The following is a 115,343-nucleotide window of genomic DNA, read 5'->3' as shown; positions in this document are numbered from 1 at the left end:
CAAAAGAAGGTAAGTAGTGCTGGCAGATATGGTAAGTGATAAAACGAGCATGAATATTAGTTGATGAACAGGAGTGTTAAAAATGGCTACAATTCAAAATCCCATTTTAACGGGTTTCAATCCAGATCCGTGTATTTGCCGGGTTGACGAAGATTATTATATTGCGGTGTCGACATTTGAATGGTTTCCAGGGGTGGGGATTTACCATTCCAAGGATCTAAAAAACTGGCGTTTAGCAGGGAGGCCGCTAAACCGGTTAAGCCAGTTGAATATGATGGGAAATCCGGATTCGGGAGGAATATGGGCACCGGCACTAACCTATCGTGATGGTCAGTTCTGGCTGATTTATACGGATGTAAAGGTGGTTGAAGGTCAATGGAAGGATTGCCATAATTACCTTGCTACCTGTGAAACGATTGATGGCGAGTGGTCAGACCCTATTTATTTGAATAGCTCAGGTTTTGATCCCTCATTATTCCATGATGAAGATGGAAAAAAATATTTGGTCAACATGAATTGGGATCATCGTATGGGTCATCACAATTTTTACGGGATTTCACTTCAGGAATACAGTCCGGTAGAACAAAAGCTAGTTGGTAAGGCTGAAATTATTTTTAAAGGAACAGATATTAAACTAACGGAGGCGCCGCATTTATATAAAATTGGCGACTATTATTATCTATTAACAGCTGAAGGCGGCACGAAATTTGATCACCAAGCAACCATTGCGCGCTCTAAACAACTGAGGGGTCCATACGAGGTACATCCGGAGAACCCGCTGATCACGTCGTTCCATGCCCCGAGGATTCCTCTTCAAAAAGCGGGTCATGCTTCGATTGTACAAGCTCATACTGGTGAGTGGTTCCTTGTTCATTTAACTGGAAGACCATTGTCCAGAGAAGGCCAGCCTTTGTTAGATCCCCGTGGCTACTGTCCACTTGGAAGGGAAACTGCGATCCAGAGACTAGAGTGGAAAAATGATTGGCCATATGTTGTCGGAGGAAACCAGCCATCTGTTGAGATAGAAGGGCCAAGGGTGGACGAAGTGAAGTGGGACAGGGACTTCCCTGAGAAAGACGAATTTGATACAGAAATGTTGAACCCGCATTTTCAGAGCTTACGGATCCCATTAGGGGAGAAAATCGTTTCATTGAAAGATAACCCTGGTCACTTGCGCCTGTACGGGAAAGAATCGTTAACTTCTAAATTCACACAAGCATTTGTGGCAAGACGTTGGCAGCATTTTACCTTTAGCGCGGAGACAAAAGTTGCCTTTAACCCGAATACCTTCCAGCAATCTGCGGGCTTGGTGAATTACTATAATACACAGAACTGGACATCATGCCAGATCACCTGGAACGAGGACAAAGGGAGAATCCTTGAACTCATGACCTGTGAAAATTTTACCTTTGACCAACCGCTTCAAGGTCAAGAAATTGTCATTCCAGAGGATGTTGAATATGTGTATCTTCGTGTGGATGTGAAGACGGATGTATATCAATACTCCTACTCTTTCGATGGTGAGAACTGGTCAGTGATTCCAGTAACATTCCACTCCTACAAGTTGTCGGACGATTATATTCAAGGCGGCGGCTTCTTCACCGGCGCATTTGTAGGCATGCAATGCCAAGACACATCAGGCCAAAACCTGCATGCAGATTTTGACTACTTTAGTTACAAAAACAACAATTGATACTATTTTACATTTAAGTTTGTTGTTGATATCAAAAAAGGTGTCAGGCACCGCTCGTGGACATTTGTCCACGAGCGGTGCCTGACACCCTCTTTTTATTTAATAATATCTCCACATTAGCAACCTCTTTAACATAATCTCTTAACTTATAATAAAGTTAAGAAATTGATTTTTATAATTGGAAAAAAACTAATCAAACGTTTGATTAAATGGGACTGAGACCATGGCAGATCTGGTCTTTTTAATGAAAATGAAAAAACTAATCAAGCGTTTGATTAAATGAATTTGAGGCCATGATAGATTTGATTTTTTTAGGGAAATGGAAAAACTAATCAAACGATTGATTATATCGTGTTCAAGCCATGATACATCTGGCTTTTTAAGAAAGGTGAAAAAACTAATCAGACGTTTGATTAAATCCTAGTAGCAGTAATAAACCTAATAACACACCAGCTTAGTTTGTCTTGTATAATGAGAAAGAATTAAGCACCGTTAATGATCTTCAAAAGGACATCTCCTGCCGTAACATAAGCTATATTGATGAAAAGGCGTCATCCTAAAAATAGGATGACGCCTTTTGAAATTTTAGCCATTATTTTTTAAGGGATTTTACAACTTCGTCAATTGTTTTTTCACTGGCGATTAAACCGTTGATTGTCCAGTTGCTTGGGTCGTTCATTTCATATACGTGGCCATTTTTTACTGCATCAAGACCATTCCAGATGGAACTCTTCGCCAAAAGGTCTAAGCCCGCTTCGCCTTTTTTGCTGACAAGGAAGATATGATCTGCTTTGATTTCTGGCAATTTCTCAAGAGCAATTGGATCCCATTGAACGGCAGCTCCGCCAAGACCTTCAACGAAAGCAGGCTGCTTAATGCCTAGATCGCCGTATAGAACGTTTGCGCTGAAACGATTGTTTTCCATCAAGTAAAACTTATCGGCCATTACCCAAAGGATGGCGGCAGATTCATCGCCAATTGAATCGTGGACTTTTGCTTTTGCATCAGCTACTTTGGTATCGTAATTCGCTAAGGCTTCTTTAGCTTCATCCTGTTTATTTAAGATCTCACCCATTTGAGAAAGCTGTTTGCGCCAATCAGCACTAACCTCGTCCTTATAAACGTATGTTGGAGCAATTTTTTTATACTCTTCATACTGTCCTTTTTGGATGGAGGATTGAGAACTGAAAATAATTAAATCAGGGTTATTACTGATTGCCTGTTCTAGCGGAAGGTCCCAGCCGATTTTGGGAACGTCTTTTAACTCGGGCTGCAAATAATCTAAAACCGTGTCACCGATTGACCATTGAGCTGCGGGTCTTACACCTAATGCTACCAATGAATCCTCTAAATAAGGAGCGATGATTCGTTTCGGATTAGCGGGTATAACCACTTCACCCATCGCATCAGTTAATTTCACCTTGGTATTTTTATTCTCCGTTTTCTTGTCCGTATCTGATTTATCGGAATTACTGCATGCACTTACCAAAAATAACATTAGTAATAAAGTAAAAGATAAATAAAAGCGCTTTTTAAGCATATATAAACCTCCTGAGATAGTGAATACCTGATATAATGGTAATGATAATCATTTTCATTTGTGATGTCAATAAACAAAACAAGTGGATTAGCGCTACTTTGTGAAGGGAATTTGAAGGATATTTATGGAAACACTTTTTATCCTACTATTATATTGAAAAATCAAGGGTAAATATCTATACTTAATGATAATGATTATCATTCTTTTTATAGCGATTCAATTATACTTGTCAATTTAGTAATATACCCAAATGTTCTTTTTTTATCTAGAAGAGGTGTAAGATTTGAAAGGAAATGCAAAGCAACAAGACGGAGACTCTTTAGAACTTCATAAAAACAGATTAAAAACAGCCATTAAAGCAACTTTAATATTAATTGTGGGATTGATACTAATCTTAATCTCGATGGGTTTATCCATTGCCTACGGTGCAGCGGATATAAAGCTGGCAACGGTGTGGGAGGCTGTGTCACATTTTAACCCTGAACTTACTTCCCATCAAATCATCCAAGAAATCCGCATGCCGAGGGCGGTTGGAGCCGTTTTAGTCGGAGCATTACTTGCCGTTTCAGGTGCCGTGATGCAAGGTTTGACACGGAATCCGCTCGCATCTCCATCCATCATGGGAGTGACCGATGGGGCTGCGTTTGCGTTAGTCATTACCCTTGCTTTTTTTCCGACAGCGACCATGTTGGGTTTAACCTTTTCATCCTTTATAGGAGCAGGATTAGGTGTTATCCTTGTTTTTACAATCGGGGCATTTTCAAAGGGAGGATTGACACCAGTAAAGCTTGCACTTGCCGGAGTGGCTGTTGGCTCAATGCTCAGTGCATTCTCAAGCGCCATTGCGCTTCATACACAAGTCGCAAAGGACATGAGTTTCTGGTATGCAGGTGGATTAACGACAACTTCTTGGGGGTCCGTTAAGATTTTACTCATCTCTGGTGGACTTGGGCTATTGCTCGCCCTGTACATCTCAAAGTCAATCACCATTCTTAGCTTAGGCGAAGAGGTTTCAAAGGGGCTCGGTCAAAATACACTTTTAGTAAAATCACTTGGCGTAATTGTTGTATTGGTGCTAACTGGTGCAGCAGTATCCGTTGCCGGCGCCATTGGTTTTATTGGACTGGTGATTCCACATATTACTCGTTTTATCATTGGGTCCGATTACCGCTGGATTATACCAATTTCTGCTGTATTAGGCGGGCTGTTACTGGTGCTCGCCGATATTGCAGCAAGAATGGTGAATGCCCCGTTTGAAACTCCGGTCGGAGCCATAACGGCCATCATCGGTGTTCCCTTTTTCTTATACCTAGCTCGCGGGGAAAGGAGAGGGCTGTGATGACTCAAAGGAAAGTAAAACAGAAAAAATTTATCGTCGTAATTAGTCTATTATTTATCCTAACGATTATCACTTTTATCATAAGCTTAAACCTTGGTGTGGTCCGGATTGCCCCACTGGATGTGTTTAAGACATTAGTTGGGATGGGAACAGCCCGGGATCAACTCGTTTTAGTTGACTTTAGGCTGCCGAGAATGATTCTGTCATTATTGATTGGTGCAGGATTAGCGGTCTCTGGGGCCATTTTGCAAGGTGTGACGAAAAATGATTTAGCGGACCCTGGGATTTTAGGAATTAACACAGGGGCAGGGTTCATGGTCATCCTATTTATCTACTTCTTTCAAGGCTCTATGAACAGTGTGAGTACGTTTGGCATCTTTTTAATGCCGCTATTCGCCTTAATAGGAGCAGTAATTGCGGCATTCCTGATTTACGTATTGGCATGGAAAAAAGGAATTGACCCAGTCCGGTTGATTTTAGTAGGAATTGGTGTGAATTCTGGCTTTGGCGCCGCGATTGTTATTTTTCAGTTAAAAATGAATCCGCAGGACTTTATGCAGGCGGCTGTATGGCTATCAGGTGATATATGGGGAGCTAATTGGAAGTTTGTTGCCATTCTTGCACCCTTAATCCTGCTTCTGCTTCCTTTTGCCTTATATAAAGCACACACCTTAAATATCTTGAATTTAGGTGATCAAGTCGCGACGGGTCTCGGCATTCGGGTAGAGAAAGAAAGACGGCTATTGCTTTTAGCAGCAGTAGCACTCGCAGGGTTTAGTGTGGCCGCCGGGGGAGGAATTGCTTTTCTGGGATTAGTAGCACCTCATATTGCCAAAAGATTAATTGGGCCAAAGCACCAACTATTTCTGCCAATAACAGCAGTGTTAGGGTCGTTCCTGCTTTTATTGGCAGACACGATTGGCAGAAACCTTCTCGCGCCAACACAAATACCGGTTGGAATTGTTGTAGCAATATTTAGTGCACCATATTTTATCTTTTTACTAATGAAAGCAAAATAAGGGGGAACGGATTGTGGTTTCACTTTTTACCGAGAATCTTCAGATAGGCTATGGAGACAAGACGATCGTTGAAAACTTGAATTTACAGATAAACAAAGGGGAAATTACCACTATTATCGGCGCCAATGGCTGCGGGAAATCTACCATTTTAAAAACATTAGCCCGTGTCCATGCAGCTAAATCTGGTATTATCTATTTAGATGGAAAGATGATTCACAAAGTCCCAACAAAGGAAATTGCAAAGAAAATGGCCGTCCTTCCGCAAAGCCCTGAGGCACCGAACGGATTAACCGTCTATGAATTGATTTCCTTTGGTCGTTCCCCGCATCAAAGCGGATTCGGCAGGCTGTCGGATAATGATCGCAAAATGATTGATTGGGCTTTAGAGGTTACCGGGCTTACTTTATTCGCTGACCATCCTGTCGATGCACTATCTGGTGGACAACGCCAGCGGGCATGGATTGCAATGGCAATCGCACAAGAAACGGACCTATTGCTGCTAGATGAGCCAACAACGTACCTCGATATGGCACATCAGTTGGAGATTTTACAGCTGCTTGAAAAATTGAATAAGGAACAAAGCCGGACAATTGTTATGGTCATTCACGATTTAAATCATGCGTCGCGTTTTTCCCATCACATGGTTGCCCTCCGTGCTGGTAAAAAGGTCAAAGAGGGAACGGCAGAAGAAGTGATGACCCCGGAAGTTTTAAAAACTGTTTTTCAAATCGACGCAGAAATTGTAAAAGATCCACGGACGAAAAAGCCGGTATGTCTTTGCTATGATTTAATCCAGAAAGATCATAGTTTCGACAAACGAAAAGTCATGAATTTCTAGTTAGAAGCGGGATTGGGTGGGGAATGATATGAAAATTTATGATGTAACCATTATCGGCGGGGGTCCAATTGGCTTATTCACCGCATTTTATTGTGGGATGAGAGAGTTGGAAACGAAAGTAATAGAATTTCTTCCATACTTAGGCGGAAAGGTTTCCTACTTCTATCCCGAAAAAGTCATCCGAGATATTGGCGGGATTCCGGCTATTTCAGGAGAAAATCTAATCAAACAGTTGGCGGATCAGGCACAAACCTTTAACCCGACGATTGCTTTGAATCAACAGGTTGTCGGATTGGAAAGATTAGAGGATGGGACTTTTCTTTTAACAAGTCATAACGGTGAGAAGCATCATACACGTACCATTATTCTAGCAACCGGTTTTGGGACGTTGAAAAGTGCAAAGCTTGACGTAGAAAATGCTGTGAAATATGAAGGACGGAACCTGCGTTATGGGGTTGAAAGGCTGAGTGACTATAAAGATAAACATGTGCTCATTTCCGGTGGCGGCAATTCGGCCGTTGATTGGGCCAACGAGCTGCTGCCGATTGCCAAACATATTACAGTGGTGCATCGCAGACATGAATTTTCAGGACTGGAGCGAAATATCAGTAATTTGCGTAAATCTGCTGCGACCATCCTAACCCCGCATGTTTTAGACGCCTTACATGGGGAGAATGATCGAATCGAGAGTGTTTGCGTCAAAAACATCGAAACTAACGAGACTCAAGTGATTGAAGTAGACGAAGTTCTTGTCAATCATGGCTTCTGTATTGATCTAGGTCCGATCAAGGGATGGGGTTTAGAATTCGAATATGGAAACATCAAAGTAGACAACAGGATGCAAACCAACATCGAAGGAATTTTTGCCGCGGGCGACGTCGCAAACTACCCAAATAAATTACACCTAATCGCAGGCGGATTCTCAGAAGGACCCACTGCAGTAAACAGCGCCAAAGCCTACATAGAACCCGAAAAAGAACTAAAGCCGATCTACTCAACCACCCACTTTTAAGCTGGTGTCATTTTAAAGAGGAAGTCAAAAAGGGGTGTCAGGCACCGTTCGTGGACATTTATCCGTGTGAAGTGGACAAAAAGGCATCATCCAATTTGGATGATGCCTTTTTGTGATTAGGTATCTTGTTTTGCTGTTCGGGTCCGGTTTTGAAGGTATTTGTGTCTTGAATAGAAGACCGTTGTCATGATGATTGATAAACCCCCGAACAGGACGCACATCAGTTGCAGGCCGATTAGGTCGAGGAAGAAGCCGCTAATGAGCAGGACAATCTGATAGGTAATCCGGTCCAGCATATTCCGGAAAGAAAAGAATCGTCCGTGAAAATCTTTCGGTACCTTTGTTTGGAAAATGGTGGAAGCCGTTGGGAAAAAGCAGCCAACAGAAAATCCAAATAATGCAAAAGCAACGATGGTCAACAGCGGTATATCAGCTAAATAAAGAAGCAGCTGAGATCCACCAATCAAAAAGGAACAGGCAAACAAGATGATGTAAGGTGAAGTGCGGTCACTAATTAATTTAATGAAAAAAGCGCCAATCATAAAGGAAATACCCTCTGCCGTGTAGATCCAGCCTTTTATGGCTGAACTATCCTGGAGTTCACTAATGTTAATGACGACAAGGTTAAAGCCGCCCAGAAACAGGACGGGGACCAATGTCATGATCAGCGTCATAAAGACAATCGGCAGACCTTTAATAATCGGAAAAACGTCTTTAAAACTTGTTTCTTCTGATGGGCCTTTCTTTGCGGTCTGATGATCCTTTGATTCATCTATATTCAAGAAAAAAGTGAGAATAAATATTCCGATATACGCTACCAGTGAGCCAACATAAAGCATCGCTAAGGGCAGGACAACCAACAAAATTCCAGCCACGGCTGTTCCAACAATGCGCGACAAGGTCGATACGTTCATATGAACACCGTTCAATTGGAGCAAATCCTTATCTGCGACAATCAGCGGCAGTGCTGCTTGAAGAGCAGGAAAGTAAAAAGCAGCTGAAATCTGCAGCAGAACTAAAAATACAACCATCCACCAGATGGATCCTGTTGCAATTGCTATTAACATAAAGACAACACTGATAGCCCTTACAAATCCAGCCAACAGCATAACTGTTTTCTTACTTGCTTGATCGGTAAGTTTGCCAGCATAGGGCCCAACCGCAATCCCAGCGAGCAGTCCCGCTGCTAGAAGGAGCGATTTTAAAAAGTCCGAAGGAAGCTTCTCTTGCATGAATTCTAAATTACCAATAATGCCGAGCCACAAACCTAGACCGGCAATAAATTCCCCTGTTAACAAAATCCAAACATTCTTGTTCCTAAACATAAACGGTGTCCCTCAATCCTCTTTCATATCCATATCAAAATATAATTCTATTCAAAATACTATCAGAAAACAGTGTCAGGCACCACTAGTGAACTAATGGCATCTTGTTTATCTTGAGGATTCGCTCTTCCATAAATGTTCAATTTTTGTTAAGAAAATATAAAGAAAAATAGGCCTTTTTTAGGAGAAATGAGTCCGAAATATATTGGAAAATGTAGCTTTTCTGTTCAAAAGTAATTTGTTCTCATACTAATTACCTATATTTTAACACTTCCGATTTATTAGTCTTTACATTTGTTTACATTTGCTTAATAAACCCCCTCTATAATGAAAATCGTAAAACAACATATTCAAGTTTTATTTGAGGGGGAAATCGAATTGTTTAAGAAAAAACTTATGAAAAAGGTTCTTCCAGTTGCTGTCCTTTCAACCATAGCTTTTAGCAGTCTTGTTGGAACAGGCACCGTTAACGCAAAATCAGAAAATACAACTAAAAACAATGCAGAAATTAAAAATGTCATTTTTCTAATCGGGGATGGAATGGGTGTTTCATATACGTCGGCCTACCGTTATTTAAAAGACGACCCGTCTACTAAAAGAGTAGAGCCAACTGAGTTTGATAAATTTCTAGTTGGACAACAGACTACATATCCAGAGGATGCGAAGCAAAATGTAACGGATTCAGCATCTGCAGCAACCGCCATGGCTGCGGGGGTCAAAACCTATAATGCCGCCATCGCAGTTGACAATGATAAATCTGAAGTCAAAACAGTCCTTGAAGCAGCGAAAGAGAAGGGGAAATCAACCGGACTGGTTGCTACGTCAGAAATCACACATGCCACACCTGCTTCGTTTGGTTCTCATGATGTAAACCGTAATAACATGAATGCCATTGCGGATGATTATTATAATGAAATGGTAAACGGAAAACACAAAATTGACGTTCTTTTGGGAGGCGGCTCGGATTTATTTATCCGTCAAGACCGTAACCTTACAGATGAATTCAAAAAAGACGGATACAGTTATGTTTCAAACCTTCAAGAATTGAAAAAAGACAAAAATGACCAGGTTCTTGGTTTATTTGCGAAACGAGGCATGCCAAAAATGATCGACCGGACGGCTGAGATACCTTCCTTAGCAGATATGACGACTTCGGCCATTGAGCGCTTAAATCAAAATAAAAAAGGATTCTTTTTGATGGTGGAAGGAAGCCAGATCGACTGGGCAGGTCATGATAATGATATTGTTGGGGCGATGAGTGAAATGGAAGATTTCGAAATAGCGTTCAAAGCAGCGATTGATTTTGCCAAAAAGGATGGACATACATTAGTAGTGGCAACAGCTGACCATTCAACTGGCGGTTACTCGATCGGTGCCCGCGGAGAGTACAACTGGTTTAGTGCACCAATCAATGCAACAAAACGCACCCCTGATTTTATGGCAGAGCAAATTGCTAATGGGGCAGATGTGAAAGAAACTTTATCTAAATATATTAATCTCCCTTTAACAGATAAAGAGATTCAGTCTGTTAAAGATGCTGCTGCTACGAAGAAAGTAGTGGATATCGATAATGCGATCGAACAAATTATTGATACCCGTTCATTCACTGGGTGGACGACGGGCGGACATACAGGCGAAGATGTAAACGTATATGCATTTGGTCCTGACAGCGAACGCTTTGCCGGTCAAATTGATAATACGGATAATGCGAAAATCATCTTTGACATTCTTGAAAAAGGCAGCAAAAAAATAGTCATCGAAGACAAGTAAGTTTCAATAATTTAGTAGATTAGGATTGGAAAATAAGATATCCCGTTGCCTTTTCAGCAGCGGGATATCTATCTAAAAAGGAGTTTTACTTGATGGGAGGAATCGATGTGAAACAGGCAATGATAACTATTTTATTTGTTTTCCTACTTACGGGCTGTTCATTTGCTTCAATTCAGCCGACCAATGAGAAAACTGATACAAAAACAGAGAATACTTCCACAGTTACCAAAAAGATCTCGAAAGATGATCATGACGCTTATTATAATAGCCCTCAGGTTACGGATGATTCAACCTTACAAAAACCCGGCCAGTCTGTTACGGATGAAAAAGGGGAGGCCACTTTAAAAGCGATCAAACATATAAATAAGGTATATCATTTCGGAGACATTGAGTACACGATCAAAGAAATGAAACTACTTCACTACCGACCTGATTATAGTTTAATTGACTATTTCCATCCGTTAACAGAAGCTGAGGAATTTGATTTTATTAAATTAAGTGTGGATATAAAAAATCAATCCAAAGAAAAACGGAATTTTGCTCCAGTCGCCCTTTTTGAAACGAATACAGGTGTGAAAATGGATTGGAAACAGGATATGTATCTTGAACATTTGAATGGAGAAATCGAAGGAAATCAAATCAAACGGGGGAGTCTAGGCTTTATAGTTGATCAAGCAGGCAGCAAAAAAACGGAATGGATTAGTATTCTAACCAGTGACGTGTTTAATGATAAACACGAAAGGCTGGAGGAAGCACAAAAAATCCAACTTGATTTTTAATGGAGAATAAAAAGGTGTCAGGCACCACTCGTGGACATTTGTCCACAAGCGGTGCCTGACACCCTTTGGCCAGTTTGAAATTTTTACGAATATATAAAGACCTTGAGTAATTGTACCTCTCTGGAAGAAACGGAAGGACATCAGGGCCCTACCCATGATTGGGATAGGGCCCTATTTGTGTTCTGCGGCTGTGCAACAATTGGAACAATTTTATGAAAAAGTAATCAGTATGATTATAGTATAATAAAAATACTGAAATTTCTAATTGTGCAGGTCATATTCTGGAGGGATCGCGTTGACAGTCGGGGAACTATGCCGAACACTTATTGTAGACGATGAAATGTTAATCAGACAAGGGATTAAGCATTATATCAATTGGGAGCAAGAGGGGTTTATGATTGTTGGTGAGGCTTCGAACGGTCAAGAAGCCCTGGAGTTAATCGAAGCAACCAAACCACACATCATCATTACAGATATCGTGATGCCAATCATGGATGGAGAAGAATTAACAAGAATTGTGAAGGATAGATATCCTCAAATTGAAATCATTATTTTAAGTAGTTTTGGAGAATTCGATTATGTTCGCTCCACCTTCCAAAGTGGTGTTGTTGATTATATCTTAAAGCCGAAGCTCAATGCAGACGGTCTCTTAAAGGCGCTGAAAAACGCCGCAAGCAGAATTCCTTCCTTTCAGAAAGTGGATCAAAGATTAACAGGCAATCTCCCAATTGGGCAGATTATCAATAAACTGATTTCAGGATATGAAGTGAAGTATGATTCGGAGTTAGTATCCAAAGCTTTGCCATACAGCCATTATTGTTTAATTGGAGCTGATTTAAGGAATCACCAGTCTAGAAATAGTGCAGAATTTCAAACAAGTATCAAGGCGAAAATCGAAGAGGCATTGCAACATATCATAAATCAAGTTGTTTACGAGCCCTTAAGCGTTGAAGAGAATATCATTGGATACTTAATTAATATAAACAAGCAGAATGATAAAGAGTTTATTAAATTGGCCAGCCAACTTGCAGAGTCTATACCAGGAATAAGTATTGCTTTGACTGATGAGTTTTCAGACCTTTCTCAACTAGAAAGCAACTACAAAGAAAGTCTCGTAAAATTGTTAGATTATCGCTTTTATTTTCCAAATCAACCGTTTTTAATGAAAGAGAATCTTCCAAAAGTGCCGCCCAAACCCGAAAATTTTAATTTGGATTGGTTTACAGAAGAATTAAAGAGAAAACATTTTGATTCCGCTTTCAAATATCTACAAGACCATGTAAAGGTAATGTCTTCTTGTTATACGATGGATGTCTTTGAATATAAAGCTTTTTTTGGCAACATCATTTTTAACATTACCATTCTCCTAAGTAATATGAAATTTGACGTAACAGAATTGGAAGAAGCCAAGTATTCATATTTTAGGTCGATTGATGAAGCACCTTCGGCGAAGGCCACGGTTGAACTAATGAATCGCTTTATTGAAGAAGCGGAAAAATGCATATTTTTGGTGCAGAGTGAGCCCGAAGATATAAATATGAAAAAACTGATGGAATATATAAGAGAACATTATGCCGAACCGCTTACCCTTACTGGGGTCGCAAAGCACTTTCATTTTAATCCATCTTATCTTTCAAGCTATTTTTCAACGCATAATAAGGAAGGATTCATCGAATATCTAAATAGAATGCGGATCGAAGAAGCGACGAAACTGCTCATGGAGGGAATGGAATCTATCTCAGAAATTAGTGGAATGGTCGGTTATTCGGACCACAGTTATTTCTGTAAAGTTTTTAAGAAAATAAAGGGATTGTCTCCAAGCCAATACAAAAGAAAGCAAAAACTAAGATAAGAGATGGTGAATTATGAGATTTATTCCCGAACGTTTTAAACATAACGGATTGTTTATCGTTATGTTTTTCATTACGGTTATGATGATTATCACAGTTTCGATCACTATTACATGGACAACGATTCGGATGTCGGAGCAATTTTTTATTAAAAAGTTTAGCATTACGAACTCCAAAGTAATGAGTCAGGTAAAGGAAAGTTTCGAATCCTTTAACTATTCGGTCGTCCTGGCATCTAACAATCTCCTTCAAAGCAATACGGTTAAAAAAATTCTTACGAAGGAGCAATATAGCAATAAAGAGAAACTTAATGCCTATTTTAATGCGGGCCAACAGTTAAAGCGAATTGAAACTAATTTAGATGCATATGAAGAAAGCATTCTAGTCATGGGTAGAAATGGATTCAGTTTTGCAACGGATCGGACGTACTGGCCAATAACGGATGAGGAATTAAGGACTAGCAGACTTACTAGTAATACGTTTAAGGAACCAAAGAAACTGGTGTACCAATTGGACAAGCGAAATGATGGAACGAATCGCCAGTTCATTGTGGCATCAAAGGTACTAATGGAACGGATCAACGGTACTGTTTATGGATCGATGTTCTTTGCGTTTGATGAAAGTCAATTTAGACAGTTCTTCACAAGCTATACAGGACCTGGTAATAATGTGTTTGTCGTAGACAAGCAGGGAGTTATTGTTTCTAGCAACCAATCAAAGCTCATAGGTCAAGCACCAAAAGGCTTGCTTAGCTATGTAGGAAAAATTGAAAAGAGTTCAGACCATTATATCATTGATAATTTTATGGGAAAGGATCAGATTATCTCGATGGAATACCTTCCATCGTTTGACATGTACCTATTTAATATAATTGATAAACAAAAAGCAGTTGGAGACCTAATTGATAAGAAAGATATCGTGCTCATCTCAATGGGTATTGTCTTTGTGGCGTTAATCATTGTCTTACTAGCGACGAGGAGATTGACAAATTCGTTATCGAGTCTTGTTAAGCAGATAGAAGATGCGTCAAAACATGAATTCCACCAATATGTTACTGCAACCGGCACATATGAAACCATGAAAATCGGCAATGCCTTTAATTCCATGCTCGATGAGCTCCACTTGTATGTTGAACAGCTTGTGGAATCACAAAAGCAAAAGCGCAATGCGGAATTGGCTGCGCTTCAGCAGCAAATTAATCCTCATTTTTTATACAACACGTTAACTTCAATAAAATTCATGGTGCAGCAAGGTGGAAAAGAAGAAACCGAAGCAACAATTAATTCTTTAATATCCTTGCTTCAGAATACAATTGGCAATGTCAGCGAGACGAATACCATTGTCCAAGAAGTGGATAATTTAAAAAATTACGTCCTTATTAATCAAAAGCGGTACGGTAACCGGATTAATGTTAACTATTTTATCGCGCCAGATTGTTTGGAATATCACGTACCAAAGCTTATCCTGCAGCCTTTTATGGAAAATTCATTCTTTCATGGCTTCAATCGTAAGACTGGTGGCTATATTAATGTACTTGTCTGGAAAGAGGAGAATACGTTGATTTGTGAAGTCGTGGATAACGGAGATGGAATGGAAGTCTCTTCAGAGAATAAACTCCCGACTACAAAGCGTAAGCAACAGATGTTTTCTGGGATTGGTGTGCGAAATGTCCATGAGCGTATCCAACTGATTTACGGGGAACAGTATGGGGTGACAATTTCTAGCGAGTTGGGTGAAGGGACAAAGGTCCGGATGACACTTCCAGTTTCAACTAAGTGAAAATAGTCATAAAATCTAAAAATAATCCAAATAAATCAATTGGAAGCGTGTTCATGTTATAAAAATATTACCAACCATTAAAAATATCGTCCTAACGGTTACTTCTTAACAGGTGATAACATTGTATTTGTAAGTCAGATAGCGCTTACAAAAATAGAATGTTGGGGGAATATCAATGAAAAAAGTACTAGCACTCTTTTTAGTTAGTATATTGATGCTAACTGCCTGTTCTTCGGGATCAAATAAAGAGACTTCCGACAGCGGCAAAGATACAAATGAAGTAACAGTATGGGCATGGGACCCGAATTTTAACATTAAAGCAATGAATTTAGCAAAAGAAGCTTATAAATCTGAAAACGCAGATGTAAACATTAAAGTTATTGAACATGCTCAAGATGACATTATTCAAAAGCTTAATACGAGCTTAAGTTCTGGAACTACAAAAGGACTTCCGAATATTGTTTTAATTGAAGATTATCGGGCACAAAGCTTTCTTAAAGCGTATCCAGATATGTTCCATGAGTTAACTGGCTCTTTTAAAGCGGATGATTTCGCTCAGTATAAAATTGCTCCTACCAGCTTGGATGGCAAAAACTACGGTCTTCCATTCGATACTGGTGTTACAGGACTATATGTTAGAACGGATTACTTGGAAAAAGCGGGATACAAAGTTGAGGATTTAAAAGATATCGACTGGAACAAGTACATTGAAGTAGGTAAAAAGGTTAAAGAAGCAACAGGTAAATCAATGCTTACACAGGATCCAAAAGATCTAGGTCTAATTCGTATGATGATTCAAACGAGCGGTTCATGGTATTTAAAGAATGACGGGGTTACACCTGACATAGCGGACAACGCTTCTTTAAAGGAAGCATTCCAAACATATAAAGAGCTTTTAGATGCGGATTTAGTGAAACCTGTCTCTGATTGGGGCCAATTTGTAGCAGGATTTAACAGTGGTGATGTTGCTACGGTTCCTACGGGTAACTGGATTACTCCATCCATCAAAGCGGAAAGCTCACAAGCAGGTAAGTGGGCAGTTGTTCCGATGCCAAAACAAGCTGGAATTTCAGGTTCCGTGAACGCCTCTAACTTAGGCGGAAGCTCTTGGTACGTGCTTAACATTCCTGGTAAAGAAAAGGCTGCTGACTTCTTAGCAAAAACTTTTGGTTCTAATGCTGATTTCTATCAGACCTTGAATAAGGAAATGGGAGCGATCGGTACTTACAAGCCAGCTGCTGAAGGCGAAGCGTATAAGGCTGCGGACGATTTCTTCGGAGGTCAAAAGGTCGTTAGTGACTTTGCTGCCTGGACAGAGAAAATTCCTCAAGTAAACTATGGTATGCATACGTATGCAATTGAGGACATTTTAGCTGTTGGAATGCAAGACTACCTTAAGGGTAAAGATCTAGATAAAGTATTAGAAGATGCTCAAAAGCAAGCTGAAGAACAAATTAAATAAAAAAACAAGTTGAAAAGTAACAAATCTATAAGAAATTAAGCCTCGGTATTTCGCCGGCTTCTCCATTAAGGTTAAACGGAGGTATCTGATGTGTCAGGCGAAGTTCAGAGGCTATCTTTTTAATTAAAAGTGTAAGGAGTTGACTCAAGTTGATAACCTCTAAAGTAAATCACAATCAGACCCTGAGTTCAGTAAAATCAGGCCGGAAAATTCGGGCGAAAAATGCTGTCATTGGTTGGTCCTTCGTTATTGTCGCAGCTGTATTGATCTTTTTCTTTTATTTCTACCCAATGGTTCAGGCACTTATTTTGTCCTTTCAATCAGGAGTCGGTGCAAATCTAACGTTTACTGGAATCGATAATTATACACGATTGTTTAAGGATCCAACGTTCCTTACAACAGTAAAAAATACAGTGATTTATCTAATCATTCAAGTACCAGTGATGATTTTACTGGCTTTGTTTCTTTCCGTTTTATTAAATAATAAGACGTTGAAGCTAAAGGGATTTTTTCGGACAGCCATCTTCTTACCCTGTGTAACTTCTCTTGTTGCCTATTCCGTCATCTTCAAATATTTGTTTGGTCAAGATGGCATGATTAATATCATGCTAATGAAAGTTTCACTAATTTCGGAACCGATTCAATGGCTTACTGATCCCTTCTGGGCAAAAATAGCGATTATTGTAGCCATCACATGGCGTTGGACTGGCTATAACATGATATTCTATTTATCCGCTCTTCAAAATGTTGATGAATCGATCTATGAAGCGGCAAGAATAGATGGTGCTTCGGCAGTTCAACAATTTTTCAAAATAACCATTCCAATGTTGAAACCGATTATCTTATTTACATCGATTACCTCAACGATTGGTACGCTTCAGTTGTTTGATGAGGTTATGAATATTACCAAGGGTGGACCGGGAAATGCGACCATGACAATTTCTCAGTACATTTACAATTTATCATTTAAGTATACCCCTGACTTCGGATATGCGGCTACTGTCTCTTATGCCATTGTCATTATGATCGTCATCTTCTCTATTATTCAGTTCAAAGTGGCAGGTGATAAAAATGAATAACCTTAAACGCTCATTCAGCTATACAGTTCTTATCATCGCTTCCATTGTTTCTATGTTTCCGTTTCTATGGATGATTGTGAGTTCAACAAACAAGTCTGTAGATGTGACGCAAGGAAGGATGCTGCCTGGCAGTCACTTTATAGAAAACCTTCACAATCTATTAGACACAGTTGAGCTTGTACCTGCATTAATGAATTCAGCGAAAATCTCGATTCTCACAACAGTACTTGCTATGCTTATCGCCTCCTTGGCAGGATATGGATTTGAAATTTACAAAAGTAAGTCGAAGGACTTTGTGTTTAATATTTTACTGGTTTCTATGATGATTCCTTTTGCGGCTTTAATGGTACCGCTCTTTAGAATGTTTGCCACCATTTCTCAAGCCCTTCCAATGATCGGAATCGATACGCTTACAGCGGTCATCTTACCAACAGTTACAACTGCTTATCTTATCTTTTTCTTTAGACAAAGCACAAAGATGTTCCCGAAGGAGATTCTTGAAGCGGGAAGAATTGATGGTCTGTCCGAATTGGGATGTTTCTTCCGGATATATGTTCCGACAATGAAGACGACCTATGCAGCAGCTGCCATCATTACCTTCATGGCTAGCTGGAACAGTTATTTATGGCCGCTGGTTGTGTTGCAGTCACCCGAGAACCAGACCATTCCGCTGTTAATCTCAAACCTCGGTTCAAGCTACTCACCCGACTTTGGAATGATTATGACAGCGATTGTGATTGCTACCCTGCCGGCAGCACTTATTTTCTTCATTATGCAAAAGCATTTCGTTGCAGGGATGATGGGTTCAGTTAAATAATAAAATTTTGGAAAAATATAGATAGGAAGAGTGATAGTGATGACAACCATTCCAAAAATAGAATGGCTTACCGACTTAGCTGTGTTTGCCGTTAATCGACTTCCAGCACATTCAGACCACCGATATTATGAAACACTGGAGCAGGCAAAAATGGCAGGCCCAATGGCAATGCGCCATGAATTAAACGGTAACTGGAAATTTAACTATAGCGTGAATCCAGACAATCGTCCGGAGAATTTTCACCGGCTGGATTTTAATTGCATGGGCTGGGGGAACATCACCGTCCCAGGTCACATTCAGCTTCAAGGCTACGGGAAACCACAATATGTGAATACGATGTACCCATGGGACGGGCTTAACGAGATCCGTCCGCCAGAAATTCCACTCGACCATAATCCGGTTGGAAGCTATGTGAAGGTGTTTAACGTTCCCCCTCAAATGGAAAACAAGCCGCTGTATATATCCTTTCAAGGTGTGGAGTCGGCCTTTTATGTGTGGTTAAACGGGGAGTTCGTCGGCTATAGTGAAGACTCGTTTACTCCTGCAGAATTTGAGCTTACCCCATTTCTTACAGAAGGTGAGAATAAGCTTGCCGTCGCGGTTTACCAACGGAGCACGGGCAGCTGGCTCGAGGACCAGGATTTCTGGCGTTTTTCTGGTATTTTCCGTGATGTTTACCTCTACACAGTACCGGAAATTCATGTTTATGACGCCGGTATTCGCGCAGAGCTGGATCCGACTTTTACCAAAGGTACGCTTCAAGCAGACCTAAAGCTTTTATCTGATGTGGTTTCTCCAGCAAAAATAGTTGCTGAATTGTACGATGCCGAGGGGCACTTAGTAGCAGCACAAAATGGCAATTTCACTGACGGAAACTGGACAGTTTCAATAATGATCAATAATCCAAAGCTATGGAGTGCGGAAGATCCTTATTTATATCAGTTTTATATTCAGGTATATAACGAGTTAGGACATTTGGTAGAGGTAATTCCGCAGAAAGTCGGCTTCAGAAGATTTGAAATGGCCGATAAAATCATGCGCCTTAATGGTGAACGAATTGTATTCAAGGGTGTCAATCGCCATGAATTTAATTGCCGTACTGGCCGCGCGATTACAAAGGAAGACATGCTTTGGGATATAAAAACATTGAAACAGAACAACATTAACGCTGTCCGGACGTCCCATTATCCGAATCAGAGTTATTGGTACGAGTTGTGTGACGAATACGGCGTCTATGTCATCGATGAAATGAACCTTGAAACGCACGGTTCATGGCAAAAGATGGGGGCAGTCGAGCCGTCATGGAACATCCCCGGGAATAAGCCGGAATGGGAGAACATCGTTATGGACAGAGCGGTATCCATGTTTGAACGGGACAAAAATCACCCGTCGATCCTCATTTGGTCATGTGGCAATGAATCCTATGCGGGTGAAGTGATTCTGAATGTTTCTAAGTATTTTAAGCGTGTTGATTCAAGTCGCCTGGTTCATTATGAAGGTGTTTTCCATGCCCGTGATTACAATGATACGAGTGATATGGAAAGCCGGATGTATGCGAAGCCAGCAGACATTGAGAACTATTTGAACGATAACCCGTCAAAGCCATACATTAGCTGTGAGTATATGCACGCCATGGGGAATTCCCTTGGCGGTATGAATAAATATACAGATTTAGAGCGGAAATATCCAATGTATCAAGGTGGATTTATTTGGGATTATATTGATCAGTCAATTATTAAAAAAGACCGTTATGGCAAGGAATTTTTGGCCTACGGCGGTGATTTTGACGATCGCCCAACGGATTATGGCTTCTGTACAAATGGGATTGTGTATGCCAATCGAGAATTGTCGCCGAAGATGCAGGAAGTAAAGTATTTATATCAAAATATCAAACTGAGTCCGGATCGTACGGGGGTAATAATTCAGAATGAGGGTCTTTTCGTAGATACGTCCGATTATGATTTTGAGTACACTCTCTACCTTGAAGGTAAAGAGTTGTATCGGAATCAGCTCGATGTGGTGGTGGCACCGCAGAGTGAAGGGCGCATCGAATTTAAATTGCCTGCTGAAATCACCAGCGTTTCTGGCGAATATTGTATACAAACTTCTTTTAAGCTGAAGGAAAGTAATCTCTGGGCGGACGCTGGCTACGAGATCGCATTCGGACAATATGTGTTCAGGACGGAGGCGTTTGTCGAGCAGACGGCAGCTCACGGGGAATTACGGGTTGTCACTGGCGATGTCAATGTTGGTGTCCATGGCCCTGACTTCAGCATCTTGTTCTCGAAACAGGCGGGCAGCCTGGTTTCACTTAACTATGCAGGGAAAGAGATGATTGCTCTTCCGCCGGCACCGTTATTCTGGCGGGCAACGACGGATAATGACCGAGGCTATTCTCAAGGCTATCATTCGGGTCTTTGGTATGCAGCCAGTCTTGCGCGCCAATGCATTGGGATGGATGTCGAACAGGCAAATGGCCAGGTGAGCATTGCTTTTACTTATAAATTATCGATTAGTGAAAAAGTAGTGGTGAAAGTAAATTATACCGTTCTTGCCAATGGCAGCATTCGTGTGAAGTCGGTCTATCAGGGGGCGGAAAATCTCCCGCAGCTGCCGATTTTTGCAGTATCCTTCAAAGTGCCTGCCGATTATGACCAACTGGAATGGTATGCGATGGGTCCTGAAGAAAATTACTCAGACCGGGCGCAAGGAGCAAGACTTGGAATATTTAAAAATCAAGTAATTGAGAATTTATCCGGATATGTCATGCCGCAAGAATCGGGCAACCGGACGGGAGTGCGCCGAGTTAGTCTGACCAACAAGGAAGGACAGGGAATAAAAATTTCAGCTGCGACTAAACCATTAGAGTGCAATTTTTCTCCTTATACGGCTTTTGAACTCGAGAATGCCCAGCATCATTACGAGCTTCCAAATGTCCATTACACCGTTGTGACGGTCGCAGGCAAGCAGATGGGCGTCGGCGGAGACGACAGCTGGGGTTCACCGGTGCATGATGAACACCTCATTCATGCCAATCAAGACATGGAATTCGAGTTTAGCATTGATCGAATCTAAACTTGAAATTTAGCATTTACAAGAAAAGAGCCTGAAATAGACAGGCTCTTTCCTTTACATGACAAACTTAAGGAGCGGAAGGTTATGCTTATTCATGTTAATCAAGAGGACAGACAGTTCCATTTAACAAATGGCCAAGTTAGTTATATTTTTCACGTGATGAAAAATGGACAATTAGGCCATCTTTATTATGGAAAGGCATTGCACCACAGAGAGGATTTTTCTCACTTGCAGACGTATGATGTGCCAACAGGGGCTACTACACACGTGTATGCAGATGATCCTGCTTTTGGTTTGGAAACGCTCCATCAAGAATACCCTGCCTACGGAAATTCTGATTTTCGCGAACCGGCAATCAGTGTGAGTAAAACGACGGCTAATCATGTTCCTAATTTCAAATATGATTCGTATCAACTGGTAGACGGAAAGCCTCGTCTTGAAGGTCTGCCAGCAACCTATACAGATGATAATAAGAACGCTAGTACACTTCAAATTATCTTAAAGGATGAATTCCTCCAAGCAGAATTGACGTTAAAATATACAATATTCCGTGATATGCCGGTCATAACGAGAAGTGCCTCCTTGAAAAATGAAAGTCAAGAGGAATTGGTTGTTGATCGATTAATGGGAGCATCGCTTGACCTGCCAGATAAAGATTTTGTATTTACCCATTTAGCCGGTGCATGGTCACGAGAGCGTCATGTGAAAGAGAGAATACTAGAAACGGGTATTCAGTCGATTTCCAGTCTGCGCGGTGCCAGTTCGCACCACCATAATCCGTTCTTGGCACTAAAGCGTCCTGATGTGACGGAACATACAGGTGAAGTATATGGCTTTAATTTTATATATAGCAGTAATTTTTTGATGCAAATAGAAGTGGATCATTACGACACGGCAAGACTTACGGTTGGTATTCATCCGTTTGGTTTCAAGTGGAATTTAAAGCCGCAAGCTGCATTTCAAACCCCAGAAGTGGTGATGGTGTATTCCGACCAAGGCTTAAATGGGATGAGTCAGGCCTTTCATAGTCTTTATCGCGAGCACCTGATTCAAGCGCAATGGAAGCAGGCCGTGCGCCCAATTTTGATAAACAACTGGGAAGCTACTTACTTTGATTTTAATGAGGAAAAACTCGTTAATATTGCGAAATCAGCTAGTGAATTAGGAATCGAACTGCTGGTCCTTGATGATGGCTGGTTTGGAAAACGGAATGATGATACCTCCTCCCTTGGAGATTGGCATGTAGATTTAGATAAACTTCCGGGTGGCTTAGAAAGCTTAGCCCAGAAAATATCTGCAACTGGAATGAAATTTGGGCTATGGTTTGAGCCGGAGATGATCAGTCCGAACAGTGAATTATTTAGCGAACACCCAGATTGGGCCGTTGGTGTTCCAGGTCAGCGCTATACATTGGGACGCAATCAGCTGGTTCTTGATTTTTCAAGACCAGAAATTGTTGATTATCTTTATGAAAAAATGTCCGCAATTATTAAAAAAACAAACCTTGCTTATATTAAATGGGATATGAATCGGAACATTACCGAAGCATTCTCACAAAAACTAGCCGTTCATCAGCAAGGCGAGTTCTTCCATCGCTATATTTTAGGGGTCTATGATCTCTATGAACGGTTAACAGATGAATTCCCGCATGTGTTGTTTGAATCATGTGCAGGAGGCGGGGGAAGATTCGACCCAGGGATGATGTATTATGCACCGCAAGCATGGACAAGTGATGATACGGATGCGATTGAGAGGTTAAAAATTCAATACGGCACATCCTTTGCATATCCAGTCTATAGCATGGGATCTCATGTATCGGCAGTTCCGAATCACCAAACATTGCGGACTACACCATTACAAACCAGGGCGAATACTGCTTATTTTGGGACATTTGGCTATGAATTAGATCCAGTGAAATTAACCGAAGAAGAGCGCGCAGAAATTAAAGAGCAGGTAGTTTTTTATAAACAACATCGCGCGTTGATTCGTGATGGTCACTTTTATCGCCTGTTGAGCCCGTTTTCGAATAATGAAACAGCGTGGATGGTCGTGAGCCAAGACCAATCAGAAGCCTTAATTGGCTGGTATAAGGTATTGGCGACGCCGAATCCTAAGAAGAAGCAAACGCTTCGTCTTAGTGGACTAGCTGAATCGAAAATATATAAAGTGGCTGGAAGCGAACGAACGTATTATGGCGACGAGCTCATGAACGTGGGGCTGCCACTTCCAACGGAGTTTAACGGTGTCAATGGCGGGAGCGCCGAGCGTGGCGGCGACTTCCAGTCCCAGGTTTTTTATTTGCAAAAGACCGAAGGGTAATAGAATAAAATCAGGACGGGAAACGATTAGTCATTGAAGAAGTCCACTAGAGAAAAAGGTATAGTACCTCTCCTAATTGGAAGGTAGTATACCTTTTTTTATTACCAATTAAATATCCAACAAAATTTAATTATATTGATAAAGTTTGTTAGTAAAGAAACGACTAGATATTTTAGCATCTTGACATATAAGTAAAGAGAGGTAAAATATAAGTAAAAAGTTTTCCTTAATAATATTTAGTGTGAGTTAAGGGTTAATGTTGGAGGTGGCGACAATGGCAACAATTAAAGATATCGCTGAGGAAGCGGGTTTTTCGATATCAACGGTTTCTAGAGTTCTAAACAATGATCAAAGTCTGTCTGTTCCTGATGAGACACGTGAAAAAATATATGAGGTTGCAGAGAAGTTAAATTATCGGAAGAAAACAGTCCGGCTTTTAGTGAAAAATATTGCGTTTTTATACTGGCTAACTGATATTGAGGAATTAGAAGATGTTTATTTTAAATCGATGAGATTAGAAATAGAAAAGCTATCCAAGAAGTTTAATGTAGAACTAACGACGTATAAAATTACTGATGGGATTCATAATATCCCTGATAATATAGAAGGGTTCATTGCGGTTGGAATGTTTTCTAACAAAGAATTAGAGCATCTTAGAAGCATTACGCCGAATGGTGTTTTTATTGATACAACACCTGATCCGAATCATTATGATTCAGTTAGACCGGATTTAGCGCAAATCACAAGAAAAACTGTCGATTTTCTCATTGAAAAGGGCCATAGCGAGATTGGTTTTATTGGGGGGACGTACCATAATCCCAATACGGATGAGGATGAAATGGATATACGTGAAAGGACATTTCGTTCATATATGATGGAAAAAGGTTTTTTAAAGGATGAGTACGTTTTTTCTAGAAGAGGATTCTCTGTTGAGAGTGGTTACTATCTAATGACGAATGCGATTGAAAAATTAGGTGATCAATTACCTACTGCTTTCTATATAGCAGCAGACCCGATTGCTGTTGGCTGCCTTCAAGCCTTGAATGAAAAAGGAATCTCGATACCGAATCGGGTAAGTGTTATCAGTATTAACAACATTAGTGTGGCAAAATATGTATCGCCACCGCTATCCACCTTTCATATTGACATGAAGGAAATATGTAAAAATGCGATAGAACTCTTACTTGAACAAGTTCTGGATAAACGGAAAACTGTAAAAACATTATTCATAGGATCGGAATTAGTGGTCAGGAAGAGTACAAACTAATGGTGAGAGGTGCTTAGGAAACTAAGCATTTTTTATTTGGTTTATTTTCGTAAAAATATTTACTTATTTTTAGTAAAAAAATTGTTTACAGTTTTTCCGAGTGATGCTATATTAATTTTAGTAAAACGTTTTCAAGATAAATAGAATTTATTTGAAGGGATGTTTATCCATGAAAAAGTATAAAAAATATTTGGGCGTTATGAGTACACTGGCTTTAAGTTTTTCATTAGCTGCATGTGGACCACAAGATAGTGAGAAATCAGATGCAAGCTCCGATGCAAGTAAGGAATCAAAGAATAAAACATTACTAGTTTGGGAAGATCAACAGAAATCTGCTGGTATTAAAGATGCAATTGCACAGTTTGAAAAAGACCATAGTGTGAAAATCAAAATAGTTGAAAAACCGTATGCTAAACAAATTGAAGGTTTACGCTTGGATGGTCCGGCCGGAACAGGTCCCGATGTGCTAACGATGCCCGGTGACCAAATTGGTACAGCTGTAACAGAAGGATTGATTAAAGATTTAAACGTTGGTGATGATGTTCAATCAACTTTTACAGATGTTGCCATGCAATCCCAAAAAGTAAATGATAAGGTTTACGGTCTGCCAAAAGCAGTAGAAACAACGGTGCTTTTCTATAATAAAGACCTAATTGCAGAACAAAATCTGCCAAAAACACTTGAAGAATGGTATGAGTACGATAAGAAAGTAACTAAAGGCGGAAATTATGGCTTCTTAGCCCTATTTGACCAGATTTATTATGCTCAAAGTGTGATGAGCGGTAATGGCGGATACATCTTCAATAAAGATGCTCAAGGTAATTTTGATCCAACGGATCTAGGCATCAACAATGAAGGTGCAGTTGAAGGGGCAAAAACAATCCAGAAATTTTATAAAGAGAAATTATTCCCTGCCGGTATCATCGGGGCACAAGGGATTAACGTATTAGAATCATTATTTACTTCTGGAAAAGCGGCGGCCATTATTTCTGGTCCGTGGAATCTTGAACCATTTACAAAAGCTGGCGTTAATTATGGTGTCGCTAAACTCCCAGCACTAGCCAATGGTAAAAATATGAGTGCGTTTGTTGGCGTAAAGAGCTATAACGTAAGTGCTTATTCTAAGAATACTGAGCTTGCTCAAGAGCTAGTTGAATTCTTGGCGAACAAAGATAACTCTAAGAAACGCTACGAAATTACAAAAGAAGTTCCTGCTGTAAAGGCATTAGCTAATGACCCTGTTGTGACAGAGAGTGAGGCAGCCCAAGCTGTGGCTCAGCAATCTCAATTCTCAGAATTAACACCTAATATCCCTGAGATGAATGAAGTTTGGACACCTACTGATGCAGCCCTGCAAACAATTGCAACTGGTAAGGCAGAACCAAAAGCAGCATTAGATCAAGCAGCTAAAACCATCAAAGGACAAATTAAAGCAAAACACAGTAAATAATTAGGTATGTATATGGTGTCAAACGCCTAATGATGTTTGACGCCATTTGTTTTTAAGAGAAGTGAAATTTCCAACTTCGTTTACAGTCTAGCTTCAGCGCCTAGCCCCTCGGGTCATAAGCCAATCGCTTCGGAAGGCAAAAAGCGCCTTCTGTCAGCGCTTGTCTTATGCCTGTCGGGGCTGAACAAGGCGCTTACGCTTTCTAAAAATAAAGAGGTGAAAGATATGCAGCATCGTAAAACAGCCTTAGTACTATCTGTTATTCCTGGACTTGGTCAATTGTACAATAAGCAATGGGTAAAAGGTCTTTTGTTCCTCGTTCTGGGTGTCTCGTTCATATCGGTGTTTAGAGATCTGTTAAATATGGGTTTTTGGGGGCTTATTACACTAGGTACAGAGGTACCCCGGGATAACTCCATTTTTCTATTAGCTGAAGGTATTATTGCTCTTATTGTTACATGTTTTGGACTAGCATTTTATTATGCTAATTTCCGGGACGCCTATAAAAATGGGGAATTACGTGATGAGAATTCGAGCCCAAGTTCTCTTAGGGAAGATTATCAAAACTTAATTGCTCAAGGTTATCCATATGTAATTAGTGGCCCGTCGTTATTTATTTTGATCTTTGCGGTCATTTTTCCAATCCTATTCAGTTTCGCTTTAGCTTTTACAAATTATGATTTATACCATTCACCACCAGCTCATTTAGCTGATTGGGTTGGATTAGACACTTTCGAGCAAATATTCACGGTGGATATTTGGCGCTCAACCTTTTTTGATGTATTAAGCTGGACGGTGATCTGGACGCTTGTCGCTTCATCCGTCCAAGTTGGTCTAGGTGTTTTCCTAGCCGTACTGGTAAACCAAAAAGACCTTAAATTTAAACGATTTTATCGCACGGTTTTAGTATTACCATGGGCAGTCCCAGGGTTTGTCACCATTCTAATCTTTGCCGGTTTGTTTAACGATAGCTTTGGTGCGATCAATAATACCATATTAGCTGCGATGGGAATTGACCCGATTCCATGGATGACGGATGAAACATGGTCAAAATTAGCTCTTATTCTTATGCAGGGATGGCTTGGATTCCCTTATATCTTCATAGTAACAACAGGTGTCCTTCAGTCTATTCCTGAAGACCTTTACGAGGCTGCAACCATTGATGGTGCATCTGTTTTTGCAAAATTTAGATATATTACCATGCCAATGATTTTACTCGCAATGGCTCCGATTATCATTACGCAGTATACCTTTAACTTTAATAATTTTAATATTATTTATCTATTCAACGGCGGTGGGCCTGCTGTTCCTGGCTCAAATGCAGGAGGAACCGATATATTAGTATCTTGGATTTACAAATTAACGATGCAGTCCAGTCAATATTCTCTTGCCGCTGCGTTAACAATTCTTTTATCTATTTTTGTCATTGCAATTGCATTATGGCAATTCAGACGGACAAATTCGTTTAAGGAGGAGGCTTAAATCATGACTGGTATGAAGGGAAATAAATTCATTCGTCTCCTTACTTCGCATTCCATTTTAATTATAATGGCGGTTATTATCATATACCCTTTACTTTGGACTGTTGGGGCAAGCTTTAATCCTGGTAACAGTTTAGTAAGTAATTCAATTATCCCAAAAAATCCAACATTGGATCATTATAAAGAATTATTTGCAGGGAAAGAGAGTCTGCAGTATGTACATTGGTATTTAAATTCGCTTAAGATTAGTATCTTTACGATGATTGGCTCGGTTATTAGTGTTTCCTTTACGGCCTATGCCTTTTCGCGTTTCCGTTTTAAAGGCAGAAAAAATGCGTTAACTTTGTTTTTGTTACTACAAATGATTCCACAGTTTTCGGCTTTAATAGCCCTGTTTGTACTTGCTCAAATCCTTGGCATGATGAATAGTCACTGGTTATTAATCCTCCTTTATATTGGCGGAACCATTCCGATGAATACCTATCTGATGAAAGGGTATATGGATTCCATCCCCATGGATTTGGATGAAAGTGCCAAGATTGATGGGGCAAGCAATACGAGGATCTTTTTACAAATTATCATGCCTTTGTCGAGACCAATGTTAGCGGTAGTCGCGATGAATGGATTTACCGGTCCGCTTGGAGATTTCGTTATGTCATCCACCATTTTGAGAACACCTGAATCCTACACATTACCTATTGGTTTATATAATTTAGTTAATGAAGTAATGGGTGCAAGTTATACAACCTTTGCTGCAGGAGCGATTCTCATCAGTATTCCGATTGCTATCGCCTTCTTAATGCTGCAAAAACACTTTGTTTCAGGATTAACGGCTGGTGGTACAAAGGGTTGACATCAGGAAAGAATGTAAAAATGTTAGAAGGAGATTATTATGTCAAAACATGAGAAAACATTTACGACAAAAGCAAACTTCATGCTGCACGGAGGAGACTATAATCCTGATCAATGGCTAGATCGGCCTGATATTTTAGCGGATGATATAAAGTTGATGAAGCTTTCCCATACCAATACTTTTTCAGTAGGAATCTTTGCCTGGAGTGCTCTCGAGCCGGAAGAAGGGGTTTATCAGTTTGAATGGCTGGATGAAATTTTCGAAAATATCTCCAGCATTGGCGGTCGCGTGATTTTAGCTACACCAAGTGGGGCTCGTCCTGCATGGATGTCACAAAAATATCCGGAAGTATTGCGGGTAAATGGGGCGAGGGTGAAGCAACTGCATGGTGGAAGACATAATCACTGTTTTACTTCTGAAGTATACCGTGATAAAACACAGCAGATGAACCGTTTGCTGGCAGAAAGGTATGGCAATCATCCTGCATTATTAATGTGGCATATTTCAAATGAATATAGCGGTGAATGTCACTGTGATTTATGTCAGGTTGCCTTTAGAAACTGGCTTAAAGAAAAATACAATCATAACCTTAAATCCTTAAATGATGCCTGGTGGGGTCCTTTCTGGAGCCACAGCTTCACTGATTGGTCGCAAATTGAATCGCCTTCTCCAATCGGGGAAAGTATGGTTCACGGCTTAAATCTGGATTGGCGAAGATTTGTTACTGACCAAACCATTTCTTTCTTTGAAAATGAAATAGTGCCTATTAAGGAATTAACACCGAATCTCCCGATTACAACCAATTTTATGGCGGATACTCATGAGTTAATTCCATTTCAATCACTTGATTATAGCAAGTTTGCCAAATATCTCGATGTGATCAGCTGGGATGCGTACCCTGCGTGGCACAATGATTGGGAAAGTACCGCTGATTTAGCGATGAAGGTTGGCTTTATTGATGACCTGTACCGCAGCTTAAAACAACAGCCTTATCTTTTGATGGAATCTACCCCAAGTGGAGTTAACTGGCATCAAGTGAATAAAGCAAAACGCCCGGGTATGCACTTGCTTTCATCGATGCAAATGGTTGCCCATGGATCTGATAGCATTTTGTACTTTCAATGGCGGAAATCCCGTGGATCGTCGGAAAAATTCCACGGTGCTGTAGTTGATCATGATAATAGTTCAGAAAACCGCGTATTTAGAGAGGTTGCTAAGGTTGGTGAAACATTAGAAAAACTGTCAGAAGTCGTCGGAACGAATCGTCCGGCAGATGTGGCTATTCTGTATGATTGGGAAAGCAATTGGGCCATTAATGATGCGCAAGGGTTTGGGCTGGACACGAAGCTCTATCCGCAAACATTGCAGCAGCATTATCGCACCTTCTGGGAACAGGATATTCCTGTAGACGTCATCACGAAAGAACAGGATTTTTCAGCGTATAAATTATTGATCGTTCCAATGCTGTATCTAGTAAGTGAAGAAACGATTTCTCGGTTAAAGACATTTGTTGCAAATGGCGGCACACTAGTAATGACCTATATCAGTGGACTTGTAAATGAACATGATTTAACCTATTTGGGCGGCTGGCACAAGGAACTGCAAGAGATCTTTGGAATGAAACCAGTGGAAACTGATTCCTTATATCCAAAAGATAAAAATTACGTAAGTTTTCGTAATCAATCATACGAGTTAAAAGACTATGCAACTGTTCTTGAATTAAATACGGCAACTGCAGAAGGTCACTATGAGGATGATTTTTATGCGAATACACCAGCGGTAACGAGCCACAAATTCGAAAATGGCCAAACCTACTATATTGGCGGTCGTTTAGAAGATCAATTCCACCGCGACTTCTATCAAGAATTAATCAATCAATTATCTCTTGAACCAGCTGCTTCTGTAAAACACGGGCAGGGCGTATCTGTTCAGGTCAGACAAGCTCCAGAAAAAGATTTTATTTTTGTAATGAATTTTACCGAAGAGAAACAACCCGTTGCATTTGAATCGTTAGTAACAGATTTGGTTACAGGCGAAGAGATAACCGGTGAACTTACGCTAGATAAATATGAAGTAAGAATCGTAGCGACAACCAAATAATTGCCTTACACAACGAAGAGTGAGCGGGGAGAGAAACCCTTGCTCATGAAAGTTTTAGTGCAGTGCTAAAAGCTAGAAAACATCCATTTTAAAATGGGTGTCTTCTTTATATAGTTTAGTGGAACCGCTTACTAGATTAGACATAAATACTTCAAATTCCACTACATCTTTCAAAAATAATAGTAAGGGTGAGGAGAAAATGGGGAAAATACGAAGGCTTTTTGCAATACTACTAGCGATGATAGTGGTGTTTAGTTCCATTTTGGTCAATATTCATAGTGGATACGCCGCAAGCCCACAGAATCAGTACTTAGTAAACGGAGGTTTTGAATCAGACTTTTGGAAGGATGGATCTTGGAAGGTAGAAACTCCGAATTGGGATGGAATAGATGTACAGCAATATTCATACGCCAGTGATGCCTGGATGACCCCTAATGAAGGGACTCACGCATTCAAATATTGGCTGAAGAAAACAGCTGTTGGAAATCAAACAATTACTGTAAAGCAAACAATTGCAACTCTCCCCGCCGGAAGCTATGAACTATCAGTTAGATCGATGGGAGGGTCGGGAAATCAAGCCGGAAATGTGAAACTATTTGCAGGATCAGAAACGATAAATGCCGTTGCGACTACAGGGTATAATGCATGGGGGACCATTTCCTTGAAATTCGACTTAAAGCAAGAAACCTCTAATTTGCAAATCGGCGCAACCATAAGCGGTGCACCCGATGCGTGGGGATATTTAGATAGCTTTAGTTTAAAAGCAAATGGTACACAGCCGGTCCCAGCAGATATCTTTGTGAAAAAGGTTGAGGGACTTAATCCTAATTTTATCAAAGGTGTGGACGTATCTAGTGTTATTTCCTTAGAAAATAGCGGAGTCAAATTTTATAATACGACCGGAGAAGTGCAGGATATTTTTAAAACCTTGCATGAAGCAGGAGTCAATTACATTCGGGTCCGTGTATGGAATAATCCATATGATTCAAAAGGAAATGGCTATGGCGGCGGTGATAACGATTTAGCAAAAGCGATTGAAATTGGAAAAAGGGCGACTGCTAACGGAATGAAGCTATTAGTAGACTTTCATTATTCTGATTTTTGGGCAGATCCAGCTAAACAACAGGCACCAAAGGCATGGGCAAACTTAAGTTTTGAAGATAAGAAGAGAGCTTTATATACCTATACAAAAGAAAGTCTGCAAACCATGAAGGATTCCGGAATTGATATTGGTATGGTTCAGGTTGGGAATGAAACCAATGGAGGAGTTGCTGAAGAAAAGGATTGGACGAAGATTAGTGCTTTATTTAGCGAAGGAAGTAAAGCGGTTAGATCGGTAGATCCGAATATCTTAGTAGCCGTGCATTTTACTAACCCTGAATCAACCGGAAGATATACTTCCTATGCTGAAATTTTAAAGAAAAATAACGTAGACTATGACGTATTTGCCAGTTCTTATTATCCATTCTGGCATGGTACGTTAAGCAATTTGACAGCTGTTCTTAAGAATGTTGCCGATACTTATGGCAAAAAAGTGATGGTGGCTGAAACATCTTACGCGTATACGGCTGAAGATGGAGATGGACACGGAAATACAGCACCAAAAGATTCAGGTCAAACGTTAGATTACCCGATTACAGTCCAAGGTCAAGCCAATTCTGTCAGGGATGTGATCCAAGCGGTTGCAAATGTTGGTGAAGCAGGAATTGGTGTATTTTATTGGGAGCCAGCGTGGATTCCAGTTGGACCTCCACAAAATTTAGAGCAAAATAAACAGCTTTGGGAAAAATATGGTTCTGGTTGGGCATCTAGCTACGCTGCCGAATATGATCCTCATGATGCAGGTGCGTGGTATGGCGGAAGTGCCGTAGACAACCAAGCTTTGTTTGATTTTAATGGTAAACCATTACCTTCATTAAATGTATTTAAGTATGTCAATACTGGAGCCGTTGCCCCATTAAAAATCGACGGAATAAAAGATATCTCTTTAAGTGCTATTTCAGGGGAGAATATTTCATTACCAGAAACCTTAGCCGTTACTTATAATGATGGCAGTAAAGGAACTGTTCCGGTTACATGGGACCAAACAGCCCTTGAACAAGCCGTTCGCAGTGGTGTTGGCACCTTTATAATAGAAGGAACTGTAGAAGGTGGCACGGTGGTAAAGGCCCATCTTGAAATAAAGCCGGAAAATTTTATAGTGAACCCAGGTTTTGAAAATAGTGATCGAACAATGTGGAAAATTATTCATGAAAATGGAACAGCACCACACACAGATTATCAGCAAAAGGCTTCAGATGCCAAATCGGGCAAGTATTCTTTACACTTTTACTCAGCTGCTAAAGTCGATTTTAGAGTAGAACAGACGATTTCCGGCTTAAAGCCGGGCTATTATAATCTTTCCATGTTCTTGCAAGGTGGGGACGCTGTAGACCCCGTCATGGATCTCTATGCCAAGACTGGTGGTAAAGAATTAAAAGTCGATACCGGTGTAAATGGTTGGGTAAATTGGAGTAATCCTGAACTCGAAAATATTCTCGTTATAGATGGAACACTAACGATTGGAGCAAACATAAAAGCTAATGGTGGTGCATGGGGAAGTTTAGATGATTTCTATTTATACCGCGTGAATAATTATGACACCAAGGCGCCTGTCACGGAAACGGTCCTCTCAGGTCAAGATGATAATGGTTGGTATAATCAGAGTGTAAATGTCTCTCTGAATGGTACGGATGATAAATCGGGTGTAGCAAAAACAGAATATAAAGTTAATGACGGTAGTTGGCAAAACTATCAAGGGCTATTTGATGTAACGGCTGAAGGGGAAAATGTGGTTCAGTACAGAAGTATAGACCACGTAGGGAACATTGAGGAGGCAAAATCTGTTTCAATAAAAATTGATAAAACGGCTCCGACCTTGAATGTTTCGTTTAACTCGAGCGTCCTAATCGATCGTAACCATGCCCTCATTCCAATTAAAGCTGCGGTTGATGGTGAAGACACCCTTTCGGGGATTAATAGAGCAGAACTAATATCAATCGAAAGTAATCAACCTGAAAATGGAAAAGGTGATGGGAACACAGTCGATGATATACAGGGAGCAGACTTTGAAACCTTTGATACTGATTTTCTGCTAAGAGCAGAGAGAAGTGGCAGCGGTGACAGGGTTTATACTGTAACCTATGAGGCATGGGATCATGCTGGAAATTCGGTTATCCAATCCAATCGGATTATTGTAAAGCATGATAATTCGAAAAAATAAGGCTTCTCTCGATGAAAGAAAGGGAGCTGTGAAAGCGCATGAAAATCTCATGCGCTTTTCTTAATATTTTTAAGTAAACTTTTAGTAAAAATAGTTGAATTTTTTTACTAACCGTTATAAAATTAAGTTGAAATTAATAATTTACTTACAAGAAACAGAATTTCTGGAGGAATTAAAATGAACGTTACCACACTTAATAAAGTATTTTTAGATATGTTTCATATTTTACCTAGAAAAGCCTTTTTTGCTCCTGGAAGGATTAATTTAATTGGCGAGCATACCGATTATAATGGCGGTCATGTCTTTCCATGTGCAATCACATACGGTACCTATGCTGTAGCAAGGAAGCGGGAAGACCAAGTTATTCGCCTGTACTCAACGAACTTCCCTGAAAAAGGAATCATTGAATTAGATTTAAACCAGCTAAATTATGAGAAAGAACACAATTGGGCCAATTATCCGAAGGGGATGATTCGTTACATGATCGAGGCGGGATATGAAATTCCTTCGGGATTTGATTGTGCTATTCAAGGCAATATACCGAATGGTGCAGGACTTTCTTCGTCAGCCTCCATTGAGCTGTTAACCGGAGTGCTAGTAAACGGCCTATTTGAATTAGAAATTCCTCGGCTTGATCTCATCAAGCTTGGTAAGAAGGTAGAGAATGAATTTATTGGTGTGAACAGCGGCATCATGGACCAGTTTGCGATTGGCATGGGGAAGAAAGATGCTGGAATTTTACTAGATTGCCAGACTCTAAGCTATGAATACGCACCCATACATCTTGATAATTACAAAATTTTAATCATGAATACGAACAAGCGCAGGGAATTAGCTGATTCGAAATACAATGAGCGAAGAGGAGAATGTGAAGAGGCGCTAGCGGAACTGCAACAAAAACTTCCGATTGAGGCTCTAGGTCAGTTATCTGAAGCGGAGTTTGATGAAAATCAATACCTAATTACCAATGAAACGGTCCGCAAACGAGCAAAGCACGCTGTCTATGAAAACGTGCGAACAATTAAGGCTCTAAAAGAGCTGAAGGCAGGAAATTTAGAGGCATTTGGACAATTGATTAACCAATCACACGTATCCTTACGGGATGATTATGAAGTGACTGGAGTGGAACTTGACAGTTTAGTAGAGGCTGCATGGAAACAACCGGGAGTTGTAGGGGCGCGGATGACTGGTGCAGGATTCGGCGGCTGTGCTATTGCTATCGTAGAAAATGACGAGGTTGAAAACTTTATTGCAAATGTTGGGTCAGCCTATCTCGAGAAAATTGGCTACAAGGCAGAATTTTATGCAGCGAGCATTGGTGACGGGGCAAAAGAAATTCAAATGGAGGCGGCGATCTAAATGAGTATCCTTGTATTAGGTGGAGCGGGCTATGTCGGTTCGCACGCTGTTTACCAGTTGATTGATCAGGGGTTTACGGTGGTTGTGATTGATAATTTGCAAACAGGCCATAGCGCTGCAATTCATCCAAAGGCAAGCTTTTATGAAGGGGATATCCGCAGTCGTGAGTTTATGCGCTCTGTTTTTGAAAAAGAAAACATTGAAGCAATCTTTCATTTTGCCGCCAATTCCCTTGTCGGGGAATCAATGGTTGAACCGTTAAAATACTTTGATAACAACGTTTATGGGACACAAGTTGTCCTTGAAATGATGAAGGAATTTAGCGTCAAGCACATCGTTTTTTCATCGACAGCAGCTGTTTATGGGGAGCAGAAGGTTGTACCGATTACAGAGGATGCGGCAACAATTCCAACGAATACCTATGGCGAAACCAAGCTAGCAATGGAAAAAATGATGGCTTGGTGCGAAAAAGCCTTTGATCTTCACTATGTTTCCCTTCGCTATTTTAACGTAGCTTCGGCAAGAAGCGACGGACAAATTGGCGAGGACCATAACCCAGAAACGCATCTCATCCCTGTTGTATTAGAAGCAGCATTAGGCAAAAGGCCTGCCGTTACGATATTTGGGGAAGATTATGATACAGCAGATGGTACTTGTGTTCGTGATTATATTCATGTAGAAGACTTAATTGATGCCCATATATTAGCCCTCTGTTATCTACAAAATGGCGGGGAGAGTAATCATTTCAATCTTGGCTCAAGTCAAGGATTCTCAGTAAAAGAAATTGTTGAGACAGCTAAAGAGGTTACAGGAATTGATATCCCGGTAAAAATCGGTGAACGAAGAACTGGAGACCCAAGTACATTAATTGCTTCTTCGGAAAAAGCAAAAAAGAAATTGGGATGGAATCCAACGAGAACATCGATTCATCAAATGATTAGCAATGCCTGGAACTGGCATCAGCACCACCCGAATGGATATCAGAAATAGAGGTGAACATGATGATTTATCAACTAATACAACAATTAATCAATCAAGCAATAGCCACTCAATTAATTGAGCGGGAAGATGAAATCTATGCGCGCAATCAAATATTGTCACTTCTCCATCTAACGGAGTTTAAGGAAGTGGACCCAGCAGGGGAAAGCAACTTTGATATCCCTGATTTACTCGATTTAATTGTAGATTATGCCTGCAATCAAGGGATTATTGAAGAATTATTTGATGAAAAAGAGATTTTTTCAAGTAAAATTATGAACTGTTTCATCGCCCGGCCATCAGCTGTTAATCAGCTTTTTTATGGAAAATATAAACAGGATCCAAAAGCAGCAACACAGTATTTTTATGAGTTAAGTAAAAATAGTAACTACATTCAGATGAAACGCATTCGCAATAACATTGAATATAAAACCGCCACAGAATATGGTGAACTTGATGTTACCATTAATCTATCAAAACCAGAAAAAGATCCCAAAAGTATTGAACTCGAGCGATCGGTGAAGCAAACGGACTACCCGAAATGCTTGCTCTGTGTGGAGAATGAAGGATATGCGGGAAGAATCGGGCACCCTGCCCGCTCCAATCACCGCATGATTCGTGTAAATCTATTAGAAAACACATGGTACTTGCAGTATTCACCATATGTCTATTACAACGAGCATTGTATCGTGCTAGCAGAAAAACATACCGATATGGTTATTAGTCCAACGACTTTCTTACGGCTGTTAAGCTTTGTTGAGCAATTTCCACATTATTTTGTCGGCTCTAATGCGGACCTGCCGATTGTAGGGGGCTCAATTTTATCCCATGATCATTATCAAGGCGGGAATTATCAATTTGCGATGGCGAAGGCAGGGGATGACTGGGCATTTAAAATGGCTGGATATCCGGATGTAGAGTGTGCGGTTGTTAAATGGCCTATGTCCGTTATTCGCCTGCGTTCCGATCAAATTAGTACGCTCGTTGAAGCCGGTTCACATATTTTAGACAAATGGAAAAAGTATAGTGATGAAGATTTAGGAATTGAGGCGAGGACTGGCGATACCCCGCACAATACAATTACACCCATTGCACGCAAAAATGGGGATGTATATGAACTGGATTTGGTACTGCGTAACAACCGGACGAGTGATGAGCATCCGCTTGGCATTTTCCATCCTCACGCCGATGTACATCATATTAAGAAGGAAAATATTGGCCTGATTGAAGTGATGGGGCTGGCGGTTTTACCAGCACGGTTAAAGGATGAACTAGGAGAAGTGGAAAATTTCATCCTAGGTCGATCATCGGCAGTGGCAGACTATCATTTAGACTGGGCGGAAGCGTTAAAATCACGCTATCAAGCTATTGCCAATGAAGCGAATGTGCATGGTCTGGTAAGAGAAGAAGTAGGAAAGAAGTTTTTAAGGTGCTTGGAAGATGCAGGTGTGTTTAAGCGGAATGAAGTCGGTGCATCTGGGTTCCAGCGGTTTATCAGTACTTTATAAAAAGGCTGTGTTAAAGGTCATTGTTGATTTTAAAGCCTACGTTGATTGGAGCGGAAGGCGCGAAGACTCCTGCGGGAGGACGGGGCAGGGGAGACCCCGCAGGCGCTTAGCGCCGAGGAGGCTCCCCGGACCGCCCGCGGAAAGCGAAGCGCCTGGAGCGGAAATCAACAGCCAAGTATAACAGAGCCATTTTTTAAAAAGGGGAGATTTAAATGACAATCTGGACAGACTTAGCTGATTTGGAATATAAACTCTATTATGTTAATGCAAACGATATTAAAACGAGAGTACTAGAGGCTGGAACAGGAGAACCCCTGATTTTGCTTCATGGTACGGGTGGCCATATTGAGGCTTATGCCCGAAATATCCGAGGCTTAAGTGAACATTTCCGTGTGATTTGCATCGATATGGTAGGACATGGCTACACAGCTAAACCAGATCGCCCATACGGAATTGATTATTATAGCGAGCATTTACTGGGTGTTATCCAAGCATTAGGGTTATCAAAGGTTTATCTTTCAGGTGAATCATTAGGAGGCTGGGTTGCTGCCTGGTTTGCGGCTGAACATCCAGAGTATGTGAAAGCAATGGTGTTAAATACGCCAGGGAACGTTAATAACAAACCTGAAGTTATGCAAAAGCTGAAGGACTCCACGTTAAAAGCTGTTCTTGAAGCCAACTATGAAAATGTAAAAACCAGACTTCAGTGGTTAATGTATGATAAGAGCCAAGTAAACGACGAACTAATTGAATCTCGTTACAAAATCTATACACAGCCATCATATCAAGAGGCCGTTCATCATATCGTCTGCCTGCAGGATATTGAAGTTAGAAAGCTGTACAGCTGGGATCCATCATGGTGCGGTAAAATCGATGTTCCGACATTGTTAGCATGGACAGACCATGATCCAACTTCAACCGTTGAAGAAGCCAAACCGATTCAGGATATGATTCCAGCTAGTGAGTTGGTAGTCATCAAAGATGCCGGACACTGGCCGCAATGGGAGAAACCTGAAGAGTTTAACACTGTATTAATAGACTTCTTATTGAAAAATGGAAAAGAACCTGCTAATCAAAACGACGCATCTTTGGTAACAAAATAATAAGACGACACTTTGAGAGCGCTATTGATTGATTCATAGGTTAACATGTTATTGAATCTATGAAATAGTGCTTTATTTTTTTACAAAAGGAGTTTTTACTATGAGCAATCAAGTCATTCATCGTGTTCAACATGTACATGAGCTTTTGCAGCAGGCAGAAGCTGCTAAGCAATCCATTACACCACTTACTGATTTGTATCAAGAATTATCCGTTGATGAGGCGTATCAAGTCCAACTTCTCGCAATTAATGAGAAGGTTGGAGTGGGCCAGCGTATTGTTGGGAAAAAAATTGGATTAACCTCTGTTGCCATGCAGCAGCTGTTAGGGGTGGATCAACCAGATTACGGTCATCTATTGGATTCCATGGAAGTAAGTAATAACGGGGTCATCAGCTTAGATGCCATGTTTCAGCCAAAGGTTGAAGGCGAGATTGCCTTTGTTCTCAGCAAGGATTTGAAAGGTCCATCTGTGACCATCGAGGATGTCCTTGATGCGACAGAGTATATAGCCCCAGCCTTAGAAATCGTTGATAGCCGGATTACTGACTGGAAGATTACCTTAGCAGACACGATTGCCGATAATGCGTCAAGCGGATTGTTTGTCATTGGTGAGGAGCGATTCTCGTTAACGGATATCGACTTACCATCGATTGAAATGAATTTGTTTAAAAATGGTGTACTGATTAATACAGGATATGGTTCAGATGTGCTAGGCCATCCTGCCAAATGTGTGGCCTGGCTGGCAAATAAGTTATCCGAATACCAGGTTGTTTTGAAAGCGGGAGAAGTGATTTTATCAGGGGCATTATCTGCAGCAGTAGTGGCCGAAAAAGGGGGTCGGTTCACTGCTGGATTTTCACATATTGGTAAGGTGGAAGTTACATTTAAGTAATGACCTAAAAGGACTTTTTCATTTATGGGGTGGAAAGGTCTTGAAGTCAAAGTGGTATCATTCTATGAAAACGAACGAGGGGAAAAGGGAGAAATTTCAAGGAGGGCCTTATATGGAGCAAAACAAAAGTGCAGTATCAAAAAAAACATGGGTGATCATCTTCCTGTTATTTTTATTAACCGTCATTAGTAATGCAGATAAGGCGATTATTGGGTTTGCCTCAGTATCAATTATCAAGGAATTGGGATTATCGCCAGAGCAATGGGGAGTTGTCGGGAGTGTTTTCTTCTTACTCTATTCGCTTTCAGCTGTTTTAGGCGGCAGTCTTGCGGATAAAATTGGAGCGAAAAAAGTCATTGCTGGTATGGTCGCAATTTGGTCCATCGTTCAATTCTCAACGATCTTTGTCAGCAGCTTTACTTATTTATTGGTAACCAGAATCATTTTAGGGGCTGGGGAAGGACCTTCCTACGCTTTAGCGATGACAGCTGCCTCAAAGTATCTTCCAAAGGAAAAATTGGGAATTGGTTTAACATTGGTTTCAGTGGGCGGACCGCTTGGTGTTGCCATTTCAGCACCGGTCTTAATGCATCTCATCATGAGTTATGGATGGCGCTCGGCGTTTATCTCAACTGGAGTAGTAGGTTTTATTTGGATTATCGTGTGGTTATGGATCGCAAAAGAGAAAGCGGTTACAGATACTGAGTTGGTTGCAACAAAAGGCAGTACCCCGTTATCCACTATCCAAAACGAAACAAATTTCACCTCTGCCTTGTTTTCGAAAAATTTCATCTTCGTTGCCTTATGTGGTTTTGCCACTTATTGGTCCTTTACGATTGGGCTGAACTGGCTTCCTAATTATTTGGAAAATGTCCGCCACCTCAGCGAAGGTACTTTAAAAATTGTCGTAGCATTGCCTTGGATTTTGATTACCCTTTCGCAAATTACCTTTTCAACCATTTCTGACCGACTGTATCATAAGACGAAAAGTATGGTAAAGGGACGGATTTTTGTCCTTGGACCAGTAATGTTAGCGGGAGCAGTCAGCTACTTTTTCGGAGCAATGGTCAGCTCTAATCTTCTTGCCATTGTATTATTATCACTTGGGTTAACATTTGGATGTATTACCTTGGTCATGGGACCAGCGATTCTAGTAGATTTGGTTGCACCTAAACATCAAGGTAAAATTCAGGGGTGGTTTATGGCGCTTACTTCATTGGGTGGGATTGTCGGCCCCTATGTAACAGGGTATTTCATTGAACACTCAGCAAGTCCAGCCGCTGGCTTCCAGTATGCGTTCCAATTATGCGGGCTAATCCTTCTTGTTTTCGGTGGACTAGTTTGGCTGGCCGTCCGTCCTAAAGAGATTAAAAATTCAGACCTATCAGATGTAAATACATCAAATGTCATGTAAAATATAGTAAAATACACAAAAAGCGAACAGTGCCTGGCACTGTTCGCTTTTTATACGTGTCGATTGCGACCCGCTAACATCCCAAATACCATAACGATTAAAGAAATAAGGATGAGTGCACTAAGTGGAACAGTCCATAAATGGGTCTGATCAAATAAATATCCAATAAAAAAGGGGCCCGCCGCTGCAAGGATATATCCAGTTGATTGTGCCATTCCAGATAACTCTGCAGCCTGGCTGGCATTCTTGGTGCGAAGTCCGATATAGGTTAGTGATAATGGAAAGATTCCTCCCAAAGCCATCCCAATGAAAATAATGCTAGCAATTAAAACGGGATAGGATGAGCCCAACAGTAAACCTCCATAACCAATAATAGAGCATAGGCTTAACAGGAATGCGATCCATTTTTGTGATTGAAAACGTCCTGCAATGACAGGGATGAAGAAACTGAAAGGTAGTCCGACTATTTGAGTGATTGAAAGCAGCCACCCTGCTTTCTCCATACTCATTCCTTGACTATGCAGGATTTCTGGTAACCAAGAAATTGTTACATAAAATAAAAAAGACTGAAACCCCATAAAAATGGCGATTTGCCAAGCAAGTGGTGAACGCCAGATTTGATTAGATTTAGAACTAAGCCTTTTTATATCTGTTTGACTTCCATGATTATATTTGAAAAGAAAGGCCCACACCAAGATAGCTAGCACGGCCGGAATACCCCAAACAATTAAAGCTCCCTGCCAGCCAAGGTGCATGCCGTCTGCTAAAGGAACACTAACTCCTGACGCTAATGAGGCAAACAATCCCATTGAGGTAGAATAAACACTTGTCATAAGACCGAAGTGCTGTGGGAATTTGTCCTTTGCAATGGCTGGTAAAAGAACATTGCCAACGGCTATACCCACTCCAATAAAAAGAGTCCCCGTAAAAAGGAAAAACGTCATTGGGATGGATCTTAGACCTATACCGATTAATAGAGTGAACAAACCTATAAGCAAAGTCACCTCATTTGTTAACCGATTGGCGAGCTTTGGCACGATGGGAGACATGATGGAAAAAACAAGTAATGGCAAACTCATTAATAAACCTGTACTCCAATGTGCTAGTCCAACATCTTCCTGAATCATTCCAACTAACGGCCCTAATGATGTGATCGCTGGGCGCAAATTAAATGCTACCAGTATAATCCCCGTAACGAGCCAAAATATATAGGTCGATTTTGTTTGAGTATATGATTTTAGTAACTCCACTATTAGATACCTCCCACTCTTAAAACAAACTTTCTAAAGTATATCATAGTGACAGAGATGGAGCTAAATGTAACAGAGCTACTTCCATATTTTTCAGAAGAAGGACCCCAATTATACAATCTGTGCTAAAAATGTTGTTTTTAATTAATGTTGATAATACAAGAAAAAACAGCAAACCAGGATTTGCTGTTTTTAATGTCATTTAAATGTTTATTATACATTCTATGAAATTCTTTGGTATAATGGAATTATAAATAGAACACTTGTTCTTTTAATGAGAAAAAAAAGAAAGGAAGGGAAGTTTTTCACGATGGAATTCAAGTCATTGTCCGAGAAGAAAGCTAGAGAAAAGTTTAGAGGCAAGCACCTTACAAGTCCTTACCTATTAAAACCTCATCCAGAGAAATGACTCTATGATTTAACTCTTCATTCGAATCTAAAACTCCTATTACAATTTGATTGTCTTCTGTTATTGTGGCATATCTGAAATGTTTATCCCCATTAATGAGTAAAGCATTTACCTGTTTTGCCTCCATCTTGGCAAAAACATTTTCTGTGTACTCAAGTGGTAGAAATTCATCTAATCCTTCTGTTGGTCGACCAACCCATTTAAACAGGAAATCTTTGATTGCAAATTGCTCAATCATCGATAAATTTTTCTTGAATGTTAGCTTATCCACGGTTACTGTTTTCACTTTAATCACTCCTCAAATAGTAAGTAAAGTTTATCCTTTCAAATGCCTAACATCAACTGTATTACAGTGACAGAATATTTACATTTTGATTTCGGATTATTTCAAATAAGGAATGTATATAAATCATTTTTTAAATAATTGCCACTGGATTTCCTTGATGAAGCTCATATTTGCTATGGTTAGTTTCTAATTAAGCTAACAATACTTTTCTTCCATTTTTAAAATTTAAAAAGCCGAAAAAATACAAGTTTTTATTCACCACTTGTACATTTTCGGCTTATTTTCATTCAATAAATATACCGCCATAATCTGCATTTTTTAATTACCAATAATAAATATTATGCGGATTGCTTTTGGTTTCTTCTTGCTCGACTTTCCTTTTTATTTGATTTTGATTTTCCTCTTGATTTTGACACTCTAAATAATAGTACAAATCCCGCACTCAACATTAAAGCCCATACAAGTGCGAATTTATTACCACTTAAATAGATACCTATACTAGGTATCAACAGAAGTAAGATGCTTTTCAGGTAATAATTTACTTTAGGATTAATGACGATCAAAACTGATATCATAACAAGCAACGAAGTTTTGATATTATTCCCCATAAAGGAGTGATTAGTGTAATTTACGTAAAAGTAATACCCAAACGATCCTAAAATTGCTAATAGGGAAAGATAAAACCTCATAAACGAACTTTTATAAAACAGAATCCAAACGGCAATTAAATTAATACCTGCACATATTCCTAGTACATATAATGTATGATAAAACGTAAAATTACCAATAGGATCTTTCATAAAATTCCAAATGAAATTGAAGTTGTAACAAACAGCTGCTACTACAAATATCTTAAAGACTAGTTTTAATGAGAACATTCCCCCTTTCTTTTTCTTATTTGAGGATCTGGATCTGGATCTGGATGGCGAATCTACTCTCGCTTCGCCATCTTCATCTACTTTTTTCTTTTTCCATCCCATAATCCATTGTTTAAATCCTCTTTCTTCCTCTTCCTCTTCCTCTTCCTCTTCTGCTTTATGTCTAGTAGCGTATTCTCTTTCTTTATATTCTTCATCATCAACTTTTTCTAATTGTTGATTCGAATTTGAATGAAAATCCAATGTCTATTCACCTCAAAAATATTTTTTAATTATTATAAACTTATTTAGATATAATTAGTAATTTCTAAGCTCCTTTTTTAATAGAACGTTCCCTCAAGTGTACCACTATTAATTTAGTTTATCAGATACACTTTTTTCCACGGCTTAGAAAAGGGTACATTAAAAAAAATGAAAATAACACATTCTATTATGAGTTGAGGACATATGTCCTATCCAAACTACTTGGAAATATCCTTTAATATAGTAGAGAAATCTAAATTAGGGGAGAAAACAATGAAGGGGATTATCTTTGCATTATTAGGCGGGGCCTTTATTACCCTGCAAGGGATTGCCAATACACGGATTAGTGAAGACATTGGCACGTGGCAAGCAGCAACTATTACCCAGTTTACTGGTTTTATAATGGCACTCATTATTTTCATGTTCGTTCGAGACGGTAAAGGGCAAGGCTTCAAACAAGTGAAGCCGTTATATTTGATGGGGGGCGCCTTTGCAGCGATTGTCATTTTCAGTAATGTCACCTCTATTCAGAGAATCGGTGTGACGCTAAGTATATCAGCGATCCTAATAGCCCAGCTTACGCTGACATTTATCATAGACAGTAACGGATGGTTTGGCCTGGAGAAGCAGAAGATGAAGCTGCCACAGATTATCGGCATCGGGATGATGATCGTTGGTGTGGTGATACTAAGGTCATAATAAGTGTCTTTTGGAATGTAGAAGGTGAAAGGCAGAGGTGAATAAGAGTGAAAGAACTGAATGATCAGGAGCAATTGGACGCTTATATCCAGACATACAAATTAGAAACGATCTTTCATGAACCATTCATTCCCCATTTGTCGCTGTACTGCTTTGAGCAAGGGGAGCTCATCTGTTCTCAAGGGGAAGCATCACAGTATTTGTATGTACTAGTGAAGGGGAAGGTTAAAATCTACACCAGCTCGCCAGAAGGTAATACACTCATTCTTTCTTTTAAGAAACCGCTTGAAGTGATCGGCGATATTGAGTATGTACAGGGCATTGACATTATTAACACAGTTGAGGCGGTATCCCCTGTTTGGATGATTGGTATTCACCATCGCTGGTTAAAGAAATATGGAAGTGACCATGCACCTCTCCTGCAATTTTTATTGGATATCATTACGAAAAAATTCCATCTAAAAAACAACTCGATGAGCTTCAATATCATGTATCCCGTAGAGGTGCGCTTGGCTAGTTATCTATTGTCCGTTTCCTTTGATGAATCCGATTCACTTAATAAAAACCAACTTAGCATCAGTATCAAGGATGCAGCTAATTTAATTGGAACGAGCTATCGTCATTTAAATCGGGTCATCACACAATTTTGTGAAGATGGTCTAATTGAGCGTAATCGAGGGTCCATTTTAGTTAAGGACAGGAATGGATTAAGGGATCTCGCCGGGGGTAATATTTACGAATAGCCTTAAAAAATATCAACACAAGGGAGAGAAATCGGATGATTCTAGGATTATTGTTTGCGATTATTGCCGGTGCGCTGGTAGCTTTGCAAAATATTTTTAACAGTAAAGTTAATGAACGGGCGGGATCTTGGGCAACGACTACCTTAGTATTAGGGATGGGATTCCTTGCTTCATTGACGTTTGGGCTCCTCTTTGAAGGGGGAAAGTTATTTCACTTGCAAAATATGCAGACTTGGTACTGGTTCAGCGGTCTGATCGGAGTAGGAGTGGTTGTTTGTCTCGTCCAGGGGATCAAGCGGCTTGGACCAACCTATGCCATCGCTATCGCATTGACATCACAGCTCGTGGTTGCTTTATTAGGGGACACATTAGGCTGGCTAGGTCTGAATAAGGTTCCGTTTACTGTCAATCAGTTGATCGGTGTGCTGGTTATTGTCGGTGGGATTGTCGTGTTTAAATTTGGCGGCAGCGGTGAGGGTCAGAAAGTGTTTACTTGGCCATTTGCAAAGGGGAATAAAGTTTCCGAATTTCAAAAGTAGTTTTCAGTTTACCGGGGAATCGTTTCAGGAGAATAGGAACGGTTCTTTTTTTCGTCTGACGTAGTGAGTCCTACTGAGCGCTGCGAAACATTTTAAGCTTGTTTGCGAAAAAGAAATCTCTCCTGCTTTCGTATGAATCAAAAAAAGCAGAATGACTAGTTCATCATTCTGCTTTTTTGTTAATAAACTTTATCCCCGTTAAAGATGGAATTCTTAACGACGACATAATCGACATTACGGATGGCGGCTAACTTATTTCCTCCTGCGTAAGAAATAGAGGATTGAAGGTCTTGCTCCATTTCTATCAACGTTTCTTTTAACGAGCCTTTGTACTCCACAAACATTTTTTTGCCTTCTACATTTTTCTTTTCCCCTTTTTGAAATTCCGATGCTGATCCAAAGTATTCTTTATAACACTTACCATCTTTCTCGATCGTTTCACCTGGGGATTCTTCATGCCCAGCAAATAAGGAGCCAATCATCACCATGGTTGCTCCGAATCTAATGGATTTGGCGATATCACCATGTGTCCGGATCCCGCCATCAGCAATAATCGGCTTACTTGCTGCCTTTGCACACCAACGCAGTGCAGCTAACTGCCAGCCCCCAGTCCCAAATCCAGTCTTAATCTTGGTGATACATACCTTCCCAGGTCCAATCCCAACTTTAGTCGCATCCGCACCAGCATGCTCTAATTCTCTGACTGCTTCTGGAGTTCCGACATTTCCAGCTATGACAAAGCTGTTAGGTATGTACTTCTTAATATGCTGAATCATTTTAATTACCGCATTGGAATGACCATGTGCGATATCAATCGTAATGAATTCTGGTGAAATCTGTTCCTCAGCTAATTGTTGGATGAACCGGTACTCCTCCTCTTTCACTCCAACACTAATAGATGCCAATAAACCTCGAGATTTCATATCTTTGATAAAAGATAATCGCTTACCTGGTTCAAAACGATGCATGATATAAAAGTAACCATTTTCCGCTAAGTAGATAGCTATTTTTTCATCGATAATCGTCTGCATATTTGCTGGCACCACTGGCAGCTTGAATGTATGCCCGCCTAAGGATACTGTGGTATCACACTCAGAGCGGCTATTCACGACACTTTTTGCCGGAATCAATTGGATATCTTCGTAATCAAATACATTTTCCATTATTTTCCTCCTTGAAAACAAACAGTAATTAGCTTAAATGTCCACTCAATGCAAAGATAGGGTTATCGGTTTCTATTGGTCTTATACATTGAGCTAATTCAATGATAGTCTTTTTTGGAATCAACTACACTGTTTAAATAATTTTTATACTTTTTTTAGAAATGGTTTAGAAGGGGTTTATAATTCGCGGTTATGATAAATAACAGAAAGCGTTGGCTGGCTTAGTTTGGAGATATACCAGGGTTCATTCAGTTCGGAAAAAAACAGCGTTAAGGAGATTTGCTCATGTCGATCAAGACGAGACTACTACTATCCTATATGGCCATGACCTTCATTCCCATAGTGTTGTTCGCCTTGATTGCCACAACACTTGTTTCAGCTTTTTATAAGGATATGGCTGGAACCAGGGATGGAAAGGGGATGCCAGCCTTTTGGGAAACGGCCAATCAACGCCGAGATTTGATTGCCGGCGTGAAGTTTATGACACAAACAGACCCTGACCGCTTCAACGACAAAGAGTTCCTGAAAAGCACTGACGAACAATTGAATCGTGTTCATTCAGGACTCGTGGTAATGGAAAATAATCGAACTAGCTTCACTTCCCCTTTCGTGAACCGCCTTGATCTAAATACTACTGAGATTAAGGAGATGCAAAGGGGAAAAACTCATGGCCGATGGGGAAAAAGTCGTTTTTCAGTGGAAAAGTACGATATCACTCTTAGCGATGACACTACAGGTACGGTATATATATTTTCTGATTTATATCCTTTTTTCAAGGAAGCAAGAAAGTTTTTCCCGTTGCTTGTATTGTCGCTGCTACTTGTTATTGGCCTTACGAATGGTATTCTTACCTATTTAGTTTCCCGAAGTTTTATCAAACCTTTGTACAAGCTAAAACATGCTGCGGAACAAATTAAAAAAGGGATCCTTGCTCATGAGGTGAAGTTGGACCGCAGAGATGAATTCGGAGAATTGGGGGCTTCCTTTGATGAAATGCGCGCCCGCTTGAACGAATCGATCCATCTTCAGCTACAGTATGAAGAGAACCGGAAAGAACTAATTTCAAACATTTCACATGATCTGAAAACGCCGATTACCGGAATTAAAGCGTGCGTTCAAGGCATTCAAGATGGAATCGCAGATACGGTTTCGAAAAGGGATAAATATATAAATATGATCGCGAAAAAAGCGGACGATATGGATCAATTGATAGACGAATTGATGTTGTATTCTAAGCTTGATCTAAAACGACTGCCATTTGATTTGAAACCTCTGGACATTCGTGGGTATTTGCGGAATTATATAGAAGAATTACGTCTCGACCCGCGAATGGAGAATATTAAGAGTACGTTCTCTTCCGTCAGCGACAGACCGGTTCTCGTTATGGGAGACCATGAAAAGCTGAGCAGGGTAATGATGAATATAATCGACAACAGCTTAAAATATATGAACAACGAGCAAAAGGAAATCAGGGTGGAATTGTTCGACGACGAAGCAAAAGCAACAGTACACATCCGGGATAACGGATCGGGAATTGACAGCGAGGAACTCCTCCATATTTTCAAACGTTTTTACCGGGCAGAACCTTCGAGAAATACAGAATCGGGAGGCACCGGCCTTGGTCTCGCTATTGTCAAACAGATGGTCGAAGGACAAGGTGGAACCGTTTGGGCTGAAAGTCAATTAGGGGAAGGGACCAGCATTTATTTTACATTACCAAAGATCAATCATAAGGGTGAGGATGAGTGAAACGAATTTTAATCATCGAGGACGATCAGGTTATTGTGGAAGTGGAAAAAGATTATTTAGAAGCAAGCGGCTATGAGGTAGAAATCGCCATTAGCGGAGAGGTGGGTCTGAAAAAGGCCTTGGAAGAGGAATATGATTTGATTATTCTCGACCTCATGCTTCCCAATACAGATGGATTTGAAATCTGCAGGCACGTCCGACAAGCGAAAAACATCCCAATTTTAATGGTTTCCGCCAAGAGGGAAGAAATTGATAAAATACGCGGGCTTGGCCTCGGCGCAGATGATTATGTGACCAAGCCCTTCAGTGTCGGCGAGCTGGTGGCAAGGGTCAAGGCACATCTAGCACGTTATGACCGGTTAATGACAGATAACTTCGCGAGACAAAAAGACGAAATAAGGATTCGAGGAATTCGTATTGATAAGTTATCTCGAAAAGTGTTCGTGAATGAAACCGAAATTCCCTTTACCTCAAAAGAGTTTGATTTATTACTATTTTTGGCCATCCATCCTAATCAGGTGTTCAGCAAAGACGAACTGTTTGAAAAGATCTGGGGATTGGATTCCATCGGGGACAATGCCACGGTAACTGTTTTTATTGGAAAATTACGTGAAAAAATTGAAACAAACCCGTCAAAGCCACAATATATTGAGACGATTTGGGGTGTCGGGTATCGGTTTAATGTATAACAAGGGGTGAATGGTATGAGGAAATTGAATCTTACCCAGAGAAGATGGCTGATCATCTTACATTTATTATTTGCAGCGATCATGTTCGGGGTGGCCATTGTTTTTTTAATTCTGAGTATAACTGCGGCTAACACGAACGATGATGGTGTGCTCAAGGCGTGTTATATAAGTATGCATATGCTAGCCCAGACATCGGTTCGTGCATCCACGATTGGCACGGTGGTAACGGGGATTTTACTATCTGTACTGACGCAATGGGGCTTGTTCAAATTTTACTGGATTATCGTCAAAGAAGGTTTGACAGTCCTCTCAATTTTATTGGGTCCTTTCGCAATGTATATTTTAACGCTAAAAGCGGTAACGTTGACAACTAGTGGAGGGCTAAACGCTCTTACGGATCCATCGTTCACAGTAAACAAATGGCAGCTATGGATCGGAATTATCCTTCAGATTATTTCGCTTGTTGCGATGTTCGTGATTTCGGTTTTTAAACCATGGGGACAGCGAAAACAGAAAAAAGCATCGAACCTTGCTTGAAGATGAAGGGGAGAAGAGACATGATTAAGAAATTAGGAAAGAAAAAAGGGAACAGCAGAGGAGATTCGGTTGAAGAGTCTGGAGTGTGTAAGTAGTGAAACCTAAAAAAAGTTGGTGGATTTTATTTATTATCTCATTAGGAGTCATCATTCCTTTTGTGGTTCCTTATTTAACACTAAATCCCGCCAATAGCCGAGTATCTATCACATCGGCTGGCATGCAATTTCCATTATTAATTGCACATATTGTAACGGCATGTTTGGCACTACTATCCGGTTTTTTCCAATTCGTTAAACATTTTCGAATCAAAACACCAAAAGTCCATCGCTTTCTTGGCAGAGTGTATGTAGGCAGTGTCTTATTAAGCGGTGGGCTTGGTCTAGGATATGTTTCGTATATTGAAAATTTTTCGAAAGCCACTTCTTTTCTTGTATTGTCACTTATCTGGCTTTTTACCTGTTGGAAAGGATATCGTACGGCAGTAAGAAAACAATTTGCAGATCATCGCAAATGGATGATTCGAAGCTTTGGTGTCACGTTAGTGGCAGTAAGCGGCCGAATAGTGGTGCCATTTTTGCTATTAACATATTACACCTTAAATAACTTCTCCCTACCTGGCGGGAGAGAGAAGATGGTCGAGGAAGTTCTAAATGTAAATATATGGGTGGGGCTAATAGTTAATTTCATTGTCGTTGAGTGGGGAATCCTTCGTAAAGGTGTCAGGCACCATGTGAAAAATTCACATGGTGCCTGACACAAATCTTTTGCTGGTAAAAAACTAATAAATCGTTTGATTAGAATGTTGATAGAGTGTAAATAATCGAGAAAGAGGGATTTTTAGAAGGTTGATTGAAATATATTTATAGGGGCTGGTCACCTCAAAAGTTGAAATTAAGAAGGGGAATAGCGGTATGAAAACGCGAGATCATTACCCATATATTTATTTTTTCACGGAGCCAAATGTCGTGTTTGTTTACAAAATTGAAGGGGAAGATTATTTAACCGCATCTGAATTATCTCAACAAGGAGAATGGGAAACGTATGAGATCCGCCATGCGGATGAATTTGATAGCTTTAATCATGAAGCACATATTCCCCTTGTAGGCCGGGGTTATTTTCTTCGCCAGGACGATCTCAACTTCATGGCAGGAAAAATAAATCAACTCATTCAAAGCCAGCGGAAAATAAATTCCTTTAACTATCAGAGTAAAGGAGCGTTTCATCTAGTTTCTTCCGCCGCGACTGCGGGTGCTTTAAAGGTAGGCTTAGATCGGCCAAAGACGGTGATTGGATTTCATGATTTTTTTTCGATCGGGCCTTTATGGAAACTTGATCAAAAAGTAGGCCAAGATCTTCGTTTTGAATGGTGGAATGAGCATATTAATGTAGAGCAGGATGATTTTGAATTACAAAATAACTTTTCGAAGACCTTGTTAGAAATAGAGGATATTCCTGAGTTTGTGCCTATTTACATATGGACGGCCAATAATGGCAACGAACAAACGGGTCTTCGTTTTATCCTTCATTTATTAAAAGAGAAAGATAATGATATTGTTCTACTCAATACGACCGAACTTCATCATCAACGGATCGACTCCAACAATGAAAAACTATACTCCAGCATGCTTCACCCCAATCAATTAAAACAACTATTAGACCAAGCACATTCGACTGAGCCTTTATCGTATCAGGAGCGTATCCAATTCCAAAGAGATTGGGAAGTACTGGCGCAATCGAAAGATGTCCTTCGTTTATGGAAGAATGGACGAGTTACCAGTGTTCCCGAAGATTATTTTGATGACCTCATCCTAAAGACAGTCGACCATTTGCAAAGGGAGCAACAAAACAAATCCTTTATTAGGACTGGAAAAGTGATTGGTGAAACATTACATCAAATGGAAGAAGTGGTTGGTGACTTTTTTTTAGAATATCGAATCCGGCATTTGATTTATAGCGGATTCCTTGAGTTAAAAGGGATACCAAGATCGATGCGGCATTATAGTGTAAAATTACGAGAAAAATAGACCTGAAAAAAATGCGAATTTTCCGATTATTGATTGACAGAGTGAATCCAAGGATGTTAATATCATATTAAGTAATCATATGAGTATTATCGGAATTAAAAGCGATGAATCGAAATGCATTTGCACTTGTTAGTAAAATAAAAATAGTTAGCCAGTCAACTGGAGACACAAATTCAAGTGTCTTCTTTTTGTTTATAAAAATTCATACACTAGTCGACTATTCGGATAGAGACTTCTCGCACCCATGAGAAGTCTCTTTTTTATCTAAATTAAAGGAGCTGATTCTATGGAGACGATTAGAGAGTCAATTGTTTTTGGATAAGTATTGGCTGCAATGGCATCCTAATTACAACCAGGTACAAAATCGTTAATATTTCTATTTTTATCGCTTATTTCTAAAAGATTGTTGTTTTTAAAATTCGCCCATAAAAACAATAAATTCCCCATTGAAGTCAATAATTCGCCCATTAAAGCTTAAAATTCGCTCATAAAACTTAAAAATTCGCCCATTGAATTGAAGATGCGATAAATTTCAACCAAACAGAGTATAATTTTACACAAAATATGAGTCTCCTTGAGTTATAACAACATTTTTTACGAGAAAAAGTATTTTATAGACAGCAATTGTGAACAGAATGGCAAGAAAGCAATATGGATGAAAGCTGGAACTTACGAAAGTGGAAAAATCATTTGGTAAAAAAGATTTTAATTTGAATGATTGGATTGCTAAGTAAACTTTTCTCTAAAGCAAATAAAGGAGAGGATTTCATGGAAAATATACTTCGGAATGCTGTGGAACAAAGAAGGAAAACGTTAATTAACATTCTGCTTACCTTTAAAATCTTTGATAGTGAGGAACAGCTTTTGAAGTTACCTTTAACAGATTTAGAAAATGAATACAAAAGATTAAAGTCGAATTGTCATCCTCATAGTGATACAGGCTCGATTCAATGGAAAAATAAAATTTAAACTTAGGGCGAACAGTGACATTCACTGTTCGCCTATTTACTTACTTTTAATAAAATTTGTTGTTTGTATGTGATACTAAGCCAGTTATTTGCTAAGCATTTCTCAGACTAGAAATGGCTATCTTTTTTTCAATAATCTCTGCATATTTGCAGGCACCAAAGGAAACTTAAACGTATACCTTCTAAGGATAGGGTTGTATCACACGCAGATACTGAATCCAAACATACGAAATGTGCTAACGATAGGTAGTCACTATTCATTGAAATGAAAGTGCGTGATTTGTTAGAATAATTTAGAACTTTATAAACCTATTTTTAAAAGGAGATACACCGATGACAAACGAAGATTATGAATTAAATTTAGTAAATAAAGCGATTGAGAATGCTCCTGCTTGGTTAAATGATGACCTTGAAGGGATAGCAAAAAAGGAGAAAACCAAACTCAGAATAAGCTTTGTGATTTCCGAACTTTATTCGAGATATACATTTAGCTATCGGCATATTACCGCATCTATGAATCATAGTTCAGAATGGTCCACTACTGCCCGAGAAAGATTGAACTTCATTGATAACAATATTGACTTGATTCAGTATATGATCAAGAGAATGGAAGAATAAATTAGGAAATTGATATAAAATGTATTTTTGACAGAACACCGTCTATCATCGGATCACAATAAACGGTCTCATCATCTCATAATCCTCGTGCTCCAAGATATGACAGTGCCATACATACAACCCTGTAAAAGGGCCAAACTTCATGATAATTCGAGTGACTTGGTTAGGATTAGCTTGAACGGTATCCTTCCAGCCCCGTTCTTGTGGTTCGGGAGGGATCGCCGGACCCATATAATCGATGATTTTCTCCTTTTTATACTTTTCTACATCAAAATCTCTACGGTCTAAGATTTGAAAATCAACTAAGTGGAGATGAATTGGGTGGGAATCCTTCGTTAAGCTAATAATATACCATATTTCAGTGGAGCCCAATTTTGGATTTTCAGTGATTGGAGCATCCCACTGTTTATTATCCAATAGCATCCATTCCCGACCATACGGGTCCATATTGTCATTTAAAGTTAAGTATCGTGAATTCGAAGCTGACTGTTCATTCATTTTGGGAATATGCATCATATACGCCGGAATAACACTCGTATCGACACTGGCCAAGGGAAGAGTCACTCGAAACTGCATCACTGTGCCTGTATTATCATCTGGTGGATTTCCGGTTGGAAAAGGAGCAGGAGCCTCGTTTTTCATGATAATATTTTTACCCTCAAGATTGGTAAAATCAATGATCACATCTGCTCGTTCTGCAGGTGCTAACATGATTTCTTTTACACCGATCGGGTGCTGCATAAGTCCTCCATCGGTCGCAATTTGATACATCAGCTGTCCTGAATCAAGCTTAATCCTAAAGAAACGAGAGTTGGCTGCGTTTAGCAGCCTCAATCTGTATTTACGCGGTTCCACTTTTAAATAGGGATATACTTTGCCATTCACCAAGACGGTATCCCCAAAAAATTCTGGAACGATCGATGTTTCTAATTCGGGGACGGGTTTTTCTGGCTGTTTCGGGTAATAAAGTGAACCATCTTTATGAAAAGTCTTGTCTTGTATAATAAGAGGAATCTCATATTTCCCACTAGGTAAATTCAATAACCGTTCGCGTTGATCTCTAATCAGAAAAAATCCGGCCAATCCAGCATAGACATTAAGCCTCGTGATACCAAGGGCATGGTCATGATACCAGAGGGTGCAAGCTTGTTCGCAATTATCATATCGATAGACTTGTTTACTAAAATAGGGACCGACCTGTTTGAATCCGTTTGTAAACCAAGCCTCCGGGTAGCCGTCACTTTCCCATTCCACACAAGCACCGTGAACATGTACCACCGTTCGTACTTCCGGTACATCCCAATGGGCCCCGTGCACCGTATGGTCAACAGGTAAGAGATGCTTATCTGGAAGATTGTTGATCCATTTGATATACGCTTTTTCTCCGCTTTCAACTTCAATCGTAGGTCCTGGATAGCTGCCTTCGTACCCCCAAACAGTTGTATCATTTAACTCGCGATGGAGTGATTGCTTAAATTCGGTCATATTCACTTCATAATAAGTATATAATTGATCTTTCCATCGAGGTTTTAAAATCGGGGGAATAGGGAGTTCATCTACAAATTTAGAGAGAATCATAGTTCCGCTCCTTTATATCCAGCTAAAAATTATTACCTTCTTTTTAAAAGGTTATAAATAGTACAAGTCTTTTATGACAAATTCCAAAGGGTAGGGCTCTCGACTATAATCCGCTAAACCCTTGGATAAAATAATAATATTATAATATTGAAAAGGAGTATCCAAATGCTTACTGAGCGGATAATACTTATAAAAGCTTGGTTAGTTACGATACTGCTGAAGAAAGGACGAGCTGGTGGGTGAAAAATTATTAAAGCAGCCATTCTAAGAGTTCTAGCGTTTATTGCCGTAATCATATTATCGATCGGTTTTTTTATATTAATATCCGTTATTCAAGAAGCATTGTTTGTTCCTAAAGATTATATCATCTGGATTTTTAAATCACCCTACTCAGGGTTGGTGATTATTTTTGAGATTTATCTATTTATGGGGTTTTTCTATCTTTTCAATAAAGATTTGAGGGAGATCTGGAGAAATGGGAGACTGTTTAAAAAGTACAGAAAACTAGTGATTGCTGCTTTCTCCACCTTCAATGTTGTTTTGATATATACGGTTATTTCAGCTGTTACTGTAATAACCTACGACAAGATTATCGATTATTCATTTCTAGCTCCACAAGGCAGGGAATATAGCCTTGTGGAGATTGTTAAGATTAATACAGGAGTGTACGGTAAGGGGCGTCCTTCTCTGTTTAAACACTCAAAGGGTGATTTCTTTTACATAATTGAACTAAATGATGGTACAAAGATTGATTTGACTCAAGTGGGTGGAGTAAAAAATGATGAAGATGAGCGTTTTGTCATTGAAAAACTTGATATTCAATTAGTAAACATGGGTATCCCGAAACAATCAAGTATGAAAAACTTCGAATACAGTAAGAAAGGCTTAGCTAAGGTCTATACTGATAAAATACGAAACATATTGGAAAATATGAAATAAAATAAAGATCAAGGATTCGCTCATTGAAACACCATATTCGCCCATTAAGGTTAAAAATTCGCCCATAAAAAACCCGGAATTCGCCCATAAATCTCAAAAATTCGCCCATAGAAAGAATAGTAGGCAATAAAACTTGCGAACAGTGCTTGGCACTGTTCGCCAGTTTTATTTTGAATTTGTTAGGCGGGGAATCCCACCCCGACAATTTTAAGTCAAAGATTCACTTTCTAAAGAGACAGATTCCACTTTTTTTGTGGGCATTTTAACATTCCCCGCCACAATTCCGCCTAAAATAAGGATAACTCCTAGCCATTGTGACAAGCTTACGTTTTCAGCTAAGACGAGCGATGACAAGATAACAGCAACCGGAAGTTCTGAGGCTGTTAATATCGTTCCAAGTCCTGGGCCGATATGCTTCATTCCAATAGAAAATAAGAGCGGTGGCAAGGCTACGCCAAATAGCCCAAGGAACAATCCATACGGTGCTACTCCCATTAAAACTGGTAAATGGAATAAATCCGTTGGCGTGAAAAATAAAAAAACAGTGATCAATCCGCCAGTGGAAAGTAGAGCACTTTTCTGTACAGGTGGTGTATCTTTTTCCACGGAGCCGCTAAGAAAGATGAGAGCGGTATACGTTAAAGCGGAAAGCAGACCCCAAACTGTCCCCTGCCATGATATTTGAACGCCGCCTTCTGTGATAATGCCGGCTGCTAAAATGGAGCCAATGATTAAAATACCAATCGAAACCATTTTCCCGTTACTTGGTATTTTTTTATAAACAATCCACTCAATAAAAGTGCCAATCCATACAAATTGAAATAAAAAGATGATGGCAAGAGAAGCATCCAGGGTTTGCAATGACTGATAATAAAATACCCCTGTTAAACCAACTGGAATTCCTGATAAAAGTAATTTACCTATTTTGGGTAGAGTAAGTTTTTTCTTTTTCGAAAAAAGAGCGACCCCCCAGATTAGCAAAGTCCCAAGTAAGTATTGACTTCCTGTTACCTGTGTCACGGTGAAACCAGCCGAATAAGCAAGCTTTACAAAGGTCGATAATACTCCGTAACAGCAGCCCCCTAAAAAAACAATTAGTGCATATTGCCAAGTTTTCATTTTTCCTACTCCTTTCATTCCATAAAAAAAGCCACACAGCTCTCATATGAAAGCTGTGTGGCGAAAATAGAGATATCTCTAGAAAAGTCCACAAACAAAAGAATTTTGTTATTTAATTTGACTTTGTTACTTTAAAACAATTAAAAAAGAATGTCAACCATTTTTGCCACAAAATAAGGCTTCAATTTGAGGATATGTGTCTGACCCTTGTAAATTAATTCACAAGGGTTAGGCGCCTTTTTTGTTTAATTTCTACCCAGTTTTCCGTATGACAGTATACTGTCATTTTAAATCACTGATTTGACAATAAACTTTCACAATACTATATTTTGATTGATATAAAAATTTAAATTCAAATAATAGCCTATAAAAAAACTAAACAAGAGTAGAGGGGTCAAACATGGAAATGAGGCCAATCAATGGACCAAAACCTTCAATTATTACAAGAAAAACAATTTACTCCGCTTGGAGAAACAAAACCTGTTCAGGTAGATGTTCGATTTATTGCAGCCACCAATCGTAATTTAGAGGAAATGGTAAGACAGGGAATCTTTCGCGAAGATTTATATTATCGTTTATTTGTCATACCTATTACGATACCCCCTTTATCTCAACGAAAAGAGGATATCCCATTCTTGATCACCCATTTTTTAGAAGCATTTGGTCAAAAATATAAATTATATAAAACACTTGATAAGGAAGTTATACAATTTTTTATTGATTATGAATGGAAAGGAAATGTAAGAGAATTACAAAACACTATAGAGAGACTAGTTCTTACATCATCAACAAAGCATATAGAGTTAAAGGATCTACCAGATAAGCTTGTTATGTCCACCGGAAAACCAACTGGTTCAGTAGCTAAAACTCTAAATTTAAAACATGAAGTCGAGCAATTTGAGAAGCAAATGATCATTCAAGCATTAGAAACTTCATCAACAATGAAGGAGGCAAGTAAAAAATTAGGGGTAGATGCGTCTACCATTACTCGAAAAGTTCAAAAGTACAACATTAATATTGCAAAATTGCAATTCTTATTGTGATTTTGCAATATTTCTTTTTTAGTTTTATTTTTATGAATTTTCCGAATATAAACACCCTTTATTATATTTTTAAATTGCAGTTTTGCAATTTTATAATTAGATTCCTTCAATAATCTCTTGTTTTATCCGCATTTTATTTTGGCACGGTTCTTGCGTTATAAAGTTTGAAGACATTACAAAGGAGGTAGAAGTGTTATGAAATTATTTGGCGTAGACGTAGGTGGAACTTTTACAGATGTAATTTATAACGATACCGAAAAACGAATGACAGCTATTCACAAAGTACCAACAACCTTGGATGATCCATCCACAGGCGTTGTTAAAGGAATGCTTGAACTTTGTGAGCGTTTGAAGTGCGTGAGCGTGCAGCTCGAACGGGTCACATCATAGAAATTTTCCATCAAAGCCGCCAAAATTATGGTACGAGAAAGATAAAGCATGAGCTAAAGAAACGAGGGAAATTGGTTTCTCGTCGTCGAATCGGCAGAATTATGAACGAACAAGGACTTCTTTCAGCTTATACTGTAGCTCAATTCAAACCACATAAGGATAAACCAAATGAAAGTGATCAAGCAAATGAGTTAAATCGTGAATTTACACAAGAGGAAGAATTGACTGTCGTGGTCAGTGACCTAACTTATGTAAGAGTCCATAAAAAATGGCATTACATATGTGTATTTGTTGATCTCTTTATTCGTTAGATCGTTGGATTTAGCACAGGTGAGAACAAAGATGCTTTACTAGTTTATCGTGCTCTATCGTCAATAAAAAGTAATTTACATATGGTTCAAATGTTCCATACTGACCGAGGAAGAGAGTTTAAGAACCAGGTCATTGATGAGGCACTAGAAACGTTTAACATCAAGCGATCTCTAAGTTTGAAAGGCTGTCCGTATGATAATGCAGTAGCAGAAGCAACATTCAAAATCATCAAAACAGAGTTCGTGAAGAAACGTCATTTTGATAGCTTAGAAGAGTTACAAAGAGAGTTTACAGATTATGTGCACTGGTTTAACCACCTACGCATCCATGGTACTTTAGATTATTTAAGTCCAGTGGAATACAAACTTACGCACCTTAAGAAAACTGTCTAGTTTAGTGTTGACAATCCAAGTTATTACTTTTGTTTTAATGGGTTGATTCAGGAATCGTGTAACGGTACCGGAAAAATTTAAAAAATCACTGCAACAATTAACTACATCATCATAATACGATTCCTTCGCGAAAGAAATGCCGAAATGACAGTTAGTACGATACCCACTGCAGCTAATAAAGGTAATTTAACATTTAAATACGAACAGTGATAGGCACTGTTCGTAATCATGACTAATTGAAGTTCTTCAAGATTCAAATATTATATAGTACAAAATATTTGTTAAAAGGGCAAGCATCTTTTATAATATAGAGGCTTAAAAAAACTATTAATAGTTTTACAGTTAGACATTCCTATATTAGGTCGTAATTTTATACTTATGTCTAAAATTCTTATGGATCAGGAAGAGGGAAAGTCTATGACTAGCACGTTAGTAGCAAAAGAACGTAAGGAAATCCAGAATTCAGTTTTAGCTCAATTAAGAAAACAGGGAAATATCCCATCAGTTGTCTACGGGAAAAATGAAGAGAGCAAATCGATTGTTGTAAAAAATGTAGATTTAATCAGAATCATTAAGGAAGTAGGTAGGAATGGAATTATTTCTTTAGATGTTAATGGAAATTCACAGGATGTAATACTTTCAGATTATCAATATGACCCGATAAAGCGGGATGTTCTTCATGCGGATTTTTTATATATTAATAGTTCTACTGAGATACATGCCCAGGTGCATGTTGCCTTGACGGGAACTTCAAAAGGTGTTGAAGACGGAGGAATTCTCCAACAGTCTCTTCACGAGTTAAACATAACAGCAAAACCTAGAGAAATCCCTGAAACAATTGAAGTTGATATTTCCAATATTCAGGTAAACCAAACGATTAAAATAGGTGAGATTAGAAATTACTATAGCAATATTACGATTAACCAAGAAGATGAAGAGGTAATTGTTTCAGTACTTGCTCCAAGACAGGAAGAGGAAATCAGTACAGGTGAACAACAGGATGGAAAAACCCCTGAAAACGAAGAGGGAAGAGAAACAAAAGCTTCTAATTAATCCGATGTCCAATAAAGTAAGTATATTTTAAATAAGATATAAAAGATGTAACCTTTAAGGTTGCGTCTTTTTTTGATTGTAAAAGACTTCTATTAATAATTAGTTAGAGTTGTGAGAGTAGGCAAATACAAGGCCGGTCTTTTTATCCCAGATGAAAAACCACCTTGGTGTAAAATTGTAATACAGACTCGCTGACCTTGTTAGCCGGTTGAAATGTTTCTGCAGACGACACATGTGGAGTGCTGTGTGTTGCTAAAATTACGATGAATAATAGCAGGTGGTAACGAGAATCTGTAGAAGATTCTCGCTGTACCATCTGCTTTTATTTCTATTTTTTCAATAAGTCGATGCAAAATTTCATATTCCTTATGTTATAATTGAGTAAAGAACATTTGTTCTATTATAACTTAAGGGCGGTGAATTAAATGGGGGAACTTAACATCAAACAAAAGACCTTTCATTTGCGGTATTTTTGCTTTATATGATAATTTGAGAAAAGTGAATAATAATATCTTGGACCAAATATAAGAAGTAAAAAAATTTATGTGAAGAATTAGCAAAGTTATGTTATGGAGGGCATTTAAATGAAACATAAACTTACAAGAGAGTTAGTTAGACCCATTGATTATAATCCTTCTATTAATCAACTTTGGAAACGATTCCAGGAGTTGGGACAATATACTGGTGATGGCGTAAGTGATGACATCATTGATTCCTGGGAGAATTCAAAGAAACTAGGCATCAGTCCTTTTCAAAACAGAATTCAAGATATTATTAACGAGAACGAATTGAAAGATCGACTCGTGAAAAATGAAGAATTACTTACTTATGCTACACCAAAAATAAATAACTTATCCGATATTTTAATTGAATCTAAAACAATGTTTTCCATTGCAGATAATCACGGTACTGTTTTACATTCAAGTGGTGAAAGGAATGTTTTGAAAAAGGCGGAGAAGATAAATATTTTTAATGGTGGAACTTGGAGTGAGCAATCGGCAGGAACAAATGCGGTTGGGCTTGTGCTAAAAAAGAAACAGTTCTCCCAAGTTTTGTTTTCGGAACATTATTGTGAAAAAAATCATGATTGGTTTTGTGTAGCTTTCCCTATTTTATATCCATTTACAAATGATCTGCTTGGAATTATGAATATTGCAGGATACGAAAATCGGATGAATTCACAAAATATTGAGTACATCGTTTCAGAAGCGAAAAATATTTCTAAGTCTATTAATCATTATTTTTTTAAATATGCAATGAGTAATCATTTATTTTTAAACACTGCTTTGGAAGGTGTAGAAGATGCTGTATTTATTGTGAATGGCGGTAAAAGTATTGTGGATAAAAATGTTGCTGCTAGATCACATTCCATTCTAAGCAAAATTCAAACCCTTAAAAATATCCCTAAATTAGATAGTCTCATAGATTTTGTTTTGCAAAATGGACAGCAAATTCTGAGAGAAGAAGTAAGTATGGATAAAAATAAGCAAAAATTCATTTGCTCCATTTATCCTGTCACTTTCCAGACTGAAAATTTGGGGGCTGTTATATTTTTTAGAAAAAATACGGAATCTCCAACATTAATATCGCAAAAACCTACAATAACTCGTTCAACCCATTCGAATAGAACACGCTATAGTTTTGACGATATGATAGGTTCCTCAAAGGAATTTACAGATGTCGTAAAAAAAGCACGAAAAGCATCGTTAATTGATTCCACTCTTTTTCTCTCAGGTGAAACAGGGACGGGTAAGGAGCTTTTTGCACAGTCGATCCATCAAGCGAGCAATCGTAGTAATAAACCTTTTGTAGCGATTAACTGTGGAGCAGTTCCACATGGATTGCTTGAAAGTGAATTATTCGGTTATGAACCAGGTGCATTCACCGGAGCTAAATCGAAAGGAAGCCCCGGAAAGTTTGAATTGGCTCAGGGAGGTACGATTTTCCTTGATGAAATTGGAGATATGCCGTTGGATTTGCAAGTCCACCTGCTTCGGTTATTGGAAGAAAGGGTGGTCACCAGACTGGGCGGGGACAAACTGATACCGCTTGATGTACGTGTCATTGCGGCTACTCATAAAAATTTAAAGGAAGCTGTACAAAAAGGTGAATTTCGCGAGGATCTATTGTATCGTCTTCGTGTGATCCAATTGAGAATTCCTGCTTTACGTGAAAGAATCGGCGATGTCCCTGCATTGGTCCATCACTTCATAAAAAAAATGAGTGGAGAATTTGGAAAACGTGACATTGTAGTACAAGCAGATACCATGCAGTACCTGACACAATATCATTGGCCAGGGAATATTAGGGAATTAAAAAATGTCGTTCAACAATCTCTTTTTAATATGGAAGGAAATAACCTATCCCCATTCGACCTATCTCCAGAATTGATTAAAGGCCCGGTAGTAGAAGACGAAAAGGTAAGACTCATTGAAGCGATGATTAAGGAGGATGGAAATGTCACAAACGCCGCAAAAATCCTTGATATTTCTCGCGCTACCATGTATCGAAAAATCAAACAGTATCAGCTGACTGCTGAAGATTGGAATAGCAAAAAAGTAAAAGGCAAAATTTAGAAAAATCCTCCAATTTATACCTCTCTCAGTTGAGAAGGATAAATTGGAGGATTTTTTGTCTAGAGACAGTGAGACAAGTGAGACACAAACCGTCTCATTGATACAAAATTTAAAGATGAGTGAAAATACAAAGGAAGAGGAACCACATTGTTATGACAGCGTTTTTATCTATTTTATAAAAGTTGGCACGCCACTTGCATTATATATGAGTGTAATTAACTTTCACTTTAAAACGAAAGCAAGGTGATGAAAAGAAATGAAAGAATTTGATGTAGTTATCATTGGTGCAGGACCCGGGGGATATGTTCCCGCCATTCGGGCTGCACAATTGGGCAAGAAGGTAGCGATCGTCGAAAGGAAGAAAATAGGCGGAACATGTCTGAATGTCGGTTGCATTCCTTCAAAGGCATTATTGAGGCATAGTGAAATGGTTGAAGAAATTCAAAAGGCAAATAGCTGGGGAATTAAAACCGGTGAATTATCGGTTGATTTTCCAAAATTAATGAAACGTAAAGATCAAGTCGTACAGACTTTGACTAGTGGTGTTCAGCATTTGTTAAAGAAAAACGACATTACCCTTTTTCAAGGAGAAGCGTCAATTTCGGATGCTTTAGTTGTTTCCATTGGAGACGTCAAAATCAAAGGTAAAGATATTTTATTAGCAACAGGAAGCACACCTTTTATCCCTCCTATTAAAGGTTTGGATAAAATAAACTACCACACTACCGATTCATTCTTTGACTTGAAGGAACTACCAAAGTCCATGACGATCATTGGGGGAGGGGTCATTTCAATAGAGTTAGCTTTCGCAATGGCCCCACTAGGAACAAAGGTGACCATTATCGAAGTAGCTCCTGACATTCTATTAACTGAAGACCTTGACGCACGAAAAATCATTAAAAAGCAGTTACAAAAGAAAAATATACAAACCATTATAAAAGCCAAAATCCAGGAAGTACAAAAAGGGAAGGTCATTTTAGCGGATCAAGAAATCTCATTTGACACTCTTTTGGTGGCAACTGGAAGAAAACCAAATATTGAAGTGGCACAAGAACTTAACCTAAAAATGGATGTATCGAACAAGTTTGTGGCAGTTAATGATGATTATGAAACTAGCAAAAAACACGTTTATGCAGTTGGAGATTTGGTAGGAGGCTATCAATTGGCACATGCAGCAAGTGCCGAAGGTCTCATTGCGGTTCATGCCATGAATGGCGATCATCCTCAACCTCTAGATCAAACGGAAATTCCTAGATGTGTCTATACACATCTTGAAATCGCTTCGTTCGGGCTCAATGAAGAACAAGCCAAGAATGCCGGTTATGATGTAAAAATAACCACATCTAACCTTGCAGGAAATGCGAAAGCCATTGCGATGGGGGAAACGGAAGGATTTATCAAAATTATCTCGGATCATCAATATGACGAAATACTAGGTGCCGTTATTGTTGGGGCGAATGCAACAGAGTTAATTGGAGAAATTTTGGCCATGAAGCACTCAGAAGGCACGATGAATGAACTAGCAAGCATGGTGCATGCCCATCCTGCCATTTCTGAAGCGATTGGGGAAAATGCAAACGCTCTACTTAAACAAGCAATTCATATGTAAACAACAAAAGGGAGGAATAATAAATGGAAAAGAAAGAAGTCCTTTGGATTTATCAAAAGATGAATGAGATTAGGTTTTTTGAAGAAGATGTGCATCGTACTTTCGGAAAAGGTTTAATTCCAGGATTTGTCCATTTGTATGCAGGAGAAGAGGCTGTTGCAACAGGAGTAATGGCATTATTAGATGATGAAGATTATATTACCAGTACCCACCGTGGACATGGACATGCGATTGCAAAAGGTTGTGATATCAAAGGCATGATGGCAGAGATTATGGGTAAAAAAGATGGCTTAGGCGGAGGAAAAGGTGGATCCATGCATGTTGCCGATGTTGGTAAAGGAATGCTAGGCGCCAATGGAATTGTTGGGGGTGGTTTCGGCTTAGCAGCTGGTGCAGCTCTTAGCATTAAGACTCTAGGAAAAGACAATGTCGCGGTTTGCTTCTTTGGTGATGGAGCGTCAAACGAAGGAACATTCCATGAAGGTCTAAATCTAGCTTCTATTTTAGACTTACCGGTCATTTTTGTTTGTGAAAATAACCAATTTGGTGAGGGTACACCTTTTAGATATGCAAGTGCATCTGAAACCGTTTCTGAAAGAGCATCATCTTATAATATGCCTGGTGTACGTGTGGATGGTATGGATGTTGAGGCTGTTTACAATGCTACAAAAGAAGCCATCGAAAGGGCAAAGTCAGGTAACGGTCCTACCCTAATTGAATGTGATACATACCGGAAATATGGTCACTTTGAAGGGGACGAACAAAAATACAAAACGGATAACGATCCAAATAAAGACCGCGATCCAATTATCGAATTCAGAGAAAAAGCGCTTCAAAATGGTTGGATGACAGCAGAAGAAGCGGATGGTATTGAAGCACAAGCTAAAGAAACGATCAAAGAAGCATTTGCTTTTGCTGAAGCAAGCCCACTACCAGATTTAGAAACTTTATATACGGATATATTTGCATAAGAATAGGGGGAATGAAAAATGACAAAAAGACAAGTAACTTTTATGACTGCTATTACTGAAGCGATGACACAAGCAATGCGAAAAGATGAAACCGTTATCTTAATTGGTACGGATGTTGCTGGCGGTGCTGAAGTCGACCATTTAATCAAAGACGATGGACGTTATGATGATGCATTTGGTGGGGTTTTCGGATTATCCAAAGGAATGGTTACAGAGTTCGGTCGCGGACGTGTCATTGACACACCGATCGCAGAACACGGATATTTTGGTGCAGCAGTCGGTGCGGCTGCTACAGGCTTACGTCCCATTTCTGAATTGATGTTTAACGACTTCATCGGATTTGCTTTAGATCCAATCTTAAATCAAGGTGCAAAGATGCGATATATGTTTGGCGGAAAAGCAAAAATCCCTCTTACTGTTCGGACAGTACATGGTGCAGGAGCAGGAGCAGCTGCCCAACACTCCCAAACTTTATATGGGATGTTCGGTTCTATTCCGGGAGTTAAAGTAGTCGTTCCCTCCAATCCATATGACGCAAAAGGGTTGATGCTAGCAGCGATTGAAGACGATAACGTAGTCATTTTTTCGGAAGATAAAACCCTCTATGGCATTAAAGGCGATGTGCCTGAAGAATATTATACAATTGAAATTGGTAAAGCCAATGTGACAAGAGAAGGAACGGACCTTACGATTGTGGCGATTGGTAAAATGGTTCGAGTAGCCCATGAAGTGGCAGAAACATTAGATAAAGATGGAATCTCAGTGGAAGTCATTGATTTAAGGACGGTTGCCCCTTGGGATCAAGAAACTGTGTTGGAATCGGTGAAGAAAACGGGAAGACTAATCGTTATTGATGAGTCAAATCCACATAACAACACAGCTACTGATATTGCATCAGCAGCGGCGGATAAAGCCTTTGATTATTTAGATGGTCCGATTAAAACGGTATGTGCACCAAATACACCGGTACCATTTGCGTTTAATTTGGAACAGGCCTATATTCCAGATGCAAAAAAAGTATTGACTGTTGCAGAAGAGTTAATTGCTGACTTGAAAAAACAACTTGTAATGAAATAGGAGGTGAAGCGAAATGAGTGAAACAATCGTAATGCCTAAATTAGGAATGACGATGACTGAAGGTACCATTGTTGAATGGTATAAAGAAGTGGGAGATCCTGTTAACGAAGGCGAAGCGGTTTTAATGATTAGTTCAGAAAAATTAAACCAAGAAGTTGAAGCTCCGATATCGGGTACTTTACTCATTAAAAATGCGGAGGTTGAAGAACAACTAGAAGTCGGTGCTCCAATAGCTGTGATTGGAGAAGCAGACGAAGTGGTTGTAAAGAATGAATTACAAGTTGAGCAAACAGCAACAGCCCCTGTAGAAGCGGAAGCTATTGATCAACCTACTAAAATGAAAAAAAACGAAGGAAAGATAGTAAAAGGTAACCGGATATTCATTACTCCATTAGCGAGAAAAATGGTTAATGAAAATAATCTGGATATTGATTTAATTAAGGGTACCGGTGGAAACGCTAGAATTACAAAACGAGATATCCAAGTTGTTTTAGCGGGTGGTTACGATTATCAAGCAGAGTCACAAGTTGCAGCAGCCCTAGCTACACCTGCCGCCAATTATGAATCCGTAGGTGAAGGTCTACGTCCGATGCGAAAAGCGATTGCTCGCAATATGCGTAGAAGTTTGGGACAAACCGCTCAATTAACATTACATCGAAAGGCAAATGCTGATCGTTTAATTGATTTCCAACAAGTGCTAAGGAAAGAAATTGAGTCTGCTGATTTAGATGTCAAACTTACTTTGACTGTATTGGTTGCTAGAGCAACGGTTTTAGCTTTACAAGATTTGAAGAAAATGAATTCTCACTACCAGGATGGCAAATTGACAGAGTTTGAGGAGATTCATCTAGGCATTGCAACTTCTTTGGACGATGGCTTGTTAGTCCCTGTCGTTAAGAATGCCCATCAAAAAACAATAGGTACTCTGGCAAAAGAAATAAAAGAAATATCAACGAAAGCAAGAAACGGTCAGGCAGGTGGAGATTTACTAACTGGCTCAACATTCACCATTACAAACCTTGGAGCCAGTGGTATTGAATACTTTACACCTATTTTGAATACACCAGAAACAGGTATTTTAGGAGTAGGGGCGTTCCAGGATGAATTAATCTTAGATGAAGAGGGCAAAGTTAAATCCGTTAAGAAAATTCCATTTAGTCTCACCTTCGATCATCAAATAGCAGATGGTGCTCAAGCAGCAGAATTCCTAAATGTCTTAGTCAAATATATTGAGACACCTTATTTACTAGTTCTCTAATAAAAGTATTAAAAGAGATTAACAGTTAATGAATAGCCATCTATTGTTAATCTCTTTTTGCATAGGATTATTTTGAACTAAACAGGGGGGAGCGTCAGGATTTTGACAAATTACAATGGTAAGAGAAAAACCTTATATCAATAGGGTTTAATCTATTGAGATTTAATAGATTTTTTTATGAAATCAGGCATTTAGATGTCTCGTATGACTTGTCTCAAAAATCTTATCGTTGTTAAATATTCCGTTTTTAACGTCACAAGCTGCTTAGCGTAGTAAATCCGCACTTTCGGGACGGGGCCCCAACCCTAAGATTTAGAGGGTTTCAATATGAGTGTAAAATTTTTATTCAATAAATACATTTTTGGAGGAAATCATAATGTCTAAACAAAAAGTTGCAGTAATCACTGGTTCAGGTCAAGGAATTGGTAAAGGATTAGCAGAACGTCTAGCAAAAGATGGTTTTTCAATTGTACTTAGTGATATTAATGAAGCAACATTAAGTGAAGCAGTTAAAGAATTTGAAGAAAAAGCTGTTAATGTAACTTCATTTATAGGAAACGTTTCTAAATTAGAAGACCAAGTAGCGCTAGTTCAAAAAGCAGTTGATACATTTGGTAGTGTTGATGTGTTTATTAATAATGCTGGTATTGAAGGACAAGTAGCCCCACTTTCTCAAGCAGACCCAAATGCTGTAGACCGTGTTTTTGATATAAATGTTAAAGGTGTAATATACGGCATTCAAGCAGCCGCGAATCAAATGAAAAAGCAAGAAACTGGTGGCAAAATTATTAATGCTTGTAGCATAGCTGGTCAGGAAGGATTCGAAATGTTAGGTGTATACTCTGCATCGAAATTTGCTGTTAAAGGCTTAACACAGGTTGCTGCTAAGGAACTCGCAAAAGATAAAATCACAGTTAATTCTTATTGTCCTGGAATTGTAGGGACATCTATGTGGGAACGTCTCGATGAGAAAATGATGGAGCATATGGGTACAAAAAAAGGAGAGGCATTCCAAAAATTCGCAGAGGGAATTGCACTTGGGCGTACTCAAACTCCTGAAGATGTGGCGAATCTAGTTTCCTTCTTGGCATCATCCGATTCTAATTACATTACGGGGCAAAATATTTTAACTGATGGTGGCATAGTTTTCAATTAATTCTTACTGTGATAAAACAGATCTATAATTAGGCAGGAAACCTGTATAAATGTTAATAACAAAAAAGCGAATCTCTAGAATTCGCTTTCAGCCTATCAAGAAAAGGAATCGGAATGGTATCTCGGAGCCTATACTGCAGCCCAGCAGGGACACAATGTGACAATTATTGACTAAGGGCTGCTTGGAGGCACATGTTTATGTGAAGGTTGTATGCCTACTAAATCCCTTTTAGAAAGTGCTGGAGTGTACAGTAAACTTCAACATGCGAGTGAGTTTGGGATTCGCCTGCCGTCCGGCAACATTGAAATCGATTGGAAGGCCGTCCAGGTTCGTAAAAACAAGATTGTGTCTACGCTGGTTCAAGGAATTCAGTATTTAATGAGGAAAAATAAAGTGAAAGTAGTAAAGGGAACGGCTTCCTTCCTAACAAGCCGGGTTATACGAGTTGAGAATAATGGGAAGCAAGAAGAGATAACGGCGGACAAGATTATTATTGTTGCTGGCTCTGAACCGATCCAACTGCCATTTGCACCATCTGAGGGTGATTGGATTATTCATAGTGGTCAGACTATGTCGCTTCAGTCAGTCCCTTCCTCTTTGCTTATTGTAGGCGGAGGTGTAATCGGCTGCGAGTTTGCTAGTATTTTTAGCAGATAAGGGATAAAAGTCACCAATGTTGAGATGGCGGACCAGCTGCTGCCAGGAGAAGATAAAGATGTAGTCGGTATCTTACATAAGCAGCATGAAAGCGATGGTGTAGTCATTTATCCTTCCACTAGACTAAAAGATTTAAATAAAGATCAGAAAAAAGCGATTTTTGAAAATGATAAAGGACTTCATGAGGTTCAATCCTTGGGCTGCACTCGGGAATTGTTTCTTAATATCAGTACCGATTTCAGCTAAAATTTGCTCAGCCATCCTGGTAGCTATACCAGGAATAGAATCTAATCGTTCCACATCTTCTTGGTTGGTACGTACTCTTTTCGCTACTTCTTGATCGAGCATCTCAATCTCTTCAGTCAAAAAGTCAATATGTCTTAAAATCGTTTTTAACATTAGACGTTTTTGGGATTGAATATAACCTTTAAGTGCGAGTTCCAGCTCATCTTTCTTCTTTTTCATCGAGCGACGTGCAAAGTTTGCTAGTTTTTCAGGATCCTCTTCGCCTTCGGCAAATTCGCTGACTATTATATAGAAACAGGAAATGCAACAGTGAGCTATTTGAGAGCCGGTTACGAAGCCGAAGGAAATGCGGCCGAAGTAAACGCTAGCCGCCTGCTCAGGAATGCTAAGGTTCAAGAGTACATTAAGGAACGGAATGAGCAATTGGATGTGGAATTTATTGCAGATATTTCGGAAACGAAGCGGTTTTGGACGGAGATTATGAGGGATGCAGGTGCGGATATGAAGATAGATTAAAAGCATCTGAATACATCGCGAAAACGAATGGTGCATTCATCGAGAAAAAGGAATTGCAAGGTGCTTTAAATCAAAAAATAGAGTTTTGTTTTGTAGATCCATCTGTTTCTGATGCTTAATTAATGATAATGCTTTAAACTATGGAGAGGATTACAGTCATAATGATTGTATTTCTCTCTATTTTTTTAGCAATAATTACAATGGTTCCACTGTAATTGGAATGTTTGTTAACTTACGGGTACTATGCAATAAATGTGGCGAAATATAAGGTTGAAAGAGAAAGATTGTGAAGAATTGTACTTATACTAACGAAGCAGGTTTGTTGAAGAAGAATCTCAAATAGCATAGCCTGTTAAAAAGAAAGCAAACTAAAATAGTGGTGCCGATAACGAAAAAAATTTGGGGAAAATACTACTCCGATATCTTTAAATACTGTATTTATTATTGTTTGTATCTAATCAATTAGAAAGCCCAATAACTTCATTATGTCGGGTTTGCAACCTGAGACCCCTCAAAAGCATTAGCGAAAAAAAGTTTACTGAAAATAAACTATAAGTTCGGATAAAAGAAGGAGGTTGGACCCAAAAATTGTCTAACTCTTTGAATAGCACTTCTAATTCTCCTATAAAAGGAGATTCTAATGGAATGAAAAGATTGCTGCCTTTTTTAGGTCCTGCCTTTATTGCTGCTGTGGCATATATCGATCCAGGTAATTATGCAACAAACATTTCGGCAGGGTCTAAGTATGGATACACATTATTATGGGTCATTTTAGTTTCTAATTTAATGGCTGTTTTGATTCAAACGATGTCTGCCAAGTTAGGGATTGCAACAGGTAAAAACCTCCCTGAAGTTTGCCGAGAAAAATTTTCAAAGAAGACTTCCATACTTTTATGGATACAAGCTGAACTTGTCGTTATGGCAACAGATCTGGCAGAATTTATTGGTGCATCGCTTGGAATCTATTTGCTCTTTGATATCCCACTTGTTTTCGCTGCTATTATTGCAGCCATTGGTTCATTCGTCATTTTGGAGATTCAAAGGCGAGGAATGCGTCCGTTAGAAGCTGTTATTACAGCTATGATTTTTATTGTTGTAATTGTTTTTGGGGTTCAAGTTTTCTATGCAGCACCAGATGGAACGGCAATTCTCTCTGGTCTTTTCACGCTCAAATTTCAGGATGTTGATAGCGTTTTATTAGGGGCTGGGATGCTGGGAGCAACAGTGATGCCACATGCCATTTATCTGCATTCTGCCTTAACACAAAATAGAATTGTCGGAGAAACTGAAGAAGAACGGAAAAAGATTTTTAAATATGAGTTTGTAGATGTCATTATTGCGATGATTATTGCAGGTGGGATAAACGCGAGTATGTTAATCGTCTCAGCGACAGTATTTAATAAAAACGGACTTAATGTAAGTGATTTAGAAGTAGCTTTTAATGAATTTGGAAAAATACTTGGACCCTTTGTGGCAATATGTTTTGGAATTGGATTGTTATCCGCAGGATTATCAAGTTCTTCAGTTGGTACTATGTCAGGTGACATCATTATGCAAGGCTTTGTTAAACGACGCATACCTATTTATTTGAGACGATTTATAACTATGATACCGCCGTTAGGAATAATTCTAATGGGAATTAATCCTTCTAAAGCTCTTGTTATAAGTCAAGTCGTTCTCTCTTTTGGAATTGCTTTTGCTTTAATACCTTTAATAATGTTTACAAGTAACAAAAAACTAATGGGGAAACTTGTAAACCATTTAGTAACTTCGATCTGTGCGTGGATAATTGCCGTACTTATTATAAGTCTTAATTTATTTTTGTTATATCATACTTTTATTAACTAAAGAACGTTTTTACCTCCTATTTATTCTAAGTTTCTTTTTAAGCTTACGGGTCAAGAGTTGACGATTCAGCTGCCAAAAATTCTTGGTGGCTTTTTGTTATTCAGCTAACGGGGCAGGATTTAGTATATTACGGAATACTCAATGTGCTTTAATCCAAGAAGGATTAAGGCATTTTTTGTTGTATTCCTTATTATACGAACAGGTTATTTATAAAAGTAACGAAAAAAGCAAGCACAGTGTGCTCGCTTTTTAACAATGTGGTAAGACAATATTCAGAAATACTTAATCCCTATTCTAAAGTTGGCATTCTTAATGAAAAACTTAATTTAGTGTATAACTTTTCAAGTAAGAAGTATATTTTCACCAACAATCTAATCAGGGATGACAATAAAATTTTAAATGAAGAATTCAAAATACATCCCTCCACATTGAATTTTAGTGTTAAATAACACTAGGATTATTGTTCCCTTTAAAACAAATTAATACTTTTAGATTACTGCCGTTTGTTCCTTCATTTGGTTAGTTGCAAAAAGGTAAAGGCTGTGGCAAAACGAATTTTTCTTGTCATAAGTTTTTAACAAATAAAATTATTGTTAATGGTTAACCTATTTCTATAAAAGTTAGGAGGGTTGAAACAAATGGAACAGGTTAATTATCAAGATAAAATTAATGCTTCAGAATATGGTATCATCTGGTCGCAATATCTTAATGACAGTATGTCACGCTGTGTTCTTCGCTATTTATTAAATGATGCTAAAGATGAAGATACTCGCGCTTTACTTCAATTTGCCTTACAATTATCAGAAACCCATATAGAAAGAACGAAACAATTTTTAACACAAGAAAACTATCCTATTCCAATAGGGTTCACAGACGAAGATGTAACAGTAAACGCCCCTAGTTTATTTACGGATACATTTAAGGTAATTTATTTGCAAATTATGTCCATTCACGGATTGACGAGATATGCTGGTGCTACAAGTGTCAGTATACGTGAGGATGTCAGAAAATATTTAATTGAATGTACTTCTCAAACATTGGAGTTATATGATAGGGTAACTACCGTCGCCTTATCTAAGGGAATTCTTAGTAAGCCACCTACATTTAATAATAAACAAAAGATTGATTTTATTAGGAAACAAAACTATTTAACAGGTTGGTTCGGAAAGCGTAGACCGATAAATGCAATCGAAATCAGTGGTGCACATCTTAATATGCAAAAAACTATGTTGAAAATGGTTTTAGAGTTAGGATTCAGCCAAGTATGCCAATCTAAAGAAGTACGAGAGTTTTTCGAACGTGCTCGAAAACTTTGTAAAAGACACTTTCATATACTGGGTTTAATGTTAGAAGAGGATAATCTCCATGAACCAAGGATATTTGAGTCAGAAGTAACAGATTCAACAGTACCTCCCTTTTCTGATAAGCTTATGCTTTTCCATGTAGCCACACTGCTATCTGCGGCACTTGGTTATTATGGAGAGGCTTTATCAATGTGTCAAAGAAGGGACTTGTCGGCTGATTACGCACGAATGAATATGGAAATTGCATTAATTGCAGAAGATGGTATGAATCTTTTAATAGAAAATGGATGGATGGAACAACTTCCTACTGCCACCGACCACGAAAACTTAGCGAAGGATTAAAACAATGTGGATGCAAAAGAACGATTATTTTGGTGCATCGCTTTTCCAGGGTTTGGTCAATTACTGAATGGAAAATACCTCAAAGGGATCACTTTTATATCATTAGAATTCGTTATTAATGTTAAATCTCATTTTAATGAAGTGATCTTATATAGTTTTAACGGTGAAATTAAAAAAGCGATTGACTATACTGACTATCAATGGATTATGTTTTATCCTTCATTACCCCTCCTAAGACAGTGCATATAGCATCTTAGGCTGATTGACTATTACCATCAATCACAGGTGCATATCGAATGTTCATGGCACCGACTAAATCACGATGTTTTTCGAATACGCATATACACTTGTATTTTCTATCTTGTGCCTTGTTCTTTTCAGAACATTTAGGGCATGTTTGCCTTGTGTAGGCAGGATTCACATACTAAACTTTAATGCCAACTAAATTCGCTTTGTATTCAATGAATTGAGATAGACGATAGAATGACCAGTTATGTAGATTTGTTTCGTTTTTACGGCTAGTTCTTGCCGTCTGCCTGATGTTCGCCAATTGTTCTAAGCAAATGACAGAAATTTTATTATCCCTTGCAGAATTTACCATTGCACGGCTTACCTTGTGGTCCTGGTCTTTCATCCAATGGTGTTCCTTATCTTTTGAACTGCAAATAGCCTTTAACTTTTTCTTTTGCCTAATGCTTTGCGTTCAGAACGGAATTTACGTTTTATGTACTTATTTTGTCTGCCGTTTCCAAAGAAACGTACCTTTTCATCATCTGTTACAGCAACAGCAGGCACTTTTAAACCTAAGTCTACTCCCTGTGACCGTCAAGTAGAATGACACAATTTTTGCTGATTAATTTGAAACACTTTGGTCACCAAATATTGTTTTTCGATGTTTCATTCGCCAACTATCTTCGTTTAAATGAATGATCTCCACTCGATACAAAATTCTATCCAATATAGCAGTAGTGATTGCTTGGTCCCCCAATAATTCACCCCATTCTTTAGGTCCTTTATTTGAAGTTAAAATAATAGATGTTTGATTATAAAAATTATTTATTAGATGAAAAAACATATTGGCTTCTTGCTTATCCATTGCCATAAACATTAGATCATCTATAATTACTAAATCTGCTTCTCTAATTCGTTTCATTCTTGTTTTTGATTTTCTAGTAATTTCTTCTGTTTTTAACACATGAATTAAATCTCCCATGGTTTTGAAAATCACTTTATAGCCCTGGTTTAAAGCTTCTATTCCTAACCCAATCGAAAGATGGGTTTTACCGACACCTGGCGGTCCAAGAAAGATAATATTATAAAGTTGCTCAATCCATGTTAAATCCATTAACTGGTTTAACTTCTTACTACTTAATGATTTTTGCTCTTTTAAGTCGTATTCATCGACTGTGCTATAAAAGGGAAATGTCGCCCATTTAAATCGCTTCTCTAGTTGTTTTTCCTCCCTGCGACTCTGCTCATAGGTCACCACATCATGGAGAAACTGAGTAAAGGATAAATCCTTTTGCTCAGCCTCTCTGATTATGGCAGGTAAGTGGTTTGCTATTTCAGACAAACGCAGGGTTCTCATGAATTCTTGTAGCTGTTGGAGCTGACTCAATTTGAATCACCTTCCAATAAAACCGTGTAGGTATCCACTTCTCTTTTTGGGGCTTCTGTCTCCATAATCCAACCTGTAAGACTATTTAGTGGCGTTACATTCTCAGCGTTGTCATTCACTGTATCATGAACTTGGCGTTGTCGTTTAAGGTACTGAACGATGTCGCTGAAGTCTGTCGCACTATATAATTTTCTTCTGACACATTCTTGTAGTGCTGCTGATAATAGGTCATCGCTATTTTGTTTTGTCTCTCTTAATATGATTTGTAATTGATCACGAATATATCGAGGATACTTCTCCCGAAGAGTATTCAGATAGTGATTTACGATTTCCTTGTCCTTAAATTGATTCGCAACAGTATCAAGATATGCATCTATGCCCTTTGTTCGATCGCGTGTGTGATTTCTATCTTTCATCAATTGACCTTTCCCATCAGGTATCTTATGTTTTGCAATCACTTCCCCTGTTTCAGGGATATAGATTAATAAATGTTGATCCTCAGATTCCTTTACACATACGGTTTCATATATACTAAACGTCCCGAGTGGAAGAGAATACCGATTAGACAACTACCGTATGGTATTGTCCTTATGGACACTTCTTGTTATACTATTCTCATATTTGTTTGTGAAATTTATATTTTTGATGACTGGTCTTAAGTGTTGCTTTTCCAAGGAGAACACTTCGACTGGTCTTTTTTTTGTTGCATTGTGTATTTTAAAGTTACCTGTCCGATTTAACCATTCCCATCCTTGTTCATTCCAGGAATCAATATTGTGGAATACTCTGTGTTTAGCGAAATTGTGCTTAATAATACCTACCACATTTTCAATTCTACCTTTACTTTCTGGATCAGCTTTGCGACAAACCCGAAGGTTTAGCTTTCTGGTATCTTTATACTGCTGAAACTCCTTTGTTAGAATTAAATCTCCACCATTTTCACTTACTACTATTAAACTATCTTGGTCATAAACTAATTCTCTAGGGATCCCCTCAAACCATTTGAATGCATTCTCATGAGCTCTAATGACATCTCCTGTTGTAAAAGGGAATCGCAATGTTGAAACGCCATTTTCTTTCATTGCATTTGAAATAAACTCTTTTGCTTTATCTGTAATAATCATTTTAAATTCTCCCATTTTATAAAGATTGGCTCCAATCATGTACAGCATTATTTTCTAGAAAACGCTCAGAATCAAGTGCAGCCATAAAGCCTGTTCCTGCAGCAGTAATAGCTTGACGATATTTATGATCCTGTACATCTCCACATGCAAATACTCCTGGTATATTTGTTTCTGTAGTACCTGGTTTTACGACAATATAACCTGTTTCATCTATCTCTACTTGGTTATTTAAGAAATCTGTATTTGGACGATGGCCAATTGCAATAAAAATACCGTCTGTTTCAATTACTTCTTCCTTACCAGTTTCGTTATTTTTAACTTTTAGACCAGTTACTTTTCCATCTGCTATTACTTCTACTGGTGTTTTATTTAATCCCCAAGTAATCTTCTCGTTTGCTTTTGCACGATCTTGCATAATTTTAGATGCACACAGTTCTTCTCTACGATGTACAATATTGTAAATATCGATGAATAGATATTCTTACCCTTGATGATTCCAATAAGAATCTTCGAGGATTTTGTGTGGATTTGGGTCATGCGCAAAATTACAACAGATATAAAAGTAGTGGATGATCAAGAAACTGATATTAAGATTATACTGAAATAGTACATAATGAGGGCATAAATCAATGAAGTTTAAAAAAAGGTTTGAAAGAAAATGATGATACACTAATAAGCAAACTGTTTGAACAAAATGAGGGTTGGGTTAATGTATGGACCGGTTTAAATGAGTATCCTGAATTAGGTATAAAATTGAGGGGAGCATTAGAGTTTAAACTCCATTCGATGATTTAAGAGAGCCTTTTGGCTCTTTTTATTTTGAAAAAGTTTTAACTTTGTAAATTTGTGTTTTGCTGTCCTACCCTACCCCTACAGGGATTATTTCTATTAGGATCATGGTCCTTTGCTTACTCTAAGCTATATTTATATTATGTAAACTGGAGAGGATAAAGTTTTCACTTATTATAAAACGGATTTACATAAATATGGGGATGCCTTTACATAATATAGAAGAATATGAATTCCTTTGTAATGGGGAGGTGATTAGATGTTCTTCAAAAAACGAAAGATTAGAAATAATAAAGACAAACAGGCCGTGACTGAGAATTCACAAGATATTGAAGAACTGTTTGCTAAGGCCAAAAAATCTAGTGATTTTAAACAATTTTCCCTTACGGATGAATTGGGACATTTAATCATTTCTTACTACAATACACTGATCGATCAACAACAACTCCAACTGAAAATTTTACTGATTTTCCGAGAGACACCTTTTGAACAGGACAAACTAGGGAAAATTGATGACATAAAGAAAATTATCTCAATTGAAGACATTGTGATTACGGATAATGTAAAAGAGGCAGAATCAAAGCTACTTAAAGGTTATGCGATTCTTCAAATGAAGGAAAATGATCAAAGGTTTGCTTTAATTCTCTTATCTAATGATACAGCTGGCTTGCGTGAACAAAATAATGTTGAAAATGAGTATAGTGTTGTGGGGCCGCTAATTGGGTTTGTTGAAAATATTGATGTAAATATACATTTACTAAGGCAGCAAATTAACACATTTGATTTGATCACGAAGGAAATTAGCGTTGGCTCTACATCACATACTAGAATTATCATTGCTTATATTGAAGGAATTACGGATGAGCAGCATGTTAATACCATAACCCAACGCCTTCAAGATATTGATTTTGATATCGTTTATGATACGTCTCAGCTTCATCAATTAATAACTGGTAATTCCCTGACACCGTTTCCCTTGCTTCTTTCAACTGAAAGAGTGGATAGGGCGGCTCATGCTCTAAATATGGGACAGGTAGCTGTTTTTAGTAATGGGTCGCCTTATGTCATTACAGGACCTGCTACGTTAATAGATTTTTTTATTACACCTGAAGATTACTTTCTACCATGGATTATTGCATCTTTTTTCCGTTTAATACGGATTTTTAGTGTCCTTTTCTCCATTTTTGCCACGTCTATTTATGTAGCCGTTTTAACTTACCATTACGAAGTAATTCCAAACGATTTATTCGGTTCACTTAGTTTTTCTCGTCATAATGTTCCGTTTCCGCCGGTATTTGAGGTGGTTTTTTTGGAATTCACGATTGAACTTTTACGTGAAGCTGGAGTACGGTTACCTACTAAGGTAGGACAAACATTGGGAATAGTGGGCGGTATTGTTATTGGCCAAGCTTCAGTTGAGGCGTCACTTACAAGCAATGTCTTACTCATTATAGTAGCCTTATCAGCCTTAGCTTCCTTTACTACCCCTATTTATAAAATGTCGAACACGATACGTTTTTTACGTTTTCCTTTAATTATCGCCGCGTCTATGTGGGGCGGACTAGGTATCGTTATGGGGATTGCCTTTTTAATCGTCCATCTTACACGGTTAGAATCATTAGGAACACCCTATACCGTTCCATTTTATCCTTTTAGGCCTCAAGATTTGAAGGACAGCATTATCCGTTCCTCTTATAGTGAAACTTCCAAAAGGCCAAGTTATTTACGTCCTAAATCAATTTGGAGATACCATCCATATAATCACAAAAAAAAGAAAAGTGATTTTGATGAATGATCAGAAAAGGGTATTAGAGGTGAAGTATGAAATCATTTTTTCTGTTAACTTTTATCCTAATTTTCTTCTTATCAGGGTGTGAAGATCAAAGGATCATTGATGAAGTTCAGATTATAGAAACCATTGGATATGATATGGAAAAAGACAAAGTGAAAGGAATGGTTATCTATCCTACATTTGCGGAAAAAGGAATGCCCAAATTAAAAAGCTTTAGAACTGTGTCTGATTCGTATGAAGATATTCTTCCGAGAATGAATTCAAAATCTGCATTTCCCGTTGAAATAGGAAAATTAGATTTTATATTGTTCGGCAAGGAATTTGCAAAACAAGGGATTGATGATGTTTTAATTAATTTTAGCAGAGACCCGAATGTTGGGAGTCGAATGCAGTTGAGCATAGCCGAAAACACAGCTGAAAAAATACTTAATTCAAGTCAAGATGTGAATCTTTCATTCCATTTAAGTAATAAAATTAATCAGAACATTGAAAAGGGCAATTTGCCAAAAACAAATTTGCACGTATTTTTGACAAATCTTTATGATGAGGGGAAGGATCCATTTTTACCTTACTTAATCCTGGAGGAAGGTCAAGTCAAAATTGACGGGTTAGCCTTATTAAAGAAAGGTAAGTTTGTAAATAATATTAATTTAAGGGAGTCATTTATTGTGAAAATATTACATGATGGCTCAAAAAGTGGACAATATAAAACAAAAATTAAGGTTCACAACAAGGCTGGTTATATTTTATTGACAAGTCTGGATGCCAAAGCTAAATATACGGTTGACAAAAGCGAAAGTATTCCACGTATATTGATCGATTTAACCATCGATGCAGAGGTTAAAAATTCCTCATCTTGGATTGATTTAAGCACCAATAAAAATCGCCTAAAAATGGAACAGATTTTAAATGAACACTTTAATGAAGAAGTCCAACGTTTAATTTCGTTGTTACAAGGATACAACGTAGATCCACTTGGATTGGGAGACAAGGTTAGAGCCACATCAAGAAATTGGGACTATCAACGTTTTAAGGACATATACCCTGATTTAAAAACCACTGTACACACAAATGTTAACATCCTAAATACGGGTATTGAAGAATAAGTCTGCATTTTCCGAGGTGAACTATGTGAAAACTATACTCAACGAACAATATTTAATATCTCCTTTTTACGTTTTCTTTCTGATCTACTCGAATATTATTGGCGTAGGAATCATGGGTTTTCAAAGAGATATAACGAAGGATGCTGGTTATGATGCATGGATTTCCATCATTTTATCTGGTGTAAGCATTCATATACTAGTTTGGATGATCTATCGTATTGTTGGAATTACTAATAATGATATCATACATGTTCACCAATTTTGCTTTGGAAAATGGATTGGCGGACTGTTCAACATTTTTGTAATCTTCTACTTTCTTGTATTGGCGTTAATTGTTTTCCTTGTTTATATTGAGGTTGTTCAAGTTTGGCTGTTTCCCTTAATGAAGACCTGGCAAATAACCTTCATTCTTCTAGTCCTCGTTTATTACATTGTATCCGGTGGATTCCGCGTGATTACTGGAGTGTGTTTCTGGGGAACTCTCATACCTTTTGTTATACTGTTTCCCCTTAATTTTTTTGCATTAGAATTTGCCACTCTCAATCATTTATTACCCTTTTTTAATCACTCTGTTAAGGAAATAGTATTATCATCTAAAGCTATGGTGTTTCAGTATCTAGGCTTTGAGACTTTATTCATGTTCTACCCATTCATAAAAAATCCAGAAAGATCACAAAAATGGGCCCATTTTGGACTTCTGCTTTGCGTCTTTCTATATCTTATAGTAGCACTCATCACATTTGTCTACTTTAGTGAAGGGCAGCTACCCAATACGATATGGCCGACGTTAGTTCACATGAAAGTTGCAAAATTTCCTCTAATAGAAAGAGTCGAATTTTTTATTGTTTCGATTTGGTTACTTCTTGTATTACCCAATATCAGCGTGAAAATATGGGCAGCTTGCCGTGGTATGAAGAAATTAGTAAATGTGAAACAGCGTATAAGTCTGTTAATTGTCCTGGTCCTATTCTTTATTATAGCTAATGTGCTCAAAGAGAGGAGTCAAATAGAGCGATTGAATGAAATGTATTCAAACATTGCTTTTTACTTTGTGTATCTATATATCCCTTTTCTCTTTTTGTACATTCATATTAAGCATAAAATAACTAAGTAGGATAGAAAGCTTCTAGAAACTTATAATACAATCTGGGCAGATCGTTTTGTAAGGATTCAACAGAAAAGGTCAGCAGTTACATTTGGGAAGGGGAACCATTCCAAATCACAGAAATTACAATGGATGATCCTAAACTAAGTGAGGTTTTAGTTCGCCTTATTGCGTCGGGGATTTGTCACACTGATTGTTCTAACACAAATCAAGCTTACCATTATATATTTCTCCCATGAAAATTAAAAAAGCTCAAAATCCAGAAAAAACCACAACAAAATAGACCCAGTAAAAACGCTTTTTAAAAAAAGGCTGAGCCTTATGAGTGATCTGATTGAGTTTGGTAAATCGTTAAACAAAAACCTCCAACCATTGCAAATTAAGTAAAGGCTAGCGCGACGATCAAAAAAGGATTAATCTCCCATGAGTGCTACCCATAAAGGGCGCGACAGTCGGTGGTACACCGTGGTCGTCGGAGTCAGACTATCGGATGGGCTCAAAGGCACCATAGTTCAACGACCTTCTTCGCCAGCCATTAAAACATTATCGACATAGAGACCAATTTTCATTCTCTGTGGGTGAAGCGCTGATTTTTACGCTTCATGGATGGCCAACGGGGCAGGATAGTTCAACAAGCACAGTTTATTCGACTATATGAACCTCTAAAGGGATTTTTTGAAACTTGTTGAATTTCTTTAGGTAAGATTCAATGAAAGGTGGAAAACAATGAAAATAGCCAGTTCTCCTATTAATAGTAAAATAAACAATGTTTTTATCCATGTTGAAGATTTAAAAAAATCAGTTGAATGGTATTGCGATCTCCTTGGTATCTCTCGGAATAATGACTCTGTAGAATCACCTGTTTACAATATTCCTGTAACAAGTGAAACTGGATTAACTTTAGATGACCATACGTTTGATCCAAATTTTATATTTAAGCCATCCAATAATGTCTTATTTAATTTCTACGCAAAAGATATAGACGAAGCTTACCAATTCATCAAGATTAATAACATAGCCATTGTTAAAGAAATAGAGCGTATTGGAGATTTTGCTTATTTTAACTTTCAAGACCTAGATGGTAATGTACTTATGATTTGTAATGGTTAATTTTCTTAGGGAGTAGTCGGCTCACTACTCCCTTAACTTAAGTTTTTTCGCATTTCCTTTTAACTTCACAGTTTGTGTCAACTCTACAATAATCCTTAATGGAACTCCCTCAGTTTAATAGATAATGCTCACGAATACTCGCTTATTCGCAGGATTTCAAACCACATGGTATAGGTTGCTTTAGATGAACGAAAGAGATAGGACCGTTTTGATAAGATGAGGGCAGATTGAAATAGGGGATCTATTGAGAATCCTATATTATTACATATGCTGCACGCATTTTCCACGCTGCCCCTGGAGGCTTTCCCTCCCATGTCTCAACGGGTCATAATCATATGCCCTTTCATTCCTTCGTCATGCCTATCCAAGGGGTGGAGGCCGGTTTTGCTAACGGAACGGGTCATTGCCCTTTTGTTCATTACATCCAGTACTTCGTACTTTCTTTGAAATCCTACGAATAAGCCAACTTTCGTTAAATAACAATGTAAATGTAAATTTACGCTGCTAGTTGTTCAAGAGGGAAGACCATTTCCGGTTTATAGGCAGAGCCATTATGAGCAATCCCTACTAGGACACGGGCGAGTTTTCCACAAAGTTTCATGATGGATTTCATTTTCTTAATCTTCTTCACTTTAAGTTAGGTACTTTGAAGCTGAAGGCATACTGGGTTTGGAAGAGAAACGAGGGAAAGCGAAGGGGCTTGGTAAGGGCAGACCAAGAACATCTCAGAAGGATCCAGAAGAAAAAATCAGACGTTTAGAGGCGGAGAACGAAATGCTAAAAAAGCTCTTAAAGATGTAAAAGGGGGAATGAAGGCAGTAACGACAAGGAAAAAGTATGAGGTAATTAGGGAAATGTCCAAGGAACACTATCCTATTCAGTTATTATGCGAAATTGCACATGTATCAAGAAGCGGATACTACAAATGGTTAAAACGTAAAATATCCCCTTCTGAAAAGCAACTGGATGATGAAGAGATTAAGAAAAAAATTATAGGATGCTACAATAAACTCAAAGGAATCTATGGGTATCGAAGAGTAAAAGGTATGGCTGGATAAAACCTACGGTTTAAACCTGAACCACAAGCGTGTCCAGCGTCTTATGCGGGAGCTATGGTTAAAGTCCCTGATTCGGAAAAGGAAACCTTATTACGGGAAGAAAGAAGCATATGTCATTTCTAAAAACCTTCTTAATAGGGATTTTCATGCATCCAGATCTAATGAGAAATGGGTAACTGACATTACATATTTGATTTTTAATAGACAGAGACTTTTCCTATCCGCCATAAAAGACCTCTATAACAATGAAATCATTTCTTATCAAGTCAGCCGGAGAAACTACTTAAAACTTGTAATAGATAACAATAAAAAAAGCATAGTAAGTTTTTTGGTTCTGGTGCAAAAATAAATTTTCGAAAAGAGAAAACGGTCACCATGAAAAGAGGCCGGATTCAGCGTGAATCCGGCCTCTCCCATAAAAAAATTCATATACGGTAATATTGGGGTTGATGACTCTTGTCACCGGTATAATCGAACTAATTAAAAGTACTTTTGAATCGCATCCGGAGGATCTTGACGATAAGCCAGTTTCCAAACTTTTAAGACATTTTCTTTTGTTACTTTCATTGCTGGTACAACATAGAATGGAGCTACTTCCTTACCAAGTAATGAATATCCCGCAATAATTGCTTGAGCAACTCCATTTTCATAAGGTAATTGCGCTCCAAGACCTTTTATATTTCCTTCAGAAGCAATTTGAAGCGCCACATTACTTCCCAAATCAACTGTAGTAATGACTATATCATTTATCCCTGCTTTACGAGCTGCAGCTAGTGCTCCTTCCGCTGGTTCATCCCAAATTGCAAAAATACCATCTAAATCTGGATTTCTTGCTAACATACCAGAGGCTACTTTTTCAGCATCGGTTGGAGTTGTAATTCCAACACGTGCAACAATTTTAATATTTGGATATTTTTCTTTAATCGTCGTTTCGAATGCTTTTACACGCTGATTATTTACAAAGAAATCAATATTGTGGAAAATAATACCAATCTTACCTTTTCCTTTAAGTTCTTTACCCATGATCTCGCCGGCAAATGTACCATTTCCATAGTTATCGGATGATACAATGCTTACATAATCTTTGCCAAATTCTAATCCTGCAGGCATGCTATCCATAAAGATTAGTTTGATTCCTGCTTCTGCAGCCTTTTTAAAAGCGGGAGCAGTTGCAACTGGATCAACCGGTAAACTTACGATAACATCTGGTTTTTTAGCCATGATTATTTCGATATCTGAAATTTGTTTTGCAACCTTAAATTGTGCATCCGTAACAGCAACAACTTCAATACCCATTTTTTCAAAAGTATCTTTCAAACCACTAATGATCGCAGTTGAAAAATCATTTTCTGTATAGTGCATCGCAATAGCCGCCTTATAATTCTTTTCCTTAAGCTTTTTCAGGTCTTTCAAAGATAACTGGAGTGTTTTGGCTGAAACAGCCTCCTCTCCATGCGGCCCAGTGCTTAAAATTTTATCATCCGGAATATTTTGATTAATAGTACTATTCAGCGTCTCTCTTATGATGGTCAAAAACTCTTTTACATTAAAGGGTTTTGTCACGTAATTATCAAACCCCTTGTCTAATGTATATTGAATATCCTGCGGTATCGCATTGGCACTTACAGCAATTACCGCAATATCTTTTGTTTGTTTCATTGTTTTTAACATATCAAATATTTCATAACCATGGATATCCGGGAGGTTTAAATCAAGCAGAATCAAGTCCACGTTTTCATTCGCTGCCATTTCTAATCCTTCTTTTCCTGTACGAGCTGATAAAAGCGTATAGGAAGGCTGCGATTTCATAATGTTCCTTACTAAGTTCAAGTTCGACTCGTTATCTTCAATATACAGCAAACGGTAGCAATCTGCCTTACGGAAATTTCCCTCAGTAAGTACAACCTCTTCACCCCATCTCATGACAGCCTTTAAATCATTCGGAAGCGGCAGACTAAAGAAAAAATCACTGCCTACTCCTTTTTGGCTCGTTACACTAATGTTGCCCCCCATTAGCTGGACGAGCTGTTTTACTAAATACAATCCAATGCCTGTACCTTCTTCTTGTGTCCCTTCAATTCGATAAAATGGAATAAACACTTTTTGATATTCTTCAACTGAAAGTCCGCCCCCAGTATCCACAAAATGAATGAATTGATCGTTTTCTTTCAAATAAGAGAAAATAATGACTTTGCCGCCTTCCCGGTTATATTTAATCGCATTATCGAGAAGATTAAGAAGGATTTGCTTAAGGCGAATGGGATCGGCAAGAACGAAGACGGTTTGCCATTGATCCAATTGGTTATGAATACTGATTCTTTTTTTCTTGGCCAGCGGTTGCACTATATTGATACATTCATTGATAATGGTCAGCAGATCAACTTCTTCAATCGAAACTTTTAATTGGCCTGTCTCTATTCTTGATACATCCAAAATATCATTAATTAAACTTAATAAATGTCTTCCACCACCTAAAATTTCTTGGACAAAATCACCCTGTTCTTTATTTAAGGTTTCATCCATTTCTAATAGCTGTGCAAAACCAAGGATTCCATTCAATGGTGTACGGAGTTCATGACTCATTTTAGACAGAAAGTCGGATTTGGCCATATTGGCTTTTTCTGCCTCTTCTTTAGCTCGAATTAAATCATTTTCCGTATTTTTCCATTCGGTGATATCAGAAATTGTAACAAGGGCAGCCTGTTCTTCATTATCACAAATTTTAAGAGGTGTTGAATTTACTGAAATCCATTTTATATAACTATTCCCGTTGTTAATACCCAATATGAAATTATGGAAAGGAATACCGTGCTTAAGTGTTATTATTCCTGGTAACTGGGAATAGGGTAATGGTGATCCGTCTTCTTTAACATATTCTAGTTGCATTAAGCTGGATTTAGTTAAGAACTCTGATTTAATGCCCAGTATTTTTTCTGCATTTTCATTTAAGGCAACCATTTTCCCCGACTTTTCAAGAATCATGACACATTCGGACATGGTCCGAAGAACTTCCTTATATAAATTATCCCTATAGTTGACTTCCATTTTTTCTCCACCAATCCCTTTCGATTCAAAAAAACTTTGTTAACTAGATGATCTGTCTTATACTGTAAGTAGTTAAGGTTCATAAACAATTGCAAATTAAATAATAAGGGGCTATTTATCATCATTTTCTCACATATTATCTAGTTAATACGTAGAAAGGTTCCGTAACAATCGATGGGATAATAGTTTTAACCAAACTTCAATTACATGAGGGATGATTTATGAAAGTTTTGATTGCAGAGGATAATGCGGCATCTAGAAAATTGTTAAAGCATCTGATTAAATTTGTTCCGAACTATCAAATTGTCGGAGAAGCAGTAAATGGTGAGGATTTAATCAATAAGGTGTTAATGGAAAAGCCTGACATCGTGTTAGTTGATATTAACATGCCTTTATTGAACGGAATGGAAGCGGTTAAATCGTGTAAAAAAATTCTGCCAACCTTGCAGGTTATTTTTATCACAGGCCATGATGAATATGCGCTGGAAGCCTTTGGAGTAAATGCAATTGATTACATTGTTAAACCGATTGAACGGGACAGGCTTTATTCCGCTTTAGAGCGGGCAGCAGCCCTTTCGAAGCAAACCGGCACGGTTCCGCCTCCTGCTCCAGTCAAAAAAGATTTAATGATCAAGCAGCACAATCAATATTCCTTTATTCCGTTAGACGAGATTATTTTTATTGAAAAAGCAGAACGAAAGTCCGTCATTCATACGATTGATAAAAAAATTGAATTAAATGAGGCGTTAACGAATCTCGAAGAGCTCCTTGATTCGCGATTTGTTGTTTCTCATCGTTCTTTTATTATTAATTTGCAGTATTTAACAGGAATAGAAGTGGCTGGTCAAACGTATATAGCACATTTTAAAAATTACGAAGAAACAGCAAGGGTCTCTAAGCATAAGCTAGTTGAATTGCAAAAATGTAAATCGTTGTAAAAGTAAGGCTCAGTAATGAAAAATTACTGGGTCTTATTTTTTTTAAAAAATGCTTTTTTTGTTCGAATGAATGAAAGGGCTTTCTGGGCGAATGAAATTAACAGTCAAATGGACAAAAAGCTTGTCTGGAGTCGATTAGACGACAAATTTGTAATCGTTTACAATCTGAGTATAGAAACTGGAATGGAAAAGAGGACAAAGATGGTTGGGATTGTAGATGTAGCAAAAAGGGCTAATGTTTCTACTGCAACAGTATCCCGAGTATTAACCAAGCCTGAAACAGTAAGGGAAACAACGACGGAAAAAGTGTTAAAGGCGATTGAAGCATTGAATTATCAGCCTAATATCCTAGCACGCCAGTTAAGAAGGCTCGAAACGAAAACGATCCTAGTCGTTGTCCCGGACATTACAAATCCCTTTTTTTCAAAGGTGTTAAGGGGTATTGAAGCTGTCGCTGTTGCAAAAGGATATCAGGTTTTACTCGGCGATACAGGCAATGATTTGGAACGAGAAAAGGGGTATTTAAACATCCTGCAGCAAAAAAAAGCAGATGGAATGGTTTTATTAACCGCCAGAATGGATGCAGCAGCTGTTGAAGAGGTGGCCCGAAGGTTTCCGGTGGTGCTGGCATGTGAGTATATTGAAGGCTCTAGCATCCCAACTGTTTCGATTGATAACATCAGTGGTGCCAGAAAGGCAATGGAATATTTAATCGACTTGGGACACGAAAGAATTGGCTGCATCACTGGATCTCTCGATATCGTGTTGAGCCGAGACCGCCTCAAAGGATTTTATCAGGCGATGGAAAGGAAAAACCTTATCGTTGACCCCGTGTTAGTCCAAGAGGGTGACTTCTCATTTGATAGCGGTTTTAATCTCATGATGAAGTTTTTCGCCCTTGGCCAACTCCCAACGGCGATATTCGCTGCAAACGATGAAATGGCAATGGGCGTGATTAAAGCGATTAAATCTAAGGGTCTTAATGTGCCTGAGGATATTTCGGTTCTAGGTTTTGATAATCTGAAATTTTCCTCCATATTCGAACCGGGTCTTACAACGATTGCACAGCCGGCATTCGAAATCGGCGAGAACGCGATGGAATTACTAATGAAGCTCATCAACAAAGAGGAAGTCAAACGCGAGCAAATTATCTTAGCTGACCAGTTGGTTGTAAGGGAGTCGGTAAGAAGTATTTAAAAATTTTTAAAAAGACATGTAATCCTTTACATTTTTTTGGATTTCATGAAATTTCTCGAATGTAAACGATTACTAGTCAAAATTCAATAAACTTTAATTTTTGTAAAGGGGGTGGTGCCACACTTATAGATTGTAAGGTGGTACCGACAAATAACGAGCTTCAACTAAATAACTACTATAGTGGGGGTAATCAAATGAAAAAGAGTTTTTCTATTACAGTTTTACTGTTACTTGTTTTAAGTGTTTTTCTTGCAGGGTGTGGCGGAAAAAAATCTACATCTGAACAAGCGAGCACGAAAAAGAATGAAAACTACTCAGAAATAGCTTCAGGACCATTAACGATCAATCCAAAGATTCCTGATTTAGCGGTACAAGATAAAGGGCCGAACGGAGAACAGGCCGTTTCAGCTAAGACATTGCAGCTTACGGAAGATGAGCTAAAGAAGATTAAAGAAGGTAATTATAAAGCGGCGATTGTTATGCACTACTCTGGTACTGACTATATGAATGCCGCAGTTGGTGCGATGAAGGATACATTTAAGAAGATGGGCATCAAGATCGTTGCTGTAACAGATGCACAGTTCAAAGCGGAAAAGCAAGTAAATGATATCGAAACCGTTTTAGCGAAAAAGCCGGACATTATGATTTCTGTTCCAGTTGATGCCGTATCTACCGCACCAGCTTATAAAAAGGCTGTTGCCCAAGGCGTAAAGTTAGTATTCATGGATGGTGCTGCACAAGGTTTAGTTGCAGGTAAAGATTACATCAGTATTGTGTCTGGTGACAACATGGGTAACGGAGCAACCGCAGCAGACATTATGGCTGAAAAACTTGGCGGAAAGGGTAAAGTCGGCATTGTGTATCACGATGTAAACTTCTTTGTAACCAAAAACCGTTCTGATGCTTTTGAAAAAAGAATCAAAGAAAAATATCCAAATATTGAGATTGTCGCAAAAAGTGGGATTACTGGTCCAAATCAGGCAGAAGAAGTAGCATCTGCTATGTTGACAAGACACCATGATATTGATGGTATCTTCGCTCCATGGGATGTACCGGCTGAAGGTGTTATGGCTGCAGCAAGAACGGCTGGCAGGGATGACCTAGTTGTTACAACAGTTGACTTAGGTACAAACGTAGCAATCTCAATTGCACAAGATGGAATTGTTAAAGGTCTTGGAGCACAGCTGCCATATGACCAAGGTGTAGCACAAGCGATCCTTGCCGGCTATGCCCTAATAGGAAAAGAAGCACCAGCGTATGTTGCTTCACCATCAATCAAAGTTACGAAAGAGAATGTATTAGATGAATGGAAGTTAATCTACGGAACAGAGGCTCCTGACACAGTAAAAAATGCGATGAAATAATTTTAAAAAAAGGATAGTGGCTGCTTTTGAAAGCAGCCTCTAACATAAAAAGAAGGTGAACTTGGATGGAACAACCGATTCTCGAAATGAGAGGTATTAATAAAGCTTTTAATGGGATTACCGTTTTAAACGATGTACATTTTTCCGTCAAAAAAGGTGAAGTTCACGCCTTGATGGGGGGAAATGGTGCCGGGAAATCGACGTTAATGAAAATCCTCACAGGCGTATACTCTGCAGACAGCGGCGAGATTTTAATTGAAGGAAAACCGGTAAGCATTAAAAGTTATGATGATGCTCAAAAGAATAATATATCGATGATTTTCCAAGAGTTTAGTTTAATTCCTACCCTTACCGTCGCTCAAAACATCTATCTTACTCGTGAGAAGAAAACATCATTAGGGCTGCTCGATGATAAGGATTGTGAGAAGAAAACAGAAAAATTGCTTGAAGAATTAGGCGTAGGTATTAGACCAAATGATGTAGTTCAAAATTTGGGGGTTGGCTATTGGCAGATGACGGAAATTGCCAAAGCACTTTCCCAAGAAGCAAAGATTCTGATTATGGATGAGCCAACCTCGTCCTTAACCAAAAATGAAACGGAAGTACTCTTTAGTTTTATTAACAAATTGAAAGCAAAAGGTTATTCCATCATCTATATTTCTCACCGGATGGATGAAATCTTTGAAATATGTGACCGAATCACGATTATGCGTGATGGCCGATATATCACAACAGAAAAATGCAGTGAAACCGATCTTGATACTGTAATTTCACATATAGTCGGTATGCAATTTGACCAAGCGTTTGAATGGAAAGAACGTTCCTACGCAACGGACGTGCCGCCCATTTTTGAAGTAAGAAACTTAAGTGCCGAACATGTCCAAGATATTAATCTAAAAATTCAGCCGGGTGAAATCGTTGGAATTGCCGGGTTAATGGGAAGCGGCCGGACGGAATTACTTCGAAATCTCTTTGGGATTGACCCAATTAAGAGTGGAGACATCTACATCAGTGGTCAAAAACAATCCATTAAGAATCCTAAGAATGCCATAGAAGCCGGACTTGCATTGATTCCGGAGGACCGCCGGATGCAAGGATTGGTCCTTGAACATAGTGTCAAGGATAATATGATTCTTCCAATTCTTTCGAAGGTGAAAAAAGGAGCTTTTATTGATAGTAAGAAATCCAATGAGATTAGTAATGAATTTGTAAGGAAGTTAAATATTAAAACGGATAATATTTTTAAAAAGGCCGGGTTGTTATCGGGCGGTAATCAGCAAAAAATCGTTCTAGCTAAATGGCTGGCGAACGACCCTACTGTCTTGATGTTGGATGAACCAACGATTGGTGTGGATATTGGTGCAAAAACGGAAATTGTGGAGATTATTAGAGCCATGGCCGAAAACGGCAAGGCAATCCTTGTGGTCTCTTCCGAACTTCCAGAACTGCTTGCATTGAGTGATCGTGTCATCGTTATGCATGATGGGAAAATTAAAAAGGAAATGACCCGCAGGGAGATTAAATCAGAGGAGGAATTACAATATGCAATCCAAGGTTTCTAGTATTCAAAAGCCAGCAACTCCTTCATTGAAAGGATTCGAGTGGCGTAATTATATTGTCTATTTTGCCTTCGTGGGCGTATTAATCTATTTTTCTATCAGCTTAAGTGATGAAGGTTTCTTAACTTCAGGGAACTTATTAAACATTGTTAGACAAACAGCGACGATTTCTTTGATGGCGTTGGCAATGACATTTGTTATTAGTACAGGGGAGATTGACCTTTCTGTTGGTTCCATTGCTGCCCTTTCTTCTCTAGTCGGTGCATTAGCCATCCAAGCGGGTTATGGCATTATTGGTGGACTCATCGGCGGTGTAGGTACTGGACTTGTGGTTGGATTAATCAATGGTTTGCTAGTAACAAAAGTAGCGATTCCTTCCTTCTTGGTAACACTGGGAACGATGGGAGCCATTAAAGGTGCTGCGATGTGGGTTACAGATACTGCTCCAGTTCCGATTGTAGACGCAAATTTCAATTTCATCTTTGGTTCAGGGGACATTGGTCCAATTCCAGTTTTACTTATTTGGACTCTAGTATTTACAGTGATTGCTCATATCTTACTTCGTAAAACATCTTTTGGCCGTCAGGTATTGGCGACAGGTGGTAACGAAAATGCGGCAAGATTCTCTGGCGTAAAGACAATGAAGATCAAGCTAATGGTATTCCTTGCAACTGGTTTAATGGCTGGTTTAGCTGGTCTTCTCTATGCGGGCCGTATGAATGCCGGACGTTTCTCCTTCGGTGAAGGCGATGAGCTTTCTGTTATCGCTGCGGTTATTCTTGGTGGAACAAGCTTGTTTGGCGGTGTAGGAACGATTATCGGAACGATTGTTGGTTCCCTAATGATCGGTACAATCAACAATGGTTTGATTATCATGGGTCTTGATGTCAGCCAGCAAATGATTATCAAAGGAATTATCATTATCTTGGCGGTGGCATTTGGTAAGAAAGCGTTGAAGAGGTAATTTTTAATAAAGGTTTCCGCGGAATAATAGCAAAATTCTGCGGAATTCCCCCGGAAATTGACGGAATTAATGAGAAAACTGGCGGAATTTCCTCGGAAATTGGCGGAATTAATGATAAAATCGGCGAAATTCTTTTCAAAAAAAGCGGAATGACCCTATAAGGTCTATAAATTTGCATCCTTGAACAACACGATCAACTTTTGAACAGGAGGAAGAAAGGTGGAGAAGATTAAAGTTGGTATCATCGGTACTGGTTTTATCGGGCCGACTCACATAGAAGCCATCAGAAGGCTTGGTTTTGTAGAAGTAGCTGGTTTGGCGGAAACCAGTCAAGAAATGGCTGAAAAAAAGGCAGCTGAGCTTGGAATTCCGAAGGCCTTTGGTGATTACCGAGAAATGCTGAAAGACAGCGAAATCCAGGTCGTGCACAATTGCACACCAAATCATCTTCATTTTGCCATTAATAAAGAGATTATTTTAGCTGGAAAGCATGTTGTCTCAGAGAAACCGCTGGCTATGAACAGTGATGAATCAGCAGAATTGTTGGAGTTAGCAGAAAAACAAGGCGTCATCCATGCGGTGAACTTTAATTACAGACAGCATGCGAGTGTACAAAACTTAAAAGCGAAAATCACTGAAGGTGATCTTGGGAAAGTGAACATGGTTCACGGAAGCTACTTGCAGGACTGGTTATTATATGAAACAGACTACAACTGGCGTTTGGCGCCGGAAGTAGGCGGAAAGTCACGCGCAGTAGCTGACATTGGTTCCCATTGGTGTGATACCGTCCAATTTGTAACAGGCAAAAGGATTGTCGAAGTTTTTGCCGATTTAGCAACTGTTGTTCCAGTAAGAAAGAAGCCTACAGGAAACGTAGCTACTTTTGGGGCACAGACTATAGAAGATATGGAATATGAAGATGTTCCAATTAATACAGAAGATTATGCATCCGTTCTTGTTCGTTTTGAAGATGGATCAAGAGGAGTCTTTACTGTATCTCAAGTAAGTGCCGGACGGAAAAATAGATTAAGCTTTGAGATTAATGGAAGTCAAGCTTCAATATTCTGGAACCAGGAAGAACCAGAGAAGCTATGGATCGGGCACCGGGATAAAGCAAATGAAGTTCTATTAGCGGATCCGGCGTTGTTTTCACCTGAGGCAAGGTCTGCTATTCATCATCCTGGAGGGCATAATGAAGGCTGGCCAGATGCTTTGAAAAATATGATGTTGAATTTCTACTCGTTTGTTCGCGATGGCAAAAGCCTGAAAACAGACAAGTCTAATTTTGCGACATTTGCAGACGGGCACCTTTCGATGTGTATCACAGACGCAATCTTGGAAAGTAACGAGCAGCAGAAATGGGTGAAGGTTTCTGCAGGAAAGAAGGTACTTTCATGAAACTAGGTGTATTTACCCCGCTGTATCAGAATCTGCCATTTGAAGAAATGCTGGATAAACTGGCAGGCATGGGTGTTGAGGCCGTTGAATTGGGGACAGGAAATTATCCCGGCAACCATCACTGTAATCCGGATGAATTGCTTGCCTCACCTGAAAAAACCAGAGCATTCCTGCGAGCGCTTGAAACAAGGGGAATAACCATCAGTGGTTTAAGCTGCCACGGGAATCCGCTGCATCCGAATGTAACAATAGCCAAAGAGTCACATGACGTTTGGCGAAAAACCGTTTTACTGGCAGAACATTTAGAAGTTCCTGTTATCAATGGCTTCTCCGGCTGTCCGGGTGATCATATAAGTGCAAAAAATCCAAACTGGGTTACATGCTCATGGCCTCCGGAATATTTAGAAGTGCTGAACTGGCAATGGAACGAAGTCGTGATTCCTTATTGGAAAGAGGAAGCAAAATTCGCGAAGTTGCACGGCATTAATCAAATAGCTTTTGAGATGCACCCAGGATTTGTAGTTTATAATCCTGAAACTCTACTAAAGTTAAGGGAGCATGCCGGCGAAAACATTGGTGCAAACTTTGATCCGAGCCACCTTGTTTGGCAAGGAATTGACCCGGTCGAGGCCATCAAAAAGCTTGGCAGGGAAAATGCGATTTTCCATTTCCATGCGAAGGACACTTATTTAGATCAAGCAAATATCAAGATTAATGGTGTTTTAGATACAAAGCATTATAGCCAAATTTTAGACCGCTCTTGGACATTTAGATCAGTCGGATACGGCTCGGACGAAAAAATGTGGAAAGACATAGTAAGTGCCCTTCGAGCGGTCGGATACGATTATGTCATTTCCATCGAACATGAAGATATGCTTGCTTCCACCGACGAGGGACTAAGCAAAGCTATTACTCTCTTAAAAGGGGCCATGTTCAAGGAGAAAATTTCCGAGATGTGGTGGGCATAATTTTTTGGAAGCATGGGGGCGGTTCTCTTGCTTCCAAAGGGAGGGTTTTCCCTCACGCAGCTCATTTGAAGGGAATATGATAGGATAATTGTTTTTCAAAATTAATGATGAATGATTGGAGGCAGTACGATGACAACAATGAATGCAGTATTTTTTCCAGGAGATAAAAAGGTAGAGATTCGCCAGGTTGAAATTCCAACGCCTGGCCAAGGGGAAGTATTAGTTCAGTTAAAAGCATCAGCGATCTGCAGAAGCGATATGAGCTTATATTATGGAACTTCCGTTTTTGAAGGAACAAAATGCGGATGCACGGTACCAGGGCATGAACCTGCAGGAGTTATCACGGAAGTAGGAGCTGGCGTTTCCAATTACAAAGCGGGTGACAGAGTTGCTGTTTACTTAGCTCTTGGCTGTGGTGAATGTGCACATTGTAAGAGCGGCTACAAAATGTTCTGCAAAGAGTTTAAATGTATTGGCTTTGACTCTCACGGCGGTGACGCAGAGTACATGGTCGTTCCAGCTGAAAACTGTATGAGATTGCCAGATAGCATGAGTTTCGTAACGGCCGCTGTTTCAACCGACGCTGTTGGAACCCTTTATCACGCACAAAAGAGATTAGGAATTTCCGGTAGAGATTATCTCGTTATTTTTGGAATGGGTCCTATGGGCGGTGCGGGTGTGATGATCGCCAAAGGATTAGGCGCAACCGTTATTGCTGTTGATATGCTTGATGAGCGCTTGGAGCTTGCGAAGGAATTGGGTGCGGATTATACCATCAATGGTAAAACAATGAATGTTCAAGAAGAAATTGCTCGTATTACAAAGGGTCTTGGTGCAGATGCTGCGATTGATTGTTCCGGAAGCCCTTACGGTGAGAATGATGCATTAGATTGCGTGAGAGCACATGGACGTGTCGCTTTTATCGGGGAAAGTAAAGAGACAACAATCAAACCAAGTGCGCAATTAATTCGAAAACAGATTTCTGTAATGGGTTCTTGGTACTTCCCAATTCAAGAATTTGATGAAATTGCGGAGTTTATTGTTAGAAAGAATCTGCCTGTGGAAAAATTAGTTACTCACCAATTTAAATTGGAAGAAGCGGAAACAGCTTTCCGTTTGTTTGACGAAAGAAAGACTGAAAAAGCTGTGTTTGTTTGGGAATAATCACATTGAATAACAAAAATTTGCTTTATGACTTAATTTTTGAGGAGGATCAAAAAATGAAACTTTCATTTAATACTTGGGTTTATAATTCTTTTCCATCCATGTTGCCCTTTTATCCATTAGAAGAAGTGATTAGTCGAATTGCTGCATTTGGATATGATGGAATTGAAATAGGTTGTGCGAGTCCGCATGCATGGCCTGATTATCTATCCACACAAAGACGTAAGGAAATTCTTCAGCATTTAAAAAGAAATAATCTTAATGTAGCTGCTATGCTTCCCGCACCTGGAGGAGGACCTGGAGTGAATCCAAGTTCAGCTTTGAAAGAAGAGCGTGAATTTACGATCAATCATTATAAGGAAGTCATTCGTTTAGCGCATGACTGGGAATGCCCAACTGTGATGTGGCTTGCCGGCTGGTTTGGTTTTGGTATGAACAAACAAGAAGCATGGAAGTATAGCCGCGAAGGTTTGCAAGATGTGGCAAAATATGCAAAAGACCTTGGAATCACATTAGTAGTTGAACCTCAAGCTGCTGATTGTAATTTAATTGAATCGGCAGATGATGCCCTGCAGTTGGCAGAAGAATCAGGTGAATCCAATGTGAAAGTGATGTTTGATACGTTCCATGCCCTATATCGTAATGAAGTACCGAGTGATTATGTTTATAAAATGAAAGATAAGTTGCATCATGTTCATATTTCGGATGACGATCGTTTACCGCCTGGACAAGGAACGGTAAATTGGGATTCCGTATTAAAAGCATTAAAGGAAATCGATTACAAGGGCTACCTCTCAATGGAAATTGGATTTGGTACTAGAAAAGCAGATCCTGATTGGTATGCAAAAACATCCATTGATTACTTGACAGAAAAGTTAAAAGGAATTGGATGTAAGTCATAACCTAATTGAAAAAAGCATTATCCGGGCGAATGCAGTACGTTTAAATGCCACTGGTTCGCCCAGTTAATCTATTCAAAAAGGCTAATAATAAGAATAAGTGTTTTCCCCTCTTTTAAGTAAATTTAAAACCAAAATTTAATCGATTATATAATCACCGAGAAAAGTAGTAAAAAATTAATTAACGGAAAATTGTAATCGATTACATTATATAGGAGGATGTGATACATAAAAACGATAAAAATACTTCAGTATTTCTATCAATGGATTAAAAGTTACAACGATGAAAAGGGGGCAAGTCATGAAAAAGTTACTAAGTGTTTTTACTATGATTCTATTTATCACTAGCGTCGCACTTGTCGGCTGCGGCAAGAATAGCACAACTAGCAGCTCAAGCAAAGAGACAGAGAACACAAAAACAGAAGAAACAACCGCAAGTTCAGGCCCAATAACGATTAATCAAGATATACCCGATCAGGAAATTTTAAGTAAAGGTCCTAGTGGAGAAACCGCTGTTTCAGCAAAAACATTGCAGCTTACTGAAGAAGAGGTGCAAAAGATTAAAGAAGGCAATTACAAAGCTGCGATTGTTATGCACTATGCTGGTAATGACTGGGCAACCGCTCAAATCAATGGCTTAAAGGCAACTTTTGCAAAAATGGGGATTAAAGTCGTAGCCGTAACAGATGCTCAGTTCAAGGCTGAAAAACAAGTATCCGATATTGAAACTGTTTTAGCGAAAAAGCCGGATATTATCGTTGGGATCCCGGTAGACCCTGTTTCAACTGCATCAGCTTTTAAGAAAGCGGCAGATGCAGGCGTGAAAGTCGTGTTTATGGACAATAAACCAAAAGGACTGGAAGCCGGCAAGGATTATGTGAGCGTAGTTTCTGCAGACAACTATGGCAATGGCGTTCAAGCAGCCGAGATCATGGCGAAACAGCTTGGTGGAAAAGGAAAAATCGGTGTCATTTATCATGATGCAGATTATTTCGTGACCAAACAGCGTACAGAAGCCTTTGAAAAAACAATAAAAGAAAAATATCCAAAAATTAAAATCGTTGAACGCGGCGGTATCATTGGCCCTAACGATGGAGAAAAAGTAGCATCAGGTATGCTGACCAAAAATCGTGACCTTGATGGAATGTTTGTCGTTTGGGACGTTCCCGCTGAAGGTGCTTTAGCCGCAGCACGAACGGCAGGAAAGAAGGATTTTGTCATTACGACTATTGATTTAGGGACAAACGTTGCTTTAGACATTGCATCAAATGGTTTGATTAAAGGTCTAGGTGCTCAGCTGCCATATGACCAGGGGATTTCAGAAGCGATTTTAGCTGGTTATTCTTTACTTGGTAAGGAAGCACCTGCCTATGTAGCTGTCCCAGCGTTAAATGTAACGAAAGAAAACGTATTAGATGCATGGAAACTTGTTTACCACCAAGAGGCACCAAAGTCCATCCAAGGGGCAGCTAAATAATAAAAACACTATTATTATCTAAATCTATTATTGGAGGTTACTATGAAAAAACTTACTTTACTAATCGTAACGATACTCTTAATTAGCAGTTTGGCTCTTATGGGGTGTGGAAAACAAAGTTCAACTGCTTCAGGTAAGCAAAAAGAAGCATCAGTAAAAGTTACCTATCCTCTTACCATTAACCCTGAAATACCAAGCGATCAGAAAATTTTAAGTACAGGTCCAAATGGAGAAACAGCCACACCTGCAGCAACTTTGCAATTGTCTGAAGAGGACGTAAAAAAAATTAAAGAAGGTAAATTCAAAGCCGCTATTTCCATGCACTATGCAGGAAATGATTTCTCAACTGCCATCATCAATGGTGTAAAAGACACTTTTGAAAAAATGGGCATCAAAGTTGTGGCCGTTACGGATGCCCAATTCAAGCCTGAAAAACAAATTTCAGATATCGAAACCATCATGGCTAAAAAGCCAGATGTTATCGTATCTCTGCCGGTTGATCCTGTTGCTACTGCTCCCGCTTTTAAAAAGGCTGCGGAAGCCGGTGTAAAACTAGTCTTCATGGATAACGTACCAAAAGGGTTCAAAGCTGGAAAAGATTATGTCAGCGTTGTTTCATCAGATAACTATGGAAACGGTATCTTTGCCGGTGAAATTATGGGTGATGAACTAAAAGGAAAAGGGAAAATCGGTGTTATTTTCCACGATGTTAATTTCTTTGTAAATAACCAGCGTAAAGAAGCATTTGAGAAAACCATTAAAGAAAAATATCCAAATATTAAAATTGTTGCCCATGGTGGAATTATCACTCCTAACGATGCTGAAAAAGTAGCCTCAGGTATGTTAACAAAACACAAGGATTTAGATGGGATTTTTGCGATTTGGGATGTACCAGCGGAAGGAACACTTGCTGCGGCTCGTACAGCAGGGAAAAATGATTTAGTTATTACGACAGTTGATTTAGGAACAAATGTGGCGCTTCAAATTGCTTCTGGAGGAAATGTAAAAGGTCTTGGCGCACAGTTACCATATGAAAATGGAGCTGCGCAAGCTCTTGTTGCCGGATATTCATTACTTGGCAAGCAATTAGATCCATACTATGTTGTTCCATCGATGAAAGTTACAAAAGAAAACGTCTTAAAGGTTTGGAAAATGGCTTATCGTCAAGATGCCCCTGAAGTTATTCAAAAGGCAGCAAAATAGTCATCGCGTAACTAGTCAGAAAAGAGATTACAAACTTCCTAGAAAAGAAGTTAAATAGTGGCCGCTTTTACATGCGGCCCCTCTTTAAAATCCAGAGGAAGTGTACATAGACAAAATAGTGATAAGGAGATGTTCAAATGATTAAGTACTCTTACAACACGCTAGTATATGCAGGAGAAGATATTGAAACTAGTATTGCTAGACTCGCTAAATATGGTTATAACGGTGTGGAATTTGTAGGCGAGCCAGAGCAAATGGATGCAGACCGCATTAAAGGATTATTGGAAAAATATAATATTGAAGCTTCCACTATTTGTGCCATTTATAACGCTGAAAGAGATTTAGTTTCTAGTAAAGAAAATATTAGAAGAAATGCAGTCGAGTATTTAAAAAGCTGCGTTGATTTTGCCAGCAAAATCGGGGCAAAAGGAATCTCTCTCACTCCAACTGCTTGTATGAAAATTTATGGAGAGGCGGATCGAGAAACAGAATTGAAATGGGCTGAGGAAGGAATACGGGAAGCTGGTATTTATGCGGGAGAACATGGGGTTCGCTTAACGGTAGAAGCATGGAATCGTTATGAAAACTATCTAATCAATCGATTGGAGCAATCACTTGAGCTGGTCAATCGTGTAAATCTGCCAAGCGTAGGTGTGATGGGTGATACCTATCATATGAATATTGAAGAAGTCGATATTGCCGACACCATTAGAATGGTTGGAGAGAAATTATATCACCTTCACATCGCTGATAGTAATCGAGCGGCACCAGGACGTGGTCATATCGATTTTGAGCCAATCGCTCAGGCTTTACGTGATATTAATTATAGCGGTTATTTAACGATGGAGCTATTGCCTCCGTTTGCCGATCCTTTTAATGGCACTAGATGTGAAGAGTTTTATGATCAATACACTGAAGAGTCAATTAATTTCCTAAAAAACCTTTTTAAGGAGGAAAAATAAGATGGCACAAGATACAGTAGTAAACAATGAAAATTTAGAAGCTGGGTTTGATCAAAAAGTAATGAAAGCTGCCGTGTTATATGGTAAAGAGGATTTAAGATTAGAAGAAGTACCGGTTCCTGAACTTGGGGATAAGGATGTATTGATAAAAGTAAAATATACCGCAGTATGTGGTACTGATCCGCATATTTATGAAGGTCGTTTTCCAGCAAAACTTCCACTGATCTTAGGTCATGAATTTTCCGGTGAAGTGGCAAAGGTTGGTTCTAAAGTGAGCTTTGTACAGCCAGGTGATCGTGTAACTGCAGATATCAATATTAGCTGTGGTACATGCTATTATTGTCGCCATGGCCAAAAATTGCATTGTGAAAAAATAACTCAATTAGGGGTACACATTAACGGAGCATTTGCCGAATTTGTAAGAGTTCCAGAGAGTAATATTCATAAGTTGCCAGATTCTATGTCTTGGATCCATGGAGCCTATATTGAGCCATTAGCATGTGCAATCAGCGGTCAGGATAAAGTTAATGTCCAATACGGTGAAACAGTCGCGATTATTGGCGGAGGTCCAATGGGTATCGCTCATGCCTTACTTGCAAAATTGAAAGGTGCTAGTAAAGTAATCCTATCCGAACTAAATCCTGCGAGAATTGAATCAGCTAAAAATATTGGTGTTGATTATGTCATCAATGCAGGTGAAGAAGACCCGGTAGAAGCTGTTAAAAGATTAACAGACGGACGCGGTGCTGACGTTGTTATTGAAGCGGTAGGTTCTGCCTATACTTACGCGCAAACGTTTAAATTAGTGAGAAAAGGCGGAAAAATACTGGTTTTTGGAGCAGCCCCTGCAGATGTAACAATTCCTGTAAGTCCATTTGAAATTTACAGCCGTGAATTAACCATTGTTTCCTCCTATGCAGGAACATATGACACCTTCTCTAAAGCGATTGATTTAATCGCAAGCAAGCGTTTTGATCCAACTCCAATCTTCACAAATCATTTTGAATTTGCAGATGTGAAACACGGAATTGAAACGGCAGAGCATAATAAGGATATCCTTAAAACTGTAGTTAAAATCTCAGATTAATATATAGGTAGACAGAGTTCTCTACGGTTTATGTGGGAACTCTGATTTTTTCATAATCTAAGAGGTGAATTCAAATGTTCAAATATAGTGCCACACAATGGATATACGGAAATGAAAGTTTAGAAGATAGCTTAAAAAGGCTGAAGAAATATGGTTATCAAGGTGTCGAACTCGCTGGCGAGCCGTATACCATTGATATTGAGGAAACGAAAGAACTTTTAACAAAGTATGAACTTGAATGCAGTTCTATTTGTGGAATTTTTACCCCTGAAAGGGATCTTTCCTCATCAAACGACGAAATTAGAAAAAAGGCAGTCGAATATGTGAAAAGATCGGTTGATTTAGCGAAGACTTTACATGCATCAACTCTAATTGTCGTTCCTACTTGTGTTGGTAAACTTAGCCCAGAAACGACGCTTGAGGAAGAATGGAATAATGCCATTCAAAGTGTGAAAGAGGCGGGGCTGTATGCAAAGGAACAAGGAATCACCATAGCCATTGAAGCATTAAATCGTTATGAAACCTACTTAGTTAATAACCTAACCTTAGCCTTACGTTTTGTGGAGGAAGTGAATGTAGAAGGTGTAGGGATTATGGCGGATCTGTTCCACATGAGCATAGAGGAACGAGATATGAGGGATTCGATAATGAAGATTTCACGTTATCTTGCCCATGTCCACATCGCTGATAATACAAGGGAGGCAGCTGGACTAGGACAAACGAATTTTACACCAGTCATTTCACTGCTTAAAGAACTTGGTTATAAGGGTTATATCACGATGGAGTTCTTGCCAGCCGTGTCAAACCCATATGTGGCTTCAGGACTTCAAGGGGAATCCAATATTTTTGATGAGTTCACGAAACAATCTATCGAACATATGTTAGAAATCGTTGAAACGATAAAGTAAAAAGGTGGAATTATAGATGATTATCATTCATGCGCATTTTAAAGTCGATCTACAAAATCGTCAAGCATTCTTAGACCAGGCAAACCTAGTAGCGGAACCATCTCAAGCCGAAGAAGGCAATATCAGCTATGAATATTTTGAAAATCCAATACAGCCAAATACCTTTGTGTTTGTAGAAAAGTGGCAGGATCATGCGGCAATTAACGTTCACGAAGCAACCGCTCATTTCCAAAACTTCGTTAATTTAGTCCCTGGAATATTAAGTGAACCAATCCAAGTACAACTTTTCGATGCAAGAGAAATAAAAGGTTAATTGAGGGGACAGCCCCCCTAAATCTATTCAAAACGCAGCTAAGTGCGTAACAGATCTAGAGAGATAGCCATTTGGCTATCTCTTATTTTTATACTAAAACATACTTTTTTTGTTCCAATGAATGACTTGATTGTTTGAATGAAAAAAATAAGCAGTTGAACGGACGAAAACTATGTCTGAAATCGATTAGACGACCATTATGTAATCGAATACAATTTTAATAGAAAATTGTCAGAAATTATATAAAATTGGAATAATGTTGCCTTATCGAAAGTAGCTTTATGATTAATGTAATCACTTTTTTGGAGGGATCCTATGCGATTAGTTTATTTTCTATTTGTTTTTATATTAATGGTAAGTGGTTGTGAAACGGATCATTCTTCCAAGGAAGTGATCTATATTGATAAAGACAAAGAAACAAAAGATAAACAAATAGAAAATCCTATTAAACGTCACACAGTTGCATTAGTTCCAAGATTTACAGGTAATTCATCCTATTATGATGCAGCTGAAAAAGGAGCTAAGGAAGCAGCTGAACAATTAGGCATTAACTTAATATTTACAGGTGCGAAAGTAGATGATGTAAATAAACAGTCAGAAGTAATTGAAGGATTGATAGATAAAAAAGTTGATGTCATTGCCGTTTCTGCAACCGACCCATTTAAGTTGTTACCTGTATTAAACAAAGCTCGTCAAAAAGGAATCAAGGTTATCACCTGGGATTCTGATACAGATTCAACAGGAAGGGATTTTTATGTGAATGTCGTAAGGCCCGACACCTTAGGAACTACTTTAATGAATAACTTGGCAGCACGTTTAAATGAAAAAGGGGAATATGGGATAATTACAAACAGCTATTCCGCTTCTAATACAACAGACTGGATCAAATGGATGAAAATCCAACAAGAAAAATACTATTCAAAATTAAAGTTAGATAGCATTATGGTCAATGACAATAGTTATGATATTTCTTATCAAAATACTAAATTACTTTTGGGAAAATATCCAAATTTATCTGCAATCGTAAGTGTAAGTCCATTAGCTACTCCTGCTATTACCAAGGCTGTTATAGAAGCAAATAGAATGGATGTCGAAGTTTTGGGGCTCTCGTTACCTAATGACATGAGGAAATATATTATGGCAGGAGATATAGAGGATATTATACTCTGGAGTCCCAAAAAGCTGGGGTACCTAACAGTTGCATTAGCGGAGAACTTACTAAATGGCCAATTTCCTACTGATCAACAAGAAATCCCTAATATAGGAAGCATAAGGGTGGAAGATAATGAAGTTATTATGGGAGAACCTATTCTTTTTACGAAGGAAAATATTAACCAATTTGATTTTTAAAATGTTTCGTTCTCGATGGTGGAGTCCCAAAAATTATCAACTTAGAATGAGGCTCATTATAACGTATATTTTATTAACCTTAATACCGATAACGGTGCTGGTTTACTTTTCTTATTATCAATATACCAAATTAATTGAAGAGCAAGTGGGGGAAAATGTTCCGAAGATTTTAGATCAGATGAATAAAAATATTGATAATCAAATGTCCGAATTGGAAAATTTACCCGAACTTCTGTATAACTCAAACGATGTTATATCAGTATTGAGAAAAGATACCTATATTAATCAATCGGCCTTACAAATAGATTACTACAAAGTGAACATTTATCTTTCTAATACATATTTAACAGATATAAGTCCTGTATTAGGTGTGTTTTTATGGTCAAAAGATCGTTTCTTTTCTAGTACGTTACTCCCTTATTCTGGATTTAAAAAAATACCATCTTTTAAAGGAAACGAATCGATTATTTTACAGGATGAAGTAGACCTTCGTTTTAAGAGCAAACCCTCATTTTTTCTAATGACCAACAAGATTAAGGATTTTGAAAATCGGAAGGATATCGGAACATTAGCCATTGCTGTTAATTTATCTTTTATTGAGAATACTCTAAAGGATATAAATAAGCAGAATGAAGCGCAATTGTTGTTAATGAGTAAGAAGGGAAAAATCATCTATCATTCGGATCCTACACAAATTGGAAAGGTCGAAGACATAACTAATTATCCTACCTTAAATGGAAGTTTTAGCGCCAATTCCAACGGTGAAAAACAACTTATTAGTTTAAGTAAATCAGAGAAAATGGATTGGGTAATCGTTTATAAAATTCCTATGAAATATTTAACTGAAAAGGCTGATGTCATTAAAAGTGTAACGCTTGTGTTTTTTGTGGTTATAAGTTTGGGAACTGTTGTTATTTCTATCTTTACGGCATGGGGAGTAAGTCGTCCCATTTATAAGCTTAGTAGATTAATGAAAGATGTAGAAAAGGGGAATTTTAATGTTGATCTTAAAGTAGATTCAAAAGATGAGATCGGAATATTAGCTCAAAGCTTTAATTCCATGGTATCCAAAATCCGGGAGCTCATTAAACAGAATTTCCATATTGAAATACGTCAAAAACAAGCGGAATTATATGCGCTTCAATCACAAATTAATCCACATTTTATGTACAACACGTTGGAATCCATAAGTATGACGATCGATGATGATACCGTTAGTGAAATGGTCACTTTATTAGGAAGGATGCTGCGATTTTCGTTAGAAAATAAGAATCGGATTGTTCCTTTTCAAAAGGAAGTTGAACATATTGAGAATTATTTAACTATCCAAAAATTCCGTTTTGAGGATCGACTGAGTTTTAGTATCGAATCGGATATTAATTTACATCAATTATACTCACCTAAGTTCATTTTACAGCCTATTATAGAAAATTCCATTAAGCATGGTCTCGAAGCCCGGAGAGGAATGTTTACTATTAGGGTGTATATAAGTAAGGTTCCTGGGATATATCCAGGTACTGAAGATGTAATCATAAGGGTCGAAGATAACGGGATAGGAATTGATGGAAAAACACAGCAAGAGATCAATAGTCTATTAAAATCTGACCCTATTGGCAGACGTGATTCGGGCTTTGGGATGATTAACGTGCATGCTAGAATCTTAATGTTGTTTGGTGAAAAATATGGACTTACCGTTGAAAGTGAAAATGGAACTGTTATAATCATCCGTTTTCCAGTTATAGAAGGAGATGAAGCAGTAAAAAAATATGAGAGAAAAGAGGATTACATCCATGAATAAAATAAAAACAATCATTGTAGATGACGAAGCAAAAATTCGTAATGGTATGGAACGTTTATTACACAGGGATGGGGATCATTGGGATATTGTTGGGATATTTTCTGATGGTATTGAAGTTATCGAATTTTTAAAGGGCAATCAAATTGATTTCGATTTATTGATTACAGATGTAAAGATGCCAGAAATGGATGGTCTAACACTAATAAATGAAATCAAAAATATAAACAGGGATAGCAATTTTTCAACCATCATTGTAAGCGGTTACGATGATTTTCGGCTTGTACAATCTGCTATTCGGGAGGGAGCGCTTGATTATATTTTAAAACCGATTGACCGCAAACAATTTTTTGAGGTGCTTCAAAAAGTAAAAAAACGTATTGATGAGTTAAGATCAACAATGCATAAATGGAAAGATTTAATAAAGCAATCCGATATGCTGACCTTAACAAAACAGACTCAGCTTTTAAGTGAAGCCGTTTCATCTGAAAAAGAAGACATTGCCACAATGTATTGGATTAAGGATTTCCCCGATGGATTATATCAAGCTTTTTTTATTAGTGTTGATGAGTTTCCGTCTAAGTCGAGTGAATATTCTAATGAGGACTGGGGAGCTTTTGCCTATGCGGTTGAAAATATTTTGGATGAAGTAGTAATGGAATATAAAAATTCAAAACATGAATCGCAGGGATGGTGGTGGAGGGATGGCGGATTACATTTTTGGGTGCTGCTTTATAGCGCTCGTAAAGAGTATGAGGATTTTATTGTAGCAGGAGATTCTTTTTCGAGAAAACTTAAATTATGCCTAAATAAGTATACTCCTTTTAGCTTTTCAAGTGCTCAAAGTAACCCCTTTGAAGATTTATTTGTACTGCCGGAAATGAAAAAACAACTACACTCTTTAATTCGGATGAGAATGATTTATGGTGGGAACCAAGTTTATTCCTTTCGCTTACTTCACAAATTGAAAGACACTGATGATCATCATTTGGTTGCTGCTAATAACATGAAGGAATTCGCAAGTAAACTTACAACAATGCTTGGACGGTCAGACACACCTAAAATAGATAAGGAAATAAGCGAGTTATTTAATAAAATTAAAAAGTTACGTTCCCCGATTGAAATCCAACATGCCATAGAGTACTTGATCATTTATATGTTCAAAGTAAATTTGGAAGAAACTGAACCAGGATTAAGCCTAAAAGATTTGGATGAAATATTACAAGCTATAAAAACCGAGTCTAATATGAATAAGCTAGAAAAACTAGTAAAACAAACTTTTATCAACATTCATCAAAAACAACTTGATTATAACCAAGATCCTGCACTTACTCCAATCATGAAGGCGAAAAAATGGATATACGAGAATCTGAGTAAAAAGATTACCCTTCGAGACATATCTGATTATATTTATATGAATCCCACTTATTTTTGTCAGTATTTTAAGAAACAAACTGGCAAAACCGTATTTGATTACATTACAGATCTTCGGTTGGAAACAGCTAAGGAATTGCTTCTCGAACAAGATTTAAAAGTGATTGATATCGCTCAGTTAGTAGGGTATCAAGATCCTAAGTATTTTAGCCGTTTGTTTAAGCAAAAATGGGGAAGTCTTCCTTCTGAATTTAAGAAGAAATATAAAGCTATCTATTAAAACGTAAACTCCTTTCGTCATACTTATTTTACTTTAAATTACTTACCGCCTCAAGGTTACAATATTCGGGTAAAGTGGGCAATCCTCATATTATCTGTTTGTTGAAACCCATATTTCCAAATTATTATTATGAATCGCTTTGGAATAAACAAAAGGGAGAAAAAAGTAGTGAAATCATTAAGAGGCAATGCGTTTTTAATTTTAGTAATTGCTTTATTATTTGTATCGGCATGTGAGAGAAATGTAAAGAGAAATGCTAATCCAGTAAATAAAGAAATAGAGACAAACGTAAGATATAATAATTCGTCAAAAAAGGCTAAAAAGCCCATTGACTTTGGCATGTTTTGTGGAGAAATGTGTCAAGAATCTTTGACTATACAGGCACCTGGGGACTCTATTAAAGGTAAAGTCGGCCTTATTGTTTCAGGCTTTTTTCCATATGGTTTAGGGACAAGAGTAATGGCTGCAGAAGCAGCGAGAAAGTATTTTCCTAAAATTGAGCTTATCATTGGTAACGGGGATAGTAACCCAGTTATTCAATCCTCTATAGTAGATGATTTTATTTCGAAAAAAGTAAATATTATTGTGATTGATTTAGTAGAAAAAGATGCAGTAAATCCAGCGTTAGAACGTGCTAAGGAGGCAGGAATACCCATTATTACAATCGATAGATGGACACCGGTTGGTGTATTAACGCTCATAAAGGCAGATGACGTTGAAGTAGGCAGGAAAGCAGGGCAATATATAGTGAATTTGTTAAAAGGGCAAGGTAATGTAATTGAATTGAAAGGTACAGCTGCTTCTACTACAACGATTGATCGTCACAAAGGGATTATAGAAGCTTTAAACGGGTTTAATGGTATACAAATCATGGATAGTATAAATGCTGATTTCTCGGCAGATAAAGCCCAACAAATGATGGAAGGCATTTTACAGCGGTATCCTAGAGGACAAATAAATGCTGTAGTTTCTCATGCTGACGTAATGACTATGGGGGCAATAAAAGCAATTAAAGAAGCTGGAAGAGAAAATGAAATAGTAGTAGTAAGTGTTGATGGACAAAATTTGGCATTGGAAGCCATTGAATCAGGCGCCATTGATGCGACCGTAGCTTATCCTATCGTCATGCCAATGGGTATATTTGCAGCGGCTAAAACCTTAGCAGGGGAACCCATTCCTGAATTTATTGAATTAGAAGCTCCCTTAATTACTAAAGAAAATGTTGCTTTCTACAAGGGCAAAACGGGTTACTAATTCAAGAGTAGTAACCTTATGATAATTTTAACTTATTAAAAAGGGAATCCATCTTCATTGGTAAGGGATTCCCTTTTTGTATTTAAGGAAATTTGTAGTTCTTGGCCTATTTTAATTGCAATTTTTCACAGTTTTTAAACTTATAAGAATATTACCCCCCTTACCTAAATATCGTCACCTTGTTAGGGCTTTCATTATGGGATATATTTTGAACAAGGAAATGCTAATAACTTAAAAATAAACAAGAAAAGGGGATTAACAGCAAAAAATAAATTGTTTATTTGAGAAAAAGGAGATGACTAGAGACAGAAATATAACTACTAGAATGGTTGCTTCTTTCCTTTTAGGGATAAGGAGACTTTCCAAAAGTTAATAGTTGTATCATGGTTGCAAGATCAAAATTGGTATTAGATAGGAGTGAGATAACAAATGGTAGTGGATGACGATCAAGTGCTTATTTCTTTAACCGGAATAACTAAGGAATTCCCCGGTGTAAAGGCTCTCGATGGTGTTTCTCTTGATGTACGCAAAGGAGAAGTGCTTGCGTTAGTTGGAGAAAATGGTGCAGGCAAGTCAACTCTAATTAAGATTCTTTCAGGGTTATACCAAAAGACCAGTGGAGAGATTCGAGTAAAGGGAAAAGTTGTTGAAATAAAAGACATTAAACATGCTCAGGAACTTGGGGTCAGTACCATTTTTCAGGAGCCAACTCTTGCACCAGATTTAACTGCAGTCCAGAATCTATACCTTGGCAAGGAAATCGTTAAGGGACGTGGATTGCAATCGATGGATGAAAACGCCATGTATGAGGAAACTGAAAAGCTATATCGAAAATTCTTTCCTACTGTAGAGGATCTACATGTGCCAGTTAAAGAACTTGGTGCATTGAAAAACCGGGTAATCGAAATTGTGAAAGCGATTTCGGTTCAAGCTTCAGTGGTCATTATGGATGAGCCAACAGCACAGCTTGCTGATCATGAAAGGGAAGTGTTATTTGATTTCATTCGAAATTTGAAGGAACAGGGCGTTTCAGTCATATACGTATCTCACCACCTGCGTGAGTTGTTCCTGCTTGCTGATCGTATGACCATCATGCGTGATGGAAAAAATGTTGCCACCGTGAATAAGAGCGATACAAATATTGATGAAATCGTTGCAATGATGGTTGGCCGAGAGGTAGACAATTATATTGTTAAAAAGCAAGTGCCATTCGGTGAGGAAGTATTGCGGGTAACCGACTTAAATCGTCAAGGTATTTTGAAAGACATTAACTTCAATCTCCGCAAGGGAGAAATTGTAGGGATCGCCGGACTTGCCGGATCAGGCAGAACGGAGACGTTACGGGCTGTTGTAGGTGCAGATCCGATCCATTCAGGGCAAGTGGAAATCGAAGGAAAGTCATACAGAATACGGTCTCCAAAGGATGCCATAAAAGCTGGTATTGGTCTTCTTCCGGAGAATCGAAAAACGCACGGTGCATTAATCGAACTTTCGGTTAAGCATAACATTACGATGGCCTCCATGGAGAGAATTTTAGCCAATAAGGTTGTGCTTAAGAAAAAGAAAGAGTCAGAAATAGCCAAAGATTATATTCAGCGTCTGCGGATAAAAACGCCTACAGATACTCAAAAGGTAAAGTTTTTGAGTGGTGGGAACCAGCAGAAAGTAATTCTGGCAAAATGGCTCTTCACACAACCAAAGGTGTTAATCTTTGATGAACCAACCCAAGGTATTGATGTTGGGGCAAAAGTGGAAGTTTACAACCTCATATCCGAGTTTGTCGAAAATGGAGGAGGGGTTCTCCTGGTTTCTTCCGAACTGCCTGAGCTGATGGGGCTGTGTGATCGCATCTATGTCATGCACAAAGGGCAATTTGTTCGAGAGTTTTCACGTGAGGAAGCTACAGAAGAGAATATTATGATGTACGCTTCGGGAGGTCATACATGATGAATGCTAAAGAAATGACTATTTCCAAGAATCCGCTATCTATTTTTAAACGGGAAGGTATCGGAGTATTATTGATTCTTTTACTAATGTTGATCTTTTTATCGATCACATCCCCGACCTTCCTTACAGCTGAGAATATTTCAAACTTGCTATTGCAATCTGTATTTGTGATGATTGTTGCTTTTGGAACTATGTTTGTTCTATCTATGGGAGGCATCGATCTCTCGGTGGGATCCGTTCTGGGTCTTTGCGGAGGTATCACGGGATGGTTGATGATGCACGGTACAAACGCGTTTATCGCTATTTTGTCCGGATTAATCTTGGGTGCCTTAATCGGCACATTTAACGGTTTCATCATCACGAGACTTCGTATATCACCATTTTTGGCCACCTTCGCTATGCTCTATATAGCTCGCGGACTATTATTTCTATTAACGTCTGATGAGCCAATTAGAAATTTAACGTCACCTGGATTTAAGTTTCTGGCCCAGGGAAGTTTACTAGGAATACCTATGGCTGTTTTGATAACGGTTATAGTTCTTATTATCTGTCATTTTGTCTTTCATTCAACCGGCTTTGGTCGTAAAGTTATCGCAGTAGGATCTAACAGGGAAGCATCACATCTATCGGGGATCCACACGGAAAGTATCAAAATTCGCGTATATGCACTATCAGGCTTACTTGCTGCGGTTGCTGGCATCTTGTTAACTTCACGTCTTACTTCCGTACAGCCGTTAATGGGTACTTCCTATGAACTGGATGCTATCGCTGCTGCAGTTATTGGAGGAACCAGTATGTTTGGAGGAAAAGGGAACGTAGTTGGTGTCGCCGGAGGTGCCATTATACTTGCCCTTGTATCCAATGGATTGGATCTTTTAGCCGTCAACCAGTTCTATCGTTTAATCATCACCGGCTTGATTATCGTGACGGCAGTAGGCGCAGAACGTTTTACAGCGGTGAAAACGAATTAATCCGAGTTATCCCATAAATAAAGTAGCACTTAATGAAGGAGGGTACGAAATTGGCAAATAATAGTCAAGAACCGATTATCCATTCTCAGCCAGGCATATCTCCAATTTCTCAAAAGAAATTGAGAATGGATCGACAAATCATCGGGCTTATTGCTTTCTTAGCGATCATCATTATCGTCATGTCATTTGCCTCTGAACGATTTTTAAGCTATATCAATCTAACGAATGTGCTGCAGCAATCCGCATTCGTCATGATATTGGCGTTTGGTATGACATATGTTCTATCTACAGGTGGTATTGATTTATCAGTTGGATCGATCGTCGGTGTTTCTGGTGGTATGACTGCTTGGTTACTTTTCAATGACGTAAACATTGTATTAGCTATTATCGTTGGTTTGTGTGTCGGCCTAATTATTGGTATCGTGAATGGACTCGTCATTACGAAATTAGGAGTTTCGCCATTTATTGCCACACTATCCATGATGGTTATTGTCAGAGGTATTCTCTATGTTTGGACTGAGGCGATACCATTCCGAAATTATATGAAAAGTGGTTTTGAATTCCTTGGACAAGGGCGAATCTTGAATGTGCAGTTCCCTATCATACTAGCGTTAATCCTATTCATTGTTCTTCTATTTGTCTATCGGAAGATGCGGTTCGGCCGTCACGTCCTGGCACTTGGAAGTAGTGAGGAAGCGGTGAGGGTATCTGGTATTAAAGTAGATTTATTACGAATTAAGGTCTATGCCTTATCAGGATTCATCGCTGCCATAGTAGGTATTGTCCTTGCTTCCCGTCTGGCCACTGTTCACCCGGAAATGGGTAAGAACTACGAGTTAACAGCAATTGCTGCTGCAATCATCGGAGGTACAAGTTTGACAGGCGGTAAAGGAAGTCTAATTGGAACGGTATTCGGGGCTATTATTTTATCTCTAATCAATAATTCTTTGAATCTATTAAATGTAGATCCATATTGGGAAACGATGGTTATTGGTGCCATTATTCTTGTAGCTGTAACAATTAATACATTGGGTGGAAAAGGAGAAAAAAGTTCTTAAACCTAAAGGGAATTATAAAAATGCTTGATTTAAAGGAGGTGAATAGTGTCTATTCTTAGTCATGAAATAATAGTGAATACTCTACAAATAATGTTTTAGAAAATTTAGGGGAGGTTCAAGCACATGTCATTTAGAAAAATGTCAATGAAACTGTTAATCATCTTCGTCCTCATTGCATCTCTGATTATGTCAGGTTGTAAAAGTAAAAATGAGACCGCTTCCTCATCGGGTACTGCTTCTAGCGGTACCGCTTATCAATGGGGCGATGGGAATTTTGAGAAGTTTGTGAGGGAACAAGCAAAAGGAAAAACACTCAAAATTGGATTTACACCTCCAGCAGCTTCAGAATTTTACGATATTATACAGCATGGGGCCAACACCATGATGAATGAATTAAGTGATCGATTCGGTGTGAAAATTGAATTTGAGATGTCTGCACCAAGTGAGCATCAATCCGTGGAATCTCAAGTTGCAACCATTGAAAACTGGACTTCTAAAGGTTTTGATGCGATTTTAGTTAGCTCCGCAGGCGATTTTGATTCCATGAATGCTGTCTATGAGAAAGCAATGAAACAGGGAACATCCATCTTTATGTTCAACATGCCAGCTGAGATGTGGGATGAAAAGGATCTAAAAGCAACATCGGTTATCAGCTATAACAATCATTATCAGGCTGGATATTTGGTCGGGCAGTATGCTGCGAAAAAACTTAAAGGCAAAGGGAAGGTCCTGTTGGTTTGGGGATTACCAGGTCACTGGTCCACCTCACGTAAAGCTGGATTTCTCGAGGCTATAAAGAAATATCCTGATATGAAAGTTGTGGGAGAACAGCGTGGTGATTATGTTCGTGACAAAGGAATGCAGGCTGCAGAGAATTTGATCCAAGCACATCCTGATGTGGATTTGATTTATGGAGAAAATGAGGAAATGGCGCTTGGAGCTGTACAAGCAGTGGAAGCACGCGGCTTGAAATTCTGGGATGGTAAAAAGGGTATTATGGTAATCGGAGCTGACGGTCTTCAATCAGGTTTTGATTCTATCCGTGAAGGAAAGTTGACAGCTACAGTTAATGTTGGTCCTGTTGACATGGGACGTGAGTTTATTAAATCGGTTTTCATGACTAAAATATTAGGATATAGCATTGATAAAATTCAGAATGTTCCGACTGTTATTGTGGATAAAACAAATGTAGATGCCGTTGAAGCCTACACAACGTGGGCACTTAAATCAGAATTTAAATAAAACAGTGGTCTCTTAATAACGAAAGAATCACTGATTAATTAAAAAAATATTGAGAGGGGAATAAACAAAATGATTTCAGAAAAAGCGTTAAAATGGCTGCCTGACAGGTTTGAAAAGTTAATCCGTTATGGAGAATTCCAGGGACCTGGTGAAACGATCACGAATGAAGAGTACAAAGCCCGCGTTGAAATAGCGAAACAGAAGATTGTCGATGAAGGTTTAGATGCTTTAATCGTATTCGGGGACTGTTACCGAATGTCGAATATCCGTTGGTTGGTAAATTATCGGACAATCGATGGGGTGTATCCTCAACCGATGTTGATGTACTTGGTGCCTGACCGTGACCCTGTTTTCTTCCTTCCAAGCAGTGAAATTCCTTC

94 protein-coding genes and 6 pseudogenes (1 of these 100 running past the window's edge) are annotated in these 115,343 nt (G+C 38.7%); 84 read left to right on the top strand and 16 right to left on the bottom strand.

What is annotated here, in order from left to right; translation table 11 throughout:
- Positions 1 to 39, top strand: the 3' end of a protein-coding gene (locus tag AB7942_RS05315; protein ID WP_369446082.1) for a YesL family protein. It extends 612 nt beyond the left edge of the window; the window shows 39 of its 651 coding nt (coding positions 613-651); its start codon lies beyond the left edge, outside the window; its stop codon occupies positions 37 to 39.
- A gap of 43 nt (positions 40 to 82) precedes the next feature.
- On the top strand, positions 83 to 1,693 hold the full coding sequence (locus AB7942_RS05310) for a glycoside hydrolase family 43 protein (protein WP_369446081.1): 1,611 nt from the start codon (positions 83 to 85) through the stop codon (positions 1,691 to 1,693).
- A gap of 592 nt (positions 1,694 to 2,285) precedes the next feature.
- Here AB7942_RS05310 and AB7942_RS05305 read toward each other — a convergent pair.
- Positions 2,286 to 3,233, bottom strand: a complete 948-nt coding sequence (locus AB7942_RS05305; RefSeq protein ID WP_369446080.1) for an iron-hydroxamate ABC transporter substrate-binding protein — start codon at positions 3,231 to 3,233, stop codon at positions 2,286 to 2,288.
- Positions 3,234 to 3,585: 352 nt separating this feature from the next.
- Between AB7942_RS05305 and AB7942_RS05300 the strand changes: the two genes are divergently transcribed.
- The 4 genes from AB7942_RS05300 to AB7942_RS05285 are packed head-to-tail and all read left to right on the top strand — an operon-like array spanning position 3,586 to position 7,441.
- Entirely contained in the window at positions 3,586 to 4,572 is a 987-nt protein-coding gene (locus AB7942_RS05300; RefSeq protein ID WP_369446144.1) for a FecCD family ABC transporter permease, read from the top strand.
- Positions 4,572 to 5,591 (top strand): FecCD family ABC transporter permease, encoded by a 1,020-nt coding sequence (locus AB7942_RS05295; protein WP_369446079.1) that lies wholly within the window; start codon positions 4,572 to 4,574, stop codon positions 5,589 to 5,591. The genes AB7942_RS05300 and AB7942_RS05295 overlap by 1 nt, the downstream gene beginning before the upstream one ends.
- 13 nt (positions 5,592 to 5,604) lie before the next feature.
- Positions 5,605 to 6,429: an ABC transporter ATP-binding protein gene (locus tag AB7942_RS05290; RefSeq protein ID WP_369446078.1), complete on the top strand. Its 825-nt coding sequence runs from the start codon at positions 5,605 to 5,607 to the stop codon at positions 6,427 to 6,429.
- 16 nt (positions 6,430 to 6,445) lie between these two features.
- Positions 6,446 to 7,441, top strand: a complete 996-nt coding sequence (locus tag AB7942_RS05285; protein ID WP_369446077.1) for an NAD(P)/FAD-dependent oxidoreductase — start codon at positions 6,446 to 6,448, stop codon at positions 7,439 to 7,441.
- Positions 7,442 to 7,557: 116 nt separating this feature from the next.
- On the opposite strand, the gene AB7942_RS05280 is transcribed toward AB7942_RS05285, so the two are convergent.
- Positions 7,558 to 8,766, bottom strand: a complete 1,209-nt coding sequence (locus AB7942_RS05280; protein WP_369446076.1) for an MFS transporter — start codon at positions 8,764 to 8,766, stop codon at positions 7,558 to 7,560.
- A gap of 396 nt (positions 8,767 to 9,162) precedes the next feature.
- Between AB7942_RS05280 and AB7942_RS05275 the strand changes: the two genes are divergently transcribed.
- The 21 genes from AB7942_RS05275 to AB7942_RS05175 all read left to right on the top strand — a co-directional run bounded on the left by AB7942_RS05275 (position 9,163) and on the right by AB7942_RS05175 (position 41,363).
- Complete coding sequence (locus tag AB7942_RS05275) at positions 9,163 to 10,536, top strand: alkaline phosphatase (protein ID WP_483310844.1); 1,374 nt, start codon at positions 9,163 to 9,165, stop codon at positions 10,534 to 10,536.
- 107 nt (positions 10,537 to 10,643) lie between these two features.
- Complete coding sequence (locus tag AB7942_RS05270) at positions 10,644 to 11,315, top strand: hypothetical protein (RefSeq protein WP_483310843.1); 672 nt, start codon at positions 10,644 to 10,646, stop codon at positions 11,313 to 11,315.
- Positions 11,316 to 11,610: 295 nt separating this feature from the next.
- On the top strand, positions 11,611 to 13,167 hold the full coding sequence (locus tag AB7942_RS05265) for a response regulator (protein WP_369446073.1): 1,557 nt from the start codon (positions 11,611 to 11,613) through the stop codon (positions 13,165 to 13,167).
- Positions 13,168 to 13,180: 13 nt separating this feature from the next.
- On the top strand, positions 13,181 to 14,944 hold the full coding sequence (locus tag AB7942_RS05260) for a sensor histidine kinase (RefSeq protein WP_369446072.1): 1,764 nt from the start codon (positions 13,181 to 13,183) through the stop codon (positions 14,942 to 14,944).
- Positions 14,945 to 15,119: 175 nt separating this feature from the next.
- Complete coding sequence (locus AB7942_RS05255) at positions 15,120 to 16,406, top strand: ABC transporter substrate-binding protein (RefSeq protein ID WP_369446071.1); 1,287 nt, start codon at positions 15,120 to 15,122, stop codon at positions 16,404 to 16,406.
- Positions 16,407 to 16,588: 182 nt separating this feature from the next.
- A complete protein-coding gene (locus AB7942_RS05250; RefSeq protein ID WP_180247606.1) occupies positions 16,589 to 17,485 on the top strand; it encodes a carbohydrate ABC transporter permease in 897 nt (298 codons plus the stop codon).
- Complete coding sequence (locus AB7942_RS05245; protein ID WP_098934628.1) at positions 17,478 to 18,302, top strand: carbohydrate ABC transporter permease; 825 nt, start codon at positions 17,478 to 17,480, stop codon at positions 18,300 to 18,302. Before AB7942_RS05250 ends, AB7942_RS05245 begins: the two co-directional genes overlap by 8 nt.
- Positions 18,303 to 18,341: 39 nt before the next feature.
- Entirely contained in the window at positions 18,342 to 21,377 is a 3,036-nt protein-coding gene (gene lacZ / locus AB7942_RS05240) for a beta-galactosidase, LacZ type (RefSeq protein WP_369446143.1), read from the top strand.
- Positions 21,378 to 21,461: 84 nt separating this feature from the next.
- Complete coding sequence (locus AB7942_RS05235; RefSeq protein WP_369446070.1) at positions 21,462 to 23,696, top strand: alpha-galactosidase; 2,235 nt, start codon at positions 21,462 to 21,464, stop codon at positions 23,694 to 23,696.
- A 274-nt stretch (positions 23,697 to 23,970) separates the two neighbouring features.
- A complete protein-coding gene (locus tag AB7942_RS05230) occupies positions 23,971 to 24,963 on the top strand; it encodes a galactan degradation operon transcriptional regulator GanR (protein WP_369446069.1) in 993 nt (330 codons plus the stop codon).
- Between the two features lie 169 nt (positions 24,964 to 25,132).
- Positions 25,133 to 26,413: an arabinogalactan oligomer ABC transporter substrate-binding protein GanS gene (gene ganS, locus AB7942_RS05225; protein WP_369446068.1), complete on the top strand. Its 1,281-nt coding sequence runs from the start codon at positions 25,133 to 25,135 to the stop codon at positions 26,411 to 26,413.
- A 225-nt stretch (positions 26,414 to 26,638) separates the two neighbouring features.
- Positions 26,639 to 27,895 carry a galactooligosaccharide ABC transporter permease GanP gene (gene ganP, locus AB7942_RS05220; protein ID WP_369446067.1) on the top strand — a complete coding sequence of 419 codons (1,257 nt, stop codon included), beginning with the start codon at positions 26,639 to 26,641 and terminating at the stop codon, positions 27,893 to 27,895.
- 12 nt (positions 27,896 to 27,907) lie between these two features.
- Complete coding sequence (ganQ, locus tag AB7942_RS05215) at positions 27,908 to 28,747, top strand: galactooligosaccharide ABC transporter permease GanQ (RefSeq protein ID WP_483310842.1); 840 nt, start codon at positions 27,908 to 27,910, stop codon at positions 28,745 to 28,747.
- A 36-nt stretch (positions 28,748 to 28,783) separates the two neighbouring features.
- The gene (locus tag AB7942_RS05210; protein ID WP_369446141.1) at positions 28,784 to 30,847 is read left to right on the top strand and encodes a beta-galactosidase GanA; all 2,064 of its coding nucleotides are present in this window, start codon (positions 28,784 to 28,786) and stop codon (positions 30,845 to 30,847) included.
- Between the two features lie 199 nt (positions 30,848 to 31,046).
- Positions 31,047 to 34,109, top strand: a complete 3,063-nt coding sequence (locus AB7942_RS05205; RefSeq protein ID WP_369446066.1) for a glycosyl hydrolase 53 family protein — start codon at positions 31,047 to 31,049, stop codon at positions 34,107 to 34,109.
- A 177-nt stretch (positions 34,110 to 34,286) separates the two neighbouring features.
- Positions 34,287 to 35,468, top strand: coding sequence for a galactokinase (locus tag AB7942_RS05200; RefSeq protein WP_369446065.1), 1,182 nt, complete (start codon positions 34,287 to 34,289; stop codon positions 35,466 to 35,468).
- On the top strand, positions 35,469 to 36,458 hold the full coding sequence (galE, locus tag AB7942_RS05195) for a UDP-glucose 4-epimerase GalE (RefSeq protein WP_369446064.1): 990 nt from the start codon (positions 35,469 to 35,471) through the stop codon (positions 36,456 to 36,458).
- Positions 36,459 to 36,469: 11 nt separating this feature from the next.
- Positions 36,470 to 37,954, top strand: a complete 1,485-nt coding sequence (gene galT, locus AB7942_RS05190) for a UDP-glucose--hexose-1-phosphate uridylyltransferase (protein ID WP_369446140.1) — start codon at positions 36,470 to 36,472, stop codon at positions 37,952 to 37,954.
- Positions 37,955 to 38,166: 212 nt separating this feature from the next.
- Positions 38,167 to 39,057 carry an alpha/beta fold hydrolase gene (locus AB7942_RS05185; RefSeq protein ID WP_369446063.1) on the top strand — a complete coding sequence of 297 codons (891 nt, stop codon included), beginning with the start codon at positions 38,167 to 38,169 and terminating at the stop codon, positions 39,055 to 39,057.
- A gap of 100 nt (positions 39,058 to 39,157) precedes the next feature.
- The gene (locus tag AB7942_RS05180) at positions 39,158 to 39,949 is read left to right on the top strand and encodes a 2-keto-4-pentenoate hydratase (protein ID WP_369446062.1); all 792 of its coding nucleotides are present in this window, start codon (positions 39,158 to 39,160) and stop codon (positions 39,947 to 39,949) included.
- Positions 39,950 to 40,061: 112 nt separating this feature from the next.
- Positions 40,062 to 41,363 carry an MFS transporter gene (locus AB7942_RS05175; protein WP_369446061.1) on the top strand — a complete coding sequence of 434 codons (1,302 nt, stop codon included), beginning with the start codon at positions 40,062 to 40,064 and terminating at the stop codon, positions 41,361 to 41,363.
- Positions 41,364 to 41,413: 50 nt separating this feature from the next.
- Here AB7942_RS05175 and AB7942_RS05170 read toward each other — a convergent pair whose 3' ends face one another.
- The 3 genes from AB7942_RS05170 to AB7942_RS05160 form a co-directional block, all read right to left on the bottom strand.
- On the bottom strand, positions 41,414 to 42,613 hold the full coding sequence (locus tag AB7942_RS05170) for a CynX/NimT family MFS transporter (RefSeq protein WP_369446060.1): 1,200 nt from the start codon (positions 42,611 to 42,613) through the stop codon (positions 41,414 to 41,416).
- A 368-nt stretch (positions 42,614 to 42,981) separates the two neighbouring features.
- Positions 42,982 to 43,308, bottom strand: coding sequence for a CBS domain-containing protein (locus AB7942_RS05165; protein ID WP_369446059.1), 327 nt, complete (start codon positions 43,306 to 43,308; stop codon positions 42,982 to 42,984).
- Between the two features lie 338 nt (positions 43,309 to 43,646).
- A complete protein-coding gene (locus tag AB7942_RS05160) occupies positions 43,647 to 44,429 on the bottom strand; it encodes a hypothetical protein (protein ID WP_369446058.1) in 783 nt (260 codons plus the stop codon).
- Between the two features lie 273 nt (positions 44,430 to 44,702).
- On the opposite strand from AB7942_RS05160, the gene AB7942_RS05155 reads away from it, so the two are divergent.
- From AB7942_RS05155 to AB7942_RS05145, 3 genes are read left to right on the top strand one after another with little or no spacing between them, the layout of a single operon-like run.
- Positions 44,703 to 45,128: a DMT family transporter gene (locus AB7942_RS05155; protein ID WP_335439303.1), complete on the top strand. Its 426-nt coding sequence runs from the start codon at positions 44,703 to 44,705 to the stop codon at positions 45,126 to 45,128.
- Between the two features lie 47 nt (positions 45,129 to 45,175).
- Positions 45,176 to 45,871: a Crp/Fnr family transcriptional regulator gene (locus AB7942_RS05150; protein WP_369446057.1), complete on the top strand. Its 696-nt coding sequence runs from the start codon at positions 45,176 to 45,178 to the stop codon at positions 45,869 to 45,871.
- A 35-nt stretch (positions 45,872 to 45,906) separates the two neighbouring features.
- Positions 45,907 to 46,410 carry a DMT family transporter gene (locus AB7942_RS05145; RefSeq protein ID WP_088085540.1) on the top strand — a complete coding sequence of 168 codons (504 nt, stop codon included), beginning with the start codon at positions 45,907 to 45,909 and terminating at the stop codon, positions 46,408 to 46,410.
- Between the two features lie 179 nt (positions 46,411 to 46,589).
- Here the strand turns inward: AB7942_RS05145 and guaC are convergent, their stop codons facing one another.
- Entirely contained in the window at positions 46,590 to 47,573 is a 984-nt protein-coding gene (guaC, locus tag AB7942_RS05140) for a GMP reductase (RefSeq protein ID WP_098930513.1), read from the bottom strand.
- A 285-nt stretch (positions 47,574 to 47,858) separates the two neighbouring features.
- Between guaC and AB7942_RS05135 the strand changes: the two genes are divergently transcribed.
- The 7 genes from AB7942_RS05135 (at position 47,859) to AB7942_RS05105 (ending at position 54,158) form a co-directional block, all read left to right on the top strand.
- Positions 47,859 to 49,322 carry a sensor histidine kinase gene (locus AB7942_RS05135; protein WP_369446056.1) on the top strand — a complete coding sequence of 488 codons (1,464 nt, stop codon included), beginning with the start codon at positions 47,859 to 47,861 and terminating at the stop codon, positions 49,320 to 49,322.
- Positions 49,319 to 50,011, top strand: a complete 693-nt coding sequence (locus tag AB7942_RS05130; protein ID WP_168241986.1) for a response regulator transcription factor — start codon at positions 49,319 to 49,321, stop codon at positions 50,009 to 50,011. Before AB7942_RS05135 ends, AB7942_RS05130 begins: the two co-directional genes overlap by 4 nt.
- Before the next feature lie 15 nt (positions 50,012 to 50,026).
- On the top strand, positions 50,027 to 50,548 hold the full coding sequence (locus AB7942_RS05125; RefSeq protein ID WP_369446054.1) for a hypothetical protein: 522 nt from the start codon (positions 50,027 to 50,029) through the stop codon (positions 50,546 to 50,548).
- Positions 50,549 to 50,642: 94 nt separating this feature from the next.
- On the top strand, positions 50,643 to 51,302 hold the full coding sequence (locus AB7942_RS05120; RefSeq protein ID WP_369446053.1) for a DUF2306 domain-containing protein: 660 nt from the start codon (positions 50,643 to 50,645) through the stop codon (positions 51,300 to 51,302).
- Between the two features lie 157 nt (positions 51,303 to 51,459).
- Positions 51,460 to 52,572 carry a DUF1835 domain-containing protein gene (locus AB7942_RS05115; protein WP_369446052.1) on the top strand — a complete coding sequence of 371 codons (1,113 nt, stop codon included), beginning with the start codon at positions 51,460 to 51,462 and terminating at the stop codon, positions 52,570 to 52,572.
- Between the two features lie 768 nt (positions 52,573 to 53,340).
- The gene (fbpA, locus tag AB7942_RS05110) at positions 53,341 to 53,541 is read left to right on the top strand and encodes a Fur-regulated basic protein FbpA (RefSeq protein ID WP_142292131.1); all 201 of its coding nucleotides are present in this window, start codon (positions 53,341 to 53,343) and stop codon (positions 53,539 to 53,541) included.
- Positions 53,542 to 53,873: 332 nt separating this feature from the next.
- A complete protein-coding gene (locus AB7942_RS05105; RefSeq protein ID WP_369446051.1) occupies positions 53,874 to 54,158 on the top strand; it encodes a hypothetical protein in 285 nt (94 codons plus the stop codon).
- Between the two features lie 45 nt (positions 54,159 to 54,203).
- Here AB7942_RS05105 and AB7942_RS05100 read toward each other — a convergent pair whose 3' ends face one another.
- Positions 54,204 to 55,736 carry a multicopper oxidase family protein gene (locus tag AB7942_RS05100; RefSeq protein ID WP_369446050.1) on the bottom strand — a complete coding sequence of 511 codons (1,533 nt, stop codon included), beginning with the start codon at positions 55,734 to 55,736 and terminating at the stop codon, positions 54,204 to 54,206.
- A 426-nt stretch (positions 55,737 to 56,162) separates the two neighbouring features.
- Between AB7942_RS05100 and AB7942_RS05095 the strand changes: the two genes are divergently transcribed.
- Positions 56,163 to 56,675: a hypothetical protein gene (locus tag AB7942_RS05095; protein WP_369446049.1), complete on the top strand. Its 513-nt coding sequence runs from the start codon at positions 56,163 to 56,165 to the stop codon at positions 56,673 to 56,675.
- Between the two features lie 207 nt (positions 56,676 to 56,882).
- On the opposite strand, the gene AB7942_RS05090 is transcribed toward AB7942_RS05095, so the two are convergent.
- Positions 56,883 to 57,794, bottom strand: coding sequence for an EamA family transporter (locus AB7942_RS05090; RefSeq protein WP_369446048.1), 912 nt, complete (start codon positions 57,792 to 57,794; stop codon positions 56,883 to 56,885).
- 419 nt (positions 57,795 to 58,213) lie between these two features.
- On the opposite strand from AB7942_RS05090, the gene AB7942_RS05085 reads away from it, so the two are divergent.
- The 12 genes and pseudogenes from AB7942_RS05085 to AB7942_RS30515 all read left to right on the top strand — a co-directional run.
- Entirely contained in the window at positions 58,214 to 58,837 is a 624-nt protein-coding gene (locus tag AB7942_RS05085) for an AAA-type ATPase lid domain-containing protein (RefSeq protein ID WP_369446047.1), read from the top strand.
- Positions 58,838 to 59,032: 195 nt separating this feature from the next.
- Complete coding sequence (locus AB7942_RS05080; protein ID WP_335401784.1) at positions 59,033 to 59,227, top strand: hydantoinase/oxoprolinase N-terminal domain-containing protein; 195 nt, start codon at positions 59,033 to 59,035, stop codon at positions 59,225 to 59,227.
- Positions 59,221 to 59,931, top strand: a pseudogene (locus AB7942_RS05075) (IS3 family transposase); the annotation flags it as partial. The gene AB7942_RS05080 and the pseudogene AB7942_RS05075, both read left to right, overlap by 7 nt.
- Before the next feature lie 417 nt (positions 59,932 to 60,348).
- The gene (locus AB7942_RS05070; protein ID WP_369446046.1) at positions 60,349 to 60,984 is read left to right on the top strand and encodes a 50S ribosomal protein L25/general stress protein Ctc; all 636 of its coding nucleotides are present in this window, start codon (positions 60,349 to 60,351) and stop codon (positions 60,982 to 60,984) included.
- Between the two features lie 584 nt (positions 60,985 to 61,568).
- The gene (locus AB7942_RS05065; protein ID WP_369446045.1) at positions 61,569 to 63,560 is read left to right on the top strand and encodes a sigma-54-dependent Fis family transcriptional regulator; all 1,992 of its coding nucleotides are present in this window, start codon (positions 61,569 to 61,571) and stop codon (positions 63,558 to 63,560) included.
- A 256-nt stretch (positions 63,561 to 63,816) separates the two neighbouring features.
- Positions 63,817 to 65,169 carry a dihydrolipoyl dehydrogenase gene (gene lpdA, locus AB7942_RS05060; protein WP_369446044.1) on the top strand — a complete coding sequence of 451 codons (1,353 nt, stop codon included), beginning with the start codon at positions 63,817 to 63,819 and terminating at the stop codon, positions 65,167 to 65,169.
- A 23-nt stretch (positions 65,170 to 65,192) separates the two neighbouring features.
- A complete protein-coding gene (locus tag AB7942_RS05055; RefSeq protein WP_369446043.1) occupies positions 65,193 to 66,140 on the top strand; it encodes a thiamine pyrophosphate-dependent dehydrogenase E1 component subunit alpha in 948 nt (315 codons plus the stop codon).
- Positions 66,141 to 66,158: 18 nt separating this feature from the next.
- The gene (locus tag AB7942_RS05050) at positions 66,159 to 67,217 is read left to right on the top strand and encodes an alpha-ketoacid dehydrogenase subunit beta (protein WP_369446042.1); all 1,059 of its coding nucleotides are present in this window, start codon (positions 66,159 to 66,161) and stop codon (positions 67,215 to 67,217) included.
- Positions 67,218 to 67,230: 13 nt separating this feature from the next.
- Positions 67,231 to 68,475: a dihydrolipoamide acetyltransferase family protein gene (locus AB7942_RS05045; RefSeq protein WP_369446041.1), complete on the top strand. Its 1,245-nt coding sequence runs from the start codon at positions 67,231 to 67,233 to the stop codon at positions 68,473 to 68,475.
- A gap of 376 nt (positions 68,476 to 68,851) precedes the next feature.
- On the top strand, positions 68,852 to 69,631 hold the full coding sequence (locus AB7942_RS05040) for an acetoin reductase (protein ID WP_369446040.1): 780 nt from the start codon (positions 68,852 to 68,854) through the stop codon (positions 69,629 to 69,631).
- A 177-nt stretch (positions 69,632 to 69,808) separates the two neighbouring features.
- Entirely contained in the window at positions 69,809 to 70,288 is a 480-nt protein-coding gene (locus AB7942_RS05035; RefSeq protein ID WP_420492010.1) for an FAD-dependent oxidoreductase, read from the top strand.
- A 24-nt stretch (positions 70,289 to 70,312) separates the two neighbouring features.
- A pseudogene (locus tag AB7942_RS30515) lies at positions 70,313 to 70,381 on the top strand (hypothetical protein); the annotation flags it as partial.
- A gap of 39 nt (positions 70,382 to 70,420) precedes the next feature.
- Here AB7942_RS30515 and AB7942_RS05030 read toward each other — a convergent pair.
- The gene (locus tag AB7942_RS05030; RefSeq protein ID WP_369446149.1) at positions 70,421 to 70,753 is read right to left on the bottom strand and encodes a transposase; all 333 of its coding nucleotides are present in this window, start codon (positions 70,751 to 70,753) and stop codon (positions 70,421 to 70,423) included.
- A 90-nt stretch (positions 70,754 to 70,843) separates the two neighbouring features.
- Between AB7942_RS05030 and AB7942_RS05025 the strand changes: the two genes are divergently transcribed.
- The 3 genes from AB7942_RS05025 to AB7942_RS05015 all read left to right on the top strand — a co-directional run bounded on the left by AB7942_RS05025 (position 70,844) and on the right by AB7942_RS05015 (position 74,544).
- Positions 70,844 to 71,050 (top strand): terminase small subunit, encoded by a 207-nt coding sequence (locus tag AB7942_RS05025; protein ID WP_483310836.1) that lies wholly within the window; start codon positions 70,844 to 70,846, stop codon positions 71,048 to 71,050.
- Between the two features lie 588 nt (positions 71,051 to 71,638).
- A complete protein-coding gene (locus AB7942_RS05020) occupies positions 71,639 to 72,898 on the top strand; it encodes an Nramp family divalent metal transporter (protein ID WP_369446039.1) in 1,260 nt (419 codons plus the stop codon).
- Between the two features lie 638 nt (positions 72,899 to 73,536).
- Entirely contained in the window at positions 73,537 to 74,544 is a 1,008-nt protein-coding gene (locus AB7942_RS05015) for a DUF3231 family protein (RefSeq protein WP_369446038.1), read from the top strand.
- A gap of 253 nt (positions 74,545 to 74,797) precedes the next feature.
- Here AB7942_RS05015 and AB7942_RS05005 read toward each other — a convergent pair.
- The 5 genes and pseudogenes from AB7942_RS05005 to AB7942_RS04985 form a co-directional block, all read right to left on the bottom strand.
- Positions 74,798 to 75,360: pseudogene (locus AB7942_RS05005) on the bottom strand (RNA-guided endonuclease TnpB family protein); the annotation flags it as partial.
- 37 nt (positions 75,361 to 75,397) lie between these two features.
- A complete protein-coding gene (istB, locus tag AB7942_RS05000) occupies positions 75,398 to 76,162 on the bottom strand; it encodes an IS21-like element helper ATPase IstB (RefSeq protein WP_369446037.1) in 765 nt (254 codons plus the stop codon).
- A complete protein-coding gene (locus tag AB7942_RS04995; RefSeq protein ID WP_369446036.1) occupies positions 76,159 to 76,731 on the bottom strand; it encodes a hypothetical protein in 573 nt (190 codons plus the stop codon). The genes istB and AB7942_RS04995 overlap by 4 nt, the downstream gene beginning before the upstream one ends.
- Entirely contained in the window at positions 76,732 to 77,286 is a 555-nt protein-coding gene (locus AB7942_RS04990; protein WP_369446035.1) for a hypothetical protein, read from the bottom strand.
- Positions 77,287 to 77,302: 16 nt separating this feature from the next.
- Positions 77,303 to 77,740, bottom strand: a pseudogene (locus tag AB7942_RS04985) (NAD(P)/FAD-dependent oxidoreductase); the annotation flags it as partial.
- 594 nt (positions 77,741 to 78,334) lie between these two features.
- Between AB7942_RS04985 and AB7942_RS04980 the strand changes: the two are divergent.
- The 4 genes from AB7942_RS04980 to AB7942_RS04965 all read left to right on the top strand — a co-directional run bounded on the left by AB7942_RS04980 (position 78,335) and on the right by AB7942_RS04965 (position 83,188).
- Complete coding sequence (locus AB7942_RS04980; RefSeq protein ID WP_335438397.1) at positions 78,335 to 79,870, top strand: spore germination protein; 1,536 nt, start codon at positions 78,335 to 78,337, stop codon at positions 79,868 to 79,870.
- Between the two features lie 26 nt (positions 79,871 to 79,896).
- On the top strand, positions 79,897 to 80,973 hold the full coding sequence (locus AB7942_RS04975; RefSeq protein WP_369446034.1) for a Ger(x)C family spore germination protein: 1,077 nt from the start codon (positions 79,897 to 79,899) through the stop codon (positions 80,971 to 80,973).
- Positions 80,974 to 80,989: 16 nt separating this feature from the next.
- On the top strand, positions 80,990 to 82,087 hold the full coding sequence (locus tag AB7942_RS04970) for a GerAB/ArcD/ProY family transporter (RefSeq protein WP_369446033.1): 1,098 nt from the start codon (positions 80,990 to 80,992) through the stop codon (positions 82,085 to 82,087).
- Positions 82,088 to 82,804: 717 nt separating this feature from the next.
- Complete coding sequence (locus AB7942_RS04965; protein ID WP_369446032.1) at positions 82,805 to 83,188, top strand: VOC family protein; 384 nt, start codon at positions 82,805 to 82,807, stop codon at positions 83,186 to 83,188.
- Between the two features lie 496 nt (positions 83,189 to 83,684).
- On the opposite strand, the pseudogene AB7942_RS30510 reads toward AB7942_RS04965, so the two are convergent.
- A pseudogene (locus AB7942_RS30510) lies at positions 83,685 to 83,825 on the bottom strand (IS110 family RNA-guided transposase); the annotation flags it as partial.
- On the opposite strand from AB7942_RS30510, the pseudogene AB7942_RS04960 reads away from it, so the two are divergent.
- From AB7942_RS04960 to AB7942_RS04950, 3 genes and pseudogenes are all read left to right on the top strand, one after another.
- A pseudogene (locus tag AB7942_RS04960) lies at positions 83,825 to 83,989 on the top strand (helix-turn-helix domain-containing protein); the annotation flags it as partial. The pseudogenes AB7942_RS30510 and AB7942_RS04960 overlap by 1 nt on opposite strands.
- Positions 83,990 to 83,997: 8 nt before the next feature.
- A complete protein-coding gene (locus AB7942_RS04955) occupies positions 83,998 to 84,246 on the top strand; it encodes a transposase (protein ID WP_369446031.1) in 249 nt (82 codons plus the stop codon).
- The gene (locus AB7942_RS04950; RefSeq protein WP_369446138.1) at positions 84,239 to 84,595 is read left to right on the top strand and encodes an IS3 family transposase; all 357 of its coding nucleotides are present in this window, start codon (positions 84,239 to 84,241) and stop codon (positions 84,593 to 84,595) included. The genes AB7942_RS04955 and AB7942_RS04950 overlap by 8 nt, the downstream gene beginning before the upstream one ends.
- Positions 84,596 to 84,726: 131 nt before the next feature.
- Here AB7942_RS04950 and AB7942_RS04945 read toward each other — a convergent pair whose 3' ends face one another.
- Positions 84,727 to 87,291, bottom strand: a complete 2,565-nt coding sequence (locus AB7942_RS04945; protein WP_369446030.1) for a substrate-binding domain-containing protein — start codon at positions 87,289 to 87,291, stop codon at positions 84,727 to 84,729.
- A gap of 221 nt (positions 87,292 to 87,512) precedes the next feature.
- Here AB7942_RS04945 and AB7942_RS04940 point away from each other — a divergent pair, with 221 nt between their 5' ends.
- From AB7942_RS04940 to AB7942_RS04825, 24 genes are all read left to right on the top strand, one after another.
- On the top strand, positions 87,513 to 88,229 hold the full coding sequence (locus AB7942_RS04940) for a LytR/AlgR family response regulator transcription factor (protein WP_335401805.1): 717 nt from the start codon (positions 87,513 to 87,515) through the stop codon (positions 88,227 to 88,229).
- Positions 88,230 to 88,430: 201 nt separating this feature from the next.
- Entirely contained in the window at positions 88,431 to 89,426 is a 996-nt protein-coding gene (locus AB7942_RS04935) for a LacI family DNA-binding transcriptional regulator (protein ID WP_369446137.1), read from the top strand.
- A 194-nt stretch (positions 89,427 to 89,620) separates the two neighbouring features.
- Positions 89,621 to 90,790: a substrate-binding domain-containing protein gene (locus AB7942_RS04930; protein ID WP_088089836.1), complete on the top strand. Its 1,170-nt coding sequence runs from the start codon at positions 89,621 to 89,623 to the stop codon at positions 90,788 to 90,790.
- Between the two features lie 65 nt (positions 90,791 to 90,855).
- On the top strand, positions 90,856 to 92,352 hold the full coding sequence (locus tag AB7942_RS04925) for a sugar ABC transporter ATP-binding protein (protein ID WP_335438324.1): 1,497 nt from the start codon (positions 90,856 to 90,858) through the stop codon (positions 92,350 to 92,352).
- Positions 92,333 to 93,313: an ABC transporter permease gene (locus AB7942_RS04920; RefSeq protein WP_088089834.1), complete on the top strand. Its 981-nt coding sequence runs from the start codon at positions 92,333 to 92,335 to the stop codon at positions 93,311 to 93,313. The genes AB7942_RS04925 and AB7942_RS04920 overlap by 20 nt, the downstream gene beginning before the upstream one ends.
- A gap of 219 nt (positions 93,314 to 93,532) precedes the next feature.
- Positions 93,533 to 94,711, top strand: a complete 1,179-nt coding sequence (locus tag AB7942_RS04915; RefSeq protein WP_369446029.1) for a Gfo/Idh/MocA family protein — start codon at positions 93,533 to 93,535, stop codon at positions 94,709 to 94,711.
- Positions 94,708 to 95,679 carry a sugar phosphate isomerase/epimerase family protein gene (locus AB7942_RS04910; RefSeq protein ID WP_369446028.1) on the top strand — a complete coding sequence of 324 codons (972 nt, stop codon included), beginning with the start codon at positions 94,708 to 94,710 and terminating at the stop codon, positions 95,677 to 95,679. Before AB7942_RS04915 ends, AB7942_RS04910 begins: the two co-directional genes overlap by 4 nt.
- A 129-nt stretch (positions 95,680 to 95,808) precedes the next feature.
- Positions 95,809 to 96,843, top strand: a complete 1,035-nt coding sequence (locus AB7942_RS04905; protein WP_251565891.1) for a zinc-dependent alcohol dehydrogenase family protein — start codon at positions 95,809 to 95,811, stop codon at positions 96,841 to 96,843.
- 56 nt (positions 96,844 to 96,899) lie between these two features.
- The gene (locus AB7942_RS04900; protein WP_369446027.1) at positions 96,900 to 97,745 is read left to right on the top strand and encodes a sugar phosphate isomerase/epimerase family protein; all 846 of its coding nucleotides are present in this window, start codon (positions 96,900 to 96,902) and stop codon (positions 97,743 to 97,745) included.
- 298 nt (positions 97,746 to 98,043) lie between these two features.
- Positions 98,044 to 99,219, top strand: a complete 1,176-nt coding sequence (locus AB7942_RS04895; RefSeq protein ID WP_369446026.1) for a substrate-binding domain-containing protein — start codon at positions 98,044 to 98,046, stop codon at positions 99,217 to 99,219.
- 42 nt (positions 99,220 to 99,261) lie between these two features.
- Entirely contained in the window at positions 99,262 to 100,422 is a 1,161-nt protein-coding gene (locus AB7942_RS04890) for a substrate-binding domain-containing protein (RefSeq protein ID WP_369446025.1), read from the top strand.
- Between the two features lie 137 nt (positions 100,423 to 100,559).
- A complete protein-coding gene (locus AB7942_RS04885; protein WP_088089829.1) occupies positions 100,560 to 101,384 on the top strand; it encodes a sugar phosphate isomerase/epimerase family protein in 825 nt (274 codons plus the stop codon).
- Position 101,385: 1 nt separating this feature from the next.
- Positions 101,386 to 102,471, top strand: a complete 1,086-nt coding sequence (locus AB7942_RS04880) for a zinc-dependent alcohol dehydrogenase (RefSeq protein ID WP_088089828.1) — start codon at positions 101,386 to 101,388, stop codon at positions 102,469 to 102,471.
- Positions 102,472 to 102,545: 74 nt separating this feature from the next.
- A complete protein-coding gene (locus tag AB7942_RS04875) occupies positions 102,546 to 103,379 on the top strand; it encodes a TIM barrel protein (RefSeq protein WP_369446024.1) in 834 nt (277 codons plus the stop codon).
- A 16-nt stretch (positions 103,380 to 103,395) separates the two neighbouring features.
- Positions 103,396 to 103,692, top strand: coding sequence for a putative quinol monooxygenase (locus AB7942_RS04870; protein WP_369446023.1), 297 nt, complete (start codon positions 103,396 to 103,398; stop codon positions 103,690 to 103,692).
- 315 nt (positions 103,693 to 104,007) lie between these two features.
- Positions 104,008 to 105,042: an autoinducer 2 ABC transporter substrate-binding protein gene (locus AB7942_RS04865; protein ID WP_369446022.1), complete on the top strand. Its 1,035-nt coding sequence runs from the start codon at positions 104,008 to 104,010 to the stop codon at positions 105,040 to 105,042.
- Positions 104,978 to 106,840: a sensor histidine kinase gene (locus tag AB7942_RS04860; protein ID WP_369446021.1), complete on the top strand. Its 1,863-nt coding sequence runs from the start codon at positions 104,978 to 104,980 to the stop codon at positions 106,838 to 106,840. Before AB7942_RS04865 ends, AB7942_RS04860 begins: the two co-directional genes overlap by 65 nt.
- Positions 106,833 to 108,491, top strand: coding sequence for a response regulator transcription factor (locus tag AB7942_RS04855; protein ID WP_369446020.1), 1,659 nt, complete (start codon positions 106,833 to 106,835; stop codon positions 108,489 to 108,491). Before AB7942_RS04860 ends, AB7942_RS04855 begins: the two co-directional genes overlap by 8 nt.
- Before the next feature lie 168 nt (positions 108,492 to 108,659).
- On the top strand, positions 108,660 to 109,745 hold the full coding sequence (locus AB7942_RS04850) for a substrate-binding domain-containing protein (protein ID WP_369446019.1): 1,086 nt from the start codon (positions 108,660 to 108,662) through the stop codon (positions 109,743 to 109,745).
- Between the two features lie 429 nt (positions 109,746 to 110,174).
- On the top strand, positions 110,175 to 111,692 hold the full coding sequence (locus tag AB7942_RS04845; RefSeq protein WP_369446018.1) for a sugar ABC transporter ATP-binding protein: 1,518 nt from the start codon (positions 110,175 to 110,177) through the stop codon (positions 111,690 to 111,692).
- Complete coding sequence (locus AB7942_RS04840; RefSeq protein ID WP_369446017.1) at positions 111,689 to 112,663, top strand: ABC transporter permease; 975 nt, start codon at positions 111,689 to 111,691, stop codon at positions 112,661 to 112,663. The genes AB7942_RS04845 and AB7942_RS04840 overlap by 4 nt, the downstream gene beginning before the upstream one ends.
- Before the next feature lie 50 nt (positions 112,664 to 112,713).
- Entirely contained in the window at positions 112,714 to 113,721 is a 1,008-nt protein-coding gene (locus AB7942_RS04835) for an ABC transporter permease (protein WP_369446016.1), read from the top strand.
- Positions 113,722 to 113,844: 123 nt separating this feature from the next.
- Positions 113,845 to 114,963, top strand: a complete 1,119-nt coding sequence (locus tag AB7942_RS04830; RefSeq protein WP_369446015.1) for a sugar ABC transporter substrate-binding protein — start codon at positions 113,845 to 113,847, stop codon at positions 114,961 to 114,963.
- Between the two features lie 69 nt (positions 114,964 to 115,032).
- Positions 115,033 to 115,343: hypothetical protein (locus tag AB7942_RS04825; protein ID WP_369446014.1), on the top strand; the 311-nt coding region annotated here is incomplete at its 3' end.

The organism is Neobacillus sp. BF23-41 (genome assembly GCF_041106275.1).
The sequence above is the reverse complement of the archived record's forward strand: the minus strand, read 5'-3'. Positions and strand labels throughout refer to the sequence as shown.

Bases quoted from the DNA above. Each gene is read 5' to 3' on its own strand.
- AB7942_RS05310 (WP_369446081.1), top strand. From the start codon at position 83: ATGGCTACAATTCAAAATCCCATTTTAACGGGTTTCAATCCAGATCCG.
- AB7942_RS05305 (WP_369446080.1), bottom strand. From the start codon at position 3,233: ATGCTTAAAAAGCGCTTTTATTTATCTTTTACTTTATTACTAATGTTA.
- AB7942_RS05295 (WP_369446079.1), top strand. From the start codon at position 4,572: ATGACTCAAAGGAAAGTAAAACAGAAAAAATTTATCGTCGTAATTAGT.
- AB7942_RS05280 (WP_369446076.1), bottom strand. From the start codon at position 8,766: ATGTTTAGGAACAAGAATGTTTGGATTTTGTTAACAGGGGAATTTATT.
- AB7942_RS05275 (WP_483310844.1), top strand. From the start codon at position 9,163: ATGAAAAAGGTTCTTCCAGTTGCTGTCCTTTCAACCATAGCTTTTAGC.
- AB7942_RS05260 (WP_369446072.1), top strand. From the start codon at position 13,181: ATGAGATTTATTCCCGAACGTTTTAAACATAACGGATTGTTTATCGTT.
- AB7942_RS05255 (WP_369446071.1), top strand. From the start codon at position 15,120: ATGAAAAAAGTACTAGCACTCTTTTTAGTTAGTATATTGATGCTAACT.
- AB7942_RS05245 (WP_098934628.1), top strand. From the start codon at position 17,478: ATGAATAACCTTAAACGCTCATTCAGCTATACAGTTCTTATCATCGCT.
- lacZ (WP_369446143.1), top strand. From the start codon at position 18,342: ATGACAACCATTCCAAAAATAGAATGGCTTACCGACTTAGCTGTGTTT.
- AB7942_RS05235 (WP_369446070.1), top strand. From the start codon at position 21,462: ATGCTTATTCATGTTAATCAAGAGGACAGACAGTTCCATTTAACAAAT.
- AB7942_RS05230 (WP_369446069.1), top strand. From the start codon at position 23,971: ATGGCAACAATTAAAGATATCGCTGAGGAAGCGGGTTTTTCGATATCA.
- ganS (WP_369446068.1), top strand. From the start codon at position 25,133: ATGAAAAAGTATAAAAAATATTTGGGCGTTATGAGTACACTGGCTTTA.
- ganP (WP_369446067.1), top strand. From the start codon at position 26,639: ATGCAGCATCGTAAAACAGCCTTAGTACTATCTGTTATTCCTGGACTT.
- ganQ (WP_483310842.1), top strand. From the start codon at position 27,908: ATGAAGGGAAATAAATTCATTCGTCTCCTTACTTCGCATTCCATTTTA.
- AB7942_RS05205 (WP_369446066.1), top strand. From the start codon at position 31,047: ATGGGGAAAATACGAAGGCTTTTTGCAATACTACTAGCGATGATAGTG.
- AB7942_RS05200 (WP_369446065.1), top strand. From the start codon at position 34,287: ATGAACGTTACCACACTTAATAAAGTATTTTTAGATATGTTTCATATT.
- galE (WP_369446064.1), top strand. From the start codon at position 35,469: ATGAGTATCCTTGTATTAGGTGGAGCGGGCTATGTCGGTTCGCACGCT.
- galT (WP_369446140.1), top strand. From the start codon at position 36,470: ATGATTTATCAACTAATACAACAATTAATCAATCAAGCAATAGCCACT.
- AB7942_RS05185 (WP_369446063.1), top strand. From the start codon at position 38,167: ATGACAATCTGGACAGACTTAGCTGATTTGGAATATAAACTCTATTAT.
- AB7942_RS05180 (WP_369446062.1), top strand. From the start codon at position 39,158: ATGAGCAATCAAGTCATTCATCGTGTTCAACATGTACATGAGCTTTTG.
- AB7942_RS05175 (WP_369446061.1), top strand. From the start codon at position 40,062: ATGGAGCAAAACAAAAGTGCAGTATCAAAAAAAACATGGGTGATCATC.
- AB7942_RS05155 (WP_335439303.1), top strand. From the start codon at position 44,703: ATGAAGGGGATTATCTTTGCATTATTAGGCGGGGCCTTTATTACCCTG.
- AB7942_RS05145 (WP_088085540.1), top strand. From the start codon at position 45,907: ATGATTCTAGGATTATTGTTTGCGATTATTGCCGGTGCGCTGGTAGCT.
- guaC (WP_098930513.1), bottom strand. From the start codon at position 47,573: ATGGAAAATGTATTTGATTACGAAGATATCCAATTGATTCCGGCAAAA.
- AB7942_RS05135 (WP_369446056.1), top strand. From the start codon at position 47,859: ATGTCGATCAAGACGAGACTACTACTATCCTATATGGCCATGACCTTC.
- AB7942_RS05125 (WP_369446054.1), top strand. From the start codon at position 50,027: ATGAGGAAATTGAATCTTACCCAGAGAAGATGGCTGATCATCTTACAT.
- AB7942_RS05115 (WP_369446052.1), top strand. From the start codon at position 51,460: ATGAAAACGCGAGATCATTACCCATATATTTATTTTTTCACGGAGCCA.
- fbpA (WP_142292131.1), top strand. From the start codon at position 53,341: ATGGAAAATATACTTCGGAATGCTGTGGAACAAAGAAGGAAAACGTTA.
- AB7942_RS05105 (WP_369446051.1), top strand. From the start codon at position 53,874: ATGACAAACGAAGATTATGAATTAAATTTAGTAAATAAAGCGATTGAG.
- AB7942_RS05100 (WP_369446050.1), bottom strand. From the start codon at position 55,736: ATGATTCTCTCTAAATTTGTAGATGAACTCCCTATTCCCCCGATTTTA.
- AB7942_RS05095 (WP_369446049.1), top strand. From the start codon at position 56,163: ATGGGGTTTTTCTATCTTTTCAATAAAGATTTGAGGGAGATCTGGAGA.
- AB7942_RS05090 (WP_369446048.1), bottom strand. From the start codon at position 57,794: ATGAAAACTTGGCAATATGCACTAATTGTTTTTTTAGGGGGCTGCTGT.
- AB7942_RS05085 (WP_369446047.1), top strand. From the start codon at position 58,214: ATGGACCAAAACCTTCAATTATTACAAGAAAAACAATTTACTCCGCTT.
- AB7942_RS05080 (WP_335401784.1), top strand. From the start codon at position 59,033: ATGAAATTATTTGGCGTAGACGTAGGTGGAACTTTTACAGATGTAATT.
- AB7942_RS05070 (WP_369446046.1), top strand. From the start codon at position 60,349: ATGACTAGCACGTTAGTAGCAAAAGAACGTAAGGAAATCCAGAATTCA.
- AB7942_RS05065 (WP_369446045.1), top strand. From the start codon at position 61,569: ATGAAACATAAACTTACAAGAGAGTTAGTTAGACCCATTGATTATAAT.
- lpdA (WP_369446044.1), top strand. From the start codon at position 63,817: ATGAAAGAATTTGATGTAGTTATCATTGGTGCAGGACCCGGGGGATAT.
- AB7942_RS05055 (WP_369446043.1), top strand. From the start codon at position 65,193: ATGGAAAAGAAAGAAGTCCTTTGGATTTATCAAAAGATGAATGAGATT.
- AB7942_RS05050 (WP_369446042.1), top strand. From the start codon at position 66,159: ATGACAAAAAGACAAGTAACTTTTATGACTGCTATTACTGAAGCGATG.
- AB7942_RS05045 (WP_369446041.1), top strand. From the start codon at position 67,231: ATGAGTGAAACAATCGTAATGCCTAAATTAGGAATGACGATGACTGAA.
- AB7942_RS05040 (WP_369446040.1), top strand. From the start codon at position 68,852: ATGTCTAAACAAAAAGTTGCAGTAATCACTGGTTCAGGTCAAGGAATT.
- AB7942_RS05030 (WP_369446149.1), bottom strand. From the start codon at position 70,753: ATGAAAAAGAAGAAAGATGAGCTGGAACTCGCACTTAAAGGTTATATT.
- AB7942_RS05015 (WP_369446038.1), top strand. From the start codon at position 73,537: ATGGAACAGGTTAATTATCAAGATAAAATTAATGCTTCAGAATATGGT.
- AB7942_RS04990 (WP_369446035.1), bottom strand. From the start codon at position 77,286: ATGATTATTACAGATAAAGCAAAAGAGTTTATTTCAAATGCAATGAAA.
- AB7942_RS04980 (WP_335438397.1), top strand. From the start codon at position 78,335: ATGTTCTTCAAAAAACGAAAGATTAGAAATAATAAAGACAAACAGGCC.
- AB7942_RS04975 (WP_369446034.1), top strand. From the start codon at position 79,897: ATGAAATCATTTTTTCTGTTAACTTTTATCCTAATTTTCTTCTTATCA.
- AB7942_RS04965 (WP_369446032.1), top strand. From the start codon at position 82,805: ATGAAAATAGCCAGTTCTCCTATTAATAGTAAAATAAACAATGTTTTT.
- AB7942_RS04955 (WP_369446031.1), top strand. From the start codon at position 83,998: ATGAAGGCAGTAACGACAAGGAAAAAGTATGAGGTAATTAGGGAAATG.
- AB7942_RS04945 (WP_369446030.1), bottom strand. From the start codon at position 87,291: ATGGAAGTCAACTATAGGGATAATTTATATAAGGAAGTTCTTCGGACC.
- AB7942_RS04940 (WP_335401805.1), top strand. From the start codon at position 87,513: ATGAAAGTTTTGATTGCAGAGGATAATGCGGCATCTAGAAAATTGTTA.
- AB7942_RS04935 (WP_369446137.1), top strand. From the start codon at position 88,431: ATGGTTGGGATTGTAGATGTAGCAAAAAGGGCTAATGTTTCTACTGCA.
- AB7942_RS04930 (WP_088089836.1), top strand. From the start codon at position 89,621: ATGAAAAAGAGTTTTTCTATTACAGTTTTACTGTTACTTGTTTTAAGT.
- AB7942_RS04925 (WP_335438324.1), top strand. From the start codon at position 90,856: ATGGAACAACCGATTCTCGAAATGAGAGGTATTAATAAAGCTTTTAAT.
- AB7942_RS04920 (WP_088089834.1), top strand. From the start codon at position 92,333: ATGCAATCCAAGGTTTCTAGTATTCAAAAGCCAGCAACTCCTTCATTG.
- AB7942_RS04910 (WP_369446028.1), top strand. From the start codon at position 94,708: ATGAAACTAGGTGTATTTACCCCGCTGTATCAGAATCTGCCATTTGAA.
- AB7942_RS04905 (WP_251565891.1), top strand. From the start codon at position 95,809: ATGACAACAATGAATGCAGTATTTTTTCCAGGAGATAAAAAGGTAGAG.
- AB7942_RS04900 (WP_369446027.1), top strand. From the start codon at position 96,900: ATGAAACTTTCATTTAATACTTGGGTTTATAATTCTTTTCCATCCATG.
- AB7942_RS04895 (WP_369446026.1), top strand. From the start codon at position 98,044: ATGAAAAAGTTACTAAGTGTTTTTACTATGATTCTATTTATCACTAGC.
- AB7942_RS04890 (WP_369446025.1), top strand. From the start codon at position 99,262: ATGAAAAAACTTACTTTACTAATCGTAACGATACTCTTAATTAGCAGT.
- AB7942_RS04885 (WP_088089829.1), top strand. From the start codon at position 100,560: ATGATTAAGTACTCTTACAACACGCTAGTATATGCAGGAGAAGATATT.
- AB7942_RS04880 (WP_088089828.1), top strand. From the start codon at position 101,386: ATGGCACAAGATACAGTAGTAAACAATGAAAATTTAGAAGCTGGGTTT.
- AB7942_RS04875 (WP_369446024.1), top strand. From the start codon at position 102,546: ATGTTCAAATATAGTGCCACACAATGGATATACGGAAATGAAAGTTTA.
- AB7942_RS04870 (WP_369446023.1), top strand. From the start codon at position 103,396: ATGATTATCATTCATGCGCATTTTAAAGTCGATCTACAAAATCGTCAA.
- AB7942_RS04865 (WP_369446022.1), top strand. From the start codon at position 104,008: ATGCGATTAGTTTATTTTCTATTTGTTTTTATATTAATGGTAAGTGGT.
- AB7942_RS04860 (WP_369446021.1), top strand. From the start codon at position 104,978: ATGAAGTTATTATGGGAGAACCTATTCTTTTTACGAAGGAAAATATTA.
- AB7942_RS04855 (WP_369446020.1), top strand. From the start codon at position 106,833: ATGAATAAAATAAAAACAATCATTGTAGATGACGAAGCAAAAATTCGT.
- AB7942_RS04845 (WP_369446018.1), top strand. From the start codon at position 110,175: ATGGTAGTGGATGACGATCAAGTGCTTATTTCTTTAACCGGAATAACT.
- AB7942_RS04840 (WP_369446017.1), top strand. From the start codon at position 111,689: ATGATGAATGCTAAAGAAATGACTATTTCCAAGAATCCGCTATCTATT.
- AB7942_RS04830 (WP_369446015.1), top strand. From the start codon at position 113,845: ATGTCATTTAGAAAAATGTCAATGAAACTGTTAATCATCTTCGTCCTC.